The organism is Phocoenobacter uteri (assembly GCF_900454895.1).
Classification (GTDB): Bacteria; Pseudomonadota; Gammaproteobacteria; order Enterobacterales; family Pasteurellaceae; genus Phocoenobacter; species Phocoenobacter uteri.
This window is the reverse complement of sequence record NZ_UGTA01000001.1, coordinates 1,038,088-1,150,318: the sequence shown is the minus strand read 5'-3', so window position 1 is coordinate 1,150,318 and position 112,231 is coordinate 1,038,088. Positions and strand designations below refer to the sequence as shown.

At 36.4% G+C, this 112,231-nt stretch carries 129 protein-coding genes, 3 tRNA genes and 1 riboswitch (2 of these 133 running past the window's edge); of the genes, 60 read left to right on the top strand and 72 right to left on the bottom strand.

What is annotated here, in order from left to right:
* The 4 genes from DYE60_RS05180 to DYE60_RS05165 form a co-directional block, all read right to left on the bottom strand.
* On the bottom strand, window positions 1–239 hold the beginning of the coding sequence (locus DYE60_RS05180; protein ID WP_115315571.1) for a baseplate assembly protein. Its footprint begins 676 nt before the window's first position; 239 of the gene's 915 nt are visible here — the first part of the coding sequence; its start codon is at window positions 237–239; the stop codon falls past the left edge of the window.
* Window positions 236–574, bottom strand: coding sequence for a GPW/gp25 family protein (locus tag DYE60_RS05175; protein WP_115315570.1), 339 nt, complete (start codon window positions 572–574; stop codon window positions 236–238). Before DYE60_RS05175 ends, DYE60_RS05180 begins: the two co-directional genes overlap by 4 nt.
* A gap of 10 nt (window positions 575–584) precedes the next feature.
* A complete protein-coding gene (locus DYE60_RS05170) occupies window positions 585–1,154 on the bottom strand; it encodes a phage baseplate assembly protein V (protein ID WP_115315569.1) in 570 nt (189 codons plus the stop codon).
* Window positions 1,155–1,294: 140 nt separating this feature from the next.
* Window positions 1,295–3,976: a tape measure protein gene (locus tag DYE60_RS05165; RefSeq protein ID WP_115315568.1), complete on the bottom strand. Its 2,682-nt coding sequence runs from the start codon at window positions 3,974–3,976 to the stop codon at window positions 1,295–1,297.
* A 66-nt stretch (window positions 3,977–4,042) separates the two neighbouring features.
* Here DYE60_RS05165 and DYE60_RS05160 point away from each other — a divergent pair, with 66 nt between their 5' ends.
* Window positions 4,043–4,315, top strand: coding sequence for a hypothetical protein (locus DYE60_RS05160; protein ID WP_115315567.1), 273 nt, complete (start codon window positions 4,043–4,045; stop codon window positions 4,313–4,315).
* On the opposite strand, the gene DYE60_RS05155 is transcribed toward DYE60_RS05160, so the two are convergent.
* From DYE60_RS05155 to DYE60_RS05105, 11 genes are all read right to left on the bottom strand, one after another.
* Window positions 4,312–4,773: a phage virion morphogenesis protein gene (locus DYE60_RS05155; protein ID WP_115315566.1), complete on the bottom strand. Its 462-nt coding sequence runs from the start codon at window positions 4,771–4,773 to the stop codon at window positions 4,312–4,314. The two genes, DYE60_RS05160 and DYE60_RS05155, sit on opposite strands and share 4 nt — an antisense overlap.
* The gene (locus DYE60_RS05150) at window positions 4,770–5,264 is read right to left on the bottom strand and encodes a phage tail protein (protein ID WP_115315565.1); all 495 of its coding nucleotides are present in this window, start codon (window positions 5,262–5,264) and stop codon (window positions 4,770–4,772) included. Before DYE60_RS05150 ends, DYE60_RS05155 begins: the two co-directional genes overlap by 4 nt.
* Window positions 5,264–5,482 (bottom strand): TraR/DksA family transcriptional regulator, encoded by a 219-nt coding sequence (locus DYE60_RS05145; protein ID WP_115315564.1) that lies wholly within the window; start codon window positions 5,480–5,482, stop codon window positions 5,264–5,266. Before DYE60_RS05145 ends, DYE60_RS05150 begins: the two co-directional genes overlap by 1 nt.
* The gene (gene lysC / locus DYE60_RS10430) at window positions 5,479–5,727 is read right to left on the bottom strand and encodes an Rz1-like lysis system protein LysC (protein WP_424450100.1); all 249 of its coding nucleotides are present in this window, start codon (window positions 5,725–5,727) and stop codon (window positions 5,479–5,481) included. Before lysC (DYE60_RS10430) ends, DYE60_RS05145 begins: the two co-directional genes overlap by 4 nt.
* A 342-nt stretch (window positions 5,728–6,069) precedes the next feature.
* On the bottom strand, window positions 6,070–6,597 hold the full coding sequence (locus DYE60_RS05135; RefSeq protein WP_115315562.1) for a lysozyme: 528 nt from the start codon (window positions 6,595–6,597) through the stop codon (window positions 6,070–6,072).
* The gene (locus DYE60_RS05130) at window positions 6,584–6,850 is read right to left on the bottom strand and encodes an HP1 family phage holin (RefSeq protein WP_115315561.1); all 267 of its coding nucleotides are present in this window, start codon (window positions 6,848–6,850) and stop codon (window positions 6,584–6,586) included. Before DYE60_RS05130 ends, DYE60_RS05135 begins: the two co-directional genes overlap by 14 nt.
* 15 nt (window positions 6,851–6,865) lie before the next feature.
* Window positions 6,866–7,072, bottom strand: a complete 207-nt coding sequence (locus tag DYE60_RS05125) for a tail protein X (RefSeq protein ID WP_115315560.1) — start codon at window positions 7,070–7,072, stop codon at window positions 6,866–6,868.
* Window positions 7,072–7,569 carry a head completion/stabilization protein gene (locus DYE60_RS05120; protein ID WP_115315559.1) on the bottom strand — a complete coding sequence of 166 codons (498 nt, stop codon included), beginning with the start codon at window positions 7,567–7,569 and terminating at the stop codon, window positions 7,072–7,074. Before DYE60_RS05120 ends, DYE60_RS05125 begins: the two co-directional genes overlap by 1 nt.
* Before the next feature lie 96 nt (window positions 7,570–7,665).
* A complete protein-coding gene (gene gpM, locus DYE60_RS05115) occupies window positions 7,666–8,319 on the bottom strand; it encodes a phage terminase small subunit (RefSeq protein WP_115315558.1) in 654 nt (217 codons plus the stop codon).
* Between the two features lie 2 nt (window positions 8,320–8,321).
* Complete coding sequence (locus DYE60_RS05110) at window positions 8,322–9,407, bottom strand: phage major capsid protein, P2 family (RefSeq protein ID WP_245942682.1); 1,086 nt, start codon at window positions 9,405–9,407, stop codon at window positions 8,322–8,324.
* 12 nt (window positions 9,408–9,419) lie between these two features.
* Window positions 9,420–10,238: a GPO family capsid scaffolding protein gene (locus DYE60_RS05105; RefSeq protein ID WP_115315557.1), complete on the bottom strand. Its 819-nt coding sequence runs from the start codon at window positions 10,236–10,238 to the stop codon at window positions 9,420–9,422.
* Between the two features lie 180 nt (window positions 10,239–10,418).
* On the opposite strand from DYE60_RS05105, the gene DYE60_RS05100 reads away from it, so the two are divergent.
* Both DYE60_RS05100 and DYE60_RS05095 read left to right on the top strand, forming a co-directional pair.
* A complete protein-coding gene (locus tag DYE60_RS05100) occupies window positions 10,419–12,197 on the top strand; it encodes a terminase large subunit domain-containing protein (protein ID WP_115315556.1) in 1,779 nt (592 codons plus the stop codon).
* Window positions 12,198–12,208: 11 nt separating this feature from the next.
* Window positions 12,209–13,255, top strand: coding sequence for a phage portal protein (locus tag DYE60_RS05095; protein ID WP_115315555.1), 1,047 nt, complete (start codon window positions 12,209–12,211; stop codon window positions 13,253–13,255).
* Window positions 13,256–13,687: 432 nt separating this feature from the next.
* Here the strand turns inward: DYE60_RS05095 and DYE60_RS05090 are convergent, their stop codons facing one another.
* The 5 genes from DYE60_RS05090 to guaB form a co-directional block, all read right to left on the bottom strand.
* Window positions 13,688–14,122: a type II toxin-antitoxin system HicB family antitoxin gene (locus DYE60_RS05090; RefSeq protein ID WP_115315554.1), complete on the bottom strand. Its 435-nt coding sequence runs from the start codon at window positions 14,120–14,122 to the stop codon at window positions 13,688–13,690.
* A gap of 27 nt (window positions 14,123–14,149) precedes the next feature.
* The gene (locus DYE60_RS05085) at window positions 14,150–14,335 is read right to left on the bottom strand and encodes a type II toxin-antitoxin system HicA family toxin (protein WP_115315553.1); all 186 of its coding nucleotides are present in this window, start codon (window positions 14,333–14,335) and stop codon (window positions 14,150–14,152) included.
* Between the two features lie 74 nt (window positions 14,336–14,409).
* A complete protein-coding gene (locus DYE60_RS05080; protein ID WP_115315552.1) occupies window positions 14,410–15,609 on the bottom strand; it encodes a tyrosine-type recombinase/integrase in 1,200 nt (399 codons plus the stop codon).
* 204 nt (window positions 15,610–15,813) lie between these two features.
* Window positions 15,814–17,385 carry a glutamine-hydrolyzing GMP synthase gene (guaA, locus tag DYE60_RS05075; protein ID WP_115315551.1) on the bottom strand — a complete coding sequence of 524 codons (1,572 nt, stop codon included), beginning with the start codon at window positions 17,383–17,385 and terminating at the stop codon, window positions 15,814–15,816.
* 165 nt (window positions 17,386–17,550) lie between these two features.
* Window positions 17,551–19,014: an IMP dehydrogenase gene (gene guaB / locus DYE60_RS05070; protein ID WP_115315550.1), complete on the bottom strand. Its 1,464-nt coding sequence runs from the start codon at window positions 19,012–19,014 to the stop codon at window positions 17,551–17,553.
* 193 nt (window positions 19,015–19,207) lie between these two features.
* Window positions 19,208–19,327: riboswitch (TPP riboswitch) on the top strand.
* A gap of 50 nt (window positions 19,328–19,377) precedes the next feature.
* Here guaB and thiB point away from each other — a divergent pair.
* On the top strand, window positions 19,378–20,361 hold the full coding sequence (gene thiB, locus DYE60_RS05065; RefSeq protein WP_115315549.1) for a thiamine ABC transporter substrate binding subunit: 984 nt from the start codon (window positions 19,378–19,380) through the stop codon (window positions 20,359–20,361).
* Window positions 20,361–21,128 (top strand): phosphotransferase, encoded by a 768-nt coding sequence (locus tag DYE60_RS05060; RefSeq protein ID WP_115315548.1) that lies wholly within the window; start codon window positions 20,361–20,363, stop codon window positions 21,126–21,128. The genes thiB and DYE60_RS05060 overlap by 1 nt, the downstream gene beginning before the upstream one ends.
* Before the next feature lie 240 nt (window positions 21,129–21,368).
* Here DYE60_RS05060 and DYE60_RS05055 read toward each other — a convergent pair whose 3' ends face one another.
* Both DYE60_RS05055 and prmB read right to left on the bottom strand, forming a co-directional pair.
* Window positions 21,369–22,193, bottom strand: coding sequence for an SDR family NAD(P)-dependent oxidoreductase (locus DYE60_RS05055; protein WP_115315547.1), 825 nt, complete (start codon window positions 22,191–22,193; stop codon window positions 21,369–21,371).
* A gap of 1 nt (window position 22,194) precedes the next feature.
* On the bottom strand, window positions 22,195–23,154 hold the full coding sequence (gene prmB, locus DYE60_RS05050; protein ID WP_115315546.1) for a 50S ribosomal protein L3 N(5)-glutamine methyltransferase: 960 nt from the start codon (window positions 23,152–23,154) through the stop codon (window positions 22,195–22,197).
* Window positions 23,155–23,241: 87 nt separating this feature from the next.
* Between prmB and smrB the strand changes: the two genes are divergently transcribed.
* Window positions 23,242–23,769, top strand: a complete 528-nt coding sequence (gene smrB, locus DYE60_RS05045; RefSeq protein WP_115315545.1) for an endonuclease SmrB — start codon at window positions 23,242–23,244, stop codon at window positions 23,767–23,769.
* A gap of 4 nt (window positions 23,770–23,773) precedes the next feature.
* Here the strand turns inward: smrB and DYE60_RS05040 are convergent, their stop codons facing one another.
* Window positions 23,774–24,943 carry a lipoprotein-releasing ABC transporter permease subunit gene (locus DYE60_RS05040; protein WP_115315544.1) on the bottom strand — a complete coding sequence of 390 codons (1,170 nt, stop codon included), beginning with the start codon at window positions 24,941–24,943 and terminating at the stop codon, window positions 23,774–23,776.
* A gap of 33 nt (window positions 24,944–24,976) precedes the next feature.
* The gene (locus tag DYE60_RS05035) at window positions 24,977–26,464 is read right to left on the bottom strand and encodes a helicase HerA-like domain-containing protein (protein WP_115315543.1); all 1,488 of its coding nucleotides are present in this window, start codon (window positions 26,462–26,464) and stop codon (window positions 24,977–24,979) included.
* A gap of 213 nt (window positions 26,465–26,677) precedes the next feature.
* On the opposite strand from DYE60_RS05035, the gene greA reads away from it, so the two are divergent.
* Window positions 26,678–27,154 (top strand): transcription elongation factor GreA, encoded by a 477-nt coding sequence (greA, locus tag DYE60_RS05030; RefSeq protein WP_115315542.1) that lies wholly within the window; start codon window positions 26,678–26,680, stop codon window positions 27,152–27,154.
* A 111-nt stretch (window positions 27,155–27,265) separates the two neighbouring features.
* Window positions 27,266–28,048 (top strand): NAD(+) diphosphatase, encoded by a 783-nt coding sequence (gene nudC, locus DYE60_RS05025; protein ID WP_115315541.1) that lies wholly within the window; start codon window positions 27,266–27,268, stop codon window positions 28,046–28,048.
* Here the strand turns inward: nudC and recQ are convergent.
* The 5 genes from recQ to ftsY all read right to left on the bottom strand — a co-directional run bounded on the left by recQ (window position 28,039) and on the right by ftsY (window position 32,774).
* Window positions 28,039–29,853: an ATP-dependent DNA helicase RecQ gene (gene recQ / locus DYE60_RS05020; protein ID WP_115315540.1), complete on the bottom strand. Its 1,815-nt coding sequence runs from the start codon at window positions 29,851–29,853 to the stop codon at window positions 28,039–28,041. The two genes, nudC and recQ, sit on opposite strands and share 10 nt — an antisense overlap.
* The gene (cyaY, locus tag DYE60_RS05015) at window positions 29,853–30,161 is read right to left on the bottom strand and encodes an iron donor protein CyaY (RefSeq protein WP_115315539.1); all 309 of its coding nucleotides are present in this window, start codon (window positions 30,159–30,161) and stop codon (window positions 29,853–29,855) included. The genes recQ and cyaY overlap by 1 nt, the downstream gene beginning before the upstream one ends.
* 76 nt (window positions 30,162–30,237) lie before the next feature.
* Window positions 30,238–30,456, bottom strand: coding sequence for a translation initiation factor IF-1 (infA, locus tag DYE60_RS05010; RefSeq protein WP_115315538.1), 219 nt, complete (start codon window positions 30,454–30,456; stop codon window positions 30,238–30,240).
* Between the two features lie 271 nt (window positions 30,457–30,727).
* Window positions 30,728–31,345: a hypothetical protein gene (locus DYE60_RS05005; protein WP_115315537.1), complete on the bottom strand. Its 618-nt coding sequence runs from the start codon at window positions 31,343–31,345 to the stop codon at window positions 30,728–30,730.
* Between the two features lie 112 nt (window positions 31,346–31,457).
* Complete coding sequence (ftsY, locus tag DYE60_RS05000; RefSeq protein WP_115315536.1) at window positions 31,458–32,774, bottom strand: signal recognition particle-docking protein FtsY; 1,317 nt, start codon at window positions 32,772–32,774, stop codon at window positions 31,458–31,460.
* Window positions 32,775–33,024: 250 nt separating this feature from the next.
* On the opposite strand from ftsY, the gene DYE60_RS04995 reads away from it, so the two are divergent.
* The 3 genes from DYE60_RS04995 to glmU all read left to right on the top strand — a co-directional run bounded on the left by DYE60_RS04995 (window position 33,025) and on the right by glmU (window position 36,734).
* Window positions 33,025–34,518: a PTS transporter subunit EIIC gene (locus DYE60_RS04995; protein ID WP_115315535.1), complete on the top strand. Its 1,494-nt coding sequence runs from the start codon at window positions 33,025–33,027 to the stop codon at window positions 34,516–34,518.
* A 204-nt stretch (window positions 34,519–34,722) separates the two neighbouring features.
* Complete coding sequence (gene rsmD, locus DYE60_RS04990; RefSeq protein WP_115315534.1) at window positions 34,723–35,316, top strand: 16S rRNA (guanine(966)-N(2))-methyltransferase RsmD; 594 nt, start codon at window positions 34,723–34,725, stop codon at window positions 35,314–35,316.
* Window positions 35,317–35,369: 53 nt separating this feature from the next.
* A complete protein-coding gene (glmU, locus tag DYE60_RS04985; protein WP_115315533.1) occupies window positions 35,370–36,734 on the top strand; it encodes a bifunctional UDP-N-acetylglucosamine diphosphorylase/glucosamine-1-phosphate N-acetyltransferase GlmU in 1,365 nt (454 codons plus the stop codon).
* Window positions 36,735–36,800: 66 nt separating this feature from the next.
* Here glmU and DYE60_RS04980 read toward each other — a convergent pair whose 3' ends face one another.
* Genes DYE60_RS04980 through DYE60_RS04970 form a run of 3 tightly spaced genes read right to left on the bottom strand, consistent with a single transcriptional unit; the run spans window position 36,801 to window position 38,406 of the window.
* Complete coding sequence (locus DYE60_RS04980) at window positions 36,801–37,094, bottom strand: ADP-ribosylglycohydrolase family protein (protein WP_115315532.1); 294 nt, start codon at window positions 37,092–37,094, stop codon at window positions 36,801–36,803.
* Window positions 37,087–37,626 (bottom strand): ADP-ribosylglycohydrolase family protein, encoded by a 540-nt coding sequence (locus DYE60_RS04975; RefSeq protein WP_115315531.1) that lies wholly within the window; start codon window positions 37,624–37,626, stop codon window positions 37,087–37,089. Before DYE60_RS04975 ends, DYE60_RS04980 begins: the two co-directional genes overlap by 8 nt.
* Before the next feature lie 12 nt (window positions 37,627–37,638).
* Complete coding sequence (locus DYE60_RS04970) at window positions 37,639–38,406, bottom strand: PP2C family protein-serine/threonine phosphatase (RefSeq protein WP_115315530.1); 768 nt, start codon at window positions 38,404–38,406, stop codon at window positions 37,639–37,641.
* A gap of 553 nt (window positions 38,407–38,959) precedes the next feature.
* On the opposite strand from DYE60_RS04970, the gene DYE60_RS04965 reads away from it, so the two are divergent.
* Complete coding sequence (locus DYE60_RS04965; protein WP_115315529.1) at window positions 38,960–40,789, top strand: LTA synthase family protein; 1,830 nt, start codon at window positions 38,960–38,962, stop codon at window positions 40,787–40,789.
* Window positions 40,790–40,858: 69 nt separating this feature from the next.
* On the opposite strand, the gene sbcB is transcribed toward DYE60_RS04965, so the two are convergent.
* From sbcB to DYE60_RS04900, 13 genes are all read right to left on the bottom strand, one after another.
* Window positions 40,859–42,400: an exodeoxyribonuclease I gene (gene sbcB, locus DYE60_RS04960; RefSeq protein WP_115315528.1), complete on the bottom strand. Its 1,542-nt coding sequence runs from the start codon at window positions 42,398–42,400 to the stop codon at window positions 40,859–40,861.
* 81 nt (window positions 42,401–42,481) lie between these two features.
* Entirely contained in the window at window positions 42,482–42,700 is a 219-nt protein-coding gene (locus tag DYE60_RS04955) for a hypothetical protein (protein ID WP_115315527.1), read from the bottom strand.
* A 121-nt stretch (window positions 42,701–42,821) separates the two neighbouring features.
* Window positions 42,822–43,784: a zinc-dependent alcohol dehydrogenase family protein gene (locus DYE60_RS04950; RefSeq protein ID WP_115315526.1), complete on the bottom strand. Its 963-nt coding sequence runs from the start codon at window positions 43,782–43,784 to the stop codon at window positions 42,822–42,824.
* A gap of 10 nt (window positions 43,785–43,794) precedes the next feature.
* Window positions 43,795–44,340 carry a biotin transporter BioY gene (locus DYE60_RS04945; RefSeq protein ID WP_115315525.1) on the bottom strand — a complete coding sequence of 182 codons (546 nt, stop codon included), beginning with the start codon at window positions 44,338–44,340 and terminating at the stop codon, window positions 43,795–43,797.
* A gap of 19 nt (window positions 44,341–44,359) precedes the next feature.
* On the bottom strand, window positions 44,360–44,965 hold the full coding sequence (locus tag DYE60_RS04940; RefSeq protein ID WP_115315524.1) for an energy-coupling factor transporter transmembrane component T family protein: 606 nt from the start codon (window positions 44,963–44,965) through the stop codon (window positions 44,360–44,362).
* The gene (locus DYE60_RS04935) at window positions 44,962–45,636 is read right to left on the bottom strand and encodes an energy-coupling factor ABC transporter ATP-binding protein (protein ID WP_115315523.1); all 675 of its coding nucleotides are present in this window, start codon (window positions 45,634–45,636) and stop codon (window positions 44,962–44,964) included. The genes DYE60_RS04940 and DYE60_RS04935 overlap by 4 nt, the downstream gene beginning before the upstream one ends.
* A 2-nt stretch (window positions 45,637–45,638) precedes the next feature.
* Window positions 45,639–46,319, bottom strand: a complete 681-nt coding sequence (locus DYE60_RS04930) for an SDR family oxidoreductase (RefSeq protein ID WP_115315522.1) — start codon at window positions 46,317–46,319, stop codon at window positions 45,639–45,641.
* Window positions 46,319–47,023 carry an enoyl-CoA hydratase/isomerase family protein gene (locus tag DYE60_RS04925; RefSeq protein ID WP_172460366.1) on the bottom strand — a complete coding sequence of 235 codons (705 nt, stop codon included), beginning with the start codon at window positions 47,021–47,023 and terminating at the stop codon, window positions 46,319–46,321. Before DYE60_RS04925 ends, DYE60_RS04930 begins: the two co-directional genes overlap by 1 nt.
* Window positions 47,024–47,045: 22 nt before the next feature.
* Complete coding sequence (locus DYE60_RS04920) at window positions 47,046–48,233, bottom strand: thiolase family protein (protein ID WP_218563615.1); 1,188 nt, start codon at window positions 48,231–48,233, stop codon at window positions 47,046–47,048.
* A gap of 105 nt (window positions 48,234–48,338) precedes the next feature.
* On the bottom strand, window positions 48,339–49,250 hold the full coding sequence (locus tag DYE60_RS04915) for a homoserine O-succinyltransferase (RefSeq protein ID WP_115315520.1): 912 nt from the start codon (window positions 49,248–49,250) through the stop codon (window positions 48,339–48,341).
* A 49-nt stretch (window positions 49,251–49,299) separates the two neighbouring features.
* Window positions 49,300–50,583 (bottom strand): O-acetylhomoserine aminocarboxypropyltransferase/cysteine synthase family protein, encoded by a 1,284-nt coding sequence (locus DYE60_RS04910; RefSeq protein WP_115315519.1) that lies wholly within the window; start codon window positions 50,581–50,583, stop codon window positions 49,300–49,302.
* A gap of 103 nt (window positions 50,584–50,686) precedes the next feature.
* Complete coding sequence (locus tag DYE60_RS04905) at window positions 50,687–51,733, bottom strand: homocysteine S-methyltransferase family protein (protein ID WP_172460365.1); 1,047 nt, start codon at window positions 51,731–51,733, stop codon at window positions 50,687–50,689.
* 176 nt (window positions 51,734–51,909) lie between these two features.
* Window positions 51,910–53,418: an AMP-binding protein gene (locus DYE60_RS04900; RefSeq protein WP_115315518.1), complete on the bottom strand. Its 1,509-nt coding sequence runs from the start codon at window positions 53,416–53,418 to the stop codon at window positions 51,910–51,912.
* A 295-nt stretch (window positions 53,419–53,713) separates the two neighbouring features.
* Here DYE60_RS04900 and DYE60_RS04895 point away from each other — a divergent pair, with 295 nt between their 5' ends.
* Window positions 53,714–55,042 (top strand): alpha-L-fucosidase, encoded by a 1,329-nt coding sequence (locus DYE60_RS04895; protein ID WP_115315517.1) that lies wholly within the window; start codon window positions 53,714–53,716, stop codon window positions 55,040–55,042.
* A gap of 2 nt (window positions 55,043–55,044) precedes the next feature.
* The gene (locus DYE60_RS04890) at window positions 55,045–56,391 is read left to right on the top strand and encodes a PTS sugar transporter subunit IIC (protein ID WP_115315516.1); all 1,347 of its coding nucleotides are present in this window, start codon (window positions 55,045–55,047) and stop codon (window positions 56,389–56,391) included.
* Window positions 56,392–56,530: 139 nt separating this feature from the next.
* Here DYE60_RS04890 and DYE60_RS04885 read toward each other — a convergent pair whose 3' ends face one another.
* The 4 genes from DYE60_RS04885 to iolD all read right to left on the bottom strand — a co-directional run bounded on the left by DYE60_RS04885 (window position 56,531) and on the right by iolD (window position 61,729).
* Window positions 56,531–57,661: a Gfo/Idh/MocA family protein gene (locus tag DYE60_RS04885; protein ID WP_115315515.1), complete on the bottom strand. Its 1,131-nt coding sequence runs from the start codon at window positions 57,659–57,661 to the stop codon at window positions 56,531–56,533.
* A 136-nt stretch (window positions 57,662–57,797) separates the two neighbouring features.
* On the bottom strand, window positions 57,798–58,784 hold the full coding sequence (iolG, locus tag DYE60_RS04880) for an inositol 2-dehydrogenase (RefSeq protein WP_115315514.1): 987 nt from the start codon (window positions 58,782–58,784) through the stop codon (window positions 57,798–57,800).
* 38 nt (window positions 58,785–58,822) lie between these two features.
* Window positions 58,823–59,719 carry a myo-inosose-2 dehydratase gene (iolE, locus tag DYE60_RS04875; RefSeq protein ID WP_115315513.1) on the bottom strand — a complete coding sequence of 299 codons (897 nt, stop codon included), beginning with the start codon at window positions 59,717–59,719 and terminating at the stop codon, window positions 58,823–58,825.
* A 69-nt stretch (window positions 59,720–59,788) separates the two neighbouring features.
* On the bottom strand, window positions 59,789–61,729 hold the full coding sequence (gene iolD, locus DYE60_RS04870) for a 3D-(3,5/4)-trihydroxycyclohexane-1,2-dione acylhydrolase (decyclizing) (protein WP_115315512.1): 1,941 nt from the start codon (window positions 61,727–61,729) through the stop codon (window positions 59,789–59,791).
* A gap of 227 nt (window positions 61,730–61,956) precedes the next feature.
* On the opposite strand from iolD, the gene DYE60_RS04865 reads away from it, so the two are divergent.
* On the top strand, window positions 61,957–63,864 hold the full coding sequence (locus DYE60_RS04865) for a bifunctional 5-dehydro-2-deoxygluconokinase/5-dehydro-2-deoxyphosphogluconate aldolase (protein WP_115315511.1): 1,908 nt from the start codon (window positions 61,957–61,959) through the stop codon (window positions 63,862–63,864).
* Window positions 63,865–64,229: 365 nt separating this feature from the next.
* Here the strand turns inward: DYE60_RS04865 and iolB are convergent, their stop codons facing one another.
* Window positions 64,230–65,060 carry a 5-deoxy-glucuronate isomerase gene (iolB, locus tag DYE60_RS04860; protein WP_115315510.1) on the bottom strand — a complete coding sequence of 277 codons (831 nt, stop codon included), beginning with the start codon at window positions 65,058–65,060 and terminating at the stop codon, window positions 64,230–64,232.
* A 211-nt stretch (window positions 65,061–65,271) separates the two neighbouring features.
* Between iolB and DYE60_RS04855 the strand changes: the two genes are divergently transcribed.
* The 6 genes from DYE60_RS04855 (at window position 65,272) to DYE60_RS04830 (ending at window position 72,562) form a co-directional block, all read left to right on the top strand.
* A complete protein-coding gene (locus DYE60_RS04855) occupies window positions 65,272–66,780 on the top strand; it encodes a CoA-acylating methylmalonate-semialdehyde dehydrogenase (protein ID WP_115315509.1) in 1,509 nt (502 codons plus the stop codon).
* Between the two features lie 119 nt (window positions 66,781–66,899).
* Window positions 66,900–67,730, top strand: coding sequence for a MurR/RpiR family transcriptional regulator (locus DYE60_RS04850; RefSeq protein WP_115315508.1), 831 nt, complete (start codon window positions 66,900–66,902; stop codon window positions 67,728–67,730).
* Between the two features lie 284 nt (window positions 67,731–68,014).
* Window positions 68,015–68,950: a sugar ABC transporter substrate-binding protein gene (locus tag DYE60_RS04845; protein ID WP_115315507.1), complete on the top strand. Its 936-nt coding sequence runs from the start codon at window positions 68,015–68,017 to the stop codon at window positions 68,948–68,950.
* Window positions 68,951–69,027: 77 nt separating this feature from the next.
* Window positions 69,028–69,963: a sugar ABC transporter substrate-binding protein gene (locus tag DYE60_RS04840; protein ID WP_115316424.1), complete on the top strand. Its 936-nt coding sequence runs from the start codon at window positions 69,028–69,030 to the stop codon at window positions 69,961–69,963.
* A 68-nt stretch (window positions 69,964–70,031) separates the two neighbouring features.
* Window positions 70,032–71,540, top strand: coding sequence for a sugar ABC transporter ATP-binding protein (locus DYE60_RS04835; RefSeq protein ID WP_115315506.1), 1,509 nt, complete (start codon window positions 70,032–70,034; stop codon window positions 71,538–71,540).
* Between the two features lie 68 nt (window positions 71,541–71,608).
* On the top strand, window positions 71,609–72,562 hold the full coding sequence (locus DYE60_RS04830) for an ABC transporter permease (protein WP_115315505.1): 954 nt from the start codon (window positions 71,609–71,611) through the stop codon (window positions 72,560–72,562).
* Window positions 72,563–72,643: 81 nt separating this feature from the next.
* On the opposite strand, the gene folD is transcribed toward DYE60_RS04830, so the two are convergent.
* On the bottom strand, window positions 72,644–73,501 hold the full coding sequence (gene folD / locus DYE60_RS04825; RefSeq protein ID WP_115315504.1) for a bifunctional methylenetetrahydrofolate dehydrogenase/methenyltetrahydrofolate cyclohydrolase FolD: 858 nt from the start codon (window positions 73,499–73,501) through the stop codon (window positions 72,644–72,646).
* A 167-nt stretch (window positions 73,502–73,668) separates the two neighbouring features.
* On the opposite strand from folD, the gene DYE60_RS04820 reads away from it, so the two are divergent.
* Window positions 73,669–73,745, top strand: a tRNA-Pro gene (locus DYE60_RS04820).
* A gap of 23 nt (window positions 73,746–73,768) precedes the next feature.
* Window positions 73,769–73,845, top strand: a tRNA-Arg gene (locus tag DYE60_RS04815).
* A gap of 103 nt (window positions 73,846–73,948) precedes the next feature.
* On the opposite strand, the gene DYE60_RS04810 is transcribed toward DYE60_RS04815, so the two are convergent.
* The 21 genes from DYE60_RS04810 to DYE60_RS04725 all read right to left on the bottom strand — a co-directional run bounded on the left by DYE60_RS04810 (window position 73,949) and on the right by DYE60_RS04725 (window position 85,356).
* Entirely contained in the window at window positions 73,949–74,959 is a 1,011-nt protein-coding gene (locus DYE60_RS04810; RefSeq protein WP_115315503.1) for a tyrosine-type recombinase/integrase, read from the bottom strand.
* The gene (locus tag DYE60_RS10165; RefSeq protein ID WP_172460364.1) at window positions 74,866–75,192 is read right to left on the bottom strand and encodes a helix-turn-helix domain-containing protein; all 327 of its coding nucleotides are present in this window, start codon (window positions 75,190–75,192) and stop codon (window positions 74,866–74,868) included. Before DYE60_RS10165 ends, DYE60_RS04810 begins: the two co-directional genes overlap by 94 nt.
* A 28-nt stretch (window positions 75,193–75,220) precedes the next feature.
* On the bottom strand, window positions 75,221–75,553 hold the full coding sequence (locus DYE60_RS04805; RefSeq protein WP_115315502.1) for a hypothetical protein: 333 nt from the start codon (window positions 75,551–75,553) through the stop codon (window positions 75,221–75,223).
* A gap of 63 nt (window positions 75,554–75,616) precedes the next feature.
* Complete coding sequence (locus tag DYE60_RS04800) at window positions 75,617–75,817, bottom strand: hypothetical protein (protein WP_115315501.1); 201 nt, start codon at window positions 75,815–75,817, stop codon at window positions 75,617–75,619.
* Window positions 75,810–76,055, bottom strand: coding sequence for an ANR family transcriptional regulator (locus DYE60_RS04795; protein ID WP_115315500.1), 246 nt, complete (start codon window positions 76,053–76,055; stop codon window positions 75,810–75,812). Before DYE60_RS04795 ends, DYE60_RS04800 begins: the two co-directional genes overlap by 8 nt.
* 143 nt (window positions 76,056–76,198) lie before the next feature.
* Window positions 76,199–76,540, bottom strand: a complete 342-nt coding sequence (locus DYE60_RS04790) for a nucleoside triphosphate pyrophosphohydrolase family protein (RefSeq protein ID WP_115315499.1) — start codon at window positions 76,538–76,540, stop codon at window positions 76,199–76,201.
* A gap of 113 nt (window positions 76,541–76,653) precedes the next feature.
* The gene (locus DYE60_RS04785) at window positions 76,654–76,839 is read right to left on the bottom strand and encodes a hypothetical protein (protein ID WP_115315498.1); all 186 of its coding nucleotides are present in this window, start codon (window positions 76,837–76,839) and stop codon (window positions 76,654–76,656) included.
* Window positions 76,840–76,852: 13 nt separating this feature from the next.
* On the bottom strand, window positions 76,853–77,473 hold the full coding sequence (locus DYE60_RS04780; RefSeq protein WP_115315497.1) for a hypothetical protein: 621 nt from the start codon (window positions 77,471–77,473) through the stop codon (window positions 76,853–76,855).
* A 1-nt stretch (window position 77,474) separates the two neighbouring features.
* Window positions 77,475–78,152 carry an ATP-binding protein gene (locus DYE60_RS04775; protein ID WP_115315496.1) on the bottom strand — a complete coding sequence of 226 codons (678 nt, stop codon included), beginning with the start codon at window positions 78,150–78,152 and terminating at the stop codon, window positions 77,475–77,477.
* An 8-nt stretch (window positions 78,153–78,160) separates the two neighbouring features.
* A complete protein-coding gene (locus tag DYE60_RS04770; protein WP_115315495.1) occupies window positions 78,161–78,838 on the bottom strand; it encodes a ribonuclease H-like domain-containing protein in 678 nt (225 codons plus the stop codon).
* On the bottom strand, window positions 78,822–78,950 hold the full coding sequence (locus tag DYE60_RS10375; RefSeq protein ID WP_279525340.1) for a hypothetical protein: 129 nt from the start codon (window positions 78,948–78,950) through the stop codon (window positions 78,822–78,824). Before DYE60_RS10375 ends, DYE60_RS04770 begins: the two co-directional genes overlap by 17 nt.
* Window positions 78,934–79,116 carry a hypothetical protein gene (locus DYE60_RS04765; RefSeq protein ID WP_115315494.1) on the bottom strand — a complete coding sequence of 61 codons (183 nt, stop codon included), beginning with the start codon at window positions 79,114–79,116 and terminating at the stop codon, window positions 78,934–78,936. Before DYE60_RS04765 ends, DYE60_RS10375 begins: the two co-directional genes overlap by 17 nt.
* 88 nt (window positions 79,117–79,204) lie before the next feature.
* On the bottom strand, window positions 79,205–79,396 hold the full coding sequence (locus DYE60_RS04760) for a hypothetical protein (RefSeq protein ID WP_115315493.1): 192 nt from the start codon (window positions 79,394–79,396) through the stop codon (window positions 79,205–79,207).
* Between the two features lie 106 nt (window positions 79,397–79,502).
* Window positions 79,503–79,733 carry a hypothetical protein gene (locus DYE60_RS04755; protein WP_115315492.1) on the bottom strand — a complete coding sequence of 77 codons (231 nt, stop codon included), beginning with the start codon at window positions 79,731–79,733 and terminating at the stop codon, window positions 79,503–79,505.
* A gap of 145 nt (window positions 79,734–79,878) precedes the next feature.
* Window positions 79,879–80,592 (bottom strand): LbetaH domain-containing protein, encoded by a 714-nt coding sequence (locus DYE60_RS04750; RefSeq protein WP_172460363.1) that lies wholly within the window; start codon window positions 80,590–80,592, stop codon window positions 79,879–79,881.
* Window positions 80,593–80,738: 146 nt separating this feature from the next.
* Window positions 80,739–81,659 (bottom strand): SPFH domain-containing protein, encoded by a 921-nt coding sequence (locus DYE60_RS04745; protein ID WP_115315490.1) that lies wholly within the window; start codon window positions 81,657–81,659, stop codon window positions 80,739–80,741.
* A gap of 263 nt (window positions 81,660–81,922) precedes the next feature.
* On the bottom strand, window positions 81,923–82,321 hold the full coding sequence (locus DYE60_RS04740; protein WP_115315489.1) for a hypothetical protein: 399 nt from the start codon (window positions 82,319–82,321) through the stop codon (window positions 81,923–81,925).
* A 59-nt stretch (window positions 82,322–82,380) separates the two neighbouring features.
* A tRNA-OTHER gene (locus DYE60_RS10210) sits at window positions 82,381–82,453 on the bottom strand.
* A 775-nt stretch (window positions 82,454–83,228) separates the two neighbouring features.
* Window positions 83,229–83,600, bottom strand: coding sequence for an ASCH domain-containing protein (locus DYE60_RS04735; protein ID WP_115315488.1), 372 nt, complete (start codon window positions 83,598–83,600; stop codon window positions 83,229–83,231).
* A complete protein-coding gene (locus DYE60_RS04730; protein ID WP_115315487.1) occupies window positions 83,572–84,636 on the bottom strand; it encodes an N-acetyltransferase in 1,065 nt (354 codons plus the stop codon). Before DYE60_RS04730 ends, DYE60_RS04735 begins: the two co-directional genes overlap by 29 nt.
* Window positions 84,637–84,687: 51 nt before the next feature.
* A complete protein-coding gene (locus DYE60_RS04725) occupies window positions 84,688–85,356 on the bottom strand; it encodes an XRE family transcriptional regulator (protein WP_115315486.1) in 669 nt (222 codons plus the stop codon).
* 120 nt (window positions 85,357–85,476) lie between these two features.
* Here DYE60_RS04725 and DYE60_RS04720 point away from each other — a divergent pair, with 120 nt between their 5' ends.
* The 37 genes from DYE60_RS04720 to DYE60_RS10320 all read left to right on the top strand — a co-directional run.
* Window positions 85,477–85,677 carry a transcriptional regulator gene (locus tag DYE60_RS04720; protein ID WP_115315485.1) on the top strand — a complete coding sequence of 67 codons (201 nt, stop codon included), beginning with the start codon at window positions 85,477–85,479 and terminating at the stop codon, window positions 85,675–85,677.
* Between the two features lie 48 nt (window positions 85,678–85,725).
* Window positions 85,726–86,160 (top strand): YmfL family putative regulatory protein, encoded by a 435-nt coding sequence (locus DYE60_RS04715; protein WP_115315484.1) that lies wholly within the window; start codon window positions 85,726–85,728, stop codon window positions 86,158–86,160.
* 51 nt (window positions 86,161–86,211) lie between these two features.
* On the top strand, window positions 86,212–86,961 hold the full coding sequence (locus DYE60_RS04710; RefSeq protein WP_115315483.1) for a phage regulatory protein/antirepressor Ant: 750 nt from the start codon (window positions 86,212–86,214) through the stop codon (window positions 86,959–86,961).
* Window positions 86,961–87,842 carry a hypothetical protein gene (locus DYE60_RS10285; RefSeq protein ID WP_174894762.1) on the top strand — a complete coding sequence of 294 codons (882 nt, stop codon included), beginning with the start codon at window positions 86,961–86,963 and terminating at the stop codon, window positions 87,840–87,842. The genes DYE60_RS04710 and DYE60_RS10285 overlap by 1 nt, the downstream gene beginning before the upstream one ends.
* Window positions 87,829–88,497, top strand: a complete 669-nt coding sequence (locus DYE60_RS04700; protein WP_115315482.1) for a replication protein P — start codon at window positions 87,829–87,831, stop codon at window positions 88,495–88,497. Before DYE60_RS10285 ends, DYE60_RS04700 begins: the two co-directional genes overlap by 14 nt.
* 15 nt (window positions 88,498–88,512) lie before the next feature.
* On the top strand, window positions 88,513–88,968 hold the full coding sequence (locus DYE60_RS04695) for a DUF1367 family protein (protein WP_115315481.1): 456 nt from the start codon (window positions 88,513–88,515) through the stop codon (window positions 88,966–88,968).
* Between the two features lie 13 nt (window positions 88,969–88,981).
* A complete protein-coding gene (locus DYE60_RS04690; RefSeq protein WP_115315480.1) occupies window positions 88,982–89,401 on the top strand; it encodes a recombination protein NinG in 420 nt (139 codons plus the stop codon).
* Window positions 89,402–89,416: 15 nt separating this feature from the next.
* On the top strand, window positions 89,417–89,920 hold the full coding sequence (locus tag DYE60_RS04685) for an antiterminator Q family protein (RefSeq protein ID WP_279525339.1): 504 nt from the start codon (window positions 89,417–89,419) through the stop codon (window positions 89,918–89,920).
* Window positions 89,921–90,096: 176 nt separating this feature from the next.
* Window positions 90,097–90,318, top strand: coding sequence for an HP1 family phage holin (locus DYE60_RS04680; protein WP_115315478.1), 222 nt, complete (start codon window positions 90,097–90,099; stop codon window positions 90,316–90,318).
* On the top strand, window positions 90,315–90,833 hold the full coding sequence (locus DYE60_RS04675; RefSeq protein ID WP_115315477.1) for a lysozyme: 519 nt from the start codon (window positions 90,315–90,317) through the stop codon (window positions 90,831–90,833). Before DYE60_RS04680 ends, DYE60_RS04675 begins: the two co-directional genes overlap by 4 nt.
* Window positions 90,815–91,159 (top strand): DUF2570 family protein, encoded by a 345-nt coding sequence (locus DYE60_RS04670; protein ID WP_115315476.1) that lies wholly within the window; start codon window positions 90,815–90,817, stop codon window positions 91,157–91,159. Before DYE60_RS04675 ends, DYE60_RS04670 begins: the two co-directional genes overlap by 19 nt.
* The gene (gene lysC / locus DYE60_RS10425) at window positions 91,053–91,349 is read left to right on the top strand and encodes an Rz1-like lysis system protein LysC (protein ID WP_424450089.1); all 297 of its coding nucleotides are present in this window, start codon (window positions 91,053–91,055) and stop codon (window positions 91,347–91,349) included. The genes DYE60_RS04670 and lysC (DYE60_RS10425) overlap by 107 nt, the downstream gene beginning before the upstream one ends.
* The gene (locus DYE60_RS04660) at window positions 91,321–91,674 is read left to right on the top strand and encodes an HNH endonuclease (RefSeq protein ID WP_115315474.1); all 354 of its coding nucleotides are present in this window, start codon (window positions 91,321–91,323) and stop codon (window positions 91,672–91,674) included. The genes lysC (DYE60_RS10425) and DYE60_RS04660 overlap by 29 nt, the downstream gene beginning before the upstream one ends.
* 113 nt (window positions 91,675–91,787) lie before the next feature.
* Window positions 91,788–92,273 (top strand): phage terminase small subunit P27 family, encoded by a 486-nt coding sequence (locus DYE60_RS04655; protein WP_115315473.1) that lies wholly within the window; start codon window positions 91,788–91,790, stop codon window positions 92,271–92,273.
* Between the two features lie 215 nt (window positions 92,274–92,488).
* Complete coding sequence (locus tag DYE60_RS04650; protein ID WP_245942679.1) at window positions 92,489–93,976, top strand: terminase large subunit; 1,488 nt, start codon at window positions 92,489–92,491, stop codon at window positions 93,974–93,976.
* A gap of 155 nt (window positions 93,977–94,131) precedes the next feature.
* On the top strand, window positions 94,132–95,361 hold the full coding sequence (locus tag DYE60_RS04645) for a phage portal protein (protein WP_115315471.1): 1,230 nt from the start codon (window positions 94,132–94,134) through the stop codon (window positions 95,359–95,361).
* Window positions 95,354–95,953 (top strand): HK97 family phage prohead protease, encoded by a 600-nt coding sequence (locus DYE60_RS04640; protein WP_115315470.1) that lies wholly within the window; start codon window positions 95,354–95,356, stop codon window positions 95,951–95,953. The genes DYE60_RS04645 and DYE60_RS04640 overlap by 8 nt, the downstream gene beginning before the upstream one ends.
* A gap of 65 nt (window positions 95,954–96,018) precedes the next feature.
* Window positions 96,019–97,233, top strand: coding sequence for a phage major capsid protein (locus tag DYE60_RS04635; protein ID WP_115315469.1), 1,215 nt, complete (start codon window positions 96,019–96,021; stop codon window positions 97,231–97,233).
* A gap of 42 nt (window positions 97,234–97,275) precedes the next feature.
* Window positions 97,276–97,596 (top strand): head-tail connector protein, encoded by a 321-nt coding sequence (locus DYE60_RS04630; RefSeq protein ID WP_115315468.1) that lies wholly within the window; start codon window positions 97,276–97,278, stop codon window positions 97,594–97,596.
* 11 nt (window positions 97,597–97,607) lie between these two features.
* Window positions 97,608–97,931, top strand: a complete 324-nt coding sequence (locus tag DYE60_RS04625; protein ID WP_115315467.1) for a phage head closure protein — start codon at window positions 97,608–97,610, stop codon at window positions 97,929–97,931.
* Window positions 97,924–98,403, top strand: a complete 480-nt coding sequence (locus DYE60_RS04620) for an HK97-gp10 family putative phage morphogenesis protein (RefSeq protein ID WP_245942678.1) — start codon at window positions 97,924–97,926, stop codon at window positions 98,401–98,403. The genes DYE60_RS04625 and DYE60_RS04620 overlap by 8 nt, the downstream gene beginning before the upstream one ends.
* Window positions 98,400–98,744: a tail completion protein gp17 gene (gp17, locus tag DYE60_RS04615; RefSeq protein WP_115315465.1), complete on the top strand. Its 345-nt coding sequence runs from the start codon at window positions 98,400–98,402 to the stop codon at window positions 98,742–98,744. The genes DYE60_RS04620 and gp17 overlap by 4 nt, the downstream gene beginning before the upstream one ends.
* A 3-nt stretch (window positions 98,745–98,747) precedes the next feature.
* A complete protein-coding gene (locus DYE60_RS04610; RefSeq protein ID WP_115315464.1) occupies window positions 98,748–99,398 on the top strand; it encodes a hypothetical protein in 651 nt (216 codons plus the stop codon).
* 198 nt (window positions 99,399–99,596) lie between these two features.
* Complete coding sequence (locus tag DYE60_RS04605; protein ID WP_115315463.1) at window positions 99,597–100,004, top strand: hypothetical protein; 408 nt, start codon at window positions 99,597–99,599, stop codon at window positions 100,002–100,004.
* 14 nt (window positions 100,005–100,018) lie between these two features.
* Window positions 100,019–100,282, top strand: a complete 264-nt coding sequence (locus DYE60_RS04600) for a phage tail assembly protein T (RefSeq protein ID WP_115315462.1) — start codon at window positions 100,019–100,021, stop codon at window positions 100,280–100,282.
* A gap of 235 nt (window positions 100,283–100,517) precedes the next feature.
* Entirely contained in the window at window positions 100,518–100,691 is a 174-nt protein-coding gene (locus DYE60_RS10205) for a hypothetical protein (RefSeq protein WP_172460362.1), read from the top strand.
* A gap of 3 nt (window positions 100,692–100,694) precedes the next feature.
* Entirely contained in the window at window positions 100,695–101,036 is a 342-nt protein-coding gene (locus DYE60_RS10420; protein WP_174894761.1) for a tail assembly protein, read from the top strand.
* 101 nt (window positions 101,037–101,137) lie between these two features.
* The gene (locus DYE60_RS04590) at window positions 101,138–102,286 is read left to right on the top strand and encodes a type I restriction endonuclease (protein ID WP_115315461.1); all 1,149 of its coding nucleotides are present in this window, start codon (window positions 101,138–101,140) and stop codon (window positions 102,284–102,286) included.
* Window positions 102,283–102,642 carry a hypothetical protein gene (locus DYE60_RS04585; protein WP_115315460.1) on the top strand — a complete coding sequence of 120 codons (360 nt, stop codon included), beginning with the start codon at window positions 102,283–102,285 and terminating at the stop codon, window positions 102,640–102,642. Before DYE60_RS04590 ends, DYE60_RS04585 begins: the two co-directional genes overlap by 4 nt.
* A 351-nt stretch (window positions 102,643–102,993) precedes the next feature.
* Window positions 102,994–104,034 carry a BRO-N domain-containing protein gene (locus DYE60_RS04580; protein WP_115315459.1) on the top strand — a complete coding sequence of 347 codons (1,041 nt, stop codon included), beginning with the start codon at window positions 102,994–102,996 and terminating at the stop codon, window positions 104,032–104,034.
* 51 nt (window positions 104,035–104,085) lie between these two features.
* The gene (locus tag DYE60_RS04575; RefSeq protein ID WP_115315458.1) at window positions 104,086–104,370 is read left to right on the top strand and encodes a hypothetical protein; all 285 of its coding nucleotides are present in this window, start codon (window positions 104,086–104,088) and stop codon (window positions 104,368–104,370) included.
* 60 nt (window positions 104,371–104,430) lie between these two features.
* Window positions 104,431–107,781, top strand: a complete 3,351-nt coding sequence (locus DYE60_RS04570; RefSeq protein ID WP_115315457.1) for a tape measure protein — start codon at window positions 104,431–104,433, stop codon at window positions 107,779–107,781.
* Window positions 107,782–107,784: 3 nt separating this feature from the next.
* Entirely contained in the window at window positions 107,785–108,117 is a 333-nt protein-coding gene (locus DYE60_RS04565; RefSeq protein WP_115315456.1) for a phage tail protein, read from the top strand.
* Complete coding sequence (locus DYE60_RS04560; protein WP_115315455.1) at window positions 108,117–108,851, top strand: phage minor tail protein L; 735 nt, start codon at window positions 108,117–108,119, stop codon at window positions 108,849–108,851. Before DYE60_RS04565 ends, DYE60_RS04560 begins: the two co-directional genes overlap by 1 nt.
* 1 nt (window position 108,852) lies before the next feature.
* Complete coding sequence (locus DYE60_RS04555; protein ID WP_115315454.1) at window positions 108,853–109,617, top strand: C40 family peptidase; 765 nt, start codon at window positions 108,853–108,855, stop codon at window positions 109,615–109,617.
* A complete protein-coding gene (locus DYE60_RS04550; protein ID WP_115315453.1) occupies window positions 109,560–110,177 on the top strand; it encodes a tail assembly protein in 618 nt (205 codons plus the stop codon). Before DYE60_RS04555 ends, DYE60_RS04550 begins: the two co-directional genes overlap by 58 nt.
* Before the next feature lie 11 nt (window positions 110,178–110,188).
* Window positions 110,189–112,231: the 5' portion of a TipJ family phage tail tip protein gene (locus tag DYE60_RS10320; protein WP_245942677.1), read on the top strand. It continues 3,408 nt past the right edge of the window; the window shows 2,043 of its 5,451 coding nt (coding positions 1–2,043); it begins with the start codon at window positions 110,189–110,191; its stop codon lies beyond the right edge, outside the window.

Sequence of the window (112,231 nt, the reverse complement as noted above, 5' to 3'; positions counted from 1 at the left end):
GTAGCTTTGGCTGCGTTGTTAATGCGTGCAATTTCTAGCATTTGAAGATAGGCATTTTCTTCTAATAATTTTGTAACAGGATCACTTTCAAATTGTAATCTATTACGCCAATAGGCTTGCTCATCTTGCTTAAAAAGTGCGATAAAATGTTCTTTTCGCTCTGCGAATAAGGTTTCAAAATCTAGCTCTTCAAGAACGTTGGGGGCAGGTAATTTGGATAAATCAACTAATCTACTCATACTAATCTCATTTTGGTATCAAGTTTGGTGTTATCGCTTTTCATTGTGGCTTCAATTTCGGCGGTAATCATTGGCTCTGCCATATCCTGATTAAAAGTGACTAAAAATCGTGTCACTTCAATACGGTGTTCCCATTTTTTCAACGCCATTACACACGCCGCACTGATTTGTAATGCCAATGCGTGTGAGATAGGGCGGTCAATTAGTTGATATAAGTGACTACCATAATCGCGACGCATGACACGCGTGCCGACAGCCGTCAATAAAATATCTTGGATTGATTGCTTAATGTGGGCTTTTTCATTATCTAAATATTCGCCTGTTTGTTTATTCATTGTTTATCCTTTAACTCGGTGGTGCGGTGTTTGCCCCGCCTGCTGGGTCTGTCCAGGAATAAGCGTGAGTATGTCCTTTTCCTGAAATTCCACTTGAAAGATGATCCGTTGCGGTTGAAATACCATCAACGGTTAAATTACCTTTAATCCTCACATCTCCAGTACAAACAAAATTAGGTGTATCAGCCACAATACTTTCGCTTGCTTGTACATAAGCTGTTTGTATTCCGGTCATTGTTAAGCGGTGCGTTTTATGGTTATATTTACAAATTGCACCGTCAGGAAATTCAATCAGGTGTTCATCGCCGTTTGAACTGGGGGCATTGCTGGCATAAATTCCATAGAGAACCACGCCCATTGTCATTTCGCCACTCGCTGAAAGCACGATACATTGTTCGCCAACCGTTGGAGGCGACCAACTTTTTGTTGTGCCAGCCCTGAAATTTAGCCACGGCAACCAATCCGTTAAAACCTCGCCTGATTGCACGCGTACCAATGCTTTTTTCAAATCTACTTTGGCGATTGTGCCAAATCGGACAATGTGTTCTATTCGCCGTGCGTTGTCAGTGTTATTTGCCATTTTGTAAAAGCGGTTTAAATAAAATGATTTTTGATGATATGGGGAGAATTTGAAAGAAGGTTAGATTGTGGTTTTGAGGATAACAATAAGGAGAAATTATAAGGGCGTAAAAAATCGATTACGCCCTTATTTATTTTTATTTAGTTATCAAACAAACTACTTCTCGCCCTTGCTTGCGCTTGTCGTTGTGCTTTTTCAAGCTCTTTGGCAACAATTCTGGCAATTTGTTGAGCGTCTTGCTCTGGGCTTGTGTTGATCGTAATCGTGATATTTTGGTTTACCGGTGCAACGGTTTGGGCTTTTGGTTTACTCGCAGAAATCAACGGGCGGTTATCCACTTTGACATTGAGCGGTTTAACCATTTGCACCTGTGGTTGTGCCATTGCCACCGAACCGGCAAGGGTTGCCATTGCACCGATTTTCCCATAGTTCAAGCGATTTAAGCTGGCAATGCCTAAGCGTTGGGTTGCCTCTTTGGTCATCACATATTCGCCACCGTGTACAATGCCTTTCGGTTCGTATTTGCCACCTGCACCGACAAAACCACCTGACCATTTATTTAATAATGATTTTCCTTTTTTAACAGTATCTTGTACGGTTGGCTTGATATAACTACCATAACCATATTGATACACTGGTTGTTTTGTCCCTATATTGTACATTCCCGTATGTTTAGCTACTTTATTCACGGCTTTTTGTTGTGCTTTAACTGTGATAGCAGTTTCTTTATCATCACCAAATAATTTATCCCACGCTTTACTTATTCCTAGCTTTTCATCAATCCAACTTCCAATATTTCCAATTGCTTTGATCGTGCTTTTTATACCATCGACTAATCCATCTATTATTTTCTTACCACACTCTGTGAGTGATTCGGGAATATCAATACCTAAATATTTTAATACGTTACTAAAAATTTTATGAAATAATCCCAAAGGTGAAAAATCAATGATAGTTTTAGTTATATTTTTAATGCCACTATTAAAGAAATTTTTAATTTTTATCCATACATCATTAGTAAATTTGGTTACTTTATCCCAATTTTTATAAAGTAAATATATTGCACCAATTAAAAGCATTATTCCTGCAACATACCAAGTAATCGGATTTGCAAGTAAGGCAATACCAAAACGAGAAAGAGCAGGTATCACACTTAAAAATGATTTTCCTAATGATACAACCCCTAAACCCAATCTTGCAATCGGATAAATTGCAAAACTTAGTACCATAGATAAGCCACCAATCGCAGTTAAAAGACTGCCAGAAATTGCCGACCATTTCACAAAACTTGCAATCAATCCTTTATTTTCTCTTGCAAATTTTGCAATAAATTTGACCGCTTCAAATACCTTTTGACCAAATTCAAATAAGCCTTGTGCGACTTCTTTAATTACAACACCTACATCTTCTGCCCATTTTTGTAATTCACCATTTTGAGCCATTTTATCAATACTATCTAATACGCCTTTTAATTTTTCCTTAATCCAATCAAATGCCCCCGTCTGCATAACCATTTGTTGAAAGCGTACCCATTGATCTTGCAAGTTTGACCAAATCCCTGTGATGGTTTTAGATTGCTTTTCCATTGCGTCGGAATATTTTGCATTCCAAATTTTCATTAAAGTTTTTTCAATTTCTTTACGGTTATTTTTATTGACCTTTGCCATTTGTTGCTTACCGTTTTTGTCGGTGTAAGCATATTCAATAATATTTGTGCCTTTAATCGCACTGGCTTTTATCCCAAATTCTTTTAAGCGTTCATTTTCACCTGTTACTGCATCAGCGATTGCTTCAACCGCTTGCATTATCGGTTTACCCATTGCTGATGATGTATCGCCCAATGTGGTTAATAGTCCATTTGTTGGATCCATTCCATAAGCACGCAAGCGGACAAATGCCTCAGTAACTTCGGCTAATTCATAAGGCGTTTTTGTGGCAAAGTTGCTGATCCAATCTAGGCTTTTTTGTGCTTTCGTTGAGTTTCCTTCTGTTGTTTCTAATACGGCTTTAAACTGTTCAAATTGTGCGGCAGTTTGTGTCATAGACGCAACGCCTCGTCCAATTCCAATCGTTGGGGCAAGAATAGCCGCACCACTTATCATTGAGCGTTGCCCCAAATTGTGCAACCGTTCACTGCTTTGTTTCATATTTTCTACATTTGCACGATACTGGCGTTGTCGTGCTTTAGCTTTATTTAATTTATCGAATGCCTTTTGCTGTTTTTCAATTTCTTTATTTGCTACTCTCATCTTATTAGCTAAGATAATTTCATTTGTTCCTAATCGTTTTGTATCAATACCACTTTTTTTAAGTTGTTTTCTTAATGCTCTAAATTGCAATAATTGTTTTGCTTTTTCAGTTCTTGATATTTTTAAAATTCTTTCTTCATCTTTCCAACGCTTATTTGTTGAACTAATAGATGAAGTTATCTTTTCATAATCTTTGTCTAATTTAGATAATTCATGTCTAAGTCTAAGAATTGCGGGAACATTATTTCTATTTTCATTAAATTTTAATTCTCGTGAAAGTTCTTTTTGCTTTGTTTTAATATCTATTTTTTGTGATTTTAAACCATCAAGTTTATGGCGATATTTACTTACGCTATCTGTTACTTTTTTTATGGTTTCTGCTTGTTTTTGTAATCCTTCTGTCATTTTTTTCATAGACTGAATTTGTTTCTGCTGTTTCTCAAACCCTCTAAATGCTAGCTTACTTTCGTTCAGCAATTTATTGGTTTTATTTATTTGCTTTTGTGCATTTTTAAATGGAGCGGATAATTTATCCATTGCTTCAAGTACAACTTGTAGTTTTAAATTATTCATTTTTTATTTCCTTTATTATTGCAATTTTTTTTATTTAGCGTAATAATCTCAAAAAAAGGAGGCGTTATGTTGGAACAAATATCAAATATTAGTAGTGTTGAAGAATTTATTACTTTCATTGTTGTTGTATTCTTAATTAGTATGCCTTTTCTCTTAATGCTTGGTTGCTTAAGTTATGTTTTATTATTTGCTTTAACTGTATTAAAATTTATTATCTATGTTATTGCGATAACCCTTTATTTTCCTACTGCTATGCTTTATTTAATTTTTACTCACAAACATTTAAGTGAAGAATATCCTATAAATTTAAATTTTGATGACTGGTTTTCTACAGTCTAACCACTCAACACCCTTAAAATCTCTTCTTCCACCATTTGCAAATCATTATCGCTGAATCCTAGCAGTTCACGTTGATCATATTTGTGTTTTATGCCTTTTTTCTTATCCACCACACCCACTTTTCCAAATTGATGTCGGCTTGCAATAAAAGCGTTCTGTCCTGAATATCCCACTTCCACACCACTTGATTTGGCTGTCTGTTTCATAAATCTTGCAAGACGTAATTTTTTAAACATTGCCGCCCTTTTGATTTTGCCTTTTTTAGTTTTTACTCGTTTTTTACGTTGTACAAACGCCGTACCGTCAGGGTTTTGTTGGCGTTGAATGCGTAAGCGGTTAGATTGTGCCAACTTTTTACCAATTTCACGAGCCAGAGCTTTGCGTTGCGGTGGGGCAATGCTTTTGAGTAGGGCGTCAAAGCGTGCGGTTATTTGGTCTGCTTGGGTTAAGTCGCTCATTGTTTATCATTGCTATCAAATAATTTATCGTTTTTGGTGCGGTCATCTTCATTCTGTACATAAATCCGAATGCGTTCCATTTCTATCCAATCAATCGGCTTCGGCTCTTCAGCGTGGGTGATTTGGTAGGCGCTATCTTTCACGCTGACAATCACACGCTCTGAAAGTGGAATGCTGATTGATATATCAAAAGTTTCATTGTTATTTGGATCAATCTCAAACTTAATACTGTCTTGTTGGGCGGTGTTGTGTAACAGTTCACTTTGTTCCACCTTGATAAATTCCTGAATTGCTAAAAAAATCAGATCAGGGGAGTCAGGAAACTCGGTCACGATAATCTCTAAATCATAATGATATTGCCAGCTTAAACTTGTCGCCCCTGTGCTTTTAATGTGTCCGTTAGCGTAGAACAATTGCAAGGTGTCAGGGTTTTGTCTGAAATATTTAATCCGTTTAGTGAGTAGCTTTCGCAATCGGTCAGGCTTAAACATTATTTTCTCCAGTGTTGGCTTTTTTGTTCAAAAATTTCTTGGCAATTCACACAACGTGTCACGCCTAAAATGGCTTTTCTTCGCTTTTCAGGAATGGCTTCATCACAATCTTCACAAAATCCCAATGAACAAGCGGTCGTTTTTTGTTGCGTTTTTGCAAGAGCAGTTTTATTTAATATTTCCTGTAATTCTTGAGCTTTATCAATCGGATCACTCATTGTTGTTCCTTACTTTTTAAATTTTCATTGTATTGAGTAATACAATTTTCCATTGCTTCAATTTTTACTACGCAAAAACTCAAATTATTCATCAGCGTTTCAACACCGATTGCCAAGTCTTTATTTGTCTGAAATGAAAGTAGCGGCATCCGACACACTGGCGTGGTTGGGCAAAGTATCGGCATTTGTTGGGCTTGGTTGATCTCGGTAATCGTTGTTTTTGGTGTTGAGCAAGCGACCAACATTGTTAGGGATAACCCCATTGCTCCAATTCTGATTAGCTTTTTCATTTAATGCCCCTAAGAGTTTTTTATTCTGTTTTTCTTGTTGATTTAAACGTTTGAGAATTTTCTTTGATAAATCTCGGTTGAGTTCTTGATAGCGTTCAATTTGCTTGATATTTTCTGCATTGAGCTGTTTTAAGTTCTGATTTGCACTGGCAAAATAATCGGCTTTTTGTTGGGCGACGGCAGTTTCAGCTTGGTGTCGTTTTACTGATACTTTCAAGGTTTTTATATACACCATTTGGGCAATTAAGATCACGAATACACCAATTTTTAATAAAGTTGCAATATGACGTAATCCCATTAGTTACCCCCTAAGCATAAGGCTTTTTCTTTGGCTCGGCGTTTTACTAATCCCTTTAATTTTTGACCACCTGCATATACCCATCTTGGAAACTGATTACACATTTGTGGTGAATAGCCTTGTTTTGCCATTCTGAAAAGGGTAGATTTTCGCATTGCACCACAACCGATATTAAAAGTAATAGAAACCAGTGCATCATAAGCCCCTTGTGGTTGGGTGTTGCCGTGGGCGTATTTTTCCACACACTCTTGAGCAATTAATAAATCCTCTTTCCAACGCTCTGCAATTTCTTCATTTGTGTAGATTTTATTGCGTTGAATTTTGCTTCCGCCTGCTTCGGTTGAACCAATACCAACGGTTAAAACATCTGCGGGGCAAGTGTAGGGTTTGGCTCTGCACCCTTCGGCATTGCCAATCAATTCAAGCCCTTGCTGACTGACTTTAATTTCAGGATATTGTTGTTTCACAATGCCAATAATTGCCATTACTGAGCAAACAACAGCACCGGCGACTTTAATTTTTTTCATCAAGGATCTCCTTTATTTGTTCAATCTGTTGCTTTTTCATCTGTTCCATTTTTATTTCAAACTCTTTTTCTTTTAATTCGAATTCTTTTTGCTTCCGGATATCTTCTCTGCGTTTGTAGTGGTTGTTGATTAGGAATGTACCAAAACCAAATAAAATCCCAAAAATGGCACTCCATTCACTTAAGCTTAAACCACTCAATGCGGCGATTATTGCTCCAAAATAAGAAAGGGGAGCGGTTGTTCTATCTGCCATAACTTAATCCTTTGTTTAACTCCATAGCTGTATTGTTTGTTTTGTGGGTTGTTTAACCTTAACAGTTGGTAAAATCACTTTCTGCCCAGCTTGTAATAAAATCTGATTGGCTAATTTCGGATTTAATTCAAGGCATTGCTCAACTAAGCCTTGTTGATCGCCAAAATAGCGATAAACCACTAAATCCAAGGTGTCATTTTGATTAGCTGTGACGGTTCGCATTAAATTAACTCCGCAATAATTCGGATTTCCCCTAAAATATCTTTGATGGCATATTGTGCGTCACGGCGTAATTCGTCCACGCTTTGATTGAGCAATTCGCTTTTATTTTCACCGTCTCGGGTTAAATCGTAGCTTGAATAACGCTCATATAAATTTGCCACCGCATAGCAATACACCGCACGCAAATAGCGTTGTTCAAGCACGCTTTGACCATTAATCACTTCATCATCAGCTTCGGCTAATGTGGCGATATTGTCCGCTTGGCATTGCTTACGGAAATCTTTTAAATCTTGGTTTACTGTTGCCATTGCCTCCACAAGAGCCATAAGCAAACGTTGATGGGTAACCGTGCCATCTATTCGCATTGAATTTCTTGCGTGAGCAAGGGAAATATCAGGGAAAAATCGGTTATTTGTGATGATGTGATCCGCTTGCGTGTCTGTTTTATCGGTGCTTTGGTACTGTTCCTCAAACGGCACAGAAATAACTTGGTTCATTTGAAATCCTTAAAAAAATAGCGGGGTGGGGAAATCGTTAGAGATAATAAAATTATTCTTAGACTTCCGCCCCGCTTGGCTTCGAGGAATGCTCGGTTATTGGGTATCGGCGTTTTCAAGCTGTTTGCGTAGCTTTTTAATTTCGCCTTTTACACCAATGTTATTATTCAGTTGCAATGCTTTTTCTAATGTTGCCAACGCTTGTTGCGGATTGCTGTGAGCTTGTTCGATGCCCAATTCACGCAATAATCTCGCACGGCTTTCATCGAAAATATCGCAATCTTGGGTTAAACGTTGCACTTGCTCCAAATAGCTCACTTCAAAACGCTGATTAATGCTGTGTTGTGCCTTTGCTTTATCGGCAAATTCTTCCGCAAGCATTGTGGGAACGGTTCGCTTAAAGCCACTTGGTAACACTAAGTCTTGATGAATGGCATAGTCAGCGATCTGTAAAGCGAGATGAAACTCATCACAGTCAATCGCCCACACTTGCCACGTCATTAAAACGTTGTCTTGTTTACCACTTCCCCCTTTTAACGCCCCTTCAATCCACGGCAGAAACTCAGGTAAAATTTTCTTTTTCATTTCAGCCCGCTGTTCACGGGACTGAATATTGCTGAGTTCTTTTTTGTAGCGTGCGAGTAGGTAAAGCATTTTTTCATACTCGGTGGCGTTTTCTAAAGGGGCATTTTCTTGAGCGTGGGCTTTTTCAGCACTGACTTTAAGAAAATGGGCTTTGGTTGATCGCATTGTTAACCTTCAATCGTAATTTCCGCACGGGCTTTGTCTTCATCAACTAAATGAATATTTTCAATGAGTGCCACTGCTTTGTAATTTTCAACAACATAAGCCTCGTTTGATGACATAAAGTCTTCATAGCGGTTTGCTTCTGCGTGTTCTTTCCACAAACGTCGCATTTTGCCGTCTTGATAATAAATAGAAAGGTTATCAAGTGACGTAATCAAAATGGTTTTTTTAGGGAAATATGGCACGGTTACCGCAGGTAATCCACCGACACGTTTTTGGCTGATAATCGTATCGCCTGCTAGTTTTTCTGTTGCAGTTGGGTCGTTTTGTAGTGGGAAATATTTATCTGTGAGTAAATCACGGCTCATAATTGCCACAAGATTTGTTTCATCTTGAAACTCTTCTGCAATTAAATCAGACGTTGCCGCATAAACTAATCCATCAAGGGTTTTGTATTCTGCAGTATTTTTATCGCCTTTATTGACATTCACAATGATTTTGCCATCTTTGGTTTTGTCTTGAGTTAAAACACTTTCAGCAGCATTTTCACGGATAAGTTGCAACCAGCCTTTGTTAACATCTTGCAGTAATGGATTTGAAGTGCGGTTAGTCGTTTTAGCTGCTTGTGTACCGTTCCAACCAATCATAATACGGTCAAGGGCGATACGTTTTGCTTTTAAATCGCCAATACGTTTGCCAAAATCAGGGAATTTTGCCCAAGTATCAAGCTGAGCAAAAGAAATAAAGGTGTCAAAATTGGTTTGGAAACATTCATAGTCTTGTTGCTCCATTCCCATGATATTTTCAGGCACACGCACCGCACTGCCCACCGATGTATCAGTTCGGCTTGCGATCGTACTTGCCACGCCTAAGCGTAATGTTTCGCCTTTTAATTCCGTTACTGGAACAATATTGATACGTTTTAGAAAATCAGATTTTAATAATACTTCTTTTTCTAGTTTTTGTTGGACTGATGGATCAATGCTATAAGATAAGCCACTTAACACACGGCTACAATCCACTTTATTATGTTTTGCTGTGTCTTCTGCATATTGCATTAATTTTTGTTCTGTTGTTGCGTTTAATTGCATAGTTGGTTTTCCTTATAAAATGATTTCTGTTGCTTTTTCGCCTGTTACCGTTGGACGCGTAAATTCCTGCTCTGGCTCTTGGCGTAATTGATTAAAGGTATTTTGTAGCTTTTCATAAGCGGTTTGATTTTTTGTAAATTTTGCAGAAATTTCCGCATTTTCAGCTTTCAAACTTGCCAATTCTTCCGCCTGTTCATCAATTTTTTTACCTAAAAGCTCAATCGCTTGTTGATGATCTGCAAAAACTTGATTGTCGGTTTTTTCTTTTTTCGCAAATAAACTTTTCAGCTTATCCAAAACCTTAAATTCTTCCTTTTCTTCTGCAAATTCAAACACCGTTTCAATTGCTTCACTAAATACATTTTCAGGATTTTGCTTGCGGTTATTAAGTGGGTTATCTTTTGCACCGCTTGCAAATGCCAACATTTCAGTCCCTAAACTTGCAGGGCTATCTGTTACGGCTAAACCGACTAAATAAGCCTTGCCTGAATCAGCAAAATTTGGATCAATTTCAACAGAAGTGTAGATTTTCTGACGTGCTTTGTTTAATTTGATAAGGTCATCGGTTGGGTCAATTTGTGCCAGTAATTGCAATTTACCGTCTTCATTTTCTGCAGTTTTTAAAGCGGTAACATCACCATAACTTTTTGCGTGTGGTTCATTTTCACGATAAAGCCACGTTTTAATATGCTCAAGGTTAATTCTTGCCCCATAAGTTTTAGGGTCATAACTTTCAGCCATCTGCTCAATCCAAGAGCGGTTGATTGTGCGTCCGTCTGTGGTTGCCCCCTCTGTTGCAACAACAAACCATTTTTGTGTTTTTTTCGGCATTGCGTTTTCCTGTTTCAGTAACATAAATTGAATTCTGCTAAATCTTGCCAATGTTATTTACTTTGTTCTATCCCTTTGAATTGTGAAAAATAATTTTACAAATCAATTAAATATAAATAGCGATATGCCTTTTCTACACTTTCATCACAAATGAAACGTTAGGAAACTTAATGAAACGCTATGGAACTTTCTGAAACTGAAAAAGAACTAGAAACTACAGAGAAAAAACGCAAAGCCCAAGTGATGTTTTTTGCTGGCTACAAAATTTCAGAAATCGCAAAACAGTTGGATTTGCCTTATAACACGGTGGCAAGTTGGAAAAAGCGAGAAAACTGGGAAGATAAAGCACCTGTTGGGCGTGTGGAAATGGCGATTGAAAATCGCCTTTGTTTATTGATCTTAAAAGAAAATAAAACAGGGGGCGATTTTAAAGAAATTGATTTATTACGCCGTCAAATGGAAGGTGTCGCCAGAATTAAAAAATATTCTTATGGCGAAGGCAATGAAACGGACTTGAACCCTAAACTAAAACGCCGTAATCAAAATATTGAAAATCGCAAAACCGGTGATAAAAACCCGATTTCAGAAGAACAAAAAATGCTGTTAATCACTGAATTTGATAAGACGATGTTTGATTATCAAAAAATGTGGTACACGGCTGGGCTGACTAATCGCATTCGCACCATTTTGAAATCACGCCAAATCGGTGCGACTTATTATTTTGCCCACGAGGCATTTGTGGACGCACTCAAAACAGGGCGAAACCAAATCTTTTTATCGGCGAGTAAAAAGCAAGCATTGATGTTCCGTTCTTATATTACCGCTTATGCAAGACGTGTGGCAGATGTGGAGCTGAAAGGCGAAACCATTTTATTACCCAATGGGGCAGAGCTGTATTTTTTAGGGACGAACTCAGCCACAGCCCAAAGTTATCATGGCAATTTATATTTTGATGAAATCTTTTGGGTGCCTAAATTTGATGAAATACAAACGGTGGCAAGTGCAATGGCATCTCAAAAACAATTTCGTCAAACTTACTTTTCAACACCATCAACAAAAGCCCACCCTGCCTATGCGTTTTGGAGTGGTAAAGAGTTTAATCAAGGACGAGCCAAAGCGGATCGCGTTAATATCAATATTTCACACGAACATTTAATGCACGGTAAATTATGTCCTGATCGCAAATGGCGACAAATTGTGAATATCTATGACGCAGAGCGAGGAGGCTGTGATTTATTTAATATTGAAGATTTGAAATTTGAAAACTCAGAAGAAAAATTCAATCAGCTGTTTATGTGTGAATTTGCTGATGATAATTTGAGTGTATTTAAATTTGCTGATTTAGAAAAATGTCAAACAGATTCGCTTATGGAATGGGCAGATTATAAACCTTTTGAAGGTTATGCTCGTCCATTTGGCAATCGTGAAGTGTGGCTAGGTTACGATCCTGCTTTTACTGGCGACCGTGCAGCACTGGCGTTAATTGCACCGCCGAAAGTGGAAGGGGGCGAATATCGTGTATTACACACCCAAACCTATCATTCAGAAGATTACGAACAACAAGCCAAACATATTAAGCACTATTGTGAAAGCTACAACATTACTCGCATTACCATTGACGCAACAGGAATGGGAACAGGGGTTTATCAAGAAGTGCTTAAATTCCGCCCTGACGCAGTCGGTTTATCTTATAACCCTGAATTGAAAAATGAAATGGTGTTGAAGGCTCGCAACTTAATTCAAAAACGCCGTTTAAAGTTTGATGATAACAAAATCGTCACTAGCTTTATGACTATCAAACGCCAACCGACCCGCAGTGGCACGAAGATGACCTATGTGTCTGACCGCTCGGAAGACGCGAGTCACGGCGATATTGCTTGGGCAATTATGCACGCCCTTTTAAATGTACCGTTTGGCGAAACGGCAACATCAAACCGTGTCACAATTTCTACTTACTAACAGGATCGACAATGAAAAAATCTAAAAAATTTGCAAAAAATCATAAAAAAACCACCGCTTCGGAAAGTATACAAGCCTTTTCTTTTAGCTTGGGCGATCCAACCCCAATGCTTGATCGTGCGGATATTCTCAATTATTTTGAGAGCGTGTTAATGCACGATAAATACTATGAACCGCCGATTAGTTTTAACAGCTTGGCCAAATTGCGAGGGGCGTCCACTCATCACGAAAGTGCTATTGACGTTAAGAAAAATATTTTACTCAGCACCATTAAAACCACCGACCTTTTAAGCTACACCCAACTTGAAAAATTTGTGCAGGACTTTCTATTTTTTGGCAATGCTTATTTGCAAGTGCAACGTAATAAATTAGGCGAACCATTGAAAGTGACTGCACCGCTTGCGAAATATGTGCGTGTGGGCGTGGAGCAAGGGAAATATTATCAAGTAGTGAATGGCGTTGATGATTATGAATTTCCTGATGATAGTATTTTCCATTTGTATCAACCGGACTTAAATCAAGAAGTTTACGGAATACCGTCTTATTTGGGTGCGTTACAATCCCTATTACTCAACGAAAGTGCAACATTGTTCAGACGAAAATATTATGTGAATGGGGCTCACGCAGGATCAATTATTTATGTGAATGACGCAGGTATCGGCAAAGATGAAGGGGAGCAAATCAAAGAGCAGTTACAACAAGCGAAAGGAAAAGGAAATTTTAAAAATCTATTCGTTCACGCCCCAGCAGGAAAGGACGGCGGAATTAAAGTGATTCCATTATCTGACGCCGTCGGCAAAGATGAATTTTTAAATATAAAGAACACGAGCCGAGATGATATTTTAGCCGCCCACCGAGTTCCACCACAACTAATGGGAATAATCCCAACCAACACTGGGGGATTTGGGGACGTGGAAAAAGCTGCGAAAGTATTTTTTATCAACGAGATAAAACTACTACAACGCCGACTAAAAGAAATCAACACTTGGCTAGGACGAGAAGTGATTTCTTTTGAGGAATATGAGTTGTTAGAAAGCAAAGACGATAAGAAAAAATAAACAGATCCTTATAGACAAAAATACAGTGCGACAACGTGCTGTATTTTTTTATATTCAAAATAAATAGACTGCAAAAACCAATCCAAAAAGAACTGCTTGCCTTTGCCTGTTTAAATAATAATATCCTGCCATTGTATTATACCAAATCCCAAAATAATCCAACCCAATAAATTAAATTTTTGCCCAAATTTTAACCCTTTCCACACCGCACAAAACGCAGTCATTCCCTCGCCACGCCTGCCCACTAAAACGATCTCTTATTACGCAAAAATAAAAGCTAGATCTTCCCTTGCTAGATATAGCCTTGTTTAGATCTTTTTATTGCAAAAAAATCACGCAAAATTATGCAAATTCTGCATTATTTTGCAAGGTAGATCTTCATATACAAAAAAGACCGCAAAAAGCGGTCATAATCACATTAAAATTGACCAATTAAATTCTATTTCCTAGCTCTTTTTGTGAGGCAACGGCTAAGAAATGGCTTCTATCTCGGTATATATCAGAATGCGTGACTTTACTATCAATTCTATCAATTAAATATTGTGGCAATGTGATATTTAAGCGTTTTTTATTGCCAAAATAGGCGGTTAAATCAATATCAATTAATAACCAAGTATCACAATAATCATAATCTTCTAAGGTTTTATAAAATCTGAACCCTTTATCTTTAATTGACAAAATATCAAATTCTTCATCAATCATTAATTCAAGCATTGTATGAATGGCGTCTGTTACTTGTGGGATAATCTCTCCTTCACTATCCGCCGCACTAAAACAACTATATTCATCATTACAAAGTGCTGGCACAACCATTCCAAACGCTGTATTTTCATCTTGTGGTGTTTCAACACCGATTGTAAATAGCATATAACCTCCGCTTTAAGCTCGGCAGAGCTATAAAAGCCCTGCCGATTTTTTGATTGATCTTAAAGTACCGATTGGAATATCTTTAACAGGATGCGTAATTGGAAATTTTTTACCTGTCTTTGGACTATACCAAATATGGTGATCTCCTTTTCCACTCCTGATTTGATAACAACCGATAGCTTTAAGCTCTTTGATTAAGTCTCTTGAGTGCATGCTTCCTCCTTGTCTTAATCAATAATTATTATACACACGCATACACATAAATCAATGATTTTATCAGATTATTTTTAAACAGATTGCCCCCTAATCCAACAATCTACCATATCCGCCCATTTCTGCATCATCTCCCGTCGTTGTTCTGCATACTCCGCTTTATTATAAACCGCCCTCACCCCCTTCTGCTCGTGGGCTAATGCCTTCTCAATCCAATCAGAATTAAAGCCTTTTTCGTGGAGCAGAGTAGAGGCGGTTCGCCTTAAATCGTGAATAGTAAAGTGATCAATCTCCATACCCTTATCCTGCATAATTTTCACCGTTTCACTCACAACCCGATTTAAAGAACTCAAAGAAACCGGCTTGAATAAAGAAGTACGAGAAGGGATCACAAATTCTGACTCTTCACTATAAATTTTAAACGCCGTCAAAAGTTCCAGCGCCTGACGCGATAAATAAACATTGTGCGAACGTCTTGCCTTCATACGCTCAGCGGGAATTGTCCAAATATTCTTATTAAAATCAAACTCATCCCATTTTGCAGAGACTAACTCGCCCTTTCTAACCATCGTATAAAGAATGAACAAAATGCCTTTTCTAAGCGTAAAATAACGCTCAGTATTATTCAGCTCATTGAAAAATAAATGAATTTCCCTAGGCGTTAAAACTCGTTCCCTTGGCTTAAAGGTCGCAATCGAAGAATTTGCCACCTTCTCAGCAGGATTACCAAATTCAGCCCCTTTTGAAATAGCAAACTTATACACCAAATTAAAAAAATCTCTCACAAAAATAGCCGTAGAAGGTGCACCGCGATCACGAATAATCTCACAATGATTTCGAATATTAATCGCCTTAATCTCAGTCATCAACTTATTACCAAAATAAGGCTTAATCTCACGTTCAAATGTCGCCCGTCTCAACTGTCTTGTACTTTCCGCAAGCTCAACCTCTTTCAAATATTTCTCAGCAAAAAAACCGAAATTCCCGCAACCGCTAAGGCTGAATTTTTTCTGCCTTTTCTCATTAGCCGGCGAAATTCCCTCACTTACCAATTTTCTCGCCATCATCAATTTCTCACGAGCCTCACTCAAACTGATCCCATCAGCCCCAAATCGCCCAATTGTTAAAGTTTCCCGCCTTTTATTAATAATATAGTCATAACGAAAAGAAATGGTCCCCTTCTTAGACACGAAAACATAAAGCCCATCACGATCAGCGACTTTATAGGCTTTTTCTTTGGGTTTAAGCGATTTAAGTTTAGAATTACTCAGCATTTTAGCTCCAAATAAATACCGTTTGTTTTATAACGGTATTTTCTAAAAAATTAACGGTATAGAAAAATAATACCGCAGATTATACCGACAAAAAATTGAAATACAATGAAATGCGATGAAACGCCCTGAAATGATAAAAGCCTTATAATTAAGGCTTTTATACTATTTTTGAAATGTCCTGAAACAATATGAAACAGTAAAATATCACTCCCACTCAATCGTTGCAGGTGGTTTTCCACTTACATCATAAACGACACGAGAAATGCCTTCAACTTCGTTGATAATGCGGTTCGATACTTTACCTAGTAAGTCATAAGGTAAATGAGCCCAATGTGCAGTCATAAAGTCGATGGTTTCAACGGCACGCAGTGACACAACCCAGTCGTATTTACGTCCATCACCCATTACGCCAACGGATTTCACAGGTAAAAATACGGTAAAGGCTTGGCTGACTTTGTAGTACCAATCGGCGTTGTGTAGTTCTTCGATAAAAATAGCGTCTGCTTTGCGGAGTAAGTCGCAATATTCTTTTCTCACTTCGCCTAAAACACGTACGCCTAAGCCCGGTCCCGGGAATGGGTGACGGTTAAGCATTTCAGCAGGTAAGCCTAAGGCTAAGCCGATTTTACGCACTTCGTCTTTAAACAATTCACGCAATGGTTCAACTAAACCAAGTTTCATATAATCAGGTAATCCGCCAACATTGTGGTGGGATTTGATTACGTGAGCTTTGCCAGTTTTACTTGCCGCAGATTCGATTACGTCAGGGTAAATTGTACCTTGTGCTAACCATTTTACGTTATTGTGTTTATGGGATTCTTCATCAAACACTTCCACGAATACATTACCGATAATTTTGCGTTTTGCTTCTGGCTCATCAACACCCGCAAGGCGATCTAGGAAACGTTGTTCCGCGTCAACTTTGATGATGTTTAATCCGAATTTATCGCCAAACATTTCCATTACTTGATCAGCTTCGTTTAAGCGTAATAATCCGTTATCCACGAAAACACAGTGTAATTTTTTACCGATAGCACGGTGTAGTAATAATGCGACTACCGATGAATCGACACCACCAGATAAGCCTAAAATCACTTCATCATCGCCCACTTGTGCTTTAATGCGAGCAACAGCGTCTTCAATGATATTTTCTGGTGTCCACTTGGTTTCACAGCCACAAATATTAACCACAAAATTAGTTAATAAACCTAAACCTTGTTTAGTGTGGGTCACTTCTGGGTGGAACTGTACACCGTAGAATTGACGGTTTTCATCTGACATTGACGCAATCGGACAAGTAGGGGTTAAGCCTGTTACTTGGAAACCTTGTGGTAATTTGGTTACTTTATCACCGTGACTCATCCACACATCTAATTGTGGATTTGAAGCGGTCAAATTATCATTTAATTTTGCAAATAATTGATCTTGTCCTTTTAATTCTACTTGTGCGTAACCAAATTCACGATGATCTGAACCTTCGGTTAAGCCACCAAGTTGCATTGCCATTGTTTGCATTCCGTAGCAGATACCTAGCACTGGTACGCCAGCATTGAATACATATTCAGGGGCACGTGGGCTACCTTGTTCTGTGGTGCTTTCAGGTCCACCCGAAAGAATAATTCCTGTTGGGTTAAATTCACGAATTTGTTCTTCGGTAACGTCCCAAGCCCAAAGCTCACAATAAACCCCAATCTCACGCACACGACGTGCGATAAGTTGAGTATATTGCGAACCGAAATCTAAAATTAAAATTTTATGGTTGTGTATGTTGTTCATTTTGTTCTCTTTTTAGAATAACGACAGGGAATGCCCTGTCGCTACGTTATGTAAACAATAAATAGGATATTGTAGAGACAAGGCATGCCTTGTCGTTTTTATTTATTAAAAATCAATGCGTTGCAAATTTAATACAAAATTTAACCGCTTAATTTTCTAAAAATACTAGCCCAAACGGTAGTTCGGTGCTTCTTTGGTAATACTCACATCGTGGACGTGGCTTTCTTTAATACCTGCACCGCTAATGCGTACAAATTCTGCTTTGGTGCGTAACTCTTCGATTGTTGCACAACCCGTTAAGCCCATACAAGAACGTAAACCGCCCATTTGTTGGTGGATAATTTCTTTTAAATAGCCTTTGTAAGGAATGCGTCCTTCGATACCTTCTGGTACTAATTTATCGGCAGCATTATCTGATTGGAAGTAGCGATCCGATGAGCCTTTTGACATTGCACCAAGCGATCCCATTCCACGATAAGATTTGAATGAGCGTCCTTGATATAATTCGATCTCACCTGGTGCTTCTTCTGTTCCCGCAAACATTGAACCTACCATTACGCAAGATGCACCTGCTGCGATCGCTTTTGCGATATCGCCTGAGAAACGGATACCACCGTCGGCAATCACAGGGATTCCACGATCTTTTAATGCTTCTGCGGCTTCTGAAATCGCGGTAATTTGTGGCACGCCTACACCTGTTACGATACGAGTGGTACAAATTGAACCTGGACCAATTCCTACTTTCACCGCACTTGCACCCGCATCTGCTAAGGCAATCGCACCGCTTGCTGTGGCAACGTTACCTGCAACGATTGGTAAATCAGGGTATTTTGCACGGGTTTCACGCACACGCTGTAATACGCCTTCTGAGTGACCGTGACTACTGTCGATAAGAAGAATATCTACGCCTGCGTCAACTAATGCTTGAATGCGTTCTTCATTGCCTTCACCAGCTCCAACCGCAGCGCCGACACGTAAACGTCCAAATTCATCTTTACACGCATTTGGTTTTTGTTCGGCTTTTTGGAAATCTTTAACGGTGATCATTCCTTTTAATTTGAAATTATCATCAACCACAAGCACTTTTTCAATACGGTTGTCGTGCATTAGTTTTAAAATTTCAGAGCGTTCAGCGTTTTCTTTAATGGTAATTAGCTTTTCTTTTGGTGTCATCATTTCTGACACTTTTTTGGTTAAATCTGACACAAAACGTGTATCTCGCCCAGTAATGATACCAACAAGATCATTATTGCTATCAACCACAGGAAAACTCGCAAATTTATTTCTTTTCACGATTTCAGCAAGTTCTGCAAGGGTAATATCAGGTGAAACGGTTGTTGGATCTTTCACAATACCGCTTTCAAATTTTTTCACAATTCGTACTCGTTGAGCTTGGCGTTCGATAGACATATTTTTATGAATAAATCCAATGCCGCCTTCTTGTGCAAGAGAAATTGCTAATTTTGCTTCGGTTACGGTATCCATTGCAGCTGAAAGCATTGGGATATTTAAACGAATATCTTTGGTAAGTTGGGTTGAGAGGTTAGCTGTATTTGGTAATACAGTTGAATGAGCAGGGACGAGTAATACATCGTCAAAAGTTAATGCTTCTTGTTTGATTCTTAGCATTGCAAAAATTCCTTAAATAAAAGTAGTAGAAACGTTTGCGGGGGGATTATACAGGCAATTTAGCGTATTGAGAAGAGCATTGGGTGAATTTAATTGTAGTTGCTTAAAATATGATTGTTGGGATCAATTTAGAATCAAATAGTTGCTTTCGTGATTCTTATTGTATTCAGTTTTTATTTTTTTTATAATCGCAACGTTCTCATTGGGGTGCGTGCAAGCGGTGATATTTTTTTACCTTTTTGCAAAAGCTGAGAAATACCCATAGAACCTGATCTGAGTAATATCAGCGTAGGGATTTGAGGCAGTTCAATTTAAAAATTCTGTTTTAAATCCTTCTATTTTTATTTTTTAGAAGGAAATCATATGAAAATTCGTCCATTATTTATTTTTTCAACACTTGCATTTTCAACAATCGCATCAGCAGAAGTGCCGACGTTAACGGTCTATACTTATGATTCATTCACCGCCGAATGGGGGCCAGCACCTTTACTAAAACCACTTTTTGAAAAAGAGTGTGGTTGTAATTTGAAATTTATGCCGTTTCAAGACGCTATTACAATGTTTAATCGTGTGCGATTGGAGGGTAAAAAAACAAAGGCGGATATTGTTTTAGGCTTGGATAATTTCACTTTGCCAGAGGCAAAACAATCTAATTTATTTACACCTTATCAATTAGATTTAGTGGAGTTAAATTTACCTTATCAATGGCAAGATAACACTTTTTATCCCTATGATTTCGGTGAATTTGCGTTTATTTATAATAGTAAAAAATTACAAAAGCCGCCAAAAAGTTTGCAAGAATTAGTTGAACGTGAAGACCTAAAAATTATTTATCAAGATCCAAGAACCAGTACGGTGGGTCAAGGTTTGTTGATGTGGATCAACAAGGTTTATAAAGATAAAGCAGTTTCAGCGTGGCAAAGCCTAGCAAAGCATACCGTAACCATTGGCAAAGGTTGGTCAGAAACCTATGGAGCGTTTTTGAAAGGTGAGTCTGATATGGTGTTGAGTTATAGCACGTCACCTCTTTATCATCAATGGTATGAAAAAAATGATGATTATAAAGCTGTTAGTTTTGCAGAGGGACACCTTTCGCAAATTGAAGTGGCGGCTATTTTAAAATCAAGTAAGCATAAAGAATTAGCCCGTCAATTTTTAGCTTTTTTACATAAAAAAGAGCCACAAAAAATTATTGCGACGCATAATATTATGAAGCCAGTAATCGCTGAAAATATTGATCCTGCGTTAAATAATTTACCAAAATATAAGGTATTAGAGATGCAATCCCCAGATAAAAATACCCTCAGAAAATGGCAGTTTGAATGGCAAAAAGCAGTTAGTCAGTGATGTTGATTCAAAAACTTGAACATTATTTTGGGCAAGCGGTCAAATTTGTAACTGATTTTGCAAATCAGACAGCTTGTTCTTCCATTATTGAACTTGAAAATGGCGAGCGTTACGTCGTTCATCAACAAAGTGAACGAGCCAAGCGTTTAGGCATAAATTATCAACTTGAATTGCAAATTTTAATAAAAATATCACCGCTTCATTTTATGCCCAAAGTGGTTTTTCACAATGAAGATTATCTGATTTTAAGCTATATTCAAGGCTCGCCACCACAACGCTATAATGCTATTTTATTGAAAAAATTAGCAGAAATGATCGCAAAATTACATCTGTTTGATGTTCAAGAAGCGGTCATTTTTATCTCAGAATTTGCAAAAATTGATCCGAAGTTGGATATTATCGAACGTTGCTATTTTTTAAATCAGCAGTTGAGTGACAGCAATCAGTTTGCCGTAGAATTATCCTTATTAAAACCGATTCAGCCTTTTACACAGTGTATTTGCCATCACGATTTACATTTAGGCAATGTTATCCAAAATGAAGATCGGGTGTTTTTAATTGACTGGGAATATGCGGCAATCTCCGATCCTGCTTTAGAAATAGCGTTATTTTTCAAGCATAATGATTTAACGGATGAGCAGAAAAGATTTTTTCTAAGCCACTATTTCCGCCTGACTCAATTTGATCAAAGAGCGTTTGAAAAAAAGATAGCAGAGTATGATCCTGCTATCTCGTTGTTAAATAAATTGTGGTATGAATTGAGTTAAAAGTTGGTTTGATTTCTTAGGGTGAGATAACATTTAAAGTTTATATAAATCAATAAGTTACATCTATTAAGGTGGGGGGTGATTAGCAAACTTGTTTGCGTATATCCGCCCGTGCGTTAATCAAAATTTAGCGGGAGGATATTCCATTCGCTTTGCTCATTCAATCCTCCCCTACAATGTGATAATTGCTATCAATTTTTAAAAATAAATAGATAAAAAATTACAATTTTCTTACGTGATTTATCCTGCTGATTTTCTGCAAATCATATCAAAAATAAAAGTCGGTAAAATGCGTTTTAGTCCCCAAAATAGCTTGGTTGGAAGCGTTACCATATAACGTGCTTTGGGTTTCTTCGCATTTAAAATTTTCAAACAGACTTCGGCACATGCACTTGGTGGCAATGCAAACGGATTTTTATTTTCTTTGGTATTAAAATACGTCAGATTTTTTTGGTAAGTTTGCTGATGAATTGAACCGCTTATATCCATTTTTTCAAACTCTTTGGCACTGTTAGAACGAAAGTTGCTTTGAATAGGACCCGGTTCGATGAGGCTAACCGAAATATTCGACCCTGCTAGCTCTAAGCGTAAGGTATCCGCCATTGCTTCAACGGCGAATTTAGTGCTGTTATACGCCCCACGAAATGGCATTGCCGCAAAGCCTAAAATACTGCTTGTAACAATGATTTTACCGTGATTTTGCTGACGGAAAATTTTTAACGCATAATTCATCACTTCCCAAACACCGAATACGTTGGTTTCAAAAATGCCTTGTAAATCCTTGCGAGAAACATCTTCGACCATACTTGGCAAGCCGTAACCCGCATTACAAAATACGGCGTCTAGTCCGCCTTTTTGTTTAATTTCTTCAAAGGCCTGCTTGATTTGTGTTGAATCATTCACATCAAGCAATAAACACTCAAAGCCTTCTTGTTGTAAACGAAGCACATCGTCTTGTTTGCGACAGCTTGCAAGCACTCGCCAACCTTGTTGTTTCAGAAGTTTGGCGGTTTCATAGCCGATACCAGACGAACAGCCTGTGATTAAAATCGTTTTATTTTGCATATTATTCTGCTTGGATAAATTCATCACGGTGTGCCAATAATTGCTCTTTGCTTAAACTAAATACGCCTAAGCCACCGTTTTTAAGTTCGATCCAATTAAATGGTACGTTAGGGAATTGTTCTGTTAAATGCACCATTGAGTTACCCACTTCACAAATAAGTGAACCGTGATCGGCTAAGTAATCAGGGGCTTGACGTAAAATACGTTTAACGATATCTAAACCGTCAAAACCTGAACCTAACGCCATATCTGGCTCGTGGCAGTATTCTTCTGGCATATCATTTAGATCTTCTTGATCCACGTAAGGTGGATTACTCACGATCAGATCATATTGCTCTTGTGGCAATTCATTGAATAAATCCGATTGCATTGGAATGACACGCTCGCTCATTTGATGATGTTGAATGTTCATCTCTGCCACGTTTAATGCGTCGGTCGATAAATCAACCGCATCAATTTCAGCATTTGGGAAATATTCTGCACAAGCAATCGCAATACAGCCACTTCCGGTACACATATCTAAAATGCGGTGCGGTTCAGCGTGTAAGATACCTGCAAACCGATTTTGTACAAGTTCAGCGATTGGGGAACGTGGAATGATCACGCGTTCATCAACATAAAACTCTAAACTAGCAAACCACGCACTGTGCGTTAAATAAGCAATAGGTTTACGGAAACCTAGACGCTGTTTTACGATATCAATAATACGAGATTTTTCAATCAAGGTTAAACGTGCTTCAAATAATTTTTCAGGCACGTCGGTTGGTAAGTGCAGGGCGGCAAGAATGAGTTGCTGAGCTTCGTCCCACGCATTATCGTAACCGTGACCATAATAAAGATCCGACGCATTAAAATAGCTATACGCCCAACGCATAAAATCTAAGGTTGAGTGAAGTTCATTTGCGATATTAGATTGTTGGATTTCATCTAAAAGTTCAAGATTATATTGATATTCTGACATAGTTTTTTCCTAAATTAAAAAATTAAGCTGTTTATACCACATTTCGCTTTATGTTAGAATGCCCAAATTGAATTGAAAGGACATAAAATGCTAAATAATGACGAATTATCCCTTTTTCAAGAGGCTGTGAAAGGGGCAAAAAAATTAAAACAAGATACAGTTGTAATGAAAAAGCAACCTTCTCAAAAGGCGGTTGAAGTAAGAGAACAAAAAGAAAAAGCTGACACGCAATTTTATTTTTCCGATGAATATGAGCCTTTATTAAGTGAAGAAAATGATAAAGTGAAATATCGTCGTGAAGATGTCGATCCTTATTTGCTCAAACAATTAAGACGTGGCGATTTTTCTCCAGAGCTTTTTTTAGATTTACACGGCTTAACCAGAAAGCAAGCAAAAATGGAATTAGCGAGTTTAATTCTAGCCTGTGAAAAAGAAGGCGTATTTTGTGCGAGTATTATGACGGGTTACGGCACTTACGCCCTAAAAACTCAGATTCCACGTTGGCTTGTGCAGCACCCTAAAATTCTCGCATTACACCAAGCACCAAGAGAATGGGGGGGGGATGCTGCGATTTTGATTTTAGTGGAGCAGCTCGACGGCAATGTCAGACGATAATGTTTTATTCATATCTTAATGCTGTTGCAGGCTCTATTTTTGCTGCTTGATAAGCGGGATAAAGCGTGCAGAGTAGTGATAATAAAATAGAAATTACAATAATACTAATCACTTGGGGAATAGCTATTTCCGTTGGTAATACTATTCCCATTGGACTAATTAAATGAATGAGATCACTTAGATAGACAGTTGCCAAAATTCCAAGTCCACCACCTAAAATCGCACCAATAATTCCAACAATTGAGCCTTGAAACATAAAGATTTGCATTACTTGATTTTTCGTTAATCCCTGTGTTTGTAAAATTGCAACTTCGCCTTGTTTATCAACGACCATTAAGCTTAGCGAGGTGATAATATTAGAAATAGCAACAATGATAATTAGGCTAACGAGTAATCCCATCATATTTTTTTCCATTTTAACTGCTTGAAAAAATTCGCCTTTCTGTTCTCGCCAATCTGAAATATGCCATTTGTTTTGATCAAAATAATCTGTTAATTGAGATACTTTAAAAGGATCATCTAAAAACAATCGTAATCCCTGTGTTTGATTTGGATAAATATGCAGCAAGCGTCCAACATCACTTAAATTAGCAAATAACGTATTTGAATCATTAGTTTGACTAAAATAAAGATCTGAAATTGTAAAGAGGCGTTGTACAGGTACACGTCCAAAAGGCGTATAACGGCTATTTTCTGTGATCATTAAGCGAATTTTATCCCCTTTATTCACTTTTAATTGATTCGCAAGGGAGTAGCTCATAATGACATTAAATCTTGATTTAGGAAGTTGTTGCTGAATATTCAATTCAGTTAAACGAGGATCATCGTTGCTATTTTCAACCCCAATAAGTTGGCCAGCATTGATACTATTCTTACTCTGGATAACTACATTTGTTTGATTGATTGGAACACTTTTTGCAATAAATACAGGAAATTTGACCGCTTGATCCTTTGTGAGTTTTCCTTCTTTTAAAGATAAAACAGCATGAGGAAGACTGGAAAGTAAATTACGTTTTTGCATACTTTCTAGACCATTCATTACTGACAGCACGATTATTAGTGCCATCACACCGAGAATAATCCCAAAACTTGCGAGATTAGTGACCATTCGACCAAAACGATCTGCACTTTTAGAGCGCCAGTAGCGAAGTGCAATAAAAAGAGTTGTATTCATAAAATAATGTTTATCCTTAGAGAGTATCAAATGCTATTTTTTCATTGCACCTAGTACGCCACGCACAATTTCTCTGGCAATTCGATTACGAATATTACGTCCAACAGCTTTGGTAATTCCACTAACCATTTGCTCTGTTGCATTTTGCTCACGGCGTTTTTTCTTACCAAAAATAGAGGCAATAATGCCACCAAGCAAGCCTTCGCTCTCTTCTTGTTCTTCTTTAATTTGTTGTTGTTCGACATCTGCTTGTTGCTTTAATTCCTCATAAGCAGAATGCTCATCAACATAATTATTGTAATAATCAAAAAGATCATCTTGCTTCACATATTGATGTCTTTCATTGTGAGAAAGAGGGGATAGTTGGCTTTTTGGCGGATAAATAGAGGCAATTTCTACTGGGGTTGGCATTCCTTTTTCATCTAAGACAGAAATTAAGGCATCGCCAATTCCAAGCTCCGTAATTGCACTTGCAACATCAATATTGGGATTTGAGCGAAAAGTTTCAGCCGCTGCTTTTACTGCTTTTTGATCACGAGGTGTGAAAGCTCTTAGAGCGTGTTGAATGCGGTTGCCTAATTGTCCTAAAATGCTATCGGGTAAATCTAATGGATTTTGAGTAACAAAATAAATGCCTACGCCCTTAGAACGAATTAGGCGTACTACTTGTTCTACTTTATCCACCAATGCTTTCGGAGCATCGTCAAAAATAAGATGTGCTTCATCAAAAAACATCACAAATTTTGGTTTTTCAGGATCGCCAATTTCAGGTAGGTTTTCAAAGAGCTCAGACATTAGCCATAATAAAAAAGCACTATAAAGCGTTGGTGAGTTAATCAATTTTTCTGAATTAAGAATATTGATAACCCCTTTGTCGTCACGGGTTTGTAACCAATCATCTAAATTTAATGAAGGTTCGCCAAATAATTTATCACCACCTTCATTTTCAAGAGAAAGTAATGCACGTTGAATTGCTCCGATACTTGCAACTGACACATTGCCATATTCCATTCTAAATGTTTTTGCATTTTCGCCAACATATTGCAACATTGCACGTAAATCTTTGAGATCGATTAACAACAAGCCTTTGTCATCAGCGACACGAAATACTAAATTTAATAGACCTTCTTGGGTGTCATTCAAATTTAATAAACGGCTTAATAAAACAGGTCCAAGTTCTGAAATAGTGGTGCGTAATGGAATACCTGTTTCGCCAAAAACGTCCCAGAAAGAGACGGGGAATGATGAAAAATAGCTTTCACTGCTTAAATTAAATTGGTTTACTCGCTCAGCTACTTTGCCTTGCATTGTTCCAGCTTGACTTAAACCTGAAATATCCCCTTTTACATCCACTAAAAAAACAGGAATGCCATCGTTACTAAAATTCTCTGCAAGGGTGCGTAATGTAACGGTTTTTCCAGTTCCTGTTGCTCCTGCAATGAGTCCGTGACGATTTGCCATTTTAGAAAGGAGTGAAATTGCGTTGCCTGATTGTGTTTGTGCAAGGGTATAAGTTGTCATAATAAAATCTCATTAAAATATATAGTTAGCACGCATTATAAGAGTAGTTGTCCTATCTTGCTAGCATAAGGTTTAAAATTGTATAAATTTTCACAAGCTATTTGATCTGAGAGTTGATATTTTTGTTCAGAAGATGAATAATAACGCCCTATTATTTTATAACAGATTTATATTGAGAGGATTTTTCTCAATTTTTCATATAGGAAATTTATAATGCAACAGATCCCAATGACTGTACGTGGTGCAGAATTATTAAGAAAAGAATTAGAACAATTGAAAAATGTGCGTCGTCCTGAAATTATTAAAGCAATTGCAGAAGCACGTGAACATGGTGATTTAAAAGAAAATGCAGAATACCACGCAGCCCGTGAACAACAAGGTTTTTGTGAAGGACGTATTCAAGAAATTGAAGGAAAATTAGGTGCTGCTCAAATTATTGATGTTACGGCAATGCCTAACAATGGAAAAATTATTTTTGGTGCGACTGTTGAATTAGTGAATGTAGAAACTGATGAAGAAGTAAGCTACCGCATTGTTGGCGATGATGAAGCAGATATTAAGCAAGGCTTAATTTCAGTGAATTCACCAATCGCACGTGGTTTAATCGGAAAAGAATTAGATGACAGCGTAACCATTAAAACACCGGGTGGCACAGTTGAGTTTGACATCGTTGGTGTTGAATATATCTAAAAGTAAGCTATCTTTTTAAATCAGCATAAGCGGTCAAATTTTAAAAGCAATTTACGATTTTGTAAAAACGTATTAAAATTTGACCGCTTATGACTTTTTTAAGGATAAATAATGAAATCCCTTCCCCAAAACCAACAATGTTATTGGTTACAAGTTTATCAATCACAGCTTTATTTACCGAATAACAACATTCCTTTTGGCACAGCACAAGAATGCGGTTTAGCTACTCGAAAAGGTATTGAAATTGCTCAATATAAAGGCTTTTCTGTATGGTTGATCCCAACTCAAGAAAGTGAATTAAATGAAGGTTTTGTTAATCTTCGCTCACAACTTTTTCAGCCAGAAGCACATTTTTATTTATTAAATAAAGCGGTCAGTTTAAATCACTTTTTTACAAAAAATCGTTTTTGTGGCAGTTGCGGGTCTTATTTCAGTAAAGCAAATGATGAGATGGCATTGCATTGTGAAAGTTGTGGTAGTCGTGTTTATCCTAAAATTAGCCCCTCAATTATTGTGGCAATCAGACGTGATAATCAAATTTTATTAGCTAATCATTTACGTCACAAAGGAACAATTTACACCAATTTAGCGGGTTTTGTGGAAACAGGGGAAAGCTTAGAGCAAGCGGTTGAACGTGAAGTTTTTGAAGAATCGGGAATTAAAATTAAAAATATCCGTTATTTTGGTAGCCAGCCTTGGGCATTTCCTGATTCACTAATGTTAGGTTTTTTAGCCGATTATGAAAGTGGTGAAATAACTCTTCAGGAAGAAGAAATTTTTGATGCAAATTGGTTTGATAGCAGCGGTACATTACCTCAACTTCCGCCAGAAGGCACGATAGCGTTGAAATTGATTAAAGCAACGTTAGCGTTATGTAAGCAGGATCAACCTTGATGTGCTAAATGATCTTTGATGAGCTGAATAAACGCATTGCCAAAACGTTCTAATTTGCGTTCACCGACACCGTTAATCTCTAACATTTCATTGCGGGTTTGAGGCACAAATTCAGCCATTTCTTGTAATGTGGCGTCATTAAAGACGATATAGGGTGGAATATTCTCTTTATCTGCAATCTGTTTACGTAGAAAACGTAAGCGAGCAAAAAGGTCTTTGTCGTAATTACGATTGTTCGTTTTGGTTAATAGTGTTGTACTAGCAGACACGCCTAGACGAGGCATTGCAAGAGAAAGAGGCATTTCTCCACGCAAGAAAGGACGTGCATTTTCTGTCAGCTGTAAGCTAGAATGTTGCATTATATTTTGGTTGATCAGCCCTAAATGGATCAACTGACGGATAACGCTGATCCAATATTCTTGATTTTTATCTTTACCAATGCCAAAAACAGAAAGTTGATCGTGATTATGATCTTTAATTTTTTGATTATTCAAACCACGCAATACGCCGACAATATGGTGTAAACCAAAAATTTGCCCTGTGCGATAAATCGCTGACATTACTTTTTGTGCATCAACCAATCCATCATATTTTTTCGGTGGATCAAGACAAATATCACAATTTTTACAAGGCTCTTGACGCAATTCGCCAAAATAATTAAGTAGAACTAAACGACGACAGGTTTGAGATTCCGCAAAATCTTTAATCGTATTGAGCTTATGTTGCTCAATCTTACGTTGCTCATTTTCAGGCTTTTCAAGTAATACTTTTTGTAGCCAGCCGTAATCAGCAGGATCATAAAATAACATCGCTTCAGCAGGTAAGTCATCACGCCCAGCACGTCCTGTTTCTTGGTAGTAGGATTCAATACTACGAGGCATATCAAAATGCACCACAAAACGTACGTTAGATTTGTTGATTCCCATTCCAAAAGCAACCGTTGCCACCACGACCTGAATGTCATCTCGCTGAAAGGCATTTTGCACTGTAGCACGTTCCGCAACAGACATTCCTGCGTGATAGCCCATTACTTTGATACCACGTGAAGTCAGTTTTTCTGTCAAACTTTCCACTTTTTTACGACTACCACAATAAATAATGCCACTTTTTCCTTGTTGCTTTTCTACAAATTTAACGAGCTGGTTAATCGGCTTAAATTTTTCTTGAATGGTATAGCGGATATTCGGGCGATCAAAACTCCCTAAATAAGTGTGTGGATTATTGAGTTGTAAATTACGAATGATATCGGCACGCGTCGCTGGATCAGCTGTTGCCGTAAGCGCCATAAGCGGTATATTTGGAAAGGTTTTTCTCAAACCACCAAGCGAGGTATATTCAGGTCTAAAATCGTGTCCCCATTGTGAAATACAGTGAGCTTCATCAACCGCAATTAAATTGATTTTACAATGAGAAATAAAGTGATAAAAATTATTTGTCATCACTTTTTCAGGCGAGAGATAGAGCAGTTTTAACTGCCCTGACATTGCTTTTTGTTCGACTTCCTGTTGCTCTTCAAGGGTTTGGGTTGAGTTTAGATAAGCGGCTTCTATTCCATCCGTGAGGAGTTGATCAACCTGATCTTTCATCAATGAAATAAGCGGTGAAATAACTAAGGTTATTCCCTCTAAACACAATGCAGGAACTTGATAACAAAGGGATTTTCCACCACCAGTCGTAATGATAACGAGACAATCTTTATTAGACAGCACAGCTTCAATAACTTCTTGCTGTCCTGTTCTAAATGATTGATAGCCAAAAACATTGTGTAAAATGCTTTTAGCTTGACTGATGGAGGGATTTGCCATTATTGGAAAGAAACCGTTTCACCGTGTTTTGCAACGGCTTGTTCTAGATGCTCCCAAAATGAGCGACCATCACGATCAAACCAGTCATCATTTTGATATTTAAAATGAAAACCACCTAGTTTGCTCGCAAGCCATAATTCAAGCATTGCTTCTTGTTTATTGATCACAATTTGTGAATCATCAGAAAAATGAAGCGTCATTACGGCACCGTGCATTTCACAATCGACATCACAATCTTGCTCTTCAAGTTGCTCCTCGATGGTATGCCACGTTTGTTCAACAAGCTGATGAAATTTTAGTGTATCCATTTGATGAAATTCCATTATTATAAATAAAAGACAAAAAACGGAAGCCTGAGCTTCCGTCTTTTAATTTTAGAATAAATTATCTTGCACGGAAAATGATACGACCTTTTTGTAAATCGTAAGGTGTCATTTCAACAGTCACTTTATCCCCAGTTAAAATACGAATATAGTTTTTACGCATTTTTCCAGAAATATGAGCTGTCACAACGTGTCCATTTTCTAATTCAACACGAAACATCGTATTTGGTAAGGTCTCTAAAATTGTCCCTTGCATTTCAATGCAATCTTCTTTAGCCATTTATTCCTCTTTGATTGACTTTATAAAAATAATAAAACTTCGCTATTATACTCGTAATGGACTGAATTTCAATCATTAAAAATAAACTGTATAATCTTAATACAAATGTGCTTGATTCGCTCAATCTATATAATTTACTATTTTTATTTAATAAAAATTAACACGTAATTTGTGTTTTGAGATGTATTTGATTAGATAAAAGAAACCCACATTCTAGTTTTACTAGTAATGTGGGTTCTAAAATTATTTATTTTAATTTAAAAATAACTAATTATTTAGTAGCATCAATTGCTTTGATACCAGTTTCAACAGCATCTTTCATTTCAGTTGCTTTTTTAACAGCATCTTGAGCGTCTGTTGCTTTATCCATTGCAGCGTCTTTAACGTCAGCAACTTTGTCCATTGCTGCATCTTTAGCTTCAACAGCTTTTTCTACTGCTGCGTCTTTAACATCAGCAACTTTATCCATTGCAGCGTCTTTAGCTTCAACAGCTTTTTCTACTGCTGCATCTTTTGCTTCAACAGCTTTATCCATTGCAGCGTCTTTAGCTTCAACAACTTTATCCATTGCTGCATCTTTAGCACCCATTACAGTTGCTACAGCAGCATCTTTTGCTTCAACAGCTTTTTCTACCGCTGCATCTTTAGCTTCAACAGCTTTTTCAACAACAGTGTTTTTTACATCTTCAACTTTTTCAGAAACACTTTTTGTTGAATCTGTAACAGTTTCGCTAATTGCATTTGTAGCTTCAGCTGTTTTTTCAGTAACTGTATCTTTAACTTGTGCTGCGGTTTCAGTTGCTTGAGCTTTTACTTCTTCAACTTTATCACAAGCAGTTAAAGTAACTGCTGAACCTAATACTAATGCACTTAATAGCATTTTTTTCATAGAGAATGACTCCTAAATTGTTTATCTCAAAATAATTCGTTCTAATTCAGAACGAGGGTTTATTGTTACATAGAATTTTAAAATAGTAAAGAACGCATCTTATGATGCAAATCTATACTTCATTACTAAACAATGCTTCAATAAACTCATCCGCATCAAATTGACGCAGATCTTCTATTTTCTCTCCTACTCCAATAAAGCGTATTGGAAGCTTAAATTGATCAGCAATGGAGAAAATAACCCCACCTTTTGCTGTACCATCTAATTTTGTAAGAGAGACCCCTGTTAGACCAACAGCTTCATTAAAAAGTTTCGCCTGGCTGATTGCATTTTGACCAGTTGATGCATCAAGGGTTAACATAATTTCGTGTGGAGCAGTTTCATCATATTTTCGCATAACTCGAACAATTTTCTTCAATTCGTCCATTAGGTTATCTTTGTTCTGTAAACGTCCTGCCGTATCGGCTAATAATACATCAATGCCTTTTGCACTGGCTGATTGCATTGCGTCATAAATAACAGAGGCAGAATCTGAGCCCGTTGATTGTGCCACAACAGGAATTTGATTACGCTCGCCCCAAACTTGTAATTGTTCTACGGCAGCCGCTCGGAAGGTATCGCCAGCAGCAAGCATAACCGATTTCCCTTCATCTTTAAATTTGCGTGCTAATTTTCCGATAGTGGTGGTTTTTCCAACCCCATTTACGCCCACCATTAAAATCACATAAGGTTTTTTGGTTTCATCGATCACTAGCGGTTGAGCCACTGGTTTTATCACATCAGCCAGTTCGACTTTTAATTGTTGATAAAGCAATTCTGCGTCTTTTAACTCTTTTTTCGAGGCGTGTTGAGTCAAATTATTGATGATTTTTGTGGTGGTCGGCATACCTAAATCGGCGATCAGCAATTTTTCTTCTAATTCTTCAAATAACTCATCATCAATTTTTTTGCCTTGAAAAAAGCTTAAAAAACCAGAGCCTATGCTTTGTTTAGTTTTTACTAAACCTTTGATTAAACGCTGAAAAAATCCATCTTGAGTGGGTTTTTCTTGATAGCTATCTTCTATTTGCGTTTCAGGTTCAATATCAATATTATTTTCTGTTTCTGTTTCTGTTTCTGTTTCTGTTTCTGTTTCTGTTTCTGTTTCTGTTTCTGTTTCTGTTTCTGTTTCTGTTTCTGTTTCTGTTTCTGTTTCTGTTTCTGTTTCAATATTGACTATTTCAGCTATTTCTTCTTGTTCTTCGACATCTTCTATAACAGGGGTAGCGGTAATATTTTCTTCATTTTTTGCAAATTCTTGATCAGAAATGACCGCTTGTTCAACAACTTCATCTTGTTGCTCAACGTCTTGTTGTTCGATTATAACTTGTTCCGTTTCTTGTTTTTTACCACCAAATAGTGATGACCAAAAGCCTTTTTTCTTCGCCATATTTTCGCTCTCTTTATAATTGATAAAATATACTTTTATATTCTACTTTATTTTAGCCCCCTTTTGTTATGAAAAAAGATAAATTTCTGATAACTGTACTGAAATAGGTGGAATAAACGCATAATGAGAGGTGTAGCATTTAGCCATAATAATATGTGATTTTGATCACAATCTCTCATTTTGGCGATATATTATTTTGATAGATAAGAGTAAATTATGTCATTATTATTTGATGAGGGGAGAGTTATTTATGTTTAAAAAACTTCAACAAATTGGTAAAGCATTTATGTTGCCAATCGCTATTTTGCCTGCTGCTGGTCTTTTATTAGGAATTGGTGGGGCATTATCAAATCAGGCAACGGTGCAAGCATATCCAATCTTAAATAATCCAGCATTGCAAAGTATTTTTAAAGTAATGTCGAGTGCTGGCGGTGTGGTCTTTTCTAATTTGGCATTATTACTTTGTATTGGTTTGGGGATTGGTTTAGCAAAACGTGATAAAGGTGTGGCTGCACTTGCAACGGTCGTTGGCTATTTGATTATGACAGGCACTATTTCAACCTTAATTTCTATTTTCTCACCAGAAGTAAAAGGCATTGATACTGGTGTGATTGGTGCATTGGTAATGGGGTTGATTACGGTAAAATTACACAATAAGTATCATAATATTCAGTTACCACAAATTCTCGGTTTTTTTGGTGGTTCTCGTTTTGTTCCGATCGTAACCGCTTTTGTTGCTATTTTTATTGGGGCATTATTCTTCCTGATTTGGCCAACTTTCCAAAATTGGTTACTTGAAGCGGGAAAAAGCATTGCGGCAATGGGAGAAATTGGCACATTTTTCTATGGTTTCTTAATGCGTTTGAGTGGTGCAGTTGGGCTACATCATATGATTTATCCATTATTTTGGTACACCGAATTAGGTGGCACTGAAATTGTAAATGGTGAAACAATCATTGGGGCTCAAAAAATCTTTTTTGCTCAATTAGCCGATCCAAATCATCAAGGCTTATTTACCGAAGGAACCCGTTTCTTCGCAGGACGTTTTGATACAATGATGTTTGGTTTACCTGCTGCTTGTTTGGCGATGTATCACGCTATTCCTAAACAAAAACGTGGTTTAATTGGTGGATTATTTTTAGGTGCGGCTTTAACCTCTTTTATCACCGGTATTACTGAACCGATTGAGTTTATGTTCTTATTTGTAGCACCTTGGTTATATGTATTCCACGCTTTTTTAGACGGTGTTTCATTCTATATTGCGGATTTCTTAAATATCTCCATTGGTAACACCTTCTCTGGTGGATTTATTGATTTCTTCCTATTTGGTATATTACAAGGCAATGCAAAAACGAACTGGATTACTGTCGTAATGGTGGGGTTACCTTGGGCAGCCCTTTACTATTTCTCATTCTTGTTCTTAATTCGCAAGTTCAATGTGATGACACCGGGACGTAGCGAGGAACAAGAAGAAATTATCGAACAAAAAGCGACATCATTAACCGAAAATGCTCACAAAATTATTGAAGCCTTAGGTAAAGCAGAAAACATTGAGAATGTTGACGCTTGTATTACACGTTTACGTGTTTCTGTAAAAGATGTCAAAGCGGTGAATAAAGCGACGTTAAAGTCTCTCGGTGCGATTGATGTACTTGAAGTTGGCGGTGGTGTTCAAGCAATATTTGGTGCAAAAGCCGTGCTTTATAAAAGCGAAGTGAATCAGATTTTAGGGAGAGAAGATTAGTTCGTTATTTTCTAAGGTAGGGGAGGATTGAATAAGCGTAGCGAATGGAATATCCTCCCGTTTTTTATAATTTAGATAGTGGTAGCATAGACGCAAACAGCGTTTACTAATAGCAACCCAACATATCCATAATCAAACTTATTCCGTTCCTTTTCTAATTAAGATAAAATGCCCTTTCTATATTTCTTTTGAGTACCTTTTGTTATGAAAAAACCACAAAATTCAACCAAATCTCGTCAAATGGGCGAGGTGAGGATTATTTCGGGGCTATGGCGAGGCAGAAAATTACCTGTTTTAAATGCCGAAGGATTAAGACCCACCACCGATCGTGTTAAGGAAACCGTCTTTAATTGGTTGATGAATGATGTGGTAAACGCACGTTGTTTAGATTGCTTTGCGGGAAGCGGTTCGCTTGGTTTAGAGGCACTTTCTCGTCAGGCACAAGCGGTCACTTTTTTGGAAAAATTTGCAAAAGCGTCACAACAATTAAAAAGTAATTTAACCTTGCTTAAAACTGATAAAGGCACGGTTATTAACACCGACACTTTGCAATTTCTCGCTCAAAAAAATAACGAATTACCGTATGATCTTATTTTTATCGATCCGCCTTTTAATAAAGGTTTTGTACCACAAGTGTTGGATTTACTGATTAAAAATAACTATATCGCACCGAATGGGCTAATTTATGTCGAAACGGAAAAAAATCATACCGCTTTGGTGTTGCCAAAAACGTGGCAAATTCTCAAAGAGAAAACCTTTGGGCAAGTCACTAGCCGTCTTATTCAAGTTTGCGATTAAGTGTCGCTTTCTTTACAATATACAAAAAATAATCTTCAAAATAAGGATTTATAATGAACAAATTAAGCGTTGTAATTTTAGCTGCGGGTAAAGGAACTCGTATGTATTCTGATTTGCCAAAAGTATTGCACAAAGTAGCAGGCAAACCGATGGTTAAGCACGTGATTGATACCGCAAAATCATTAGAGGCGGACAATATTCATTTAATTTATGGACACGGTGGCGAGTTAATGCAACAAGTGTTAAAAGACGAGCCAGTAAATTGGGTGCTACAAACCGAGCAACTCGGCACAGGACACGCAATGCAACAAGCAGCACCGTTTTTCAATGATGATGAAAATATCGTCATGCTTTACGGCGACGCCCCTTTGATTACCAAAGAAACCTTGCAAAAATTGATTGCTCAAAAGCCACAAAATGGTATCGCATTATTAACCGTTGAACTTGACAACCCAACGGGCTACGGACGCATTTTGCGTGATCAAGGTTCAGTAGTGGGGATTGTTGAGCAAAAAGATGCAACTCCAGAACAGTTAGCAATTAAAGAAGTGAATACAGGCGTAATGGTGGCAAGTGGCAAGAGCTTTAAACAGTGGCTAGGGCGTTTAGATAATAACAATGCTCAACAAGAATATTACATTACTGACGTGATCGCTTTTGCAAATCAAGATGGTTTCAAGGTTCAAGCAGTGCAAGCAGACGAATTTATGGAAGTAGAAGGGGCGAATAATCGCTTACAATTAGCTGCCTTAGAGCGTTTTTATCAACAAAAACAAGCAGAAAAATTAATGCTTGCAGGCGTACGAGTGATCGATCCTGCTCGAATTGATGTGCGTGGCACAGTACAACACGGTAAAGATGTTGAAATTGATGTAAACGTGATTTTTGAAGGCAATGTAGTACTTGGAAATAATGTCAAAGTCGGTGTAGGCTGTGTTCTGACTAACTGTGAAATTGGCGACAACGTAGAAATCAAACCTTACTCAGTGATTGAAAATGCGGTTGTTGGTCAAAAAGCGATTGTTGGTCCTTTCTCTCGTTTACGTCCAGGGGCTGATCTTGCACCTGAAACGCACGTTGGAAACTTTGTTGAAATCAAAAATTCAAAAGTCGGTAAAGGCTCAAAGGTAAATCATTTAAGCTATGTGGGGGACGCTGAAATCGGTGAAACCTGTAATATTGGTGCGGGCGTAATTACTTGTAACTATGACGGTGCAAATAAATTCAAAACCATTATCGGTGATGACGTTTTTGTCGGTTCAGATTGTCAATTAGTCGCCCCTGTTACAGTTGAAAGCGGTGCAACCATTGGTGCGGGTGCAACTATCACTAAAAATGTGGCAGAAAAAGAGCTGGTGATCACACGAGTAGCACAAAGACATATTCAAGGTTGGACTCGTCCGACTAAGAAGAAATAAGATTAATATATAAGGACAGAGCAAATGCTCTGTCTTTTTTTATCACAATTCTCAAATTCGTATTAGTTAAGTAATTATAGCGGTCTTTTTAGGCTGATATTTTGCATAAAATTGGTCGCAAATTTCATCAATTAATGCTTTATTCTGTAAATCATCTAACCATCTTTTTGGAATACCTTCTAATCCATAATAAAGCCCCGCAAGTGAGCCTGTAATTGCTCCGATGGTATCCGTATCTTCCCCTAAATTAACAGCGGTAAGCACTGCGTCTTTATAATTTTTTGTATTATATAAACACCAAAGGCTTGCCTCTAAACTATGAATAACAAAACCTGTGCTTTTTAGTTGATTTTTATTCAAAGATAAACTCGTGAGCGTGCGTTAAAGCAGAAAGATTGTAGATAAACTCCCTTGCAAAAGGTGTTATACGATCATCATTTTCCCAATATTCAAGATAAATAAAATGTAACACAGGCAACATTCTCATTAGTGAACCATTGCCATTACTTGACTCTTCATTCAATCCACATTCTAAGGGAGAAGTTCCCGTAAGATAACGATGTAATGCTTGCCTTGTTGTATCGCCAATATCAAAGGTTTCATTGTGTGGCGTAAACTTTGCACATTGATACCAATTTACAAATTCATCACAAATTTGATGATAAGAAAAATATTTTTGGCTGAATACCGATAAAGTTGCAAGGCTCATACTGGTATCATCGCTCCACGTTCCTTTGGGCTGTAAATGTGAGCCACTTTCTCGCATATCTGTAACGGGATTTAAGCGTAATTCTTCTCGTGTCATAAATTCAACGGGAACGCCTAGAGAGTCTCCAATCGCTAAACCATAAAAACTGGCATAAAACTTATTTTTACTGATTAAATTATTCATTTTTCCCCTTTCCTATAAAAATTCACAACAAATAATAGAAAAGTCATCATAATACTTTTGGTTTAAAAGTCGTTTATGAAATGCATTTAAACGTTGTTGATGATTTGCATATTCTTGCCAAATTTCACTGCATTGTTTAACAGAAAGATTATCCGTTAAGCCATCGGTACACAATAAAAGCGTATCGCCTTTTTGAACAGTTATTTGCTCGTAAAAATAAGCGGTCTGAAAAGGTTGAAAATCTGCAACTAAATAAGAGGCTAAACCACTATAAATAGATGCATACGCATTTTTATTAGCGGTTGGATCATTTGTTAATTCAGATAATAAGGTATGGTCATAGCTAAGTTGTTGCCATTCGCCTAGTGAATTGATCAAATAAATTCGACTATCACCGACATTTAATAATTTAACTTGTTGGGTACTCAAATCAATTTCTACGGCGGCGAGAGTCGTGGTTGTGCCGAAATAACCTTTGGCTAATTGAGTGTTAAATGTTTCTTGTGTTTCACAAAGCCATTGATAATTTAATGTTCCTTTGTCTTGCTGACATTGTTGTAATTGCTCGCACCAAAACTGACTCGCTTTTGCTGAATTTCCACTACTGTATACGCCATTAGCAACACCTAGCATAAAGTGTGAATATTCAGTAAGAAAAGTCGTCGCAACTTTGCGATAGTATTGCAACACCTCTTTGCTATTAAATAGATCATCTTGGTTACGGTTTTTATGACTTCTTCCTTTGGCTTGCTGACAATAAGTAATTTGACAATTTTGCATATTTTCTCCTTTAATTATTTACTTATTTTCACTAACACGTTTTAACCTCGTATAAGCGCCAAATTTAAAAATTATCAAATTAAACGACAAATAGTGTTGCAACTTTTAAACAAGCGGTGATATTTTTTGAAAAATTTTCAAAAATAATATTTTAGTCTAAATCTTGATATTCGATGTCCCAAATCTCATCCCCAAATTTGGTCATCCACCAAGTGAACATTTCACTTTTAAACACGCTTGCTTGAAAGCGGTAGTAGTCATCGTCTTGTTCTAAAATAACTTGATCGTCAGAAAGTGGGGGTTCGGTAAGATGAAAACCTGCCCAGTAAGAAATTGAGAAAGTAATGATAGTTTTTTGTCGTTCCCAAAACCAAAATGTTGCTCTTGAATATAACGGGATAAATTAAAATTCTGTGATTTTTTTAATCATCGTTTTAAATCCCCTTAATACCTAAAATTTTAGTAAAGATCATAGTTGAAATAGTGTAGAATTAACGTTCTAATTTGTTGATTATATGACAAATAATTGATTATTTTATAAGGGAATATAAAAATGAAATTACTTAAAAATTATTTCACAGTGTTTTTTATTTGTGTTTTTATCTCATTCTTAGCGAAACTGATTTTTGCTTTTTATGGCTTTACGGATTTGGAGGCATCTAAAAAATTATATGCCGTCTTTTATGGCTATAAATTTGATTTTGCGATCAGTGCAATGATCGCTTTTTTAACGTTATTTTCTGATTTTAATAAGAAATTATTAGTTGGTTTTTCACTGTTTCTCATTTTATCGCTCTTTTGTTTTTTGATTGGCGATATTATGTATTTTAGTGATGCAAGTCGTCATATTTCTTATGAAATCAAAGAAGCATTAAGGGAATCAAAAGGATTATTTGGCACAGCCTTGCAAGAATATTTGGATTTGATGGTAATTGGTTTGGTTGGCGTGGTTGTTTTAGGATTTGTTGCATTCAAACTGTTTAATTATCATTTAAATGCTGTGACATTTTCTAAATCTTATATTCCTACCAAGTTCTTTTTAATCGCAGTTAGTGTCTTTTTTATAAGGGGGATGTTTCAACATATTCCCTTAGATCCTTGGCACGCTTACCGAGTTGGTGATCCTAAGTTAGCAATGATAAGCTTAAATGGTGCGTATAATGCAGTTTTTCAGAATATAAGAAATCAGGGAGATATTAAAATAAGCCCGAAGTATTCTGTTGATAACGAGTTGCAAAGTGTGAAATCGCTTTATTCTGCCAGTCAAACATTAGCTATTCCGCATTTAGAAAAACCAAATGTTGTATTCTTTTTCTTAGAAAGTTGGGGTGGTGCATTTCTGAAAGATTATGGGGGAGAATATGACACGACACCTAAATTTAGCGAGATTTTGAAAAAATCTATTCGCCCTAAAGCGATGATGGCAAATGGACACAGAACGGTGGAGGGGATTTTTTCAACCTTAACATCATTCCAAAATCCATTAGGAAATAGTGTTGCAAGAACTTCATTACAATCATTTGAATATACGAGTTTTGTTGATTTACTTAAAAAACAGCACTATTCCAGTGCTTTCTTTCAAGGCTCAAATTCGGGTACAGCAGCGGGCAGTTTGGCTCAAAATTTAGGGTTTGAACAGTCGTATGGCAGACACGATATCAAAAATCGACGTTATGAAGAAAATCATTGGGGAGTACATGATCCTGATTTATATAATTTCGTTTTTGAGAAAGTGACAGAAATGCAGAAACCTTTTGTGATCGGTATAAATGGAGCAACAACACATGATGATGTTGTACCAGAAAGTTATCCAAAGGTGCATTTTACAGATGATGAAGTGTTTAATGATCGATTAAATACCTTTCATTTATCTGATGAAGCAACCTATGATTTTATCCAAAAAGTAGAAAAAATTTATCCAAATACTATTTTTGTGATTTTGGCGGATCATACTGCAAGAGTCCCAAATGACACCAATTTTCATAATTATTTGATTCCTTTTGCTATTTATTCGCCGAAATTGGAACCGAAATATATTGATGAATTTATGTCGCAGCGAGATATAGCTCCAACATTAACAGATTTAGTGCTGGGGGATTATCATAAAATTGCCCCCGAGTTTAGTGGTAAGTCATTGTTAAGAGATGATAATTTCTTCGCAGACTATTATCATAATGGTATTTTAGGCGTGGTTAAGAATAAGATTGCGATTGAAATGATCGGTAATCAAATAACTTGTTTTGATGTTTCTGATTTTAATTTGAACAAGGTTGCTTGTCCTGAAAATACAGCAGAAATTACCAATCAAGTGAAATCATTTACCAATATTCAACAAGAATTACTATTTAAAGGGAAGACCAAATCGTTTTCAACATTTAGGTAGCTCGATAAAGAAACAAGGCATAGTAAGTTAACTATGCCTTATTTTTTTGTTTGCTCTTTATTTGATAGGTTAAATCAATTCTCGCAACGCTTTTAATTTTGCTGCTTTATCAACACTTTGTTCGGCAACTTGATTTAATTTAGAAATTAAATCATTGTCTTTTTCTTCTTTTATATAACTTACTGGCTGAATTTGTGAAATTTGTTCGGCATAAGCGGTCAGATTTTCTAACAAATTTACTTTTTCTTCATCATCGTGATACTCATTGAATAATGTACTGATAGAAAGGTTAAATTGTTCTACTTTTTGTGCAATTTGTTGATCACAATATTTCTGCCAGCGGATTTGTTCGCTACGAGTAAGGGTATGAGGGAAGTGTCTAGCTCGATAATTAAATAATAATTTTTCTACACGAGGATCACTAAATTTTAAGCCGTGATTGGCTAATTCTTCAGGCTTTAAGGTGCGTAAAATTGCCATATTATTTTTATCGGCATTAGAAAAGAAGGATTCATACAAGGTCAGTTCCACATTTGTTGCTTCCGCAAAAGTACGCTCTTCACTAAAAATAGCCGTCACTTTTTCTCTTAACGCACTTTTTTGTGGCTTTAATTTTTTCAAATTTTCTAAGCAGTATGTACGATCAATCCCCAAGCGTTCTGCATTTTCAGGTAGTAATGTCTTGGCTGGGGCAATAATTGGGCATTTATTGATATGGACTAATTTTAATGGAACAGAATGTAAGCCTTGTTCTTCCAATAAAGTCTTTTTAGTATAAAGTCGCTCTTGTAAAATTGCTGGATCTTCATTGAGTAAATCATCAATATTACCTGCTAAATCACACACAATCACGGCGTTTTGATTGGTTGGATGCCACGCAATAGGGACAACCCAAGCGGTGTTGCCACGATAATTACCTAACATTCCTGAAACGTGAACGAGCGGTGTCATTTCGCCCGTATCAATCATCTGTTCAATGGCTTTTTTACCTCGATTTTCAAAGAAAAACTGGAATAACTTAGGCTGTTTTTGTTTGATCAATTTTGCCATTTCAATGGTGGCATACACGTCAGCCATAGCATCGTGGGCATTGCTGTGCTCGATGCCATTAGCTTTGGTTAAATTTTCTAATTTAAAACTTGGCTCGCCATTTTCATCGTATGCCCAGTTTATTCCTTCTGGACGTAACGCATAGCAAGCACGTACCACATCTAATAAATCCCAGCGAGAATTACCGTTTTTCCAGCTATATTCATAGGGATCAAAAAAATTACGAAAGAAAGTGTAGCGTGTCATTTCATCATCGTAGCGAATATTGTTATAGCCCATCACACAGGTGTTTGGTTGGCTAAATTCTTTATGAATAAGCTCGCTGAATTGAGGCTCAATCATCCCTTCTTTATTGCAAAGTTGTGGTGTGATACCCGTTACCATTACCGCTTCTGGTGAAGGCAAATAATCGGGTGTTTGTTTGCAATAAAACATAACAGGTTCGCTGATAATATTAAAATCACTGTCGGTTCGAATACCAGCAAATTGAGCAGGGCGGTCGCTAGCTGGGTTAATCCCAAAACTTTCGTAGTCGTAAATAAAAAAAGTTTGTTTAGTCATAGATTATATTGATAAGAAATTTGGGGCGATTGTAGCATAAATTTAAAAATCCAGAGAAATTAAAACGTAAGAGGCATTTTCTTAGCGGTGATTTTTTTGATAAAACTCACAAAGCATTTGCAACGCCTTAGGGCGGGATAACCCTGATTCACTGGCTATTTCATCAAATAGCGTTAGAGTTTCAGTCGGAACAACAAGCCCCAAACGTTTAACAATACCAGCTTCTAATTGTTTTTTATTATGTTCTTTTGCTGTTTTGGCTCTTAGCTTTTTAGAATGTTCGGTAGTTGAATTTGTCATTTTTAACATTTCCTTTATTTTTTAATTTATTCAATATGTTATATTTTTAATGCTTACTTTTGTAAGGTTTTATTTAAAAATTTGCAAAATTTATGAAAAATATAACCGCTTAAAATTATGCCTAAAAAGTAAATAAAATTTTGCCTTTCAGATCTTGTTTTTCAAGTAACCTAAACGCTGTTTGATAATCTGTAATTGGCACTAAATATTCGCTATTTAGCTCAATATTATGCTGTATAAAATGAGTAAGCATTGCGTAAAATTCTATATTTCGTTGGTCTTTCCCGACTTTTTTCTCCCAATCACGCAGGAAAAAATATTGAAAATGGATAGATTTTTTTTTCATTTTGGCATAAAAATCTCGAGAAAATGGCGTTAATGCAAGTGAGCCATAAACAAGAAATTGTCCATCATCTTTTAGTAAATCCGCGAGTTCTTCTGCCGCTTTCCCACCAATCGCATCTAAGATAATATCAGGTTTGGGGATTGATTTGGCTTTCATCTGTTGAGCAATATTTTTGTTGCTATCAATAATATATTGAGTCGTTTTATGGCAATATTCAGGTCGGCTTGTAACAGTAATAAGTTTAAATCCGAGAGCTTGTGCGAATTGGCTGAAAATTTTACCAATCGCAGAACTGCCTGCGTTGATGAGTACCACATTATTTTTATTGATTTGTAATTGCTGAACAATTGCCCAAGCGGTTAGAGCATTGATATACAACTGGCTGGCGTACTGCTCAGGAATAGTGTGCGGAATAACAAAGCAATCGTTAGGTTCAAGATCAACATATTTTTGCCAAGTCCCTGAATGTGCAACAACGACTTTTTCGCCCACTTTAACGGCGTGATTATTGGATTCTACCACATAGCCGACACCTTCAAACCCTGGCACTCTTGGCGGTTTATGGTAATGTTGGTACTGCCCAACGCCTTGAATGGAAAGCAGATCGCTTGGGTTAATATTCGCCATTGCCATTTTTATACGTACTTGATTAGGGGCTAATGCCCCTAACTTTTGTTCGATAAGTTGTAGTGCCGTTAAAGGCGATGAGAATTGAGTTTGTTGCAACAATAAATTCATTGTGAAGGTTTTATTTTGTCAAAATCAAATGTGGATAACCTTTTTTGATAATTTTTACGATATATAAAGTCAATACAACCTTAATTAAATCGCCCGGTATAAAGGCTAAACTGCCCATAAAGGCTTTTTCAAATGGCATTTTTGCAATTACGGATAAACAAGGAATACCAAGTCCATAAACAACAATAATCCCCCCTAAAACAATGGCTAAAAATTCATAAGTGGTACGATTTTTAGTAAATTTTTCAAAAAGTAATCCGATAAGATAAGCACCTAAAATCCAACCTAACAAGAAACCGCCACTTGGTCCGAGTAAAATCCCAAATCCACCGCGTCCGCCCGCAAGAAGTGGTAAACCAATAGCCACAAGCACAATAAAGAGTAACATTGATAATGCTCCTCGTTTTGAGCCGAGAATTGCTCCCGCAAGCATACAACCGATTGATTGGGTTGTGATTGGTACGCTAATAAAAGGCAAAGAAATTGCAGGGAATAAGCCAAGTGCTGCGGTAAGCGCAGTGAAAAGTGAAATATAAACGATATCTTTTGTGGACATAAAATTTCCTTATTTATAGTTAATCATCTGAATCAAAGGCTCGGGATTCAATAGCAGCTGAAATATCATCAGCCATTTTGAGCGTTCGAATTATAACAGGAACGGCAATTGCAACAATACTTTTTTCAAGCCCACGCACTTTTTGAGCCTCTTTCACTTCTTGGGTAATAATGGCTAAAACAGGGATAAAACGTAGCGTCAGTGAAATTGCTAGCCCTACTTTTTTAGGATTGATTTTAAGGTAGCGTAAAAAATATAAATGTTTTTCAATTGAATCTATAATCACGCTTGATTTGGTGGTTAAGGTCAATAAAGAGGCAAAAAGCAATAGTGCCAATAAACGAGTCGTGCTGATTATCGCTAATGTGAGATCAGCAAAAAAGCATTGGAACGCAAATAAAAGCACCAAAAAGGGAAAAATTGGTTTAGTTTGTTGTAATACGGTTGTAATTTTGAAGTTTGCGAGTTTAAATAGTCCCAATACCCCAACTAATGCACCGATAGAAAGCCATAAATTTGGAAAAGTTAAAAGTAGCGTGCTGAGAAACAGCAAGCTAATAAATTTCACTAGGAATGATGTTTTGTGGACAATAGATGTGCCGTAAACATAAAGGGATAAATTCATCGCATAAGATCCCTATATTTTGGGATCGCAATTTGTGGAATATCATCGCACACAATTTTGCCGTCATCAAAAACCAGCACACGATCAAAATGATCGAGCAGATCTAAATCGTGAGAAATCACAATAATATGTTGTTCAAGGGTATTCAGTAACTCCGCAATAATACGTTTATTTTTGAGATCGAGCAAAGTCGTTGGTTCATCAAAAACAATATAATCGGGTTGCATAACCAATACGCCAGAGATGGCGACAAGCTGTTTTTGCCCACCACTTAACAGGTGCGTGGCGTGTTGTTTGAAATCAAGCAGATTGTGGCGAGTCAGCACTTCATCAATGCGTTGTGCGATGATTTCTTTGGATAAACCTAAATTTTTCATTCCAAAAGCAAGATCTTCTTCAACGGTCGGAAAAACGATTTGATTATCCGGATTTTGAAACACAAACCCTACTTTTTTTCGGATTTTTTTGCCCTCTTTTTTCGTGTTTAATCCGTCAATCAAAATCTCGCCTTGCTCAGGAATAAGCAAACCGTTGAGCATTCTCGCAAAGGTGCTTTTGCCTGAACCATTGCCTCCAATAATGGCGACTTTTTTCTCGTTAATGGTTAAATTGATATTTTTCAGCACCTCTCTTGTGCCAAAATGATGTGAAATATTGTTTATTTCAATCATAATTATCTTCCTATGGTTAATTGTTCAATACTTGCGGAGGCTGAAAGTGATAATAAAAAATCAATTGCTTTTGCAATATCATCAGGCTGTATTTTTTGTTCAGGCGTGAGCGTTGAGCTTTGCGACATTGGGCTTTCCACCACATCAGGGCAAATCACACTCACTTTAATGCCATCAGCTTTTAATGTTTTGGCTAATGAAAGGCTGTAACCCACAAGCGCGTGCTTACTCGCACAATAATTAGCGATATTTTTATAGGCTTTCACGCCTGTGATTGAGGCAATATTAAAAATATAGCCACTTTGCTGTTTTTTCATATAAGGAATGCACAAATCACATATTTTTTGACAAGCAATCACGTTCGTGGCAAATAATTGCGATAAATTCGTTGAATTATGATCATCTAAAAAAATTCCAGCACAATTTATTACAACATCAAGGCGATCAAAATTTCGGATCTGTTGATCTAACTGCTCAAAAGTTTCTACATTGCAAAGATCATTTGCGACATAATTACATTCAACGCCATAATTTTTGATAATTTGTTGGCGTAATAGTGCCAATTTTTGTTCGTTGCGAGCCGTTAGAATAAGATTATAGCCTTGTTGGGCAAGGGATTGTACGATTACTTTGCCAATTCCTCCTGTCGCCCCTGTAATTAAGGCTACTTTTGTTGTGTTCATTATGATTTTTTCTCTAAATAATTTTGGGCTAACAAATTCCACTGTGTATCATCTAAATAATCTAGTTGGTTAATCAGATCATTGGCAGAAAGCAGTGTGGAAGCGGTCATATTTTGTAAAGATTTTGCAAATTTTATCGCAAATTCAACCGCTTGTCCTGTTGGGCTGGATTGATAAATCAGGTTTAATTTCAACATTTCGGCAGTTTTGAGTAAACGCCCTGTCAAAATAATTTCTTTTAATAAATACTTTGGTAACAGATTATTTAATTTCTGAATTCCACCACCGAGTGGCAATAAATTGTGTTTGATTTCAGGCAGTCCAAAAGTGGCATTTTCACTGGCAATAATAAAATCACAATGCAACGCTAATTCAAATCCGCCCCCTAATGCAAAGCCTTCAACGGCACTAATCCAGATTTTTTTACGTTGGGTATATTGCAAAGGTTGGTAGCCGTTGAGATTGGACAATAATTTTTTGCCATTATCAAGCTGAGCCTCTTTCAAATCTGCCCCAGCACAAAAAGATTGTCCAGCACCTGTTAAAATCACGCATAAAATTTCAGGATCTTGTTCCGTTTGTTGAATCACTTTTTCAAAGGCTTCCACCATTTGTTGATTGTAGGCATTATGCACTTTGGGTCTGTTCATTGTAACCAGTGCGATTTGTGGTGCTATTTTTTCAAAGTGTAAGCAATTATTCATTTTTACCTTTTTAAATTGATGTTTATAAGATGGCATTATCAAACAAAACAGTTGTGCCAAGCCCACCTGCAATCCCCAGCATTGCTAAGCCATAGCTATGTTTTTGTGAGAGATTTTGAGTCACCATTTGACTAAATAAACGAGTGGTTAAAATTGTCCCTGACGCACCATAAGGGTGTCCGAGAGCCAATGCACCACCGTTTAAATTCACACGTTTTTCATCAATATTTAAGTTATCTAAACAAGCTAAAACTTGTGAAGCAAAGGCTTCGTTAAATTCAATAAAATTGGCAAGGTCAAGGCTAAAATTCGGCTGTCGTTTGAGTAACTTTTGGGTTGAGGCAATTGGACCTAAGCCTAAATAATTTGGATCAACGCCTGCGGTAGCAGAATCTAAAAAGCGTAGCCCTGTTTTAAAACCACATTGTTTGGCAAAAGCTCGGCTCATTATTAACACTACCGCAGCACCATCATTGATCGGACAAGCATTGCCAGCGGTTACTGTTCCATTTTCAAGAAAAGCAGGCGAAAGTGAGGCTAATTTTTCTAATGATGTTGTCGCTCTTGGGCATTCGTCCGTATCAACCATTTTTTGAGTTGTTTGAATTGGCACAATTTCATCTTTAAAACGCCCTTGTTCTATACTTGAAATCGCTCTCTGGTGGCTTTGCAACGCAAATTTATCTTGTCTTTCTCGGCTAATTTGACATTTTTTTGCTACATTTTCTGCTGCAATCCCCATATCAGGATCGCCAAGAAATTCAGGCGAAAATCTCGCTCGTGGCATCATTTTGGGTAACTGGTTTGGCGATGTCGGACGCTGCATTCGCCAAGGGGCGGTGCTGACACTTTCTACGCCCCCCGCAATATAACATTGTCCTGCCCCAGCTTGAATATTGCGACAGGCTTGCACAACGGTTTCCAAGCCTGAACCACATTGCTTATCAAGAGTTGTGCCTGCAATTTCAATCGGTAAGCCTGCACTTAATAACCCTAAACGAGCAATATTGCCACTACAACTTGTCGCATTGCCAATCATCACTTCATCAATACTATTTAGCGGTATATTTTCAGTGATTTTTTGCAATAAAGGTACGAGAAGATCAATCACATCAAGTTGAGAAAATGATGAAAATGCACGCACAATCGGTGTTCTATACGCCTTAACGATAATGGGTTCGTGATCAAGCTGTGGTTGATAATTTAACAAGTTGGGGATTCCTTAAAATGCTTTATTTATTTCATTTATAATACCTTTAATGCGTTATTATAACTTAAAATCAATATAAGTATGGAGTGCCCCAAGAATATGTGTTTAAATCGAATCAATATCAAAAGGGGTACTTTGATAAACATAATAATTAAGCCAATTGCTAAAAAGCAGTGTGGCGTGAGCTCGCCAACGAACCAATGCTTGATTATTTGGATCATTGTCAGGAAAGTATCCCTGTGGAAGTGCAATATCATCGCCTCGTAATTGATCCCTTTTATATTCATCACCAAGTGTATGTTGTTCATATTCACTATGCCCTGACGCGAATATAAAACCACGTGTTTCATCAATACATAAAGAGACGCCGGTTTTGGGTGACTCCGCAATAATAGTGAGATCATCGCATTGTTTAATAGCTTTAGGATCGTTTGTGCTATGACGTGAATGAGGCACATAAAAGCAATCATCAAACCCTTGCACTAAAGGGGTATAATGACTAATTTTTTGTTCAAAAACACCAAATAGTTTTTGAACCAAGCCTTTTTTATCAATACCATAAAAATAATATAAAGCAGCTTGAAACGCCCAACAAATAAAGAATGTTGAGTGAACATTGTGTTCGGTAAAGTCAAAAATTTCAGTTAATTCTTGCCAATAATCCACGTCCTCAAAAGGCAGCGTCTCTACCGGCGCACCAGTGATGATCATTCCGTCATATTTTTTATCCTTAATTTCATCAAAGGTTTTATAAAAATTAGCAAGATGATCTTCAGTGGTATTTTTGCTTGTATAACTTTTCGTACACAACCAATCAATATAAATTTGTAATGGCGTATTTGATAATACCCTAAGCAGTTGAATTTCTGTTTCAATTTTTTTTGGCATTAAATTTAAAATGAGTAATTTAAGGGGACGAATATCTTGCGTTGTGGCACGATTTTCGTCCATAACAAAAACACGTTCTTGCGCTAAAACATCAAAAGCAGGTAAAGTACGTGGAATAATTACAGGCATAATTCCTCCATTGATAGATGAGAAACGCCTAAGAAGGCGTTATCTCTTATTAAATTTGGGAAAGTGTTTGTTCAATATCGCGTAAAATATCATCGATATGTTCAATACCTACGTTATAGCGAATTAAATTTGGTGTAATACCAGCTTTTTCTAATGCTTCATCAGATAATTGACGGTGCGTGGTACTTGCTGGGTGAATGGCAAAAGTACGTAAATCGCCGACATGAGTAACTAACATTGCGAGCTGCATTGTATCAATAAATTTTTTCGCTGCTTCACTCCCCCCTTTAATACCAAAGCTAACAACGCCACTTCCTCCACGAGACAAGTATTTTTTGGCTAAATCATAGGACGGTGAGCTTGCTAAATGTGGATAATTAACCCATTCAACCTTAGGGTGTTTTTCCAAAAATTGTGCGACAGCAAGGGCATTTGAACTATGGCGTTCCATACGAAGATGTAAAGTTTCTGTACCAAGGTTAGTTAAAAAGGCATTAAAAGGCGCTAGTGTTGCACCAATATCACGTAATAATCCTGTGCGTAATTTGACTGCGTAGGCAGCATCACCAAAAGTCTCTGTATAAATTAAGTCGTGATAAGCTTCATTCGGTTCGCTTAATCCCGGAAATTTACCATTATTCCAATTAAAATTACCACAATCAATCACGACGCCCCCAAGGCTTGTGGCATGTCCATCTAAATATTTTGTGGTGGAGTGTACGATAATATTCGCCCCAAAATCTTTTGGATTGCATAAATAAGGGGTTGCGAAGGTGTTATCGACAATAAGTGGAATATCTATTTGTTTTGCCGCACGTGAAACATTCTCAAAATCAAGTACGTCTAGGCACGGATTACCGATGGTTTCCGCAAAAATTAGTTTGGTATTTTCTTGAGAAATACCTACGATTTCAGCAACGCTTGCACTCGGCTCAACAAAAGTAACCTTAATGCCGAGTTGTTTTAATATTCCGCTAAGTAGGGTATAGGTTCCCCCATAAAGATTAGACAGTGCAATAATGTGATCGCCTGCTTGAGCAATATTCGCAATACTATAGAAAACCGCAGCTTGACCTGAGGCGGTGGTTACTGCCGCAATGCCTTTTTCAAGTAAGGCTAATTTTTCCTCTAATACTGAAAGGGTCGGATTGCCAATTCTTGTGTAAATCGGTGTTGCTTGTTCAAGATTAAAGGCTGCCGCTAAGCTATCACTGCTATCATAACGATAGGTGGTAGATTGAATAATAGGGGCAACCATCGGTTCAGTATTGCCTGCTTGATATGTTCCTTTTACACATTGTGTGGCGATGTCAAAATTTGTTGTGTTTGTCATATGATATCCTTTTGTTATAAATAAGTTATTTTATAAATTAGTGTTGTTTGTGTTTTTTGTATAAAAAAGGGGCTTACGCCCCTTAAAATAGTAAAGCGTATTGTTACGCCTTATCGCCTAATTCTTTAATATTATCAGGCAGGCGTTCATTGGTTCCATACATGAAATGGTTCGCCATATTTTCACTGAACCGACTTGCTTCAGTTGTTAAACCAACGGCTTCAGCAACTTGACGAATAAGCATTGGATTTGCACCGCAGCAAACACCCAAATAATTCACGCCTAATTCATAAGCTTCTTTGGCAAATTGACCAATTTCATAACGGTTACAGTAAAGCGGATCTAATGCTGTTGGGAATGTACGACCATGTGGTGATGGGCAAGTACAACCATTACGATCCGATAAGTTAAAGAAAGTTGGCTCTTTTTTAGTGGTGCGATAAGGGATTGGTAACGCCCCCACATGGCATTTCACAGCTTTACGAATTTCTTTAAGATATGGCAACATTGTTTCAGGGCCTCTAAAGCAGTTCAATCCAACTACATCTGCGCCTAATTCTTCTAATTTTTTACAGCAATCAACAATGCTCACGCCTTCTGCCATCTCATTTGCTGCCATTGGAGCAATGGTTAAAACCACAGGCAAGCCACTTGCTTTTGCCACTTCACACGCAGTATAAGCTTCTTCGGCATAGTAGAATGTTTCTCCGATAATTAAATCAGCACCTTCTTCCACAGCCCAACCAACCATTTCTTCAAACATTGCACGTACTTCAGCTTGTTTTAATTTATCAGTTGGGTGCCAAATATTTGTGTTAGAAATATTTCCTGCCATTAAGTTACCCGGTTTTGAATCTGCCACTTTACGTGCAATACGTAACGCCGCACGGTTTAATGGTTCTAATAAATCTTCTTTACCAATAACACGCATTTTTTCACGGTGTCCGTTATAAGTGAAAGCTTCCACAATATCTGAGCCTGCACGTTGAAAATCGCGGTGTAAAACTTCTAAAGCCTTAGGATTTTCTAATGCGACTTCTGGCACAAATTCTCCTGCAGTTAAATAGCCACGACGCTCTAACTCAAATAAAAAACCTTCAGCACAGATCACAGGACCTTTATCAAGGCGTTCTTTTAAGACATTTGACATAATAATTCTCCTGAATATATAAGTTTTAAACAGACATCTGGACATCTAGATGTCTATATTTTTACAATGAGAAAAATATTAAGTCAAGAAAAAATGATAAATTTTTTAATTTATTTTTATGACAGGAAAATTAAGTATTATTTAAACGTAAAAATTAGGTTTGTTATAGAGTGTAGTTATTTGAAATAAAAGGATAATTTTTCAATTTCCGAAGATTTGTCTAAAAATATTTGCGTTAATTTATTCTTGTTTATTTTGCCACTTGAAGTCATAGGAAAGTGGTTTATTTTGTAAAATTCGCGAGGAATTTTATAATTTGGCAAATATTTTTTGCAAAAATCATAAAAAATCTGACCGCTTGTTTGAGAAGATTGAACAATTGCGACTAACTTATATTCAAGGTAATCATCTTCAATAGCGAGAACGCAAAGTTCGGTAATGTCAGGGCAATTTCTCAGGCAATTTTCTACTTCGGACAGATAAATATTGAAGCCCCCCGATAAAATCATATCGCCTTTGCGACCGATAACGTGCAACAAGCCTTTTTCATCTAAATAACCGAGATCACCGACACTGAAAAAAGGTGAATTTTGTTTAAAATCTTGAAGGTTATCACCCCATAAATAATCATCTATCACAAGTTCTGAGCGAACATAAATTGTGCCAATTTTGCCTTGTGGTTTAGGTTTAGCACTTTCATCTAAAATAGCAATTTCTACGTTTGGAAACGCTTTTCCGACCGATAAAATATGCTCTTGAACATTTTGATCATTCAATTCTGAAACACAAATAAAACCCAGTTCGGACGCACCGTAATATTCTTGAATTGTCGCATTAGGAAATCTGTTGCGGATCATTTGATATTTTTTAAGATCCAACTTTGAACCAGCGGTAATCACACTTTGAATAGCGGTCATATTTTTATTAGTTTTTGCTAATTTTTCATTTAAGGAAACTAAAATGGACGGCACGCTAACAAGACGATCTATTTGGTATTTTTCAATTAAATCAATGCATTGCTGACTATCCCAGTGAGATAAACTGAAAAATGTTTTACCTGAAAATAACGTTTCATTTAAGCAATAAAGTGCCAAGCCGTGCGACAGCGGACAAGGGCATAAAATTTTCTGTGTGTCGGAAAGATTAAATACAGCTGAGCTTAATTCAAAACTCTTTCGCCAAGAATGCGTTGAGCGAATAAACGCCTTAGGTAATGAGGTTGTTCCTGAGGTAAAGCCGATAAAAAAAGGATAATTTTGATTAGCTGAATCAATTTTACATTTGTTACGATTAGGGTTGGCGGAGCTTGGGTGCAAAACTTGAATGGCTAACTTTTTAAGAAGTTCATTAACAGCTTGATTATCATTGTGTAAAACGACTAAATCAGGTTTTAATTTTGTAACAATTTGTTCTAATTGAGAAATCGGCAATTTAGGATCAATCACAGCACAACAGTGCGGATACAAAGTTGCAGCCAAATAATATTCTACAAAAGAAACCGAATTATCTAAAATTAAAGCAATCTTTGGGGCTTTTTGATAAGAAACTAATTTTTGTAATTGCGAATAAGCCACACTGACATTTTCGTGTAACTGTTGGTAAGAAAGTGACTGCTCACCAATAAAAATAGCGGTCTGATTTGGTGTCTCTTTTGCATATTTTGTGATTTTATCAAAAAGAAGCATAAGTGCCTTGTGGTTATCTTATTAAATAATAAGAATATTTTCTTATAATCGATCTATTTCTGCAATCTCTTCTGATAAATTTATTCTTAAATAATAGATTGTGTTTTATGACTGTTATTTTATTTTTTTTGAATAAACGGTCATTGTTTTATGTGGTTTTAGTGATTATTTTCAATAGATTATGTGATGAATCTCACAAAACATAAACTAAAAATTCAAATTTATTGATTTAATAGAATGATTATTTCATATTATAGGCACGTTTATAATTTATTTTATTTCATAGGAGTTTAATATGACACAAAAACGTTATCACGCTGATTGGAGTTCTATCAAAACCCACGAGGTGCCAGAATGGTATGAAGATGCGAAGTTTGGTATTTTTATCCATTGGGGAATTTATTCTGTTCCCGCTTTTGCTCCACCAACTTGTCAATTAGGGGAAATTGATGTTGATGAAGAGTGGTTCTGTAATAATCCTTATGCGGAATGGTACTCAAATTCAATTAACGTTAAAAAAGGTCCTACCTATGAACACCACATTAAAACCTACGGCGAAGATTTTACTTACGATCAATTTATTCCACAATGGAAAGCTGAAAAATGGCAACCAGATCAATGGGCAGAATTATTTGCACAAGCAGGGGCAAAATATGTTGTTTTAACCACCAAGCATCACGACGGTTTCTGCTTATATCCAAGTAAATATACTGATTTTAATTGCACCCAAGATGGTCCTAAACGTGATTTAATGGGAGAGCTTACCGAAGAAGTGAGAAATAAAGGCTTACGAATGGGCGCATATTATTCGGGCATTATTGACTGGCAATATGCCTCTGATCCTATCTTTACCGAAAGCCAAAATTTCTCAAATGCTTGCCCAACCTATGAATATGCCGATTTTGCTTATAAACAAGTGATTGAATTGATTGACCGCTATAAGCCTGATGTACTTTGGAATGATATTGGCTGGCCAAAAGCAGGCGAACATATGCTCCCACACTTATTTGCACATTATTACAATACTGTTGCAGAGGGCGTTGTTGATGATCGTTGGAATAAACTTTGGTGTGATTTTACTTCTAAAGAATATAAATATGGTACAGCTTCTCGAGATAAAAAATGGGAAATGTGTCGTGGAATGGGTTTATCTTTTGGGTATAACCAAGTGGAAGATGAGAGCCATTTAATTTCGGTAAAAGATCTCGTTACGCTGTTGGTTGAAACAGTTTCTGATAACGGTAACTTATTACTAAATATTGGACCAAAAGCAGACGGTACAATCCCAGAAGAACAAGCAGAGCGTTTGTTAGCTTTAGGTCAATGGTTAAAAGTAAATGGTGAAGGAATTTATGGTTCAAAATGTAGCCGTCATTTAACCCATACAGAGCAAGATGTGACTTACTACCATACCAAAGTAGGAGAGGATTTATATTTCTTCTTAGATGGTTTGAAAGAAGGTAAAAATGAATTACCACTTGCATTATTTGGTGAAGTGGAAGCGTTAAATCCAGAATTACAATTTAGCGTTGAAACTACACAAAATGGTCGCGTGTTACATATCGATAATTATCAAACAGATTGGTATATCTTAGGTTTTAAAATTAAGGAAGGGGAGAAATAGTTATGACAACTTTATCTGAACGTTTTATTGCTTTTATGAATGACAAAGTCGCTCCAACAGCAAAAAGAATGGAGAACCAACCGCATATCTCAGCGATCCGTGACGGATTTATTGTGGTACTCCCATTCTTAATTGTGGGTAGCTTTATAATGATTTTATTGATCCCACCATTTGATGAAAATACCACAAATAGTTTTGGGCAAGCGTGGTGGTCTTTTGCTCACTGGGCGAGTGATTACGGTTGGCGATTCTTCCAAATGTCTTTTAATGCTATTTCACTTTTTACAGCAGCAAGTATTGCTTATAATTTAGCAAAAGCCTATAAAAGAGAGCCATTACCAGCGGCATTTTTATCAGTAATGGCATTTTTATTGGTCGCAACCCCTGTACAAAATGGGCATATGGATATTAAATTCTTTGGTGGAATTGGGTTATTCTCTGCAATTTTCATTGCTATTTACACGGTTGAATTGACTCGCTTACTAGAATATTTACATATTCGCATTAGATTGCCAAAAGAAGTGCCAACAGCGGTAGCGGAATCATTGAATATCGTGATCCCTATTTTAGCGGTGTTAGTCACACTTTATCCTTTTGCATTATACATTGAAGCATCAACAGGAAGCACTATTCCACAGCTTATTATGGACTTTATGGCGCCATTGATTAAAGTGAGTGACTCATTAGGAGCGATTTGTTTATTCGTATTTGCAACCCATTTACTTTGGTTCTTAGGCATTAACGGTTCACTTGTGTTAATGCAATTATGGACACCGTTCTTATTACAAAATATGGCAGCAAACTTAAGTGCATTACAAGCAGGCGAACCATTACCATACATTGTGACAAATAGCTTCTGGGATTTCTATGTGGTACATGGTGCATCAGGTGGGGTAATCGCACTGGCATTTTTATTAGTATTTAGTAAATCAGCACATTTACGTTCTATTGGTAAAATTGGTTTAGTTCCATCATTCTTCTCAATCGGTGAGCCAATTGTTTATGGCGTTCCAATGGTCGTAAACCCAATGTTCTTTATTCCATTGATTTTTGCACCAATGGCAAATGCGATTATTGCTTATCTAATTTTAGATTTTGATCTTATTCATCGTGTTTACCTAATGGCACCTTGGACAACCCCTGCACCAATAGGGGCATACTTAGTATCAGGTGGAGATATTTGGGCACCAGTATTAAGTGTGGCATTGATTGTATTAGATGTCATTATCTACTATCCATTCTTTAAAGTGTATGAAAGAACTTGTATTGAAAGAGAGAAAAATATTGATGCAGATTTCTTAGTAAAAGAAAAAGAAATTGTGGAAAAAGCGAAAGCAACAATACAATAATGTTAAATTACAAGCGGTTATATTTTAGTAAAAATTTGCAAAATTGATTTAAAATTTGACCGCTTAAAGAGAGAAATTAATGAAAGGCTAATCATAAAGATTAGCCTTTGTTTTTGAGATAAACATTTCCTAGAAAAATTTAACCAATATCAACCCAACGTTTTTCTTGTGCTGAAAGTGCGATAGCATCTAAGATACGAGAGATTTTAAAGCCTTCTTCAAAATCAGGGTAGAGTTTTGCAGTTGGATTAGCAAGTCCGTTGACTAAATCTCTGATCTCAACAGTTTTTTGATCATTAAAACCAATACCGTGTCCAGCACTCACACAGAAATGTTTGTAGTCAGGGTGGAGTGGTCCAGTAAGGATTGTTTTGAAACCTTGACGAGCAGGATCATCGCTGTGAATGTAAAGTTTTAACTCTGCCATTCGCTCTTGGGTATAGCTGATCGTTCCTTTTGTGCCTGTAATGACGTAGCTTAATCCCATTTTACGCCCACAAGCAATGCGAGAGGTTTCAATCGTTCCCATACAACCATTTGCAAAACGAACCATTGCAGTGGCTTGGTCTTCGTTTTCAACATCACACATTTGTGAAAGATCATTTGGATTAGGACGTTGTTTGATAACCGTTTCCATATCGCCGATGACCGATTTAATATCTTGTCCGACTAAATATTGTGACATTTGGATAATATGAGCAGCAAGATCACCCAGTGTTCCTAAGCCCGCTTTTTCTTTTACACAGTGCCAGTCGAGTGGGGTATTTGGGTTTGCAAGATAGTCTTCATTGTGTGTGCCATAAAAATGCACGACTTCACCAATTTCACCTCTTTCAATGATTTCTTTTGCTAATTGTGTGGTTGGATTTTTAATGTAATTAAAGCCTACTAAGGTTTTAACGCCCGCTTTTTTTGCCGCTTCATACATTATTTTTGCATCTTCTGCATTTAAGGCGAGAGGTTTTTCGGAATAAACGTGTTTGCCGTTTGCGATCGCCGCTAATGCAATTTCTTTGTGCAAAAAGTTAGGGGTACAAATATCAACAACATCAACATTTGGATCGCTGACAACGTCTTGCCAATTGCCTGTTGAACGATTGAATCCAAATTCTTTGGCTTTTTGTGCGGCTAATTCTGGGGTGATTTCAGCTAAATATTCAAGTTGTAATTCAGCCTCTAAGGGAAAAACGGTTGAGGCTTGCGCATAGGCAATGGCGTGACAACGACCGATATAACCTGTTCCAATTAAACCGACGCGAACTTTTTTCATTTTATTTACCTCTTAATTTCGTGGAAATTTTTATGAAATGCAGTATTGAAGATAAGAAATATTAACGATAAATTTGCAAAATCCACACCATAATTGACCGCTTATGATGTGGATTTATCGTTCTATATAATAGAAATTATAGTTTTACTTCTTTACCAGTTTGAAGAGACTCAAGGGCTTTATCTGCCAGATGAAGTGCTTGCATTCCATCAAAACCGGTTGTGGCTGGTGTTGCTTTGCCATTTAAAATATCAACAAAGTGTTCCCACTCAGCTTTATATGCTGCGTCATAACGTTGTAAGAAGAAGAATTCAGGTTTTGCGTATTTGCAACCTTCATCAGTCCAAAGTTCAACGCTATCTTCATAGATATTTTTTGCCGTTAACACTCCTTTTTCACCGTGTAATTCAAGACGTTGGTCATAACCATAGCCACTACGACGAGTGTTAGAAATAGTTGCCATTGCACCTGATGGGAAACGCATTACCACGAATGCTGTATCAATATCCCCCGCTTCACCAATTTCAGGATTCACTAAGCAACTACCACTTGCGTAAACAGACACTGGATCTTCGCCCATAATGAAACGAGCCATATCAAAATCGTGAATTGCCATATCGCGGAATAATCCACCTGATACTTTTACATAAGCCGCTGGTGGTGGTGACGGGTCACGAGAGATGATAATGAGTGATTCAGGTTTACCGATTTGACCTTGTTGTAAACGCTCTTTCACTTGTCTAAATTGTGGGTCGTAACGGCGGTTAAAGCCGATGAATAGTGGCACGTTGCACTCTTCAACCACTTTTAAACACTCTTGAACACGAGCCATATCTAAATGGATAGGTTTTTCACAGAAAATGGTTTTTCCTGCTCTTGCAGATAATTCAATTAAATCAGCGTGGGTATCTGTTGCAGATGCGATAAGCACCGCGTGAACATTTGGATCCGCCATTACTTCTTCAATGGTTTGAATTTTACAACCGTATTTTTCTGCCATTTTTTTCGCATTTGGTTCATAAGGATCTGCGACAGAATAAAGGGTGGTTTCTGGGTGGTTTACGATATTCACAGCGTGTACAAGCCCAATACGACCAGCACCTAATAAAGCAACATTATACATAGTAACTCCTTGATATGATTAAAAATCTGTATGTTTAATTAAATTCCAGCAACGTCTTTGATATATTTACGACCTTTCACTGCGTATTCAAATGGATTTGCTAATGCAGGATCTTGTTCTGCTTCCACAACCATCCAGCCTTTATAATTGTGTTTATCTAAAATTTCAAAAATAGGTTTGAAATCAATTACGCCATCACCTGGAACGGTAAATGTACCTTTTTTAACTCCTTCTAAGAAACTAAGATCGTTTTCTTTTACTTCTGCAACCACTTCATCACGCACATCTTTTAAGTGAACGTGGCAAATGCGATCAACATATTTTTCAAGCATATCTAACATTGCTTTTTGTGAGCCTTCTGAGTAGTAAATATGTCCTGAGTCGAAGAGTAAATAAACGTCATCGTTAGTCATTTCCATATAGCGATCTACTTCTTCTGGGGTTTGTACACCTGTTCCCATATGATGGTGTAGGCTCACTTTCATTCCTTTTTCTGCGGCAAGTTTCGCTAACTCGTTATAACCTTCGGCAAGTAATTCCCATTCAGCATCAGTAAAAATGGTCTTTTCTTTAAAAATGGCTTTTTTCTGTCCTTGAATACTACGGCTTTGCTCTGAACAACCGATTACTTTTGCACCCATTGCGTGTAAGAAATCACGGTGTTTGATAAATTCTGCGATAGTTTCTTCTTTTTTACCGTCAACAAAGAATGTACTAAACCACGCATTACAAATTTGGATACCACGAACATCAAGTTTGTGTTTTAACACCTCAATATCACGTGGATATTTATTTCCCACTTCGCAACCAGTGAAACCTGCCAACGCCATTTCACTGACACATTGTTCAAAGGTATTTTCAGCCCCTAATTCAGGTAAATCATCGTTTGTCCAACCAATAGGTGCAATACCCAATTTGATATTTTCAGCTTTCATACAAGTTTCTCCTTGTGTATGGATAATAATTCTGAACCAGCCCTGAAAGAGCTGGCTTAATGTTAAAAATTAGTAACGACGAGCTTCATTTATGTGTTTTTGTGCATTTTGGTATGCGTGTTGAATGGTTTCCTTATTAGAAACTTCCGCAACACCAACGTGCCACCAACTGCCATAACCGTGAACCATTGTTTTTGGTAATACTTTTACATCAATCAAGGTTGATACGGTTTGTTTTTTCGCATCTTCTAATGCAAAGAGCAGTTCTTCTTCGGTGGTTACTTTGTAGGTTTTACAACCGTAAGAAGCTCCATTCATTGCAAAGTCAACTGGAACAAGTCCGCCATTTAATTGATTTGATGTTTCATTACGGAAACGGAATTCAGTGCAGAAGCTGTCCATTCCATTACCGATTTGTAAATTGTTGATACAGCCATTTGCCATATTGTCAAAGACGATCACATTGATTTTTTTGTTTTCTTGAATGGATGTGACTAACTCAGAATGCAACATCATATAAGAGCCATCGCCGAGTAGGGTATAGACCTCACGCTCAGGTTGAGCGATTTTCACACCAAATGATGCACTGACTTCATAACCCATACAAGAGTAGCCATATTCAAGATGATAAGTGCCTTCACCTTTGGATTGCCAAGTACGTTGTAAATCACCCGGTAAGCTTCCTGCTGCACCCACAATCACATCATCTTTACCTAAATGTTCATTGATAATGCCTAATACACGACTTTGTGTTAAACAAGATTTTGTGATTTTTTGGAATTCTTCAAATACCGCTTTTTTATCTAAACGATCATCAATTTCTGGCACAAAATCTTCGCCAGTGTAAGTAATACTGCGAACACGCTCTAACTCTTGTCTAAATTGTTGTTTAGCCTCTGCGATTTGATCGCCCCATTGAGCTGCGTAACCAATGTATTTTAATGACGTGGTTAATTTACTAAGGGTTGCTTTTGCGTCTGCGACAATTTGAACACCATCTAATTTATAAGCGTCAAAACGTGCTACGTTAATATTTAAGAATTGAACGTCTGGATTTTGGAATATCCATTTTGATGAAGTGGTAAAATCGGTATAACGAGTACCAATACCGATGATTAAATCCGCCTCTTTGGCGAGTAAGTTTGCGGATAAGCAACCTGTTTCGCCCACACCACCCACATTTAAAGGATAGTCAGACACAACGGCACTCTTTCCTGCTTGTGTTTCAGCAAATGGAATATTGAAACTTTTTGCAAATTGTTTCAATTCTTCTGCCGCTTGTGAATAACGCACGCCACCACCACAAATAATCAATGGTTTTTTCTTATTTTTAATCAATTTCACTGCCATTTTTATGGTTGAATCTGTTGGTGTGACACGTTCAATGTGATGAATACGTTTTTCTAAGAAATAATCAGGGAAATCATAGGCTTCTGCTTGCACATCTTGTGGTAATGCAAGTGTTACAGCACCAGTTTCTGCAGGATCAGTTAATACACGCATTGCATTGATACATGCACTCATCAACTGTTCAGGACGGTTAATTCTATCCCAATATTTACTTACCGCTTTAAAAGCGTCATTCGTGCTAATGCTTAAATCATAAGGTTGTTCGATTTGTTGTAAAACTGGATCGGGTTGGCGGGTTGCAAACACATCACCCGGAAGTAACAAAAGTGGAATGCGGTTTGCACTTGCTGTCGCCGCTGCGGTAATCATATTAGCAGCACCTGGTCCAACAGAAGAAGTACAAGCATAAATTTTCTTACGTGCGTGCTGTTTTGCAAAACCAATCGCAACGTGAGCCATACCTTGCTCGTTACGTCCTTGTCTAACAATTAAATTGCCACAGTCTTGTTCAAGTGCTTGTCCTAAACCCAATACATTACCGTGACCGAATATGCCAAAAACACCTTCAACAAATTTTGTTACTTGACCATCAACTTCTATATATTGATTATCTAAAAATTTAATGAGTGCTTGTGCAACTGTAAGTCTAGTCGTTTTCATCTATGTCACTCCTATGAGTTAAAGAATAAATAATTTTTTCAAAATTCTAGTAACTTATTCATTTCAACGCAACGTTATTTTAGAAATTTTATTTCATTTTGTGATCTTGTTCTCAAATATTCATTTAATAGCGTGACTTTTTTGAAATATATGTTTCAATTAGTGGAAATTTAGTTCATTTAGTTTTATTCTTATATCAGTTCTAAATATAAATAAGTGAGGATATGATGAAAAGTGTAGAAAAAAAACTAGACTTAATCTGTTTAGGTCGTGTAGCTGTCGATTTATATGGACAACAAATCGGTGCTCGTTTAGAGAATATGGGGACGTTTTCTAAATATCTAGGTGGTTCATCGGGCAATGTTGCCTATGGAACGGCTATTCAAGGTGTAAAATCGTCAATGTTAGCCCGTGTCGGCGATGAACATATGGGACGCTTTTTAAAAGAAGAATTAGAAAGTGTTGGCGTAGATACCAGTCATTTAATTACCGATAAGGATCGTTTAACTGCGTTGGTATTGCTCGGCATAAAAGATGAAGATACTTTCCCGTTAATTTTCTATCGTGATAACTGTGCGGATATGGCGATTACCAAAGATGATTTTTCTGAAGAATATATTGCTTCCGCAAAAGCTCTCGCTATTACAGGTACACACCTTTCACACCCAAATACCCGAGAAGCTGTTTTAACCGCCTTAGAATATGCGGGGCGTAATGGCGTGAAACGTTTATTAGATATTGATTATCGCCCAGTATTATGGGGCTTAACATCATTAGGTGATGGAGAAACTCGTTATATCGATTCAGAAGCGGTAACCAAATCCTTACAAGAAGTATTGCATCATTTTGATGTTTTAGTTGGAACAGAAGAAGAGTTCCATATCGCAGGTGGCTCAACAGACACCTTAACTGCATTGAAAAATGTACGTAAATTTAGCCAAGCAACGTTAGTGTGTAAACGTGGAGCATTAGGTTGCTCTGTGTTTGAAGGTGAAATTCCTGATGATCTTGACGGTGGCTTAAATGTGTATGGTGTAAGAGTAGCGGTATTAAATGTATTAGGGGCGGGTGATGCCTTTATGTCAGGTTTAATTCGTGGTTACATCAACAACGAAGGTTGGGAACAAAGCTGTCGTTATGCAAATGCATGTGGTGCGTTAGTTGTTTCTCGTCATGGCTGTGCCCCTGCAATGCCAACCAAAGAAGAGTTAGATGATTATCTTTCTCGTGCAGAATCTGTTCCACGTCCAGATCTAGATGAAAAATTAAATCACTTACACCGAGTGACTACTCGTAAAAAACAGTGGGACGATTTATGTATTTTTGCATTCGATCATCGTAAACAGTTGGTTGATATGGCGAATGAATGTGGTGTTGAGCTAACACGTATTCCAAAATTAAAAACCTTACTACTTAAAGCTGCGGAACAAACCGCACAACAAGAGGGTATAAGCAATGGTAATGCGGGAATTCTAGCGGATACCACATTTGGGCAAGCAGCATTAAATGAAATTACCGGTAAAAACTGGTGGATTGGTCGTCCGATTGAAGAGCCATCATCTCGTCCATTAAGTTTAGAGCACGGTGATCTTGGCACGCAATTAGCGAGCTGGCCATTAGAACAGGTGGTGAAATGTTTAGCTTTCTATCACCCTACCGATGATGAAGCAATGAAAACCGCACAAGATACTAAACTCAAAGAAGTGTATCAAGCCTGTTGTCGCACTGGTCACGAACTATTACTTGAAATTATCCTTCCAGCTGAAATGGAAAAACAAGAGCAATATTATGCACAAATGTTACAACATTTCTATGATATTGGTATTAAACCAGATTGGTGGAAATTACCAGGCGTGTCAGAGCAGGCTTGGAAAGAGATTAGTCAAGTGATTGAGCAAAATGACAGTTATTGTCGTGGTATCTTAATTTTAGGTTTAGATGCCCCAGAAGAAGAATTTAAAGCTGTCTTTGAAGCATCTAAAAATATCCCATTAGTGAAAGGTTTTGCGGTAGGAAGAACCATCTTCGGACAACCGTCAAAACAATGGTTAGCAAATGAAATCAACGACGATGAACTAGTGAAAGACGTTTCAGCACGTTATCAACGCTTGATTAAACTTTGGAAATCTCGTTAATTTGTAAATTTTAGAAAAATTATGACCGCTTAGTGTTTTGGGGATACCAATTTGCTAAGCGGTTATTTTTTGTATGATTATTTTCATTGTATCAAGTCATTCGTATCTTCCGAGTTTTGCGAATTATTACTCCCCGAGCCTGTCGAACGACCAAAGAAGCGGCGGATAAACACAATAAAAAAAGCACTTATGCTTCGACAGGCTCAGCAACCGCGCTTCGATAGTCTGATACGTTAATGGGATCAAAATTTTACAAATAATATTTTTATTAAATAGGCAAAAAAACAAGCGGTCTAATTTTATTCAAAATTTGCAAATTTCAGAAAAAATCAGACCGCTTGTAATATTGAAAAAGTTATTTCAATTTACTTAAATTTATTCGCATATTCTTCGCTATTTACCCATAAATGATCGGCTTCCCAAGTGAAACGCCATTTACGAACAGGGCCTGCCATCACATTTAAGTAATAGTTATTATAGCCTGCAACGGTTGCCATTGGGTGGTAGCCTTTTGGTACTTGCACCACATCGCCATCATAAACTGCCATACATTCATCAAGACTACGATCATCGGTATAAACACGTTGCATTGCAAAGCCTTGTGGCGGATCAAAACGGTGATAGTAAGTTTCTTCTAAATAAGTTTCTGTTTCACTATTTTTTTGATCGTGTTTATGGCTTGGGTATGAGCTGGTGTTACCTTCATCGGTAAATACTTCAACCACGAGTAAACTATCTGCTGGTTCTGTTTCAGGTAAAATATTATGAACAAGACGTTTGTTATAACCATAACCTCGATGTTCCACACCTACCTCTTCGGGTGTGATTAGGCGAACAGGTAAATTACCTTGACTTGGTGCTCGACAAACGGCGAGTTCAAGGTTTGTTTCTGCAAGAATATCAACGGTTTGATTGTGGGGTACATAAAGAGAATACGGTGGAATACGTTCAAAAGGTGTGGCTCTATTACCCATTTTTGCAAAGGTTTCATCGCCTACACTTAAAGTCGCTTTACCTGCCATCAGTACAAAACAAACTTCGGTATTTTCTGTATCAAAAGAGAGTGTTTGTTTTTCTTTTAGATGAAACATTTCAAAACCCACATATTCCCACCCCGCACTTTCAGGCGTGATTTTTTGGACTTGTCCATTGGCTTCTGGATGATTTTTTTTAGATTTAGAAAGTAAATAACTCATTTTTCGTTCCTCACTTTGTATGGTTTAGAGCAAAATAATACAACAAATAAAAATATGTGCTATGACTAGATGTAAAAAATCAGATCAAGATCACAAAATAGAATAAATGTTCTATTTTTTGTTAAAAATGAATTGAAATGTTTATTCTATTATTCTAATCTATCTCACGAACTATTTTGCAATAGATTTTTTTATATTTAAGGAGTAAACGATGGAAACTGTTCATAATTTTATTAACGGTAAACAAGTTGCAAGTAAAGGTACTAAGGCTTGGCCAATTTACAATCCTGCAACGGGTAAGCAAATTCGTCAAGTTATGATGAGTACCCCAGAAGAGGTCAATGAAGCGGTTGATGTTGCACAGGCAGCATTTAAAGAGTGGTCAAAAACTTCGCCATTGCGTCGTGCAAGAATAATGTTTAAATTTAAAACATTATTAGAAGAAAATTTTGATTCTTTGGCTCGTTTAATCACAGAAGAACACGGTAAAGTTTATTCGGATTCTATCGGTGAATTAACTCGTGGTTTAGAAGTGGTTGAGTTTGCTTGCGGTATTCCTCACTTACTTAAAGGTGAATTTTCAGAGCAGGCAGGACGAGGCATTGATATTCATTCAACAATGCAACCATTAGGGGTAACGGTTGGTATTACACCATTTAATTTCCCAGCAATGGTACCAATGTGGATGTTCCCAATTGCATTAGCTTGTGGTAATACTTTTATTTTAAAACCAGCAAAAACAGACCCTTCTTTATCTATTCGTTTAGCTGAATTATTAAAAGAAGCTGGCTTACCTGATGGCGTATTTAACGTGGTTCATGGTGATCGTCACGATAATGAAATTTTATTACGTGAAGAGCGTGTAAAAGCGGTGAGTTTTGTCGGTTCAACTACGGCGGCGGCTCACGTTCATAAAGTAGGTTCTGAATTTGGTAAACGTGTTCAAGCATTAGGGGCTGCAAAAAATCACGGTTTAGTTATGCCAGATGCAGATATTGAAGCAACAGCAAATGCGTTATTAGGTGCGGCTTATGGTGCAGCAGGGGAACGCTGTATGGCTCTTCCTATCGCAGTCACTATTGATGATGCGACAGCAGATAAATTAGTTGCGGCATTAAAACCAAAAGTAGAGGCACTTCGTCACGGTCCGGGTATTCCAAAAGAGGGTGAAAAAGAGATGGATTTTGGTCCGTTGATTACCAAACAGCATTTAGACAATGTAACAGGCTATGTTGATAAAGGTGTGGAAGAAGGTGCAACACTGGTGGTTGATGGTCGTGGTAAAAAACCACAAGGTGCAGAAGAGGGCTTCTTCATTGGTGGAACATTATTTGACCACGTAACCGAAGAGATGACAATCTATAAAGAAGAAATCTTTGGTCCTGTACTTGGTATCGTGCGTGCAAAAGGCTTTAAAGATGCAATGAGTTTAATCAATGATCATCCATTTGGTAACGGAACAGCGATTTTCACTTCTGACGGTGGAGCTGCACGTGAATTTGCTTACGATGTTCAAGCGGGAATGGTGGGAATCAATGTACCAATTCCTGTACCAATGGCATTCCACTGTTTTGGTGGTTGGAAACATTCTGCTTACGGAGCATTAAATGTATATGGCCCTGATGGTGTACGTTTCTATACTAAAATGAAAACAGTCACAAGCCGTTGGCCAAATCCAAAAGTAATTGAAGATGCCGCATTCTCTATGCCAACACTTTAATTAAATAAGGTATAACGATGTAGGGGTAATAGAGGGCGTCTTTATTACCCTTATTTTTCATATTGATTATTAGTTGAATAGTAGTAAACTAGTCACCCTTGTCAAATAGGGGATATATAATGCAGGAATCATCAGAATTTATAAACTTACAAAATGAAATTAGATTACGTTATGACACGCTCAGTAAACGCTTAAAACAAGTCGCTGAATATGTATTAGATAATCAAAATAGTGTTGTGTTTGAAACCGTTGCTGTTATTGCTGAAAAAGCGAATGTGCCACCCTCAACGCTTATTCGTTTCGCAAATACATTTGGATTTTCAGGTTTTAATGAAATGAAACAAGTATTCCGTGAAGGAATGGTGGGTTATACAGTTAATTATACAGAGCGATTAACCATTCATCGTCAACTTGAAAATGAAGAGATAAATAAAACAGAAACTGCCCTTGATATTTTAAATATTTATTCTAAAGCAAATACGCAGTCTCTTTATCAGTTGGCAAATCATATATCGTTAGAACAATTAGATAAAGCCGTCGATATTCTTGATAATGCAAATAATATTTTTATTGTTGGCTTAAAACGCTCATTTAGTGTGGCGTGTTATTTGAATTATGCTTTACATCATCTAAATTGCCGTACTTTTATGATTGACGGATTAGGCGGGATGTTTGATGAACAGTTTAACCAAATTCAAGCAGGGGATGTGGTTGTTGCAATAAGTTTTTCGCCTTATGCAGAAGAAGCAATTGAAATAATGAATGTGACAGCACAAAAAGGCATTAAGCAGATTGCGATTACGGACAGTCAAATTAGCCCAATCTTAGCATTTAGTGATGTTTCTTTCGTTGTAAAAGAAGCACAGGTTCACGGTTTTCGTTCTCAATGTGCGACAATGACACTTGTGCAAACCTTAGCCCTTTCTCTGGGGTTAAAACAATCTAAATAATATTTCATTTTCAGTATTAAATCACCTTAAAAATCCCATTTTAATGGGATTTTTTATTATCTTATTTTTTTATGCCTTTTCTTTTCCATTCTTCTTAATATTAAAAAAATTAACAATAAAATACGATCTAGTTCACAATTTTGAATATTTCATATTGATTATAAAGTAATTAAAAGTATTATTTGTATTGAAACATTTATTTTTTAATGTTTTCATTTGAAATATACATTTCTTGTTTTGGTTTGTATATTTTACTCGTTTTTCTAAGTAAGGAGAATAACCCTATGAAAAAAGCATTATTAGCAACATTATGTGGTGCATTATTAAGCTCTCAAGTCGCAATGGCAAAAGATCTTGTTATTGGTGCACCAATGGTTTCATTTTCAGATAAATGGCAGACTTATTTACAAGATGCTATTCGTGATTTTGATAAAAAACATGATGATGTTGAATTTAGATTATCAGATGCAAATGCGGATGCAGCACGTTTATTAAATGATGTTGAAACATTTATTGATCAAGGCGTAGATGCATTATTGGTTGTTCCTACCGATCCTGAAATTGTGAAATCAATTGGTCGCAAAGCGAAAAAAGCAGGTATTCCACTTATTGTTGTAAACCGTAAACCACTAGACGATGCAATGAAATATGTGACGAGTTATGTGGGTTCAGATGAAGTGGAAGGTGGACGTCTTCAAGGTCAATTTATTGCTGATTCTTTAAAAGGTAAAGATGCAAAAGGTATTATTTTGATGGGACCACTAGGGCTTGATGCTCAAATTAAGAGAACGCAAGGAAATAAAGAAATTTTTGAGAAAAATCCTAACATCAAAATTCTTGCTGAACAAGAAGGTAAATGGGATCGTGCTAAAGGGCTAGAAATTGCAGAAAATCTTTTAGCTGCTCATAAAGATATCAATGTGGTTGTAAGTAATAACGATGAAATGGCGATTGGCGCATTACTTGCAAGTCGTAAACTTAATATTAAAGATAAAGATATTCTCATTGTTGGTTTAGATGCAACGCCTGACGCATTAGAGTATTTAGGAGAAGGGCTTGATGCTACCGTATTCCAATCTGCACAAGGTCAAGGCTCAACAGGTGCTGAAATGGCTTATTTAGCAGCACAAGGTAAAGAAGTACCAAAACTTAAAATGGTGCCATTTGAACTTGTAACACCTGATAAAAAAGCAGAGTACCAAGCAAAATATAAAAAATAGCGTTTAATTTATGGAGCAAGGGCATTACGTTCTTGCTCTGATTGAAAGGCTGTCATTATAAGTTGGGGTAATCAATGATGTTTAAGAAAAGTTTAATAATAGGTTTAGGCATACTTTGCTGTTCTCTAATGACTCAAGCAAAAGAGCTTGTTATTGGTGTGTCAATGTATAGTTTATCTGATAAGTATCCAACCTATTTACAAGATGCAATGGAACGTTTTGATAAAGCTCATGATGATGTCAAATTTAAGTATGCTGATGCAAATTCTGATCCTGCTCGAATGTTAAATGATGTTGAAAATTTTATTGATTCAGGTGTTGATGCGTTACTCGTAATGCCAACGGATAAGAATATTGTGAAAGCGGTCGGATTAAAAGCAAAAAAAGCAAAATTGCCGTTAATCATCGTAAATGGAAAGCCAAAAGATGAAGATATGAAATATGTCACCAGTTTTATTGGATCTGAGGAAATAAAAGCTGGAGAAATACAAGCTGAATTTATTTTAAAACAACTTAATGGAAAACCTGCAAAAGCGATTATTTTAATGGGGCCTCTTGGGTGGGAAGCTCAAATTCAACGTACTAAAGGAAATCAGGACATCTTAAAATCGCACCCAGAAGTAGAAATTATTACTCAGCAAGAAGCGAGATGGGATAGAGCAAAAGCAATGGAAATTACTGAAAATTTATTGGCTGCTCATAAAGATATTAAAGTAATTTTAAGTAATAACGATGAAATGGCGATTGGGGCATTGCTTGCAGCTCGAAAAATAGGATTAGACGATCAAGATTTGTTAATCGTTGGTATTGATGCTACGCCTGACGCATTAGCGTATTTAGGACAAGGGCTTGATGCGACAGTTTATCAGTCTGCTTCTGGGCAAGGTTCGCTAAGTGCAGAGATTGCTTATAAAGCAGCAAAAGGAGAGAAGGTAACGCAATATAATTGGATTCCTTTTGAGTTGGTTACACCAGACAAGATAGTCGATTATTTGAATAAATATAAGGAGTGAGAAGAGCAATACACATTATATTTTGTTCAGCTAGTTAATTTTCCTGAAATATCTTAAAGGAGCGATAAATGAATAGTAATTTGAATGAATCTCCATATATTTTAGAAATGCGTAATGTTTCTAAAACGTTTCCAGGAGTGAAAGCATTAGATGGAATCAATTTAAAAGTAAAAAAAGGTTCTGTTCATGCATTGATGGGTGAAAATGGTGCGGGTAAATCGACGTTAATGAAAATTCTGTATGGGATTTATACGCCAGATGATGGTGGCGAGTTGATTTTAGATGGAAAGCCTTTTGATCCTAAACGTCCTATTGATGCTATTCGTAGTGGTTTAACGATGGTGCCACAAGAAATCTCACCTGCCGCAAATTTGACAATATCAGATAATTTATTTTTAGGGCGAGAAGTAACAAAAAATAGATTTTTTGTTGACCAAAAGAAAATGGACTATGAAGCAAATGAAATTTTAGAATCATTAGGTATTCCACTTGATGTAACACTTAAAATGTCAGAAGTTTCCGTCGCAAAAGCCCAGCTTGTTGCCATTGCCACCGCTGTATCCAATTATGCAAAAGTCATTATTATGGACGAACCAACCACGGCTTTAACAGAAGGTGAAGTGGAGCAGTTATATAAAATTATAGACACGGTACGTGCACGTGGTATTGCGATTATTTTTATCTCACATAAGTTAGATGAAGTATTTACGGTTGCAGATGAAATAACCGTTATTCGTGATGGGCAATATGTTGGTACAAAAGATGTTAAAGATGTAACCAAAGATGAACTTATTTCAATGATGGTTGGTCGAGATATGTCTGAAATGTTCCAGCGAGAAGAGTTACCACCTTCTGATGAAGTTGTATTAGAAATTAAAGATTTTTGTCGTAAAGGGCATTATCAAAATGTGAATTTTAAAGTTCATAAAGGTGAAATTTTTGGTATTGCTGGATTGGTTGGGGCTGGTCGTTCAGAAATCGCAGAAGGCTTGTTTGGATATAGACCGGCAGAGAGTGGTGAAATCTATATTCACGGTCAGAAAGTTGACATTCATACACCCCACGATGCAATGGAGCATAAAATAGGCTTTGTGACAGAGGATAGAAAACTAACAGGATTATTCCTAAATTTAAGTATCACAGATAATATTATTATGCCTCAAATGTCACCTTATCTAGAAAATTTCCTCCTTTCAGTCACAAAAGCCAAAAAAACCGCAAATGTACAAAAGGATAAGCTCAGAATTAAAGCCCCGAATGTGGATGTTGTCACGGATAATTTATCAGGAGGTAACCAACAAAAAGTATTACTTGCTCGTTGGTTAATTCTAGAACCAGATATTTTAATTCTTGATGAACCGACAAAAGGGATTGATGTAGGGGCAAAAGCAGAGTTATATAAATTGATGGTAGAGCTTGCTAAACAAGGTAAAACAATCATTATGATTACGTCTGATATGCTTGAACTTTTAGCAATGAGTGATCGTGTAATGGTTATGCACGAAGGACACCAAGTTGGCATTATTCCACGCAATGAATTAACCCAAGAACGCGTACTCGAATTGGCGTCGGGCTAGCTTGAAACAATATACAATTTAAGCAAAAAATTCTTTTATAGAAATTAACAAATAATGAGGTATTTATTATGTCAGCTATAACCTTAAAGAAAATGATTAACACCTACGGAATGTTACTAATTCTTGTTTTATTATTCCTATCATTGTCTGTCACTATTGATGGCTTTTTATCTAGCCGAACCATTTTTAGTATTATTGAACAAGTTTCAATGTTCGGCATTATTGCGATTGGGGTAACTTTAGCGATTATCACAACAGGGATTGACCTTTCATCAGGATCGGTTGTGGCACTCACAGCGGTTGTTGCAGCATCTATTGTCGAATCAGTGGATACACCAACCTATGCAATTATGGCATTTGCAATGTCTATTTTGGTCGGTGCGGTTATTGGATTTATTAACGGTGGATTAACGGCTTATGGTTCAATTCCGCCTTTCATTGCCACATTGGGTATGATGACAATGGCGCGTGGTGCTGCTCAGCTTTATTCTGACGGTCGCCCAATTGACGCATCAGCAGAATCTTTTACTTGGATTGCGGATATTGATTTCTTCGGCTTACCAGGATTGGTGCTTGTTTATCTCGTTATTGTCATTGCGGCTCATATTTTACTCAGTCGTTCAACCTTTGGTCGCCATATTTATGCTATCGGTGGTAATTTAAATGCAGCTAAAATTTGTGGTATCAACACAAAAAGAACCTTAATTTGGGTATATATCATTGCTGGAGCATTAGCTGGTTTAGCGGGTGCATTACTTGCAGCAAGAACTTATGCGGGTAATCCATCTTATGGTTTAGCGTGGGAATTAGATGCGATTGCCGCTGCGGTAATTGGTGGTGTATCATTAGCAGGTGGTGTTGGTAGTATTCCAATGTGTGTCGTGGGTGCATTGATTATCGGTACCACAAATAAAGGCTTGAATATGCTAGGGGTTGACCCATATTGGCAACAAATTATTAAAGGTGCAATTATTGTTGTAGCGGTATTACTTGATACATTAAAACGCCGTAAAAAAGCGTAATTAAGAATAATTAGTGATAAAAAACTCACATACTAATTTGAATTAAGTATGTGAGTTTTATTTTATATATTTAGGGGGGGCTTAGTTTTTAATATGTGTTTCATAGGCTTGTAGTGTATTTTGCATTAACATTGCCACTGTCATTGGCCCCACACCACCTGGCACAGGTGTGATGAAGCTGGCTCGTTGAGAGGCTATTTCAAATTCTACATCGCCAACTAATTTCCCATTTTCTAAGCGGTTAATACCAACATCAAATACCATAGCTCCTTCTTTTATCCATTCACCACGAATAAATTCAGCTTTACCAATCGCCACTACAAGAATATCGGCTTGTTTTATATGTTGCTCTAAATTCTGAGTCAAACGATGAGTAACTGTTGTTGTACAGCCTGCAAGTAAAAATTCTAATGCCATAGGTCGCCCAACAATATTGGATGCACCAACAATCACAGCGTGTTTGCCTTTAATATCTTGCCCTGTATATTCAATAAGTTTCATCACACCATACGGTGTGCAAGAATGTAGTTTAGGAATTCGCTGGCATAGCAGTCCTACATTATAAGGGTGAAAACCATCGACATCTTTATTTGGTAAAATTGCCTCAATAATATGGCTTTCTTGTATGTGTTTTGGTAGAGGAAGTTGAACTAAAATACCATCTATATTGTTATCATTATTTAATTTTTCGATCAGCGTTAATAACTCTACTTCTGTTGTTTGTGAAGGAAGGTTATATGATTGAGAAATAATACCTAATTCTTCGCAACTTTTACGTTTACTTTTCACATAAATGTGTGAAGCAGGATCATTTCCTACTAAAATTACAGCCAAACAAGGTGAGCGTTTTCCCAAAGATGTATAATGAGTAATAGTTTGAGTAATTTTATTTTTAATCTGTGTAGCAACAGCTGTTCCTGAAATAATTTGAGCAGACATTGATACTCCTTAATTTTAAAAGATAATTTGTGTCATTCTCTCAAAAAATGAAGACTTTGATAAGCGATAAAAGTATAAACTGAATAAATATCAAGCGACTGAGAATAAAATTAAAAAAAAGCATTGACGGATCCTAATCAGAAACTATAATAGCACACATTGTCAGTCGGCGAGTAGCGCAGCTTGGTAGCGCAACTGGTTTGGGACCAGTGGGTCGTAGGTTCGAATCCTATCTCGCCGACCACTTCTTTTTTATATCATATCCTTGCGCCCTTAGCTCAGTTGGATAGAGCAACGGCCTTCTAAGCCGTAGGTCATTGGTTCGAATCCAATAGGGCGTACCATTTAAACTCTTTTAAATCAATGACCTACAAGAATGTTTCTGTTTTTCTATTTTGTCATAAAATGATAACGTGACAAAATCGTGACAAGAATATTTACTCCAATTTATCGACTACTATAAATTGATACGCTTTCTGCGTGAGATAAAAGATGATCTGCATTTAAGTGAGCGTATTTTTTTACCATCTCTAATGTTTCCCAGCCACCTAACTCTTTTAAAGTAAAAAGTGGCGTTCCTGCTTGAGCGTGCCAACTTGCCCAGGTGTGTCGCAAATCGTGGAAGTGAAAATCCTTTATTCCACACCGTTTTGTTGCAAGGTTAAATGTCTTTCTGTTTATATCTAAAAGAGGTTTACCCGTGCTACTCACAAATATAAACTTGTGATGTTTCCCTTTCTGATTTTGTAAAACATTTATCGCTTCTTCATTTAACAATAGTGATCTTGCTTTTCCTGATTTGGCAACATCATTAGTCACTAAAGCAATTCTATTATTAAAGTCTATTTTATCCCAAGTCATGGTTAAAATCTCTGTTCTTCTTGCTCCTGTTAGCAGGGCAAAAAGACAGATATTCTTCATCCATTCTGTTGATATATTAGCAATAAGAGTTTGTGCTTGTTTTCTTGTTAGCCATCTGACTCGTACTGGAGGCTCTTTTTTCTTTGGAAGATAAGGTATTTTATCAATGTAGCCAGATTGATAAGCTAAATTTAGAATACGACCTAAAGATTTTAAATATTTATTTTGCGTTGTATTAGAAAGTGGCTTACCAGTAGATGCATTATGAGTGGGAACTTTATTTATAATAACTTTCGTTGTTAAAGTATTTAATTCTTTTCCTGCAAAGCACGTTCTCCAATATGTAGCATGTCGTTTTCTTGTTGCTTTATCTTTTACATTTTCAGCATCTTTTACATAGAGAATTAGAGCATCTTCAAAAATATATTTTGGCTCTTCCTCTAGTTTATTGACACGCCATTGTTCGGCTTTGAGTTTATCGTGGAATTCTTCCGCTTTCTTTTTTATAGTTGTTTCAGTAGAGCATCTAATTCTTTTGCCTGATGGCGTTGCGATACTAACCCACCAGATACCTGATTCTCGTTTGTAGAGTGACATTGCTGTTCTCCCATAAGATCTGTTATTGAAACAAGCCTACCTATGCTTGCCTGTTTTTTGCGTTTCTGTTCAAGTACAGATGGATAAACACGCCATACCCGTGATCCTTCCATTTGAAAAAATCCCCATTTATGGCGTTTTTCATACACTGTTTGATAATGCATTTTTAGCTTGTCAGCTACTTCTTGTATAGATAACGCTTCTTCCATTATTCCCTCCAAAATAAAACCCACTTGCGTGGGCTTGGTTTAAGTTTGATTTCTAGCCTTTAATTGCCATAATTCTTTGATACACTTCCTTAGCCTTTTCTTCTGTATCAAAAATAAAACCTTTGTTAAATGCTTCTTGAAGTGGTTTATCTGCTTTGCCATTTAATAGCTTACAGCCATTTACACGCTGGTAACTAGCAATGGTTACAATGTAATATTGTTGATTTCCTTTAACTTCTGCTTTATTTACTGGCTTAATGGGGACTAGTTTTTTATCTAACAAATCATTTTGTTCTTGCAATTGCTCCATCAGGTTATTAGATACTTCTAATTTCCACTTTGTATCTTCTAGTAATTTCCGTAACTTAAAAGGGTTAAGCATCATTTTAATTCTCCTTATTTCAGATATAAAAAAACCGCTTATAGGCGGTTAATGGATTGTTACTTTTTATACTATTGGAACCTCAGTTACCAATATATATGCAGGATTCTTCTTACACATTTTTATATTGTAATCTCTTATTGAAAGAGCCTCGCTTTTAGATACACCACATCTTGATTCACTAAGAATATGCCATTCTCTAAATCCCTGCATCCAATACATAACAATATATTTTTTATTATCGTTTAAAATTAGTTCACTACTCACAATTTTTCTCCACCAATATTTTTACTTCAGCCGTTCTTTTACAGTGACTATCTCTATAACTACACCAGCCTTTCTGTTTTTCAGTCGGTGCTAATTTAAGAGCTTTATTCCATAATTTACTAGCTTCTTCGTAGTTATCCTCCTGTTCCAATTTCCGTGCTTGTTGAACAAGATTATTGTATTGCCATTTCTTTGAGGCTTTTTGTTTTTTGTGATGAATTTGAATTATATCTCTCATTTTATTCTCCCACATTTTTTACACACAAAACATACAGGCATATCACATACGCTAGATGTCTGTGGTTCATACTCGTGTTCACAGGTACTTTGCTTATACCACTGATACAACATAAATAACATTTTGCCTATCACTTAAGTCTCCTATATAAATTTTTCTAACTTTGGCGGTGTAAAATACTTTCCTTTAGTGATTTTTCCACCTTCATTGAAGACTGCTTTATTATTTTCAAACTTAGAGAAGTTACTTTTATTAACTTCTTCTATAGCTGAGATAACATCCCAGCTATTTAAGTAGGCGTATCCAATACAACTCACAATGATGTCGCAAATAGCATCTAGTTGCTCGACCTCATTATCTGAGTTAATAGCATCTTGAAGTTCTAAGAACTCTTCCGCAATACATTTATACTGAACATCAATACATTCTTTGTTACTAACCTTATGTGATAACGCTACTTCAAACCATTCCAAAGTTCTTTTCATTATTTGCTCCATAAAAAAATAACCCCTGCATTGCAAGGGTTGTCTATATAAAATTATTATTTTCTATTGGTATCGTTCCAACACCGATAGAAAAGTGCATTTTTATGTTGGTGTTAGTCTAAATCGCCCAAAGTTGCTTGGGCATCACGTAATCTTTCTTCTATTTCTTGGACTTTATAAGAAAAGTCATTGTCATCTGGATCAAGTTCTAACACCATATCTTTAGCTTCTTCAATTTGTTTAAAACATTCATTAGTAATTTTTGCAATTTCTTTTTCTACTTGGTCAAATAAACTCATTTTTTACTCCTATCTAGAATGGTATGGAATCATCAAAGTTCCCACTATTAGCAGATGAAGGTTGTCCATAAAATTCATTTTGTGCTTGGTATGGATTTTGCTGTGGCTGCGGTGCTTGGCGGTTTCTATCATCTTTATCTGCGGTGTGAGCGATAAGATAATCAATTCGTTCAGCAGGTCTGTTTTCAATGTACTCTGCTAATGTTTTACCTGTCTCATAACCAAATGGACACACAATTTGGAACTGATAACCATCTGAACCATCACCTTTAGTGTAAAGGCGTTTTTGCAAGAATAACCCCACTTTTTTACCTGTTAATTCAGGTGCAATATCCTTTCCATCTTTTAATACACGACTTAATTGTTTAACACGAGTACACCCCATGATAGCCTGTATCATATTGTGTCCGCCTTGTAATGTTTCGCCATTTTTTGCTTGATAAAAGACGGAAATATAATTGCCTTTCATTTCATCATCGGTTTCTACTGAAAACTCTAAGGCTAATGCACCACTTGTTGATTTGGTATATTTTGCTTCTAAAATGGTGCATTTATATGCTCCTGTTTCAGAAATAAAGTTAGAATTTCCTGCTTTAACAGCTTGTTCTTGGTTGTAAGTAAATTGAATGCTCATTTTAGCTCTCCTGTTCAGGTGTTTGTGGTTTAATGTCGTAGTAGTCGCAGATTGCGTTATCTACAAGGTTTAAATCGTTGTCTATTTCACTTTCTTGAAATAATCCAATCGGGCTTTTTACGGTATCTGAACCGTTATTTTGGGTTGAGAATTTATACTCGCCACTGCTAACTTGGGTGCGTAGGCAAATAGTGAATAAGCCGTCTAAAACAATCTTTTCATCAACCATTTTTCCAATGGTTTTTAGTTTGGTTTTCCCCAAATCATCGGTTTGAGTATGTGCTAAAAGGTAAATTCTTTTATCAGGGCAGGCATTAATAGCACAATCAACTACTTGCCAACCGTGAATACCTATCTCCGTAAACTTATCAAACCCCCTTTCGCTACCACGTCGCATAAATTCATTTGCCATTATGTACTGATAATCATCAATGATGATAATGTCTTTTCTTGACTTCATTATTGCATTACAAATTAAATTTACATTATCAGTTACAAGGATATTGCCATCGCTATATTTCCCATTTTCATCTTTTTTGATTACTTTCCATTCTGTAGATTTAAAGGGTAATGGTTTTGGCACAACTTGGATTAGTAACACCTTTTCAGGATCTAAATTTCTTAAACTTGCTGATTTACCAGTTCCGCTTTCGCCTAGTATTAAGGTTGCGATACTCATTTTTAACCTCACTCAATAAAATTCAATCTTTTATACAATTTACGTGTTACTTCTACATCGTGCTTATTGTATTCTGCTATTTCTTTAATTCGCCCATCTTGTACATATTGCCAAACGTCAGAGCCTTGAATATCACCCTTGCCATCAATACCTAGCGATAAAGCCATATCATTAAGTGAGATATACTTTCCAAAGCCAACATACTCAATCATCACATCACAAACATTGTTATCCCAAGCTTTAGGATTAACAGGAAATCTACCGCAAGGTTTAACTTTATTAACAACCGAACGCTGGTGTATAAATTTCAAATCAAAAGCAACAGAGTTAAAACCGATAAAGCAAGGGGGGAGGCTACAGCTAGGTGTGTAATTTTCACTGACGTAATTAAAAAACTGGCTTAGAATAATTTCTTCTCTATCTGCTTGTTGCCAATCATCAAGATAGAAAACTTTTACTTCGCCATCGTCAATTGCACAAGCTATAGATACAATTTCGCCAAATGCTCCATTTAGCCCCGTTTTGCTTACTGCTTCTTCTATTGCTTGTGGTTTACTTTCTTGCTCCCATTTTTCAATAGTTTCTGCTTTTTTCATTGTTGCTGGATGTGTTATTTTTCCAGCAATACATTGCTTAATTTTTTCGTTTTGTGTTGGAATTGTTTCTATATCAAGAAAGACGTTCATTTTGTTTCTCCTTACTATTTGTTGGTTTTAATACATTTTTTAATTCTTTATTTATGAAAATAACTCCTGTATTAGGGTCTTCCCATTCAGGTTGTTTATCTACATCTAACATCTAATCCCCCTTGATAATTCCATGGAGCGAAGTCGTCATAAATAAGATTGTTGTCGTATTCATCGCCATCACCGTCATATTCTTTTTCTTCTTCGGTTTCAAATTGCTCGTAGTAATCAACATCGCTATCAAAACATTCAGGCGGTAGTATTCGTTTTCTAGCCATTAGTAACTCCTATGTAAAATAATTCGCTATTGTTAAAATCAGAGCATAAAAAGCAGTAACTGCTACACCTATTAGAAGTTCTTCAGGATCAATCACAATATCCCCCTCGTTCTATTTCAATCCATTTGCCTTGTTGAAGCTCGCAAGCATAAACAGCAGTTGCTTCTTCGTCTGAATACTTACTTTCTAATGCGTGTAAACTGAGTAGGCAGAGTAGCATTGTGAAAAGGATATATTTGCCATCAATTAAGAACTTGATAAGGGCTTTGAAATCGTTCATTTTTAACTCCAATTACTGAATTTTGGTTACAGAAACCCACCGCTTGTAAATTCGCAAGGAATAAGCGGTGGGTTTTGGGTTAAGATTTATGTATTACTTAAAAAGATTAGCGATTTGGGCTATCGTCCATTTTTATGTTTTTAATCTTAACGGTATCTACATTTAGGTGGTATCCCTTAAAAATAATTTCTTTTATTTCATAAAGAGTAAAAAATATAGCGATTAAAATTGAAATAATAGCATTCATCTTGCTATCAACAGCAAGCAAAGCTAAACCTAGAATAAAGTTAGCCCAAATAGCAAAATCATTTACATTCCAATTTTTGAAGTTATTCATAAAATATCCTTTATAAAAAAGCCCCTTACTTAATTTCAGGGGCAGCGGATTACTTATGTCAAAAGTGCCTTTCTTTTACGTTGTAAGGCTCAACGTCCTACCACTTGAGCAATCTATAAAAACAAGTGGTAAGTAGTGCCTATCATTATTCTAAAATCCTACTCTTAGCGACTTCAATCAATAGCTTGTATTCATTATGCGTTTTCTCATCGTGGACTTCTTTTGACTTCGCCAAGAACTCTTTAATCGTTCCATAAAAACAACCACGAGTAGCCATCAATCCATCTTTACCTTTGTAAACAGTTAACATTCCATTCTCTGAACCAACATTCGTTGCAGAGAACCAATCTTTTTCACTTTCGATTGTTGCATTATCTGTGATTTTGGCATTGCCCCATACTTTGGCATCGCCCCATACTTTGGCATCGCCACATACTTTGGCATTGCCCCATACTTCGGCATCGCCACATACTTTGGCATTGCCCCATACTTTGGCATCGCCACATACTTCGGCATCGCCCCATACTTCGGCATCGCCCCATACTTTGGCATTGCCACATACTTTGGCATCGCCCCATACTTCGGCATCGCCCCATACTTCGGCATCGCCCCATACTTTGGCATCGCCCCATACTTCGGCATCGCCCCATACTTTGGCATTGCCACATACTTTGGCATTATCATATACTTTGGCATTGTCATAGATCCAGCAGTTATCATCATTTGATAAATTTTCAGCTTTTTCTAAAAAACCACCCAAATCACCTTTTTGAATATTATTAAAATCTTTTAATGCTCTTATTTGGTAGAGAGTTCTACCATAATAATTTATTGTGTTATCTGTTAATTCATACTTCATTTTTTTACTCCGTATCAAAAATTTACTAAAAGTTCCTATCATTTCAAAGCTCTCTTAAATCCATTCTCCTTCGTGCTAGCTAACTTGGGTATCTTTGGTTCAAAAGAGCTTTGAGATGAGAACGAGAATAAATCTCGCTCATTTGATTACTTGATTTTAGGCTGTGGTAAGCTGATATAAGGTAATACTGTTCCATTTGGAATATATGTCGGTAGCTTACCATCCCATCGTTCTGCTGCTGTTAATTCAGCTAATTTATTATTATCAGATAATGCTTCGTTTTTCAGTTCTAAGGCTTTTGCTTCTGCCTGCCCTTTCACTAAAATTTCGTGAGCTTCTGCATCTGCTCTTAAAACTCGTTGTTTTGCTTCTGCTTCTGCTTGAATAATTTTAGCTTGTGCCTGTCCTTTGGCTTGAGCTTCTAACCCTTTGGCTTGCTCTATTGCGATACGAGTAACTCGCTCTTGGTTGCGAACCTCAATATCTCTATTTACACTATCTTCAATGCGTTTTTCATATTCTTTTGAGAATTGAATAACTGATTGAACATCTGTAATTGTCATTGGATAACCTTTAAATACATCTGCAATAGATTTTCGAAGAGATACAGAGAATTCGCCACGTTTTTCAATCGCTGTTTGTGCAGAATATTTGCTAAATACAATTTCTAATTGCTGTCTGACTTTGGGAGCAATTAAAATATTTACCATATTTTCAGTAGTTTTATATTTAGCATAAATTTCTTCTGGATTAGAGATCTGATAAGTAACAGTCAATGCTACTACGGCTGTTTGGCGGTCAGAAGTATATGCTGACAATCCTGAAATCACATCGCCAGTTTCATCATCAAACTTACCAAATTGAACTTTCTGCTCTCTGGTGCTGAAATAGGTAATATCTTCAACAGGCGACTTCCAGTTTAAACCTGATGTTTTCACATCAACGATTTCGCCATATCGAGTAATGATCGCTGTTTCTCCTGCATCAACAGAATACATTGATATAAATACTACAATCCCGATAATGGAAATAAATGGTAACGCTAAAAACTTGAGTACGTTATTCATTGTTACCTCCTTTTTTAGGTATAATTTGATAGTTCTCTAAAAAATTGAAAGTAGCAATTCCAGCAATTGCTCCAAAGATAAATCCTAAAATAAACATTGATATGTTCCTCTGATATTGTTTAAACATTGTGAAATGCTCTTATTAAAAACATTTCAGAATGATTGCTAGGGGAGAGAATCGCACTCTCAAGCTACGTGGTTGACGCTCGTAAGAAGTAATTTATGAAAATGTAGCTTCTGCTTAGCCCTAGCATTGGTATTATCTATTCCATTACTATAAATCCTAATTTGGATTGTCCATCACAAGTTGAATATGCCTCTTTATCGGCATCATCTTCTTGAACATCTTTAAAATACTCATTCAGAGTGCTTGTGTACTTCTCAGGGATAAGATATATAGATTGATTTTCGTGTTGAATAAGCCTGTCATCAAGGTGTCTTATCAAACACAGTTCTGTACCAAATGCCCCAGATTTAGGTCTTACTTGAACTAATTTTCCTATACGTGTAATCGCATCTCTATTATTCATTTGTAACCCAGTGATTACATATTTTCCTTTATGCTCTGGTTTATATTCATCATTAAAACCTAAAATTATTGTATTTTTTGCTAAACAATCAGCAAAAATATTTTCTATCAGATTATTAAAATCTGCATTCATATTTAATCTCCATCTGTTAATCATTCTAGAATACTCTCTAATAAAAGCACTTTAGAATGCGAGCGGGATAGGACTCGAACCCACATACTCAGCGGTATAAATCGCCTAGCGTATCCTTTTGCTTACCCGCTCATTGTGTAAGTAGTTGGTTTATCGTGAAAACCTTAACACGCTCGCCCAAAGCTTATCTTCATTACACAAACTCCATAAGGGCATTGGAGTTCCGTCTATTACGCATTGACGCTTGTGGTTTACGTAATTCACGATACAGACAGCTCACTAGCTTTCCGCTTAAAGCTAGCTTCTTTGTACCATTAGATGTACTACTTAAACATCTTATCCAACCTCTCCCTGTATCGAGCGTTGGTTACAGCAGGGCGTCTCTTAACGAGTAAAAAATAAATCCCTTTGTTGTAATGGTTAAATTCATTAGCTCTCTCGCCTATGCTTCACGATTCACTGCCGCTGCTAATCTTGACGGAGAGTTGTCACACTGCTTGGGTTATGTCTGTAATCCCATAAGGGCATAACGCTGTTGAATGCGGTAGGTCTGTACTACGCTTTTACTAACATTCTCACCATAGGCAAGCGGTGTGTTTTTGTTTTAAATTTTTAAAGAACGTGAAATTTGATTTCTCGCGTTTCGTTTCGATATATGTTATAAGATATCTTATATTTATTCAAGTGGAATCTTATATTATTTTATGTTTAAATCATAAGAAACATTATAAATATATAATTTTAAAAGGAAAAATAATTTAGAAAATTTTAAGAAATTTGTTTGGCTGCGTATTTTTTGAACTCTTACTGGCGGGTTTTGTGTGAAATTTTGCAGAATTTAGGAATTTTAGGCAAAAAAATAGCTACTAGGGGAGTAGTAGCTATTGTAATTTGAAGTTATATATTGCTAAATATAACAATATGATTGTGGAGCAACGCCAGATTTTAATACTTCTGAAATATGTTTAGGCTCTAGATATGGCTCAAAAAAATCAATTTCAAATGCATGTGCTAGGACTTTATTTGAGAAATATTGATCGAAAAAACATTTTGAGATACCTGATAGTTCTTTTGTTTTATCCCACAATGATTCAGGCTCAAGAGATAAAGTTTGTTTAATTCTAAACTCTCCAACGACCTTACCAACAGGCATTGTGGCATAAACAACGACACTATTTATTCCTTCTCTTTTTGGTAGTGATTTTCTGAATTCAAATTTCTTTTCTCCAGAAATTATTTTTTCAACAAATTCAGGTTTTATTGATAATAAAACTTTCATTTACCTCTCCAAGTTTTAATATTTTATTAAATTGGTTTTCATTTATTTTTAAGAATCCCCAATAAGAGTTTCTATTTAAACCAACTTCTTCTATCAATTTTTTTCTTATTATACGCTTTTTAAGGGCTATATTATATGTGAATTTTATTATAACAGGATACTTTTTAGATTTATAAAATCTTTCTAACTCATAATTTGTAAATATGCTATACGATGATGTATATTTTAAGAAATCATTTAAAGAAGAAAATGAATCAATGTTTCTTACTTCTTCTACAACACAAATAGAAGTGGCTACTGAACTATATTCTGCTGCCTTACCTTGTTCAGCAGTTCTATAAATTACAAGAGTATCACCCTTAGAAAGCATTTCTGTTCCTGACATTCTTGTTAAATATATTTTATGAATGCTATTTGTATGAGATAGATCTTGTATCAATTGTTTAGGGTTTTCAGTTTTTAGAATTGAGTCTGGAAGTAAACGAGAATGCCAATCGGGGTACAATGATAAAATATAGCGATTAGATTTTCTAGGAATATTGGGGTAGTCCTTAAGAATATTATCAGTAATAAATGATATATTCTTTATCAATACGAGTTCTACTCCATTAGATGTTTCTTTTTGTGCTTTTCTTATAAAGCCATATTTCTCAAACGTCTCTAATAGTTTTTGATGTTTCGAGAAAAGGGTGACATATATCTCATCAAATCCTAATGTGATTGCTACATCAAATACTTTCTTTATGAATCGCTCTCCCAGTCTCGAACCATGAGGGTTTATTTTAAAAGTACCAATTTTTAATCTATGTTTTTTAGGTAATGGTGGTAATGTATCATTTAGTTCTTCATTTTCTCTTTTTAAATATAAGAATCCATCTATATTATTTTTATCATTATTGAAAATAAAGGCTCCAGCTTCTTCTTCGGCTTTTTTTGAAAACCAAACGGGGAATTCTTTATAGTCATTTTTTAAACTATCAAAAAAAGGATCGTTTAAATCAATATTTCTAAACTTTACATAGCGAAGATTACTCATAATGTCTCCTTGAATTAAAATATGAATTTACTCTACAAATAACTTCTATGCTCAACCGCCACGCCAAACCTTTCTACCGATAACCTGTAAGTAAGGTAAATCATCTTCTTTAATAATTACAGGAGCATATTCAGTATTGAAACTAATAAGCTCCACACTATCTCCCGTTCTAACTACTTGTTTTATATAGAGGTTGTTTTTATAAGCAAGTGCGTATATTTCACCATCGATAATATCAGTATCTGAAGTATCAACTATAACAGTATCCCAATCTTGAAGTACAGGGTACATACTATGTCCACGAACATACATTGCTTTACAATCAGCTTGACATAAACGTTTTGATTTAAACCAAGCTCTTTGGAATAACAAAGGCTCTTCTGATTTTCTTGGAATCCACTCGATAACAGCAGCTCCATTACCTGCTGATAATTTAACATCATATAAATCTATTGAAACATACTCATCACTATAATCCTTATCCTTTTCAATAACATCTACATCAGGATAAGAATTGTAATCACCTTCGCCTGTTTGCAACCAATGAACATCAACATTTAATGCTGTTGCTAATTGAAATAGATTTCTAGGTTGTTTTGTTTTTCCGCTCAATATATTACTAATTGTAACTTGTGACGTTTCACTTTTTTCAGCAAGGGCTTCCTGCTTTAAGCCTCTTTCTCTCATTATGAAAGCTAATCTTTCTGCGATTGTGTTCATTTTATTTCTCCTATTAGGTAATTGTATAAATGAACTTATATAAATTCAAATAAGAAATTTGTTGAATTCTTATAAAATACCTTATATTATTTATAAGATATTTTTTGAAAAGGTACGGGTATGAAAAATAAAGTTATAGAGAAAGCCATTGATATGTGTGGATCTCAAAAAAAACTAGCTCTAGCCTGCGGTGTTACTCAAGCAACAGTAAGTTACTGGTTGAGAGGTATGGGAATCAGTTCTCAATATCTTCTTAAAATTGAAAAAGCCACAAATAAAGCTATTACAGTAGAAGAGATTATCAAATCACTTCACGAATAATTTACCAAAACAAGACCAAAAGAAAACCATAAAAAAGGTGAAAAAATTATGAAGAAAACAATTTTAGATATGTTCAAGAAAATCAACGGTGGTAGTTCTGCAGTTGCTGGTTTTCTTGGTATGACAGAAGCTGAATTAAATAATCGTTTATATCAGACAAAAGGACAGCGATTCAAAGATGAAGAGTTGATTGCTATTGAGCGTGAATTTGGTGTCAGCGACTGGTCAGATGAAATCAATCGTCAACTAGGGAAAGTAAGTATTGTTGTTCCAAATTCTGATCAATTGGACCTTGTTGAGCTATCTCAAGCTCAGTTACACGAAAGAGCAGTCAATGGTCTTTTTGATGCAACATTAGAAGAATGTCTATCAGATGGAGTTTTAACTACTGCAGAGCAGGAAAAATTAAGAAAGCTGTTACATAAAGCTCAATCAGCAAGATTGCAAGCATTTGAAGTGACAGTATCAATTTTTACGCAATAAAAAACCACCGCGGCAACGGTGGCTAATTAGAATTTTCGGAGAATTATCCTAATGAACAAATTATTACCTAAAACTAGAGAAAATGCAAGCCTTACGATGAGTAGTCGTGAAATTGCTGAGCTAGTTGAAAATCGACATACAGTTGTTTGTCGTTCTATTGAAAGATTGATTGAAAATAGTGTTATTAGGGGGTATGCACCAATGGTGTACACCCACCCACAGAATGGACAAACCTATAAAGAGTACCTTTTAGAGAAAAGAGATACTTATATTGTGGTTGCTCAATTATCGCCAGAGTTTACAGCAAGATTAGTTGATCGCTGGCAAGAATTAGAAAATCAAATTCAGCAGCCACAATTACCACAAAGTTATGAGCAAGCTCTTGAACACCTATTGATCCAAGTAAAAGAAAATAAGGCGTTAAGTCTTGAAAATAAAGAGCAGAAAGCCCTGATCGAACTACAAGCACCAAAAGTACACTTTGCTGATAGTGTTTCAGCAAGTAAAACATCTATTTTAATTGGTGAACTTGCAACATTGATCACTCAATCAGGTTACAAAATAGGTCAAAACAAACTATTTGAGTGGTTGCGTGAGAATGGCTATTTAATTAAGCGTAAAGGTTCAAGCTATAACTTACCAACGCAATACAGCATCGATTTATCTCTAATCGAAGTTAAAGAATCAACAAGACAAGATAGTGATGGCTTTCCTGTTATTCAGAAAACACCAAAAATAACAGGCAAAGGGCAAGCCTATTTTATCAATAAATTTAGTGAATTTTTAAGTGAGGTGGCTTGATGAGATTTAGCACATACATAAATAACCAAAAATGCGTTGATTGGGGCTTAAATGCGAATCAAGGTGCTTTATTTGATTTGTTAAACCAAGCAAGCTCTTGGGCAAAACCTATCTATGAAGATAACGAAGTATTTTACTGGGTATCAAGAAATGAGGTTATTGCTCAGTTACCATTGTTCTATTCTAAATCTGACACAGTTTATCGTCATTTTAAAGATTTGGCTAAAAAGGGCTTGATTGTTTATATCAAAAAAGGCTCAAAAGATTTAATTAGATTGACCGAAAAAGGTAAAGAATGGAATGAATTTTATCCAAGTAACTCGGATTCAAATCCGAATAACTCGGAAATAGTTCCGAATAATACCCCAAAACTCGGAAATAAATCCGAAAAAACTCGGATTCAAATCCGAAAAATCTCGGAAATAGATCCGACAAATAATATAACCAATAATAATATTATCAATGATAAGAATCCCCCCCTACCCCCCAAAGGTAAAAAATCGTCTTGTCAAAAATTTAATCCTGAAACGGTTGAGTTACCTGATTTTGTTGATCGTGATTCGTGGATTGATTATTGCCAAATGCGAAAAGCAAAAAATGCACCGATTAAAACTAAGCGAACGGTTGAACTGTGCTTGAAGGATTTAGAAAAACATAGCGATGGCAATTTCAACAATGCTGTGGCGGTATTACAGCAGTCTGTTGCTCGTTCGTGGACAGGGTTGTTTGCTGTGAAAGATGATTTTAAGCATTCAAAACCAAACAACGAGATTGATTTTGATGATGATAGCGACTTCATCGGAACAGAATTAAATTTATCTCCTGAAACCATTGAGCGATTGAACAGACAGCAAGCGGGGGCGAACGATGAAAACCTTTAATAGCCTTGATTTAGCTACATTGCAAACTGCAAGTATGCCAGTTGAAAATCATCAGCCTAAAAACGTTGCCAGCCCTGAAATGGCTGTGGCGACAAAGGTTTTGTTCAATGAGTTGCGTGGTGCTTTTCCAGCGTGGCGTAATGCGTTTAAAACCAAAGATGAGTATAACAATTTCCGTAAGGTATGGCTTGAAACCTTGCTTGAAGAAAACATTACACCTGAGCAACTTCAAGCAGGATTAAGGCAGGCAAAACTATCTGAAAGTCCATTTTTTCCGTCTGTGGGAATGTTTATCAAATGGTGTAGAGAGCAGGGTTATTCAAATTATGGTTTACCGTCCGAAGATGAATTGTTGAACCGCATTCAGTCTTTTATGGCGTTTGGAATGTATGAGGTTAATCGCTTTAAATTTAAGTCAGATGCTGAATATTGGTTGATAACCGATTTGTATTGTAAGAACAAATCAAAAGGCTGGACGGAACTTCAACTCAAAAAAGAAATTAAATTAGCCTTGAAAAAAATGGCTGAGAAAATGGAACGAGGTGAAGCAATCCCAGAACCTCAAACCACTTTACCGAAGAAAGAAAAACCACCAATGCCAAGAGAAAGAAGCTTAGAGTGGATCAGAAGCATTAGAAAAGGATTAAAGAAATAGGGCAGTGCAAGGCTTATGGCTAAGTATCAAATGGTTAAAAGTGCGGGAGGAGTATTTATTCCTGCTAGCGATATTGAAGTTGAAAGATTGCAACGATTTAAGAATGGCGAGCAGTATGAAGTTGAACTTAAATTCAGTCGCAACCCACAATTTCATCGTAAAGTTTTCGCATTTTTTAACTTCTGTTTTGAATACTGGACATCAGAAAATACTCAATGGGAAAACTTAGATACACCAGCTCAATTTGATGAGTTTAGAAAGAATTTAACCATATTAGCAGGGTACTTTGAAACCGTTACAACGATAAGGGGCGAAGTGAAATACCGAGCAAAAAGTTTATCGTTTAGTGAAATGGATCAAGAAGAATTTGAACAGTGCTACAAAGCATTGATTACGGCATCGATTAAAAGTGTGTTTAACAACACGAAAGATGAAAATATTTTAGAGCAGTTGTATTCGTTTTTTTGGTAGATAAGGATAGAGAATGAGCATTAAAAGAACCCCAGCAGATGATTATTTTAGTAAGTGTGTGAGAGCAAGAACGAATTACACCTGTGAAAGATGTGGCAAGCAATACGATAAAAGCTCAGCAGGGCTACATTGTTCGCATAATTTTAGCAGACGACACAGAACGATACGCTGGTGTAAGGAGAATGCTCTAGCCTTGTGTTTTAGTTGTCATTCTTGGTATGAGGGAAACCCACCTGATAGCGGTGTTTGGTTAGAAGAAAAACTTGGAATAGGGGCTGTTGAGATTTTAAGAGAAAAAATGAATAGTAAAATGAAAGTACCAAAAACAGAGGAAAAGGACATAGCAAAACATTACCGAGAAGAATTAAAAAAGATTGAGAAAGCAAGAGCAAATGGTGTTTGTGGCATAGTTGAATTTGAAAGTTGGCAATAGTGTTTAGGGGGAATAATGGATTTTAGCACTTTAGAATTGACACGAGAACAAGAAAAGTTCGTTGATGAATATATGTTTCAATGGGGTGCTTGGGTTCGTTCTGGTCGCTTAGATAAAAGAGAAGTGAATATGATTGCTAGGCTAATGATGTCGGTTGAGCCTAGCGAAGCAGGTGAGATTATGTGTGCAGACGATGTGGGCTATATGATTAGTCAGATTATCGACCAGTTTTTTGTGAAAAATGATGAGCAAATGCGATTTATTGTTTTTTCTTACTATGTGAATAAATCTACCGTTAATTTTATCGCGACGAAGCTAAGAAAACAGGTAGGGGCTATCGAAATGCAACCATATAATGGGAAGAGTAATATTAGAGTACCTAGCCATTTGACTGTAAGGCGAAAAGTTGAAAAACAATTATATTTAGCAAAAGCTATAATTCACGAACTTCTTGTTATTGGTTTCGTTCTGTTGCGAAATGGTAAAGAAAATACAAGAAATATCAAAATAGGATATTGACAACCTTGATAACATGATATACTATTTTATAGTACGTTGAGCAAGTTGTACGTATGATTTGCTTAAATAAGTTTTTAGAACCCTGATTACAGAAATGTAGTTGGGGTTTTTTATTATCTGAATAAAGCCCAATCATTTCTGATTGAGCTTTTTTTATATGCAAAAAAGAGGGGAATATGTTTAAGGAGACATTTAAAAGTATTCCTGTTGAATCACAAGCCTATGGTTGGATAACAACATTTTTCGGTATTTTAACTCTGAGCGAATGGGCTATTTTAATAGGGATTGTGGTCACTATCTGTGGATATTGGCGGGAATCTAGATTTAAAAAACGTATGATTGAGCTTGAAGAAATTCGAGTGGGCATTCGTGATAAGAATGGGAAGCTCATTAAATGAAACATTTGAAGATAGGCGTATGCTCTGTTGTGACAATTATCGGTATTATGATGACGAATTATTCTGATGAGATTCGCACAACACAAAAAGGGCTGGAAATTATTGGCAATGCCGAAGGGTGTAGAAAATATCCTTATAAATGTCCTGCTGATATTTTAACGGTAGGTATTGGCTCAACGCAAGGTAGTGGTGATGTAATTGAGATTCGCGAATACTCAGATGAAGAGATTGCGGAGCGTTGGAAGAATGATATTCGTAAAGCTGAAGAATGTGTAAATCAATTTGCTAATGGCGAGAACTTGCCACAAGGTGCGTTTGAGGCAGCAACTTCTATTACATTTAATGTGGGGTGTTCAAGAATGCGGTATTCGACCTTATTCCGATATGCCAGAGCAGGAAAAATCAAAGCAATGTGTGACCAGTTCCCACGATGGAAGTATGCTGGTGGGAAAGTGTTGAAAGGTTTGGTTACTCGTAGAGAGAAAGAGCGTGAATTATGTTTAGCCGACAAATAACAATTAAGAGTGTAATAGCTGTTCTAATATTGGGGTTGTGCATTTGGTTATGGGGTCAGTATCAGATTATTTTAGAATTAAGAGCCGAGAACCACGCACAATCCCTACTTATTAAAGAGCAACAAGAAAGTAACCAAAAGCTACTTAATAGTCTTAATGAAGAAAGAGAAGCTGTTAAGAAGCAACAACAAGCGGTCATATTTTTAAGAGAAAAAGCAAATGATGCCCAAAAGAACATTAAAGCAATGCTTAAAGCAGAACCTTGTGCTGATACTCGTTTGCCTGATGATGCTATTAAGCGGCTGCGGTCAATCAGTCGTCACTAAGATAGAGCCTCAGTATCCGCCACAGGCTTATTTAACTATGTGTAAGCAATCAGTATTCAAAGGTAATACTTACGGCGATACGATTAGCTTCTTAATTACAGTGATTGAAGAGCGTGATATTTGTGCTAATCAGATTAAGTTGATAAATGAGTGGATAGACAATGCCAGCAAGAATACCAAAAGCTTGTAGAAAGCAAGGATGTAAGCATATAACAATAGATCCTAGTGGGTATTGTGAACAACATAAAAGCAATGGGTGGCAACGTTATCAAAGCGGGAAAACATCAACACAACGTGGTTATGGTGCCAAATGGCGTAGAATAAGAGCAATAGTATTAGATAGAGATAAACATTTATGTCAGTTGTGCTTAAAGCAAGGTATATATACAAGTGCTACAACTGTGGACCATATTATTCCTAAAGCACATAATGGAACAGATAACTTATCAAACTTACAAAGCTTGTGTAATGCTTGCCATAAAGCTAAAACAGCACGGGAGCGATTACAAAGATAGTTATGACCTGATGGGGAGGGGGGGATGTAAATCTCTACTTGCTAGCGTTCTGAAAACCGCCCATTTAACTCAATTTTTACAACCGCGAAATTAAAAATTTAGGGTAATACGATATGACAGGAAAATCTACTATGCCTGGGCGTGGTAGAAAAGCCACTCCAACAAAGAAAAAAGAATTATCAGGGAATCCAGGTAAAAGAAAACTCAATAAGAATGAACCAGAATATGGAGAATTATCAATTGATACTCCACCGCCAGATAGTTTAGAAGAAAATGGGCGGATTATGTGGGCATTTTTACTCCGAGAATTACAGCCGCAAGGGATCTTGTTTAAAACAGATTTAGAAACATTAAGTAACTTCTGCATTGCTTACCAAAATAGAATCTTAGCTCAGAAAGGCATAAGTAAATACGGTGTATTTGTGGAAAATGCTAATGGGGGACTATCAAAGAACCCAGCTTTTACAGTTTTAAACGAAGCTATGCGACAGATGGCAACATTTGGAGCTTTACTTGGATTAGACCCATCTAGTCGCTCTAGATTAGTAGGGAATGCTGACAAAGATACGGGGAATCCGTTTGCGGAGTTATTACAATGAGTTTTGAAAATGTAAAAAAAGCAGATAAATATGCAAAAGACATTATCTCAGGAAAAATTCCTGCGTGTCGTTTTGTAGTAAAAGCATGTGAACGATATATAAAAGATTTATCTCAGCAAAATAATAAAGAATTCCCTTATAAATTTGATAAGCAAAAAGCAGAGAATGCTTGTAAATTCATTCAGTACTTGCCTCATACCAAGGGGGAGTGGGCGATGAAACGCCAAAATATAAAATTAGAACCTTGGCAACTTTTTACAATATCTAATGTTTTTGGTTGGGTAAGAAAATCAGATGGGCTGAGAAAATATAGACAAGTTTATACAGAAATACCACGTAAAAATGGTAAGTCGGCAATATCAGCTGGTGTTGGTTTATATATGTTATGTCTTGATGGTGAGTTTGGGGCAGAAGTCTATTCAGGAGCAACAACAGAAAAACAAGCGTGGGAAGTATTTCGTCCTGCCCGTTTAATGTGTAAAAAAACGGATCTGCTATGTAGTACCTTTGGGATAGAAGTAAATGCTTCGAATTTAAGTCGTCCATCAGATGGTTCAAGATTTGAACCTCTTATCGGAAATCCAGGTGACGGTTCATCACCTAGCTGTGCGATTGTTGATGAGTATCACGAACATAAGGATGATGATTTATACACAACAATGCTTACTGGTATGGGGGCAAGACGTCAGCCTCTAATGTGGATCATAACAACAGCCGGATTTAATATTGAGGGTCCTTGTTATGATAAACGCAGAGAAGTTATTGAGATGATCAATGGCATTATGCCAAATGATGAACTTTTTGGATTGATATACACAATAGATGAAAATGATGATTGGACTTCACCAGATGTTTTGCAGAAAGCAAATCCTAATTTTAATGTTTCAGTTTATGGGGATTACTTATTAAGCCAGCAACAGCAAGCAATAAATAATCCAAGATTTACCAACAAGTTTAAAACAAAACATTTAAATGTATGGGTATCTGCAAAAGAATCCTTTTTTAATATGGTTAGCTGGGCTAATTGTGAAGATAAAAGCCTTACGCTTGAAGACTTTCAAGGTGAAGAAGTTACTGTTGGGCTTGATATGGCAAGAAAATTGGATATGAATTCACTTGTCCGTCTTTTCTATCGTGTAATAGATGGTAAACGACATTACTATTGTATTTCTCCATCCTTTTTTGTCCCTGAAGATACTGTTTTTAGTACAGATACTGCACAAAAAAGAGTGGTTGATAAATATCAAAAATGGGTTGTTTCTGGTCACTTAACAGCAACAGATGGAGCTGAAGTTGATTACAGAGAAATATTGGAAACTATCAAAGACATTAACAAAGAGTATAAAGTAATAAGTTGCCCGATAGATCCTCACGGAGCAATTGCAATAAGTCACGAATTAGCAGATGAGGGACTAAATCCTATTTCAATCACACAAAACTACACAAATTTATCTGATCCAATGAAAGAGCTAGAAGCTGCGATTGAATCAGGGCGTTTTCATCACGATGGCAACCCAATAATGACCTGGTGCATTGGTAATGTTGTAGGTAAATATGCTGCAGGTAATGATGATATTGTCAGACCAGTAAAAGAAATACCTGAAAACAAGATAGATGGTGCAGTTGCTTTAATGATGTGTATAGGACGAATAATGTTGAATGATGAAAGTGACTTTTTCCCAGATGAATTTTTAATATTATAAGGTAGTGTTATGAGAACAGTTTTAATAGATTTACTCGGTGTTTCAGGCATTATTTCAATATGTGTGGGTATATACTTAATTTATGGGAGTGCCATTACCTGTATTACTGCTGGAATACTCCTTTTACTTTATGCCTTAGTAGCAGGGAGTAAAAAATGATATTCGATCAATTATTTAATAGTAGAAGTGAGCCTTTGGAAAATCCTAAAGTTTCATTAAGTGCTGAAAATGCATTAGATGAAATATTTGGTTCTAGTGGAGCAACAACACAAGTTACAGCTGAAACATCAATGAAATTAGCTGCGGTATATTCGTGTGTATATGTGCTTTCAAGTTCCATTGCTCAATTACCATTACACGTTTTACGGCGAAAAGGTAAGGATGTTGAGGCGGCAAGGGATCATCCCTTGTTCTATTTACTACATGATGAGCCTAATCAATGGCAAACATCATATAAAATGCGAGAGTATAATCAAAGTGCAGTGTTATTAAATGGCAACGCCTACTTAAACATCAAACGCAAATCAAATGGTGAAATAACAGAGATTGAAACCTTAGAGGCAGATTCAGTACAGCTTTTAAAGAATAATAATCGGTATTTCTACGCTTATTATGGGGAAAATGCGAGGGCAATTCCCCCAGAAGATATTATCCACATCAAATCTCTCGGACCTTCTATTAAAACAGGAAAATCGGTTATTCAACAGCATGCCGAAACGATAGGCTTAGGAATTGACTCAAAAGCGTTTGCTTCTTCTTTCTTCGGTAGTAATGCTCGTCCATCTGGAATTGTGAGTATGAAAACAGCATTAAATTCTAATGCCTGGGATAGATTTAAAGAAATGTGGAAAAAAGCGAGTTTAGATTTACAAGGGAAAGAAAATAAAACGATTCTCTTACCTGCTGAACTCGATTATAAGGCTTTAACTGTTTCACCTGTTGATACAGAATTGTTATCGATGATGAAATTAAATCGGTCGGAAATAGCTGGGATTTTTAATGTTCCTGCACATATGATCAATGATTTAGAACGAGCGACTTTCTCTAATATTTCAGAGCAGACTATCCAATTTATTCGTTATAGCTTAATGCCTTGGATAGTAAATTGGGAACAAGAAATAAATAGGAAAGTATTTACCAAAGCAGAGAGAAAAGCAGGATATTACGTTAAATTTAATCTTGGCGGAATAATGCGAGGGACAGCAAAAGAAAGAGCGGAGTTCTATCATTATGCGATTACAGATGGATGGATGTCAAGAAATGAAGTCAGAGCTTTTGAAGACTTAAATCCAGTTGATGGGCTTGATTCATTCTTGGTAAGCGTAAATGCGGCACAACCAGTTCCTGATAGTAAGGAAATTGAAGAGGAGAAAGATAATGGCTGATATAGAAAAAAGGTCATATATTGGTGAAGTAAGAGCTGAAGAAAACGAAAGTGAACCAACGCATATAATAGGATATGGTTCAGTTTTTAATAGTCGATCTGAACCACTGTGGGGATTTCGGGAAATTATAAAACCAGGTGCATTTGATAGTGTTTTAGAAGATGATGTACGAGGTTTATTTAACCATGATCCTAATTTTATTTTAGGGCGTTCCAAATCAGGAACATTGACATTAAGTGTTGATGAACAAGGCTTGCGTTATGATATTACTGCACCAAATACGCCAACAATCAGAGATTTAGTTATAGCACCATTAAAAAGGGGGGATATTACTCAATCTTCTTTTGCTTTTCGTGTCGCCAAAGATGGGGAGGAATGGTATGAAGATGATGAGGGCATTGTTATTCGAGAAATTCATAAAATATCAAGGCTATACGATGTAAGCCCTGTTACTTACCCTGCTTATCAAGCGGCGAGTAGTACAGCAAGATCATTAGAAGCCTTAAAAGAAGCAAGAAATTCCGATTGTATTAAAAAAGCAATTCATCAGAAAGCAGCAAGAGAACGCTTTCTAGCACTAATAACCAACTAAATTTAATCAACTTAAGTAGCCACCTAAAAGGTGGTTTTTTTATATCTGAAATAAGGAAAACGAAAATGGGTAAAAAATTACACGAACTTAAAGCTCAGCACAATAAAATTGCTATTCAAATGCGTACTTTACACGATGAGATTGGTGATAAAAAATGGACTGATGAACAACGTACTCAATGGGATCATTTAAAGTCAGAAATTGATGATGTTGCAACACAAATTGAACGTGAAGAACATCTTCGCTCCATTGATCAAAAATTTGTTGAAGAGCAAGAAAAGGAAGAACGTCAAAAGAAAATCAGTGTTGATGGAAAAAAAGAAAATCAAGCGAGTGCATTTAATTCATTCTTACGACGTGGATTAGGTGAATTAAGCAATGAAGAGCGACAAGCCTTATCAGAATTACGTGCTCAAGCGGTCGGGATTGATGATAAAGGGGGATATACTGTACCAAAAGAATTTCAGGCTCGTATTGTTGAGCAGATGAAGGCTTATGGTGGTATTTCTTCTGTCAGCCAAATTATTACCACTTCTCACGGACGTAATATTGAATGGGTCACCGCAGACGGTACCGCCGAAGAAGGTGAATTAGTCGGTGAAAATACTGCCACAACTGAAAGTGATACTTCTTTCGGTGTAGATAGCATTGGTGTTAGAAAACTCTCTTCAAAAATTATTCGTGTATCGAATGAATTGTTGCAGGATAGTGCAATTGATATTGAGGGGTATTTATCTCGTCGTATTGCAGAACGAATTGGTCGAGCAGAGGCAAAATTCTTAATTAAAGGAACGGGTACAGGAACGCCAGTGCAACCTAAAGGATTAGAAACTAGTGTAAATAGTACTGTTCAAGGAGCTAAAGCAGGGGCTGTTGATTGGAAGGATCTTAACTCTTTAATTCATGCTGTTGATCCAGCATATCGTGGAGCAGGAAACACACGTATTGCATTTAACGATAATACCTTAAAAGTATTAAAAGAAGCGGTAGATGCTAATAATCGACCACTTTGGTTACCAAGTATTGCGGGGGTCGCTCCTGCGACGATGTTAGGTTATCAATACGTTATTGACCAAGCCATTGCAGATATTGCTCAGGGTAAAAAATTCGCCTATTTTGGTGATTTTAACCGCTTTATTATTCGTCGTGTTTCTTATATGACACTTAAACGATTAGTTGAGCGTTATGCTGAATTTGATCAAACTGCATTCTTAGCATTCCATCGCTTTGATTGTATTCTTGAAGATACATCAGCGATTAAAGGACTCGTTGGTAAATAACAATAATAGGCGACAAATGTCGCCTTTATTTTTGGAGGACTAATGCGGATCACATTAGATGAGGTAAAGCAACAGTGTCGAATAGATGATACTCATTCAGATGAATTATTGTTGTTATATTTAGAATCTGCAAAATCAATTATCGGTGATTTTACAAATCGAATGCTTTTTGAAATTCTACCTGAAAATCCACCAGATAATGCTTTAGAAATTGATGCGAATCTAAAAGTAGCCATTTTAATGTTAGTCGCCTATCTATTTGAGAATAGGGGCGGTTGGAATGAATCATTACGAGATCAATCTATGGCATTACCTCCAACAGTTAAACTTATTGCGGAGCGTTACACATATGTTCCTATTTAGCGAGGTGAGATATGGATATTGGTAGATTGAGGCATAGGGTTACTTTAAAAAAACAAGTAAATACACAAAATGATTATGGTGCAGCAACACAAGAATGGATTGATATTGCCACTGTTTGGGCAGGCGTTGAACCTATTTCAGGTAAAGAATATTTTTCTTCTCAGCACCTAAATTCAGAAGTTAGCATAAAAATAGTAATCAGATATTTAGAAGGGGTTTTACCTACTTCACAAGTTGTTTTTAAGAACCGTAAATTTGAGGTTGTGAGCGTTTTAAACTATCGAGAGCATAATCGAATGTTACAACTTATGTGCAAGGAGTTATTTGATGAGTGACACAGTGAAAGTTGAAGGACTTAAAGAACTAAGTCGTGCTATGCAAAAACTCGGTAGAAAAACAGCCACTCGGATCGCTAAAAATGCTATGTATCAAGGAGGAGTAATCATTCGAGATGATGCTCGTCAAAAAGCACCGATATTGAAATCCCCTGCACCAAACAGGAAAGCAGGAACATTAAAAAAAGCAATTAAAAGTCGTACTAAGGTTCACAGAAATGGGACGACAGAAACAATCATATGGGTTAAAGGGCTTAAAAGTAAACAAATAGCCAAATTTAAGGCTAAAACAGGGAAAAGTGGGGCTAAAAATCCTAATGATCCTTTTTATTGGAAGTTTGTAGAATTTGGTACTTCAAAAATGCGAGCAAAGCCATTTTTACGTCCTGCATTTCAGCAAAGTAAGAATAAAGCTGCAAATACTATTATCAAAACACTACAAGATGAAATTATCAAGGAGTGTAACAAATGATCCAAAAGAAAATATTTAATTCTCTTAAATCATTAGTTGATGGTCGATGTTTCTATGGCGTAATACCTGAAACAAATAAACAGTTCCCTGTAATTGTTTATGATTTCCCAAATGTAAAGCCTAACTTAGCACTAGAGGAGGGGGATTTAGATGATTTTTTAGTACAGATCGATATTTATAGTAACAATCCTGATGATATTTTTAATTTAAGAAAGTTGGTTTTTAGTGCAATTTCAAAAGAATTTGAATATGCCGAGCGAATCAATGATTTTACAGATTACGAAGATGATACAAAACTATATCGTCGAGTAATTAACTACACTATAGCATATAAGGAATAAATTATGGCAACAAAAACGACCCCATTTCAAGGGACAAAATTTTATATTGGCAAAGGTTTAGAAACCGCAAAATCAATTACGGCTTGTTCAGTAACGCCAAGAGCGACTATTACAGCAACTGGAAATAGCTTAAAGAAAGGGGATTGTATTAAAATTACAGGACTTTTATCTCTAGATGGCTTTTATCCTGTGGAATCGGTGAGCGGAGATGTTATTACACTTGCTTCTGAAGTTGATTGGTCTGATAAAGATAAACCGACAGATTTTTCAACGGCTAAACTTGAAAAAGTAAGATGGTCATCAAATTTTTGTGCGATCAAAAATTTAGAAAAGGATGGCGATACCTTAACAGAAGAAGACGTAACGACAATGTGCAGTGATGGTACGGAAACAGAACCAGGTGATATTGAATTCGGTTCTTTAAAATTAACATTTTTCTTCGCTCCCGCAACCACAATGCAATCTGATTTGCGTAGCAAGTTCTACAATAAAGAAACATTCCCATATTTAATTATCTTAAAAAATGGACAAGGCTCTTTATACGGAACTGGATTTATTCAAACAGGTGCGAATTTTAGCGGTGAAGTGAAAGGTAAGTTTGAAAGTGGTATTACGATCAAGCAATCTAAACGAGACTATTTATTGCCAGAATAATCAATAGAAAATAAAAAACAAACCCAGTAGGACAGCAATCCCACTGGGTTTTTTCATTCCAATTACCAACTTAAGAGGAATAAAATTTGGATGAATTTTAACATAGATTTAAAAGGAGTAGCAAGAATGTTTGAAGTGCTAGGTAAAGATACAAAAGCAAGACAGCTATTGCGACACTCATAAAATAAGGAGAATAAAATGAATTTAAGAGAGCAAATATTAAGTATTAAGCCAAAAGTTCGTACTATAAAAGTTGGAGAACAAGAATTTTTTATTCGTGAATTTAATGTTGGGGAAATGAATCAACATTATTTCGGACAGCAACAGCAATTATACAAATTAGCTGAAGAACAAGGAATCGAGCTTGATTTAGATGATGAAGCAGAATTAACTAAACAATTAGCGAAAGTGTACGACCCTTATAAGTTAGCTAGAACTTTAGCTTCACGCTTGTGTGATAAAGAGGGTAATAATATTTTTGATATAAACAATAAAGAAGATTTAGAGCAATTATCAAAACTAGATAAAAGTATTTTTAGTAGCTTAGAAAGCTCTCTTTTAGAGGAACAACCAAAAAACTCTCAGCCCGACGTAAGTTCCAAATAACTTTAAGTCTTGCGTTGGGCAAAACGCTAACTGAAATAGAACAAATACCAGAACGGGAGTATCAGGAATATGAGTTATATTACCAAGAACAACCGTTCGGTCTTTGGCGAGAAGATTATCGGACGGCACAGATATCATATATGTTAGCTTTAATCAACAGAGATCCTAAAAAAGAGGCACCTAAAATATCTGACTTCTTACCATTATTTAATGATTCATCCACAGCAGAAGAACAAGAACATGATGATGGTAGTGCAGAATTTTTAGCGAATAGATAAAAAGAAACCCTAGTAACTGGTAATTACTAGGGTTTTTCATTCCATATAGAAAGAGTATAAGGAACAAATTATTGTAGCATAGCAAAATGAGAAAGGGAGCTACAACTGCTAGTGTGGAGATTGCCAAACATTATTTTGGCATTAAAAGAATTTAAAAAATAAAGCCCAGTAATTACGAGTTACTAGGGTTTTAAATCTCCTTAACAGATTAAAGGAAAAAGGAGATAAATTTTGAATGGATTTTAACATACTCAAAGAGGTTCGTAAAATGTTAGAACTAATGGATAAATCAAAAACAGTAAAACGTTTTTTGTGGGCTATTCTTATCTGTACCTTTTTATATGGTGTTATTCTTGCCTTGCCTGATGTGATAAAAGCATTTATTGAATATCAGAAAATAAAGGGGTAAATAATGCCACAACTAATCAGTAACGAATTCAAACTAGAACTTGCCAAACTCGAGCAAGATACAATGATTGTCGTTGGAGTCTTTACTTCTTGGGCGGGTGGTGTGGCTTTAATTGCTACGGGTATCGGTATGATAGCAGGTGGTGTTGCTCAAATGCTAACAAAAACACCAGAGATGGGTCAATCTAATGACACCGAGAAGAAACAATCTACCCACTTCTCTAATCTTTCTAATATGACCGCACAAGGTCGCCCTGTTCCACTTGCTTATGGGAAAATCAGAACAGGATCGCTCGTTATCTCACAAGGGGTTGAAACCGTTGATGAAGAGCTTGTTGTTGAATAAATGTTTATTATCTTCATAAAACTTTGAACTTGATCACAGACAAGAATTTGTTTTATTTGTAGAATGTTATCGGTATTAAATAACGATAATTAAGAGGATTTATGATTGATAATATATTCAAAGAGCGTGTGTTAGCTCATTCCCAACATGTTTTAAAAGTTGGTCAGTTTTGCTCTACTGAAGAAACAACTAAACAAGCTTTAATTTTACCTTTTTTAGATATATTAGGCTTTGCTCCTTATGATCCAACAAAAGTAAAAGCAGAATATTCTGCAGATTTTCAAGGGAGTAAGAACTCAGAAAGAGTGGATTATGCTTTATTTTGTCACGACGTACCTGTTATGTTTATAGAAGCAAAATCGTATTCAGAAAATCTAACTAATCATTCTCCACAATTATCTCGTTATTTTAATGCAACACCAGAAGTTGCTGTGGCTGCAATTACAAATGGTAGAGAGTGGCTCTTTTTCACAGATCTTAATGAAAAAAATTTAATGGATAAAACTCCATTCTTAAAGATTAATTTTGAAAATTTTGATGAAACAAAAATAACTCAATTATGTAAATTTTGTTATGATAAATTCCAACCTGAAGCACTGAGAATGCTTGCAGAGGAAAGTATTTATTTAACAGCTTTTACAAAAATAATAACATCTAGTTTAAAAGAGGTTGATATTGAATTTATTAGATATGTTGCTGGACGATCAAATGTTGGAAGACAATTGAATCAACGATTTTTAGAAAGTATTCAACCGATTGTAAAACAGGCAGTTGAAAAGACAGTGAGTGCAATGGTTGTGTATGGATTGTCAAGTAAAAATGAAAGTGTTGTTGAAGAAACTGATGAAATAGAAGTAATTGATGAAACTGCACCTATAATTGATCCTGAAAATAATAAAATCGTGACAACATATACAGAAAGATTACTTTTTGACTATGTAAAAATGATTTTAGGTGATGATGTAAATATTATTGCCAAAGATACTGAAAGTTATTTTAGTTTATTATTTAATGGTAAATCAAATAGATGGATTTTACGATATTATGATAATAAGCAAAGACCATCAATAGTTGTTCCTATTGAGTTAACCGATGAACATAAAAAAGAAATTACTAGAGCTAAGCTTGAATTATCAGGGAATCAAATTATTATTGATAGACCAGAAAATATTTTGCGTATTAGTGGACTAATTCAGGATAGTTTAGAATATTGTCAAAATAATGATAACTTTAGAAGAGGTATCTTATGAAAAAATTATTAGCGGTTAGCATAGTGGCTCTAGGTTTGACAGGGTGTAGCATTGGTGCTTATAAAGAAGAGTTGCTATCATCTAAGCCAATATTTGACATTGTATCTCATAAAACAGTTGAACAGTATGTGGCGTGCGTAAAACCTACTTGGATATCTGCTCCGAGATATACAGAAGAAACCCTCCCAAACGGTTTAAGATTGATTGTAATGCAAAATACCGAAAAAGTTAGACATCTACTAGATATAGTTGAAGAAAGTAAAGGCTCAAGAATTAAATTTTATGATGCTTCTGCGGGAGGAACATTTATGCTTGGGGGGGTGATGTTCCCTGCAGAGCAATGTGCCAAATACTAATTTAGCCCAACTTTAGAGAATAAAAGGATAATAGACAATATTTATTATCCTTTTTCTTTACATCTTAAAAATAAAATTATATTATTCACAACAAGGTGTCGAAACCTTTCAACGAGCGGTAATTCCGCAACCGAAACCCTATGCGGTTTTTTTATATCCAAAATTTACTAAAAGTAGTGCCTTAGAATTTATTTAGATATAAAAAGGTAAAAAATTAAAATCTATGCCGAGAGGGCGGAGAATATAATACTCGTAAGAGAAATAATCCCAGCCGGACTTGTTGCGGTTTTCGAACCTCTTGGCAACCCTACTATCTAGGGTGAATTTTCGAAAAAACAACAGGAGATTATTATGTCTAATCAATTAACTTTCAAAACTACAACTCTTAATCCAGTAATTCACAACGGACAAACTTATTTTACTTCTAGCGATTTAGCTACAATGTTAGAGTACGCAAATGTTGATTCTGTAACTAAAATTTATAATCGTAATTCTGATGAGTTTACAAGTGATATGACCGACACGGTCAAATTGACCGTCTCGAAAAGAAGTACTAATTTACAGACTTCAACAAGAATTTTCAGTTTACGAGGTTGCCATTTAATTGCAATGTTTGCTCGTACAAAAGTAGCCAAAGAATGCAGAAAGTGGATCTTAGATTTAATTGAAAAAGAAATCGCAAATCAGCAACAAGCAGAAAGAAAAACCACAGTAGATGAACGCACAGGATTAAGACAAGCAGTGAGTATGCTCGTGAGTAAAAAAGGGTTACTTTACTCAGACGCTTATAATTTTGTAAATCAACGTTTCAATGTTCAGCATATTGATGAACTTTCATCAGAACAATTACCCCAAGCCGTAGAGTATGTACATAAAATCTGCTTGGAAGGGGAGTTAATCACCGACCCAAGATATATGGTACAAGAAAACAAATGTGATGAAGATACCTTGCAACTGTTAGCTAAGATGTATCATTTCTGCAACGAAGCACAGGAAATGCGACAAAAAGCGATAGACACAGGAATGTATAACGCAATCAATGAAACACTTGGCGGACATTTCTTACATAATTTTGGGATGCCATTAAAATGTACAATGAAAAAAGCTCGAGCTTACTTTAACAATGAAGTGAAAAAGCTAGACCAAAATGAAACGGTGACAATAGACAGAGATACCGCAAAAGCAGTGGTGCAGTATATCAACAAGTCCAGACTATTCGCTCAAAGTACAGAGCAAGTACATAGAGAATTGTTTGACGCATTAGGAATAACACGCTTTTCAGGTATAAAAAATGATATTGCAGCAACAGCGTATGACCTAAGCCACGAGTTCAACTACTGGCTAGACGATTTCTCAAATCAGGTTAGACCGAGATTGCCTTGTAATTTTTAATGTGTAAAATTTAATTAAAATATAACCGCTTATTTATAAGGATGGGAAAATATGAAAGACATCTTAGAATCTTTTGTTTGGCTTATTAAAATTTATGTAATCATTGTGAGTGTACCTTTTATCCTTTTATGTATGCTAGGAGTATTAGCTAGTGATAAAGTATGGGAATGGGAAGGCTGGGGATATATTCTGGTATGGTTGGGTATTTTCGTCGTATTTGCCATTTATGAGGTATGTAAAGCTTATATAGAATATAAGCAAGAAGAAGCAAAGAAAGAAGCCTTAAAGAAGGAAGAAAAAAAAGGGAAAAAAACGAAGTACATTATCATTAAATAACAGAATTATAGTTAGAAAGCCCAATCTTAACGGATTGGGCTTTTTTTATGGGAGAATTTTATGCCAGGTTCATTAGGATCTTTAAATATTCAGCTTACGCTCGATCAGATCAAATTTCAAAACGCATTAACTAAAGCTGAGCAACGAGCTCAAACTTTTTCTAGAAGAACACAAAAGTATTTAAATAATATAGATGCGGCAATGACATCATTAAATAAATCTAGCAAGGTCACTAACTTACTTTTGGGAAAAGATATGTTATCTACACTATCAAGGGGAATTCAGACGACCCTTAGATATGCAGATGCAAATACCGAAGTGATCAATAAATTACGGTTAGTCACAAATGGAAGTACTGCACTTACTGCAGCGACAAATTCCGTTTTTGAAATTGCATTGAGAACAAATCAAGAATTAGACACAACGGCACAAATTTATCAACGCTTATCACAAAATGCAGAAACACTACATTTAAGCCAAGAGCGAGTAGCAAGTATTACAGAAACGATCAATAAAGCGGTTGCAATGTCAGGAGCAAGTGCTGCCTCTGCTCAAGCAGCACTTATGCAGTTTGGACAAGCATTAGCAAGTGGTGTATTACGTGGTGAAGAATTTAATTCATTAAGTGATCAGACCCCTGCTATTTTAGATGCAATTGCAAAAGGATTAGGTGTTACTAGGGGCGAATTGCGAGAAATGGCAAAAGCAGGTAAGCTAACAATGGATGTTGTTATTCCTGCATTAGAGAAAGTAAAGGATAGTGTCGATACTGATTTCAGTAAGCGTATCAAAACGGTTTCTCAAGCATTTACCAACTTAGAAACATCATTTGTAAAAACAATCGGATCATTTAATGAAAGTATTGGAGTGACTGATTTCTTAGCCGAAAATATAGAGCTTGTTGCGGCTAACCTAGAAGAGGCAATTAAGGCTGCAGTAATTTTTGGTGGTGTTTTAGCAATTGGTCAATTAGGTAAATATTCTGGTTTGTTATTAACTAGTAGTATTAACAGTGCTAAAAGTGCTATAGCCCATAAAAAAGAAGCTCAGGCTATTTATGAGCAGGCAACTGCAACAAGAGTTGCTGCAGAAGCAAATTTGGCTAAATTAAAAACTAATTTAGAACTCACAAGATCAAATAAGAAAAAAGCAACGCTTCGTAAAAAAATAAAAATACAGACAGCTGAAATTATTGGATTAGTTAATGCAGAGGCTGCTGCAAAGCGTAATTTATTGACAGTAAATAGATTGTTGAACGTTGCAACTCGTGGCTTAAATGCTGTGATGGGTTTATTAGGTGGTCCTGCAGGTGTTGTTATGTTGGCAGGAGGTGCTTTGTGGTATTTTTCAAGTCAGGCAGAAAAGGCAAGAAATTGGGCATTAGATACTACAAGAGCAAATCAGCAATTGACAGAAAGTTATGAAGATTTGAGTGTTGCTGCTTTATCGTTACGAGTTACTGAGCAGTTAAAAGAAATTGAAAGACTTAATGATGAAGTCGGAAAAGCTAGAGGTGGATTACTGACCTCACAAATTAGTACGGATTTTGAAGGTTTTACTGTCATGGGCAATACTGATGAACAAGAAATGGAGAAGTTAAAACTTGAAATTCAGACAATCAAAGAAAATGCAGAAAAAGCAAAACAAGTGTTAAGCAAAATGCTTGAGCCGTTAGTCCAGAAGATGAAAAATTCTGGAAAAAGTTTTGATGAAATTCGTAGTCAATTGGAACTTCTAGGGGTGGATTCTGAAACGGTATCGAATACTTTAAATTCAGTAGCCAAACGGACAAAAGAAGTTAAAAAAGAAACAGATGGGGCGAAGATAGCAACGATTGACTTTACTAAAGCTCAACAAAACTTAATGGAAAAATCGAATAGTTTACGAGCTAAATTAGAAGTATTAGAGTTGAAAAATAAAGGACACGCTAAGGCTTCTTATGTATTAGCTGGCTTGTATGAAACATTAGGAGTGAAAGGGGCTGAATATTCAAAAGTTCTGAATGCGATTGCAAATGGGGATGTGGTGGCAGCGAAATCTGCAGCAGAGGCAATAAAACTATCTAGCGAGCAACTTAATACAATGCTTGATATGGGGAATAAGATTGGTAAGTTGTTTGAAACAGATCAACAAACACAGACTATTGAGATGTCGCTAAAAGATACAGGTGAAGATTACCGTAAAAGCTGGGGTACGTTCTATGATGATTTACTTTCTCAGAATAGATCCAGTCTTCAAGCGATAGAGAAGGAAGAGGAAAAAGCTTTTAATAAATTAAATGAGTTTATTAAAAAAGGTGTTGTTTCCCATCAAGATGCTGTAATTGCTAAGATAGCAATAGAAAAACGTTTTTACAAACAAAAACAAGAATTAGCAAACAAATACTCGCCTAAGAAACAAGCAAAAATGCATCTTGAAGAAGAGTTAAACACAATTCGAGAGCTACAGAAAGCGGGTCAACTAACGGCAGGCGAGGCAACAAAAGCGGGATTTCAAGCACAATTTAATTATGCTCAAGAAGTTTCTCAAAGTACTGTCGATCCTGTTTCTCAATACTTAGGGGCTAACAAACCTAATCAAGATCTAGATAATCAACAAGCTCAAGAACTTGCAATGCTTGATGAGTTAAATAGGCAACAAGAGGTTAATGAGCAGAAGCTGATTTCAGAAGAAGAGTATCAAAAACGCAGACAAGAAATAATTGAGAAATATGAAACAGAGAAACAGAAAAGAGAGATGGAGGCGTATTCTCAATCTGCATCTTTAATGTCTTCTGCTTTTGATACAATGGCTGGGGTAATGGGTGATGCTGCGGGCAAGCAATCCAAAGCCTATAAAGCTATGTTTGCTATATCAAAGGGATTTGCGATTGCAGAAGCTTCTGTTAATGCAGGATTGGCACTTTCTGAGGCTGCAAAACTACCATTTCCCCAAAATATGGTCGAATATGCTAAGGCGGCAAGTCAAACAGCAAGGATAATCTCAACGATACAATCAGTTCAAGCTAGTTTTGCAACAGGTGGTTACACAGGAGACGGTGGAAAATATACGCCAGCAGGTGTTGTCCACAAAGGGGAATACGTTATCACAAAAGAAGCCACATCTAGATTAGGTCGTGGCTTTTTAGATCAGTTGAATTACGGTGTTCCAAGACGTGGGTTTGCCAATGGTGGCGGTGTAGGAGTCCCTAATCTTCCAACACCAAAATACAGGTTAAAACCATCATCACCAAATGTAACGGTAAAAGTTATCAATAATGGTGAACCAACTGAAGCAGCAGTTAAAACAGAGCGAGATGGTAACAATATTAAGGTTACAGTCGAGTTAATGAAGCAAATCGCCCGCGAAGAAACTCACAATGCGTTAGTAAATGGGTTTGTACGAAGTGGTGGACAATATAATAGGAGGTAATTTATGGAGATTGAAAAGTTTCCATTTTGTCCTAAGCCAGGTTATTCGGTAAGTAATGAACCAAAGCGAAAAGCGATACAATTCGGAGATGGCTATCAACAAAGGATTGCTGACGGGTTAAATCCGTTGCTAAGAAAGTTTTCATTAACGTTTAAAGTCCCAAGTAAGAAAAAAGAGAGCTTTGAGGATTTCTTAGCGAAACACGGAGGGGTTAAAGCGTTTTATTTTCAAGAAAGATCACAAAGTAAGCTTATTAAAGTAGTTTGCCCTAAGTGGTCAGAAACAGCGAAATTAAGGTATTCTGATTTTGCTTGTGAGTTTGAGGAGGTGCTTTAATGCCAAAGCAAGTACCTGAAAAGATGTTAAAAGAATTACCCAAGTTTGAGCAAAATGCCTTGATTGAACTTTGGGAGATCGATTTGAGACATATTTATAGTAGTTTAGATCCAACCAAAAAAGGGGAGTTACTAAGATTTCATAATGGGCTTTCACAAGGGCATAAAAATCTAGTTTGGCAAGGCAATGAGTATCAGGCTTATCCAATTCAAGCTGAAGGATTTGAAGTATCAGGACAAGGTCCTAGTAATCGCCCCTCTCTTGTGATGTCAAATCTCTATGGAATTGTGACCGCGATTGTTTCGGAATTTGGACAGGGAGTTGGAGCGAAAGTAACACGCCATCAAGTGTATGCTCAATTTCTAGATGCTGTTAATTTTCCAGAAGGGAATGTGAACGCAGATCCTTTTGCGGGGACACCAAGCTATTATATTGTTGAGCAATTAAAAAGTTTAAATGATGAAATAGCAAGTTTTGAACTCTCATTGCCCGCTGAAACTGATAATGCTCGAATACCACTCTTAATGATTACTTCCGATGTTTGTATTTGGCAGTATCGTTCTGCCCAATGTGGCTATACAGGAGAGGCAGTCGCAGACGAATACGATAGACCAACAACAGACCTCAAAAAAGATCGTTGTAGTCATTGTATTCAAGGGTGTAAATTAAGATTTGGAAATGATGTAGCATTGCCTTTTGGTGGTTTTCCATCGACAACACAATATGGTAATTAAAATGAAAATACCTAATGAAATTAAGAAAAAAATACTAGACCACGCAGAACAATGTAAGCCACAAGAAAGTTGTGGCTTCATCGTTTCTGAAGGGAAAGAAATGCGATATTTACGATGTGAAAATATCGCAGATGATCCAATGAATTTTTTTGAAATCGCTTCAGAAGATTTAATTGAAGCCGAACAGAAAGGAGAAATAATTGCTTTTGTTCATTCTCATCCAGATATTGAGGAAGAAAAAGGGTTACCTTATCTATCAACGGCAGACAGAGAGTGTCAATTACGAATGCAATTAGATTTTTGGTTAGTTGTGGGTGGAGAAATTAAACAGTTCAGAAATATAGCCCCATTACTCGGTCGTCAGTTTGAAAACAATAAACAAGACTGTAGAAATATTCTATTAGACAGTTATATGTTAGCAGGCATTGATGTTCCTGATGATGTTAAGTATGAGTTTAATTGGTTTGAAACAAGTAATTTATATGAAGAAAACCTCATTAGATTTGGGTGTGAAAAACTAGCACATAATGAAACTCCACAGTTGGGGGATATTGTAATGGTTCAAATTGGTGCGGATGTACCAAATCACGCAGGAATTTATCTAGGTAATCAGCTAATGCTTCATCACAGTGAGGGGCGATTATCTGCACGAGTGCCTTATGATGGTTTTTGGTTGGATTGTACTCACAGTATTTGGAGATATAGAGAATGGCAAAAATTAAATTTTACGGCGATCTTAAACGATTTACAGATAACAAAACATTAGAGCTTTGTGTCGATAGCTTTTCAGAACTAATGAGCGGGTTGCTTACCCAAATACCAGGATTAAGACAGAAATTATCTAACGGGTTTTACAAAGTACGAATCGGTAAAAATAAGTACCTCACGCAAAAGCAAATAGAGACAGATCCAAGTGCTATAAAACTTAATGATAATGGGACTATTCATTTTACCCCTGTTGTTGCAGGGGCTGGTAAAAATGGCGGTATTTTTAATATTGTTGTGGGTGTAATTCTTGTTGCGGCGTCTTGGTATGCAGGAGGTGCTGCAGGTTGGAGTTATTTAGGAGCATCACAATTTGCGGGTGCGACAATGGCATTTACAATGGGGGTCTCAATGATTATGAGCGGAGCGGTTTCATTGTTAACCAAACCGCCTGAAATGGGAACAGAATTTCATGATTCAGAAAAACAGAAAAGTACTTCTTTTTCTAATCTTAAAAATATAACCCCTCAAGGGAGACCGATCCCCTTGTTATACGGCACAATGATGACAAGTTTAGTTTTGATCTCTCAAGGTGTTGAAACCGTTGATGAGCAAATTTAAGGAAGTAAATTATGGGTGGACAAAGTGGTGGTGGAGGTCATACTCCCTATGAAGCTCCAGATTCTCTTAAATCATCTCAAAGATTAAGAGCTATCGGACTAATTTCTTTAGGACCAATTAAAGGTCCAGTAAACAAATGGAAAAGCACTTATTTTGACAATACTCCAATTCAGAAAGAAGAGGGAGTTGATGATAATGATGAAGCAAGTTTTAACTTTAAAAATACTGAAATTCAGTACAATTTAGGTACACAAGATCAGTTACCTTTAGAAGGATTTGAATGCTCAGAGCGAGAAGTTAGTGTTGGCGTAGAAGTAAAAAAAGATCATCCAATTACTCGCACAGTAATAGACAAAGATATTACTCGTGTTCGTCTTACAATGGGCGTAAATGCTTTATTTGAACAAAATGATGAGGGTGATACAAACGGCACGGATGTTACTTTTCAGGTTTTAATTAACGACACTGACTATTCAACATTTACAATTAGCGGCAAATCCTCATCGCATTTTGCACGTAGTTACATTCTTACTAATTTACCAGAGCGTCCTTTTAGTATCACAGTTAAAAGAATTACAGAAGATAGTAATAGCCAACGTTTGCAAAATACGACTTTTTGGTCTAGCTATACAGAAATCATTGATACAAAGCTATCGTATCCAAATATGGCGATTGTGGGGATAAAAACCGACTCTCGTTATAATCCACATTTTCCAAATGTTAATTTTTTATTGCAAGGGCGGTTAGTAAAAATTCCTGCAAACTATAATCCCTATACAAGAACGTATGAAGGAGGATTATGGAAAGGTGATTTTAAGCTTGATTGGACAAATAACCCTGCGTGGATCTTTTATGACTTAATAACTAATAAATTAGTTGGGTTAGGTGAAAGATTAGGCGAATATGGGGTTGATAAATTCCAACTTTACCAAATCGCTCAATACTGTGACCAGCTTGTAGATGATGGTTACGGTGGTAAAGAACCAAGAATGACAGCTAACTTGTGGCTTACATCACAAAGAGATGCTTATTCAGTTCTCGCTGATATGGCTTCGGTATTTAGAGCAATAGTAGCGTGGAATGGTACGCAACTAATGGCTACCCAAGACCGAGCGACAGATCCAGTTTGTGCGTACACGCAAGCTAACGTGGTGAATGGTAAATTTAGCCGTCGATATGTTCCACTTAAAGCTATTTATACGGCTGTAGAAGTAGAATATGTGGATGCTAGAAATAGATACCAAAAAACAATTGAGTATATAGCAGATGATTTAATGATAGCCCGTTATGGTTACAACGTTAAAAAGATTGTTGCTTTTGCGTGTACAAGTCGTGGGCAAGCTCGAAGATATGGTAAATGGATCTTAGAAACATCTCGCTTAGAGCAATGTACTATTACTTTCTCGGTCGGGCGTGAGGGGTTAAGACATTTGCCCGGTGATATTATTGAAGTTGCAGATAACAGTTATGCAAACTTAAATTTAGGTGGGCGTGTAGTTGCTATTAAAGATCGAACAGTAACTCTAGATAGAGCTGTGGAACTTGTCGGAGAAAGTTATATTAGCTATGTTGACTACGGCAGTGAAAATCCAGTATTACAACGTCTTAAAGTTTTAAGTGTTGATAGTGAGAATGATCATATCATACATTTAGAAACCGCCCCAGTTGGTCTTGAGGAAAATGGAGTGTGGGCGTTACATACCCAAACTGTGCAAACTCAACTTTTTCGAGCCTTAGGGATAGCAGAGGGAGAAGATGGAAGTTATACAATAACCGCCTTACAACATGAGCCTCAAAAAGAGGCAATAGTTGATGGAGGTGCGAGTTTTTCATCATATTCACATACCACACACAAAACGCCAAATATATCACATATTGAGATTAACTCTGTTGAAGGTGAAACAACTATTGAGGCTGATGTTTCATCAGTAGGGATAGAATTATTTTATGATATTAAAATTCTCAAAGACGGTAATTTATATGATTTTAGAAAGGGACTTAAATCTCCTGAATTAAATCTTAGTTTTTTACCAAATGGGGATTATTTGGTGGTT

What these genes read in the sequence shown, in the direction of transcription:
- DYE60_RS05175 (WP_115315570.1), bottom strand. Translation starts at nt 574, where the DNA reads ATGAATAAACAAACAGGCGAATATTTAGATAATGAAAAAGCCCACATT.
- DYE60_RS05170 (WP_115315569.1), bottom strand. Translation starts at nt 1,154, where the DNA reads ATGGCAAATAACACTGACAACGCACGGCGAATAGAACACATTGTCCGA.
- DYE60_RS05165 (WP_115315568.1), bottom strand. Translation starts at nt 3,976, where the DNA reads ATGAATAATTTAAAACTACAAGTTGTACTTGAAGCAATGGATAAATTA.
- DYE60_RS05160 (WP_115315567.1), top strand. Translation starts at nt 4,043, where the DNA reads ATGTTGGAACAAATATCAAATATTAGTAGTGTTGAAGAATTTATTACT.
- DYE60_RS05155 (WP_115315566.1), bottom strand. Translation starts at nt 4,773, where the DNA reads ATGAGCGACTTAACCCAAGCAGACCAAATAACCGCACGCTTTGACGCC.
- DYE60_RS05150 (WP_115315565.1), bottom strand. Translation starts at nt 5,264, where the DNA reads ATGTTTAAGCCTGACCGATTGCGAAAGCTACTCACTAAACGGATTAAA.
- DYE60_RS05145 (WP_115315564.1), bottom strand. Translation starts at nt 5,482, where the DNA reads ATGAGTGATCCGATTGATAAAGCTCAAGAATTACAGGAAATATTAAAT.
- lysC (WP_424450100.1), bottom strand. Translation starts at nt 5,727, where the DNA reads ATGTTGGTCGCTTGCTCAACACCAAAAACAACGATTACCGAGATCAAC.
- DYE60_RS05135 (WP_115315562.1), bottom strand. Translation starts at nt 6,597, where the DNA reads ATGAAAAAAATTAAAGTCGCCGGTGCTGTTGTTTGCTCAGTAATGGCA.
- DYE60_RS05130 (WP_115315561.1), bottom strand. Translation starts at nt 6,850, where the DNA reads ATGGCAGATAGAACAACCGCTCCCCTTTCTTATTTTGGAGCAATAATC.
- DYE60_RS05125 (WP_115315560.1), bottom strand. Translation starts at nt 7,072, where the DNA reads ATGCGAACCGTCACAGCTAATCAAAATGACACCTTGGATTTAGTGGTT.
- DYE60_RS05120 (WP_115315559.1), bottom strand. Translation starts at nt 7,569, where the DNA reads ATGAACCAAGTTATTTCTGTGCCGTTTGAGGAACAGTACCAAAGCACC.
- gpM (WP_115315558.1), bottom strand. Translation starts at nt 8,319, where the DNA reads ATGCGATCAACCAAAGCCCATTTTCTTAAAGTCAGTGCTGAAAAAGCC.
- DYE60_RS05110 (WP_245942682.1), bottom strand. Translation starts at nt 9,407, where the DNA reads ATGCAATTAAACGCAACAACAGAACAAAAATTAATGCAATATGCAGAA.
- DYE60_RS05105 (WP_115315557.1), bottom strand. Translation starts at nt 10,238, where the DNA reads ATGCCGAAAAAAACACAAAAATGGTTTGTTGTTGCAACAGAGGGGGCA.
- DYE60_RS05100 (WP_115315556.1), top strand. Translation starts at nt 10,419, where the DNA reads ATGGAACTTTCTGAAACTGAAAAAGAACTAGAAACTACAGAGAAAAAA.
- DYE60_RS05095 (WP_115315555.1), top strand. Translation starts at nt 12,209, where the DNA reads ATGAAAAAATCTAAAAAATTTGCAAAAAATCATAAAAAAACCACCGCT.
- DYE60_RS05090 (WP_115315554.1), bottom strand. Translation starts at nt 14,122, where the DNA reads ATGCTATTTACAATCGGTGTTGAAACACCACAAGATGAAAATACAGCG.
- DYE60_RS05085 (WP_115315553.1), bottom strand. Translation starts at nt 14,335, where the DNA reads ATGCACTCAAGAGACTTAATCAAAGAGCTTAAAGCTATCGGTTGTTAT.
- DYE60_RS05080 (WP_115315552.1), bottom strand. Translation starts at nt 15,609, where the DNA reads ATGCTGAGTAATTCTAAACTTAAATCGCTTAAACCCAAAGAAAAAGCC.
- guaA (WP_115315551.1), bottom strand. Translation starts at nt 17,385, where the DNA reads ATGAACAACATACACAACCATAAAATTTTAATTTTAGATTTCGGTTCG.
- guaB (WP_115315550.1), bottom strand. Translation starts at nt 19,014, where the DNA reads ATGCTAAGAATCAAACAAGAAGCATTAACTTTTGACGATGTATTACTC.
- thiB (WP_115315549.1), top strand. Translation starts at nt 19,378, where the DNA reads ATGAAAATTCGTCCATTATTTATTTTTTCAACACTTGCATTTTCAACA.
- DYE60_RS05060 (WP_115315548.1), top strand. Translation starts at nt 20,361, where the DNA reads ATGTTGATTCAAAAACTTGAACATTATTTTGGGCAAGCGGTCAAATTT.
- DYE60_RS05055 (WP_115315547.1), bottom strand. Translation starts at nt 22,193, where the DNA reads ATGCAAAATAAAACGATTTTAATCACAGGCTGTTCGTCTGGTATCGGC.
- prmB (WP_115315546.1), bottom strand. Translation starts at nt 23,154, where the DNA reads ATGTCAGAATATCAATATAATCTTGAACTTTTAGATGAAATCCAACAA.
- smrB (WP_115315545.1), top strand. Translation starts at nt 23,242, where the DNA reads ATGCTAAATAATGACGAATTATCCCTTTTTCAAGAGGCTGTGAAAGGG.
- DYE60_RS05040 (WP_115315544.1), bottom strand. Translation starts at nt 24,943, where the DNA reads ATGAATACAACTCTTTTTATTGCACTTCGCTACTGGCGCTCTAAAAGT.
- DYE60_RS05035 (WP_115315543.1), bottom strand. Translation starts at nt 26,464, where the DNA reads ATGACAACTTATACCCTTGCACAAACACAATCAGGCAACGCAATTTCA.
- greA (WP_115315542.1), top strand. Translation starts at nt 26,678, where the DNA reads ATGCAACAGATCCCAATGACTGTACGTGGTGCAGAATTATTAAGAAAA.
- nudC (WP_115315541.1), top strand. Translation starts at nt 27,266, where the DNA reads ATGAAATCCCTTCCCCAAAACCAACAATGTTATTGGTTACAAGTTTAT.
- recQ (WP_115315540.1), bottom strand. Translation starts at nt 29,853, where the DNA reads ATGGCAAATCCCTCCATCAGTCAAGCTAAAAGCATTTTACACAATGTT.
- cyaY (WP_115315539.1), bottom strand. Translation starts at nt 30,161, where the DNA reads ATGGATACACTAAAATTTCATCAGCTTGTTGAACAAACGTGGCATACC.
- infA (WP_115315538.1), bottom strand. Translation starts at nt 30,456, where the DNA reads ATGGCTAAAGAAGATTGCATTGAAATGCAAGGGACAATTTTAGAGACC.
- DYE60_RS05005 (WP_115315537.1), bottom strand. Translation starts at nt 31,345, where the DNA reads ATGAAAAAAATGCTATTAAGTGCATTAGTATTAGGTTCAGCAGTTACT.
- ftsY (WP_115315536.1), bottom strand. Translation starts at nt 32,774, where the DNA reads ATGGCGAAGAAAAAAGGCTTTTGGTCATCACTATTTGGTGGTAAAAAA.
- DYE60_RS04995 (WP_115315535.1), top strand. Translation starts at nt 33,025, where the DNA reads ATGTTTAAAAAACTTCAACAAATTGGTAAAGCATTTATGTTGCCAATC.
- rsmD (WP_115315534.1), top strand. Translation starts at nt 34,723, where the DNA reads ATGAAAAAACCACAAAATTCAACCAAATCTCGTCAAATGGGCGAGGTG.
- glmU (WP_115315533.1), top strand. Translation starts at nt 35,370, where the DNA reads ATGAACAAATTAAGCGTTGTAATTTTAGCTGCGGGTAAAGGAACTCGT.
- DYE60_RS04975 (WP_115315531.1), bottom strand. Translation starts at nt 37,626, where the DNA reads ATGAATAATTTAATCAGTAAAAATAAGTTTTATGCCAGTTTTTATGGT.
- DYE60_RS04970 (WP_115315530.1), bottom strand. Translation starts at nt 38,406, where the DNA reads ATGCAAAATTGTCAAATTACTTATTGTCAGCAAGCCAAAGGAAGAAGT.
- DYE60_RS04965 (WP_115315529.1), top strand. Translation starts at nt 38,960, where the DNA reads ATGAAATTACTTAAAAATTATTTCACAGTGTTTTTTATTTGTGTTTTT.
- sbcB (WP_115315528.1), bottom strand. Translation starts at nt 42,400, where the DNA reads ATGACTAAACAAACTTTTTTTATTTACGACTACGAAAGTTTTGGGATT.
- DYE60_RS04955 (WP_115315527.1), bottom strand. Translation starts at nt 42,700, where the DNA reads ATGACAAATTCAACTACCGAACATTCTAAAAAGCTAAGAGCCAAAACA.
- DYE60_RS04950 (WP_115315526.1), bottom strand. Translation starts at nt 43,784, where the DNA reads ATGAATTTATTGTTGCAACAAACTCAATTCTCATCGCCTTTAACGGCA.
- DYE60_RS04945 (WP_115315525.1), bottom strand. Translation starts at nt 44,340, where the DNA reads ATGTCCACAAAAGATATCGTTTATATTTCACTTTTCACTGCGCTTACC.
- DYE60_RS04940 (WP_115315524.1), bottom strand. Translation starts at nt 44,965, where the DNA reads ATGAATTTATCCCTTTATGTTTACGGCACATCTATTGTCCACAAAACA.
- DYE60_RS04935 (WP_115315523.1), bottom strand. Translation starts at nt 45,636, where the DNA reads ATGATTGAAATAAACAATATTTCACATCATTTTGGCACAAGAGAGGTG.
- DYE60_RS04930 (WP_115315522.1), bottom strand. Translation starts at nt 46,319, where the DNA reads ATGAACACAACAAAAGTAGCCTTAATTACAGGGGCGACAGGAGGAATT.
- DYE60_RS04925 (WP_172460366.1), bottom strand. Translation starts at nt 47,023, where the DNA reads ATGAATAATTGCTTACACTTTGAAAAAATAGCACCACAAATCGCACTG.
- DYE60_RS04915 (WP_115315520.1), bottom strand. Translation starts at nt 49,250, where the DNA reads ATGCCTGTAATTATTCCACGTACTTTACCTGCTTTTGATGTTTTAGCG.
- DYE60_RS04910 (WP_115315519.1), bottom strand. Translation starts at nt 50,583, where the DNA reads ATGACAAACACAACAAATTTTGACATCGCCACACAATGTGTAAAAGGA.
- DYE60_RS04905 (WP_172460365.1), bottom strand. Translation starts at nt 51,733, where the DNA reads ATGTCAAATGTCTTAAAAGAACGCCTTGATAAAGGTCCTGTGATCTGT.
- DYE60_RS04900 (WP_115315518.1), bottom strand. Translation starts at nt 53,418, where the DNA reads ATGCTTCTTTTTGATAAAATCACAAAATATGCAAAAGAGACACCAAAT.
- DYE60_RS04895 (WP_115315517.1), top strand. Translation starts at nt 53,714, where the DNA reads ATGACACAAAAACGTTATCACGCTGATTGGAGTTCTATCAAAACCCAC.
- DYE60_RS04890 (WP_115315516.1), top strand. Translation starts at nt 55,045, where the DNA reads ATGACAACTTTATCTGAACGTTTTATTGCTTTTATGAATGACAAAGTC.
- DYE60_RS04885 (WP_115315515.1), bottom strand. Translation starts at nt 57,661, where the DNA reads ATGAAAAAAGTTCGCGTCGGTTTAATTGGAACAGGTTATATCGGTCGT.
- iolG (WP_115315514.1), bottom strand. Translation starts at nt 58,784, where the DNA reads ATGTATAATGTTGCTTTATTAGGTGCTGGTCGTATTGGGCTTGTACAC.
- iolE (WP_115315513.1), bottom strand. Translation starts at nt 59,719, where the DNA reads ATGAAAGCTGAAAATATCAAATTGGGTATTGCACCTATTGGTTGGACA.
- iolD (WP_115315512.1), bottom strand. Translation starts at nt 61,729, where the DNA reads ATGAAAACGACTAGACTTACAGTTGCACAAGCACTCATTAAATTTTTA.
- DYE60_RS04865 (WP_115315511.1), top strand. Translation starts at nt 61,957, where the DNA reads ATGAAAAGTGTAGAAAAAAAACTAGACTTAATCTGTTTAGGTCGTGTA.
- iolB (WP_115315510.1), bottom strand. Translation starts at nt 65,060, where the DNA reads ATGAGTTATTTACTTTCTAAATCTAAAAAAAATCATCCAGAAGCCAAT.
- DYE60_RS04855 (WP_115315509.1), top strand. Translation starts at nt 65,272, where the DNA reads ATGGAAACTGTTCATAATTTTATTAACGGTAAACAAGTTGCAAGTAAA.
- DYE60_RS04850 (WP_115315508.1), top strand. Translation starts at nt 66,900, where the DNA reads ATGCAGGAATCATCAGAATTTATAAACTTACAAAATGAAATTAGATTA.
- DYE60_RS04845 (WP_115315507.1), top strand. Translation starts at nt 68,015, where the DNA reads ATGAAAAAAGCATTATTAGCAACATTATGTGGTGCATTATTAAGCTCT.
- DYE60_RS04840 (WP_115316424.1), top strand. Translation starts at nt 69,028, where the DNA reads ATGTTTAAGAAAAGTTTAATAATAGGTTTAGGCATACTTTGCTGTTCT.
- DYE60_RS04835 (WP_115315506.1), top strand. Translation starts at nt 70,032, where the DNA reads ATGAATAGTAATTTGAATGAATCTCCATATATTTTAGAAATGCGTAAT.
- DYE60_RS04830 (WP_115315505.1), top strand. Translation starts at nt 71,609, where the DNA reads ATGTCAGCTATAACCTTAAAGAAAATGATTAACACCTACGGAATGTTA.
- folD (WP_115315504.1), bottom strand. Translation starts at nt 73,501, where the DNA reads ATGTCTGCTCAAATTATTTCAGGAACAGCTGTTGCTACACAGATTAAA.
- DYE60_RS04810 (WP_115315503.1), bottom strand. Translation starts at nt 74,959, where the DNA reads ATGTCACTCTACAAACGAGAATCAGGTATCTGGTGGGTTAGTATCGCA.
- DYE60_RS04805 (WP_115315502.1), bottom strand. Translation starts at nt 75,553, where the DNA reads ATGATGCTTAACCCTTTTAAGTTACGGAAATTACTAGAAGATACAAAG.
- DYE60_RS04795 (WP_115315500.1), bottom strand. Translation starts at nt 76,055, where the DNA reads ATGAGAGATATAATTCAAATTCATCACAAAAAACAAAAAGCCTCAAAG.
- DYE60_RS04790 (WP_115315499.1), bottom strand. Translation starts at nt 76,540, where the DNA reads ATGAAAAGAACTTTGGAATGGTTTGAAGTAGCGTTATCACATAAGGTT.
- DYE60_RS04785 (WP_115315498.1), bottom strand. Translation starts at nt 76,839, where the DNA reads ATGAGTTTATTTGACCAAGTAGAAAAAGAAATTGCAAAAATTACTAAT.
- DYE60_RS04780 (WP_115315497.1), bottom strand. Translation starts at nt 77,473, where the DNA reads ATGAGCATTCAATTTACTTACAACCAAGAACAAGCTGTTAAAGCAGGA.
- DYE60_RS04775 (WP_115315496.1), bottom strand. Translation starts at nt 78,152, where the DNA reads ATGAGTATCGCAACCTTAATACTAGGCGAAAGCGGAACTGGTAAATCA.
- DYE60_RS04770 (WP_115315495.1), bottom strand. Translation starts at nt 78,838, where the DNA reads ATGAACGTCTTTCTTGATATAGAAACAATTCCAACACAAAACGAAAAA.
- DYE60_RS10375 (WP_279525340.1), bottom strand. Translation starts at nt 78,950, where the DNA reads ATGTTAGATGTAGATAAACAACCTGAATGGGAAGACCCTAATACAGGA.
- DYE60_RS04765 (WP_115315494.1), bottom strand. Translation starts at nt 79,116, where the DNA reads ATGGCTAGAAAACGAATACTACCGCCTGAATGTTTTGATAGCGATGTT.
- DYE60_RS04760 (WP_115315493.1), bottom strand. Translation starts at nt 79,396, where the DNA reads ATGAACGATTTCAAAGCCCTTATCAAGTTCTTAATTGATGGCAAATAT.
- DYE60_RS04755 (WP_115315492.1), bottom strand. Translation starts at nt 79,733, where the DNA reads ATGAATAACTTCAAAAATTGGAATGTAAATGATTTTGCTATTTGGGCT.
- DYE60_RS04750 (WP_172460363.1), bottom strand. Translation starts at nt 80,592, where the DNA reads ATGAAGTATGAATTAACAGATAACACAATAAATTATTATGGTAGAACT.
- DYE60_RS04745 (WP_115315490.1), bottom strand. Translation starts at nt 81,659, where the DNA reads ATGAATAACGTACTCAAGTTTTTAGCGTTACCATTTATTTCCATTATC.
- DYE60_RS04740 (WP_115315489.1), bottom strand. Translation starts at nt 82,321, where the DNA reads ATGAATGCAGATTTTAATAATCTGATAGAAAATATTTTTGCTGATTGT.
- DYE60_RS04735 (WP_115315488.1), bottom strand. Translation starts at nt 83,600, where the DNA reads ATGAAAGTTTTATTATCAATAAAACCTGAATTTGTTGAAAAAATAATT.
- DYE60_RS04730 (WP_115315487.1), bottom strand. Translation starts at nt 84,636, where the DNA reads ATGAGTAATCTTCGCTATGTAAAGTTTAGAAATATTGATTTAAACGAT.
- DYE60_RS04725 (WP_115315486.1), bottom strand. Translation starts at nt 85,356, where the DNA reads ATGAACACAATCGCAGAAAGATTAGCTTTCATAATGAGAGAAAGAGGC.
- DYE60_RS04720 (WP_115315485.1), top strand. Translation starts at nt 85,477, where the DNA reads ATGAAAAATAAAGTTATAGAGAAAGCCATTGATATGTGTGGATCTCAA.
- DYE60_RS04715 (WP_115315484.1), top strand. Translation starts at nt 85,726, where the DNA reads ATGAAGAAAACAATTTTAGATATGTTCAAGAAAATCAACGGTGGTAGT.
- DYE60_RS04710 (WP_115315483.1), top strand. Translation starts at nt 86,212, where the DNA reads ATGAACAAATTATTACCTAAAACTAGAGAAAATGCAAGCCTTACGATG.
- DYE60_RS10285 (WP_174894762.1), top strand. Translation starts at nt 86,961, where the DNA reads ATGAGATTTAGCACATACATAAATAACCAAAAATGCGTTGATTGGGGC.
- DYE60_RS04700 (WP_115315482.1), top strand. Translation starts at nt 87,829, where the DNA reads ATGAAAACCTTTAATAGCCTTGATTTAGCTACATTGCAAACTGCAAGT.
- DYE60_RS04695 (WP_115315481.1), top strand. Translation starts at nt 88,513, where the DNA reads ATGGCTAAGTATCAAATGGTTAAAAGTGCGGGAGGAGTATTTATTCCT.
- DYE60_RS04690 (WP_115315480.1), top strand. Translation starts at nt 88,982, where the DNA reads ATGAGCATTAAAAGAACCCCAGCAGATGATTATTTTAGTAAGTGTGTG.
- DYE60_RS04685 (WP_279525339.1), top strand. Translation starts at nt 89,417, where the DNA reads ATGGATTTTAGCACTTTAGAATTGACACGAGAACAAGAAAAGTTCGTT.
- DYE60_RS04680 (WP_115315478.1), top strand. Translation starts at nt 90,097, where the DNA reads ATGTTTAAGGAGACATTTAAAAGTATTCCTGTTGAATCACAAGCCTAT.
- DYE60_RS04675 (WP_115315477.1), top strand. Translation starts at nt 90,315, where the DNA reads ATGAAACATTTGAAGATAGGCGTATGCTCTGTTGTGACAATTATCGGT.
- DYE60_RS04670 (WP_115315476.1), top strand. Translation starts at nt 90,815, where the DNA reads ATGTTTAGCCGACAAATAACAATTAAGAGTGTAATAGCTGTTCTAATA.
- lysC (WP_424450089.1), top strand. Translation starts at nt 91,053, where the DNA reads ATGATGCCCAAAAGAACATTAAAGCAATGCTTAAAGCAGAACCTTGTG.
- DYE60_RS04660 (WP_115315474.1), top strand. Translation starts at nt 91,321, where the DNA reads ATGCCAGCAAGAATACCAAAAGCTTGTAGAAAGCAAGGATGTAAGCAT.
- DYE60_RS04655 (WP_115315473.1), top strand. Translation starts at nt 91,788, where the DNA reads ATGACAGGAAAATCTACTATGCCTGGGCGTGGTAGAAAAGCCACTCCA.
- DYE60_RS04650 (WP_245942679.1), top strand. Translation starts at nt 92,489, where the DNA reads ATGAAACGCCAAAATATAAAATTAGAACCTTGGCAACTTTTTACAATA.
- DYE60_RS04645 (WP_115315471.1), top strand. Translation starts at nt 94,132, where the DNA reads ATGATATTCGATCAATTATTTAATAGTAGAAGTGAGCCTTTGGAAAAT.
- DYE60_RS04640 (WP_115315470.1), top strand. Translation starts at nt 95,354, where the DNA reads ATGGCTGATATAGAAAAAAGGTCATATATTGGTGAAGTAAGAGCTGAA.
- DYE60_RS04635 (WP_115315469.1), top strand. Translation starts at nt 96,019, where the DNA reads ATGGGTAAAAAATTACACGAACTTAAAGCTCAGCACAATAAAATTGCT.
- DYE60_RS04630 (WP_115315468.1), top strand. Translation starts at nt 97,276, where the DNA reads ATGCGGATCACATTAGATGAGGTAAAGCAACAGTGTCGAATAGATGAT.
- DYE60_RS04625 (WP_115315467.1), top strand. Translation starts at nt 97,608, where the DNA reads ATGGATATTGGTAGATTGAGGCATAGGGTTACTTTAAAAAAACAAGTA.
- DYE60_RS04620 (WP_245942678.1), top strand. Translation starts at nt 97,924, where the DNA reads ATGAGTGACACAGTGAAAGTTGAAGGACTTAAAGAACTAAGTCGTGCT.
- gp17 (WP_115315465.1), top strand. Translation starts at nt 98,400, where the DNA reads ATGATCCAAAAGAAAATATTTAATTCTCTTAAATCATTAGTTGATGGT.
- DYE60_RS04610 (WP_115315464.1), top strand. Translation starts at nt 98,748, where the DNA reads ATGGCAACAAAAACGACCCCATTTCAAGGGACAAAATTTTATATTGGC.
- DYE60_RS04605 (WP_115315463.1), top strand. Translation starts at nt 99,597, where the DNA reads ATGAATTTAAGAGAGCAAATATTAAGTATTAAGCCAAAAGTTCGTACT.
- DYE60_RS10205 (WP_172460362.1), top strand. Translation starts at nt 100,518, where the DNA reads ATGGATTTTAACATACTCAAAGAGGTTCGTAAAATGTTAGAACTAATG.
- DYE60_RS10420 (WP_174894761.1), top strand. Translation starts at nt 100,695, where the DNA reads ATGCCACAACTAATCAGTAACGAATTCAAACTAGAACTTGCCAAACTC.
- DYE60_RS04590 (WP_115315461.1), top strand. Translation starts at nt 101,138, where the DNA reads ATGATTGATAATATATTCAAAGAGCGTGTGTTAGCTCATTCCCAACAT.
- DYE60_RS04585 (WP_115315460.1), top strand. Translation starts at nt 102,283, where the DNA reads ATGAAAAAATTATTAGCGGTTAGCATAGTGGCTCTAGGTTTGACAGGG.
- DYE60_RS04580 (WP_115315459.1), top strand. Translation starts at nt 102,994, where the DNA reads ATGTCTAATCAATTAACTTTCAAAACTACAACTCTTAATCCAGTAATT.
- DYE60_RS04575 (WP_115315458.1), top strand. Translation starts at nt 104,086, where the DNA reads ATGAAAGACATCTTAGAATCTTTTGTTTGGCTTATTAAAATTTATGTA.
- DYE60_RS04570 (WP_115315457.1), top strand. Translation starts at nt 104,431, where the DNA reads ATGCCAGGTTCATTAGGATCTTTAAATATTCAGCTTACGCTCGATCAG.
- DYE60_RS04565 (WP_115315456.1), top strand. Translation starts at nt 107,785, where the DNA reads ATGGAGATTGAAAAGTTTCCATTTTGTCCTAAGCCAGGTTATTCGGTA.
- DYE60_RS04560 (WP_115315455.1), top strand. Translation starts at nt 108,117, where the DNA reads ATGCCAAAGCAAGTACCTGAAAAGATGTTAAAAGAATTACCCAAGTTT.
- DYE60_RS04555 (WP_115315454.1), top strand. Translation starts at nt 108,853, where the DNA reads ATGAAAATACCTAATGAAATTAAGAAAAAAATACTAGACCACGCAGAA.
- DYE60_RS04550 (WP_115315453.1), top strand. Translation starts at nt 109,560, where the DNA reads ATGGCAAAAATTAAATTTTACGGCGATCTTAAACGATTTACAGATAAC.